The 105032-nt window shown below is 41.6% G+C and carries 100 protein-coding genes and 4 tRNA genes (1 of these 104 only partly in view); 47 read left to right on the plus strand and 57 right to left on the minus strand.

Annotation, left to right across the window (positions count from 1 at the left end):
- Positions 1–697: the beginning of a membrane-bound lytic murein transglycosylase MltF gene (gene mltF, locus KO511_RS17095; protein ID WP_215988709.1), read on the minus strand. It extends 809 nt beyond the left edge of the window; only the first 697 of its 1506 coding nucleotides appear in the window; it begins with the start codon at positions 695–697; its stop codon lies beyond the left edge, outside the window.
- 276 nt (positions 698–973) lie between these two features.
- Between mltF and purL the strand changes: the two genes are divergently transcribed.
- The 6 genes from purL (at position 974) to wecB (ending at position 8305) form a co-directional block, all read left to right on the plus strand.
- On the plus strand, positions 974–4897 hold the full coding sequence (gene purL, locus KO511_RS17100) for a phosphoribosylformylglycinamidine synthase (RefSeq protein ID WP_215988617.1): 3924 nt from the start codon (positions 974–976) through the stop codon (positions 4895–4897).
- 127 nt (positions 4898–5024) lie between these two features.
- A complete protein-coding gene (locus KO511_RS17105; protein WP_215988618.1) occupies positions 5025–5213 on the plus strand; it encodes a DUF4250 domain-containing protein in 189 nt (62 codons plus the stop codon).
- A gap of 786 nt (positions 5214–5999) precedes the next feature.
- Positions 6000–6227: a hypothetical protein gene (locus KO511_RS17110; RefSeq protein ID WP_215988619.1), complete on the plus strand. Its 228-nt coding sequence runs from the start codon at positions 6000–6002 to the stop codon at positions 6225–6227.
- 37 nt (positions 6228–6264) lie between these two features.
- A complete protein-coding gene (locus tag KO511_RS17115; RefSeq protein ID WP_215988620.1) occupies positions 6265–6618 on the plus strand; it encodes a hypothetical protein in 354 nt (117 codons plus the stop codon).
- Positions 6619–6698: 80 nt separating this feature from the next.
- Positions 6699–7031 carry a hypothetical protein gene (locus KO511_RS17120; protein WP_215988621.1) on the plus strand — a complete coding sequence of 111 codons (333 nt, stop codon included), beginning with the start codon at positions 6699–6701 and terminating at the stop codon, positions 7029–7031.
- Between the two features lie 149 nt (positions 7032–7180).
- Positions 7181–8305, plus strand: a complete 1125-nt coding sequence (gene wecB / locus KO511_RS17125; RefSeq protein WP_215988622.1) for a non-hydrolyzing UDP-N-acetylglucosamine 2-epimerase — start codon at positions 7181–7183, stop codon at positions 8303–8305.
- 67 nt (positions 8306–8372) lie between these two features.
- Here wecB and KO511_RS17130 read toward each other — a convergent pair whose 3' ends face one another.
- Both KO511_RS17130 and KO511_RS17135 read right to left on the minus strand, forming a co-directional pair.
- On the minus strand, positions 8373–8921 hold the full coding sequence (locus tag KO511_RS17130; protein WP_252724425.1) for a thiamine phosphate synthase: 549 nt from the start codon (positions 8919–8921) through the stop codon (positions 8373–8375).
- Between the two features lie 69 nt (positions 8922–8990).
- Positions 8991–9200: a YaeP family protein gene (locus KO511_RS17135; RefSeq protein ID WP_215988623.1), complete on the minus strand. Its 210-nt coding sequence runs from the start codon at positions 9198–9200 to the stop codon at positions 8991–8993.
- 221 nt (positions 9201–9421) lie between these two features.
- On the opposite strand from KO511_RS17135, the gene KO511_RS17140 reads away from it, so the two are divergent.
- Complete coding sequence (locus KO511_RS17140) at positions 9422–9559, plus strand: hypothetical protein (protein WP_215988624.1); 138 nt, start codon at positions 9422–9424, stop codon at positions 9557–9559.
- Between the two features lie 84 nt (positions 9560–9643).
- Here KO511_RS17140 and KO511_RS17145 read toward each other — a convergent pair whose 3' ends face one another.
- From KO511_RS17145 to purM, 3 genes are all read right to left on the minus strand, one after another.
- A complete protein-coding gene (locus KO511_RS17145; protein WP_215988625.1) occupies positions 9644–10294 on the minus strand; it encodes a tellurite resistance TerB family protein in 651 nt (216 codons plus the stop codon).
- A gap of 129 nt (positions 10295–10423) precedes the next feature.
- Complete coding sequence (gene purN, locus KO511_RS17150; protein WP_215988626.1) at positions 10424–11065, minus strand: phosphoribosylglycinamide formyltransferase; 642 nt, start codon at positions 11063–11065, stop codon at positions 10424–10426.
- Between the two features lie 3 nt (positions 11066–11068).
- On the minus strand, positions 11069–12109 hold the full coding sequence (gene purM / locus KO511_RS17155) for a phosphoribosylformylglycinamidine cyclo-ligase (RefSeq protein WP_215988627.1): 1041 nt from the start codon (positions 12107–12109) through the stop codon (positions 11069–11071).
- Between the two features lie 177 nt (positions 12110–12286).
- Between purM and upp the strand changes: the two genes are divergently transcribed.
- A complete protein-coding gene (gene upp / locus KO511_RS17160; protein ID WP_215988628.1) occupies positions 12287–12913 on the plus strand; it encodes a uracil phosphoribosyltransferase in 627 nt (208 codons plus the stop codon).
- Positions 12914–13029: 116 nt separating this feature from the next.
- On the opposite strand, the gene KO511_RS17165 is transcribed toward upp, so the two are convergent.
- Genes KO511_RS17165 through metN form a run of 3 tightly spaced genes read right to left on the minus strand, consistent with a single transcriptional unit; the run spans position 13030 to position 15572 of the window.
- Positions 13030–13839 carry a MetQ/NlpA family lipoprotein gene (locus KO511_RS17165; RefSeq protein WP_215988629.1) on the minus strand — a complete coding sequence of 270 codons (810 nt, stop codon included), beginning with the start codon at positions 13837–13839 and terminating at the stop codon, positions 13030–13032.
- Positions 13840–13870: 31 nt separating this feature from the next.
- Entirely contained in the window at positions 13871–14548 is a 678-nt protein-coding gene (locus KO511_RS17170) for a methionine ABC transporter permease (RefSeq protein WP_215988630.1), read from the minus strand.
- Positions 14538–15572, minus strand: coding sequence for a methionine ABC transporter ATP-binding protein MetN (gene metN, locus KO511_RS17175; RefSeq protein WP_215988711.1), 1035 nt, complete (start codon positions 15570–15572; stop codon positions 14538–14540). Before metN ends, KO511_RS17170 begins: the two co-directional genes overlap by 11 nt.
- A gap of 315 nt (positions 15573–15887) precedes the next feature.
- Between metN and gmhB the strand changes: the two genes are divergently transcribed.
- From gmhB to treC, 5 genes are all read left to right on the plus strand, one after another.
- Entirely contained in the window at positions 15888–16439 is a 552-nt protein-coding gene (gene gmhB, locus KO511_RS17180) for a D-glycero-beta-D-manno-heptose 1,7-bisphosphate 7-phosphatase (RefSeq protein ID WP_215988712.1), read from the plus strand.
- 49 nt (positions 16440–16488) lie between these two features.
- Entirely contained in the window at positions 16489–16800 is a 312-nt protein-coding gene (locus tag KO511_RS17185) for an MliC family protein (RefSeq protein ID WP_252724426.1), read from the plus strand.
- A 33-nt stretch (positions 16801–16833) separates the two neighbouring features.
- Positions 16834–17781 carry a trehalose operon repressor TreR gene (gene treR, locus KO511_RS17190; protein WP_215988631.1) on the plus strand — a complete coding sequence of 316 codons (948 nt, stop codon included), beginning with the start codon at positions 16834–16836 and terminating at the stop codon, positions 17779–17781.
- A gap of 192 nt (positions 17782–17973) precedes the next feature.
- Positions 17974–19398, plus strand: coding sequence for a PTS trehalose transporter subunit IIBC (treB, locus tag KO511_RS17195; protein WP_215988632.1), 1425 nt, complete (start codon positions 17974–17976; stop codon positions 19396–19398).
- A 97-nt stretch (positions 19399–19495) separates the two neighbouring features.
- On the plus strand, positions 19496–21178 hold the full coding sequence (gene treC / locus KO511_RS17200; RefSeq protein WP_215988633.1) for an alpha,alpha-phosphotrehalase: 1683 nt from the start codon (positions 19496–19498) through the stop codon (positions 21176–21178).
- 117 nt (positions 21179–21295) lie between these two features.
- Here the strand turns inward: treC and KO511_RS17205 are convergent.
- The 3 genes from KO511_RS17205 to KO511_RS17215 all read right to left on the minus strand — a co-directional run bounded on the left by KO511_RS17205 (position 21296) and on the right by KO511_RS17215 (position 21662).
- A tRNA-Tyr gene (locus tag KO511_RS17205) sits at positions 21296–21380 on the minus strand.
- Positions 21381–21436: 56 nt separating this feature from the next.
- Positions 21437–21521 (minus strand) — tRNA-Tyr (locus KO511_RS17210).
- A gap of 56 nt (positions 21522–21577) precedes the next feature.
- Positions 21578–21662: transfer RNA gene (locus KO511_RS17215), tRNA-Tyr, on the minus strand.
- Positions 21663–22127: 465 nt separating this feature from the next.
- Here KO511_RS17215 and KO511_RS17220 point away from each other — a divergent pair.
- Together KO511_RS17220 and vexH are read left to right on the plus strand one after the other, a co-directional pair.
- Positions 22128–23192, plus strand: coding sequence for an efflux RND transporter periplasmic adaptor subunit (locus KO511_RS17220; RefSeq protein ID WP_215988634.1), 1065 nt, complete (start codon positions 22128–22130; stop codon positions 23190–23192).
- Positions 23192–26302, plus strand: coding sequence for a vibriobactin export RND transporter permease subunit VexH (vexH, locus tag KO511_RS17225; protein ID WP_215988635.1), 3111 nt, complete (start codon positions 23192–23194; stop codon positions 26300–26302). The genes KO511_RS17220 and vexH overlap by 1 nt, the downstream gene beginning before the upstream one ends.
- Positions 26303–26346: 44 nt before the next feature.
- Here the strand turns inward: vexH and KO511_RS17230 are convergent, their stop codons facing one another.
- Entirely contained in the window at positions 26347–26946 is a 600-nt protein-coding gene (locus tag KO511_RS17230; protein WP_215988636.1) for a YitT family protein, read from the minus strand.
- 363 nt (positions 26947–27309) lie between these two features.
- Between KO511_RS17230 and glyA the strand changes: the two genes are divergently transcribed.
- Positions 27310–28560 carry a serine hydroxymethyltransferase gene (gene glyA, locus KO511_RS17235; protein WP_215988637.1) on the plus strand — a complete coding sequence of 417 codons (1251 nt, stop codon included), beginning with the start codon at positions 27310–27312 and terminating at the stop codon, positions 28558–28560.
- A 62-nt stretch (positions 28561–28622) separates the two neighbouring features.
- Here the strand turns inward: glyA and KO511_RS17240 are convergent, their stop codons facing one another.
- From KO511_RS17240 to leuS, 13 genes are all read right to left on the minus strand, one after another.
- Complete coding sequence (locus KO511_RS17240; protein WP_215988638.1) at positions 28623–28949, minus strand: hypothetical protein; 327 nt, start codon at positions 28947–28949, stop codon at positions 28623–28625.
- Between the two features lie 191 nt (positions 28950–29140).
- Entirely contained in the window at positions 29141–30106 is a 966-nt protein-coding gene (gene lipA, locus KO511_RS17245) for a lipoyl synthase (protein WP_215988639.1), read from the minus strand.
- A 22-nt stretch (positions 30107–30128) separates the two neighbouring features.
- The gene (gene lipB / locus KO511_RS17250) at positions 30129–30782 is read right to left on the minus strand and encodes a lipoyl(octanoyl) transferase LipB (RefSeq protein ID WP_215988640.1); all 654 of its coding nucleotides are present in this window, start codon (positions 30780–30782) and stop codon (positions 30129–30131) included.
- 181 nt (positions 30783–30963) lie between these two features.
- Entirely contained in the window at positions 30964–31242 is a 279-nt protein-coding gene (gene ybeD, locus KO511_RS17255; protein ID WP_215988641.1) for a DUF493 family protein YbeD, read from the minus strand.
- A 128-nt stretch (positions 31243–31370) separates the two neighbouring features.
- The gene (locus tag KO511_RS17260; RefSeq protein WP_215988642.1) at positions 31371–32549 is read right to left on the minus strand and encodes a serine hydrolase; all 1179 of its coding nucleotides are present in this window, start codon (positions 32547–32549) and stop codon (positions 31371–31373) included.
- 88 nt (positions 32550–32637) lie between these two features.
- Positions 32638–33420: a septal ring lytic transglycosylase RlpA family protein gene (locus tag KO511_RS17265; protein WP_215988643.1), complete on the minus strand. Its 783-nt coding sequence runs from the start codon at positions 33418–33420 to the stop codon at positions 32638–32640.
- A complete protein-coding gene (gene rodA / locus KO511_RS17270) occupies positions 33421–34542 on the minus strand; it encodes a rod shape-determining protein RodA (protein WP_215988644.1) in 1122 nt (373 codons plus the stop codon). It lies immediately after the preceding gene.
- Between the two features lie 2 nt (positions 34543–34544).
- Positions 34545–36425, minus strand: a complete 1881-nt coding sequence (gene mrdA, locus KO511_RS17275; protein WP_215988645.1) for a penicillin-binding protein 2 — start codon at positions 36423–36425, stop codon at positions 34545–34547.
- An 8-nt stretch (positions 36426–36433) separates the two neighbouring features.
- Complete coding sequence (gene rlmH, locus KO511_RS17280; RefSeq protein ID WP_215988646.1) at positions 36434–36904, minus strand: 23S rRNA (pseudouridine(1915)-N(3))-methyltransferase RlmH; 471 nt, start codon at positions 36902–36904, stop codon at positions 36434–36436.
- A 3-nt stretch (positions 36905–36907) separates the two neighbouring features.
- Positions 36908–37225, minus strand: coding sequence for a ribosome silencing factor (gene rsfS / locus KO511_RS17285; protein WP_215988647.1), 318 nt, complete (start codon positions 37223–37225; stop codon positions 36908–36910).
- Positions 37226–37278: 53 nt separating this feature from the next.
- Complete coding sequence (gene holA, locus KO511_RS17290; RefSeq protein ID WP_215988648.1) at positions 37279–38292, minus strand: DNA polymerase III subunit delta; 1014 nt, start codon at positions 38290–38292, stop codon at positions 37279–37281.
- A gap of 7 nt (positions 38293–38299) precedes the next feature.
- Entirely contained in the window at positions 38300–38893 is a 594-nt protein-coding gene (gene lptE / locus KO511_RS17295; protein WP_215988649.1) for an LPS assembly lipoprotein LptE, read from the minus strand.
- 109 nt (positions 38894–39002) lie between these two features.
- On the minus strand, positions 39003–41573 hold the full coding sequence (gene leuS, locus KO511_RS17300; RefSeq protein WP_215988650.1) for a leucine--tRNA ligase: 2571 nt from the start codon (positions 41571–41573) through the stop codon (positions 39003–39005).
- A gap of 129 nt (positions 41574–41702) precedes the next feature.
- On the opposite strand from leuS, the gene KO511_RS17305 reads away from it, so the two are divergent.
- Positions 41703–42173, plus strand: a complete 471-nt coding sequence (locus tag KO511_RS17305) for a zinc ribbon-containing protein (protein WP_215988651.1) — start codon at positions 41703–41705, stop codon at positions 42171–42173.
- Positions 42174–42232: 59 nt separating this feature from the next.
- Here the strand turns inward: KO511_RS17305 and lnt are convergent, their stop codons facing one another.
- The 5 genes from lnt to miaB form a co-directional block, all read right to left on the minus strand.
- Positions 42233–43741, minus strand: coding sequence for an apolipoprotein N-acyltransferase (lnt, locus tag KO511_RS17310; RefSeq protein ID WP_215988652.1), 1509 nt, complete (start codon positions 43739–43741; stop codon positions 42233–42235).
- Positions 43742–43767: 26 nt separating this feature from the next.
- On the minus strand, positions 43768–44667 hold the full coding sequence (corC, locus tag KO511_RS17315) for a CNNM family magnesium/cobalt transport protein CorC (protein ID WP_215988653.1): 900 nt from the start codon (positions 44665–44667) through the stop codon (positions 43768–43770).
- A gap of 109 nt (positions 44668–44776) precedes the next feature.
- Positions 44777–45241, minus strand: coding sequence for an rRNA maturation RNase YbeY (gene ybeY, locus KO511_RS17320; protein WP_215988654.1), 465 nt, complete (start codon positions 45239–45241; stop codon positions 44777–44779).
- Complete coding sequence (locus KO511_RS17325) at positions 45238–46335, minus strand: PhoH family protein (protein ID WP_215988655.1); 1098 nt, start codon at positions 46333–46335, stop codon at positions 45238–45240. Before KO511_RS17325 ends, ybeY begins: the two co-directional genes overlap by 4 nt.
- Positions 46336–46440: 105 nt before the next feature.
- On the minus strand, positions 46441–47865 hold the full coding sequence (miaB, locus tag KO511_RS17330; protein WP_215988656.1) for a tRNA (N6-isopentenyl adenosine(37)-C2)-methylthiotransferase MiaB: 1425 nt from the start codon (positions 47863–47865) through the stop codon (positions 46441–46443).
- Positions 47866–48138: 273 nt separating this feature from the next.
- Between miaB and KO511_RS17335 the strand changes: the two genes are divergently transcribed.
- On the plus strand, positions 48139–49293 hold the full coding sequence (locus tag KO511_RS17335; RefSeq protein ID WP_215988657.1) for a 2-octaprenyl-3-methyl-6-methoxy-1,4-benzoquinol hydroxylase: 1155 nt from the start codon (positions 48139–48141) through the stop codon (positions 49291–49293).
- A gap of 62 nt (positions 49294–49355) precedes the next feature.
- Here the strand turns inward: KO511_RS17335 and crr are convergent, their stop codons facing one another.
- From crr to cysZ, 5 genes are all read right to left on the minus strand, one after another.
- Positions 49356–49865: a PTS glucose transporter subunit IIA gene (gene crr / locus KO511_RS17340; RefSeq protein WP_215988658.1), complete on the minus strand. Its 510-nt coding sequence runs from the start codon at positions 49863–49865 to the stop codon at positions 49356–49358.
- Between the two features lie 106 nt (positions 49866–49971).
- A complete protein-coding gene (gene ptsI, locus KO511_RS17345; protein ID WP_215988659.1) occupies positions 49972–51696 on the minus strand; it encodes a phosphoenolpyruvate-protein phosphotransferase PtsI in 1725 nt (574 codons plus the stop codon).
- Positions 51697–51833: 137 nt separating this feature from the next.
- The gene (locus KO511_RS17350; RefSeq protein WP_114786565.1) at positions 51834–52091 is read right to left on the minus strand and encodes an HPr family phosphocarrier protein; all 258 of its coding nucleotides are present in this window, start codon (positions 52089–52091) and stop codon (positions 51834–51836) included.
- Positions 52092–52391: 300 nt separating this feature from the next.
- Positions 52392–53360, minus strand: coding sequence for a cysteine synthase A (cysK, locus tag KO511_RS17355; protein ID WP_171361797.1), 969 nt, complete (start codon positions 53358–53360; stop codon positions 52392–52394).
- Between the two features lie 331 nt (positions 53361–53691).
- Entirely contained in the window at positions 53692–54429 is a 738-nt protein-coding gene (cysZ, locus tag KO511_RS17360; RefSeq protein ID WP_125320441.1) for a sulfate transporter CysZ, read from the minus strand.
- 227 nt (positions 54430–54656) lie between these two features.
- Here cysZ and zipA point away from each other — a divergent pair, with 227 nt between their 5' ends.
- The 3 genes from zipA to KO511_RS17375 all read left to right on the plus strand — a co-directional run bounded on the left by zipA (position 54657) and on the right by KO511_RS17375 (position 59615).
- Positions 54657–55532, plus strand: coding sequence for a cell division protein ZipA (gene zipA, locus KO511_RS17365; protein WP_215988660.1), 876 nt, complete (start codon positions 54657–54659; stop codon positions 55530–55532).
- A gap of 183 nt (positions 55533–55715) precedes the next feature.
- Positions 55716–57725 (plus strand): NAD-dependent DNA ligase LigA, encoded by a 2010-nt coding sequence (gene ligA, locus KO511_RS17370; protein WP_215988661.1) that lies wholly within the window; start codon positions 55716–55718, stop codon positions 57723–57725.
- Positions 57726–58214: 489 nt separating this feature from the next.
- Complete coding sequence (locus KO511_RS17375; protein ID WP_215988662.1) at positions 58215–59615, plus strand: OprD family porin; 1401 nt, start codon at positions 58215–58217, stop codon at positions 59613–59615.
- A 38-nt stretch (positions 59616–59653) separates the two neighbouring features.
- Here the strand turns inward: KO511_RS17375 and KO511_RS17380 are convergent, their stop codons facing one another.
- From KO511_RS17380 to KO511_RS17405, 6 genes are all read right to left on the minus strand, one after another.
- Positions 59654–59839 (minus strand): hypothetical protein, encoded by a 186-nt coding sequence (locus KO511_RS17380; RefSeq protein WP_215988663.1) that lies wholly within the window; start codon positions 59837–59839, stop codon positions 59654–59656.
- 276 nt (positions 59840–60115) lie between these two features.
- A complete protein-coding gene (locus tag KO511_RS17385) occupies positions 60116–60574 on the minus strand; it encodes an NfeD family protein (RefSeq protein ID WP_215988664.1) in 459 nt (152 codons plus the stop codon).
- An 8-nt stretch (positions 60575–60582) separates the two neighbouring features.
- A complete protein-coding gene (locus KO511_RS17390) occupies positions 60583–61503 on the minus strand; it encodes an SPFH domain-containing protein (protein WP_215988665.1) in 921 nt (306 codons plus the stop codon).
- Positions 61504–61870: 367 nt separating this feature from the next.
- Complete coding sequence (locus tag KO511_RS17395) at positions 61871–62725, minus strand: co-chaperone YbbN (RefSeq protein ID WP_215988666.1); 855 nt, start codon at positions 62723–62725, stop codon at positions 61871–61873.
- Positions 62726–63032: 307 nt separating this feature from the next.
- Positions 63033–63860 carry an SDR family oxidoreductase gene (locus tag KO511_RS17400; protein WP_215988714.1) on the minus strand — a complete coding sequence of 276 codons (828 nt, stop codon included), beginning with the start codon at positions 63858–63860 and terminating at the stop codon, positions 63033–63035.
- A 43-nt stretch (positions 63861–63903) separates the two neighbouring features.
- A complete protein-coding gene (locus tag KO511_RS17405; protein ID WP_215988667.1) occupies positions 63904–64818 on the minus strand; it encodes a TIGR01777 family oxidoreductase in 915 nt (304 codons plus the stop codon).
- Between the two features lie 228 nt (positions 64819–65046).
- Here KO511_RS17405 and KO511_RS17410 point away from each other — a divergent pair, with 228 nt between their 5' ends.
- Genes KO511_RS17410 through KO511_RS17425 form a run of 4 tightly spaced genes read left to right on the plus strand, consistent with a single transcriptional unit; the run spans position 65047 to position 67313 of the window.
- Entirely contained in the window at positions 65047–65781 is a 735-nt protein-coding gene (locus KO511_RS17410; RefSeq protein WP_215988668.1) for a DUF1538 domain-containing protein, read from the plus strand.
- The gene (locus KO511_RS17415; protein ID WP_215988669.1) at positions 65778–66572 is read left to right on the plus strand and encodes a DUF1538 domain-containing protein; all 795 of its coding nucleotides are present in this window, start codon (positions 65778–65780) and stop codon (positions 66570–66572) included. Before KO511_RS17410 ends, KO511_RS17415 begins: the two co-directional genes overlap by 4 nt.
- Positions 66562–66912: a P-II family nitrogen regulator gene (locus tag KO511_RS17420; RefSeq protein ID WP_125321905.1), complete on the plus strand. Its 351-nt coding sequence runs from the start codon at positions 66562–66564 to the stop codon at positions 66910–66912. Before KO511_RS17415 ends, KO511_RS17420 begins: the two co-directional genes overlap by 11 nt.
- A complete protein-coding gene (locus tag KO511_RS17425) occupies positions 66909–67313 on the plus strand; it encodes a CBS domain-containing protein (protein ID WP_215988670.1) in 405 nt (134 codons plus the stop codon). Before KO511_RS17420 ends, KO511_RS17425 begins: the two co-directional genes overlap by 4 nt.
- Positions 67314–67355: 42 nt before the next feature.
- On the opposite strand, the gene KO511_RS17430 is transcribed toward KO511_RS17425, so the two are convergent.
- Positions 67356–67871 carry a regulatory protein ToxS gene (locus tag KO511_RS17430; RefSeq protein ID WP_215988671.1) on the minus strand — a complete coding sequence of 172 codons (516 nt, stop codon included), beginning with the start codon at positions 67869–67871 and terminating at the stop codon, positions 67356–67358.
- 10 nt (positions 67872–67881) lie between these two features.
- Positions 67882–68739, minus strand: coding sequence for a winged helix-turn-helix domain-containing protein (locus tag KO511_RS17435; protein ID WP_215988672.1), 858 nt, complete (start codon positions 68737–68739; stop codon positions 67882–67884).
- Positions 68740–68989: 250 nt separating this feature from the next.
- Here KO511_RS17435 and htpG point away from each other — a divergent pair, with 250 nt between their 5' ends.
- The 3 genes from htpG (at position 68990) to hemH (ending at position 72928) form a co-directional block, all read left to right on the plus strand.
- The gene (gene htpG / locus KO511_RS17440) at positions 68990–70894 is read left to right on the plus strand and encodes a molecular chaperone HtpG (protein ID WP_215988673.1); all 1905 of its coding nucleotides are present in this window, start codon (positions 68990–68992) and stop codon (positions 70892–70894) included.
- Between the two features lie 304 nt (positions 70895–71198).
- Positions 71199–71843 carry an adenylate kinase gene (gene adk, locus KO511_RS17445; protein WP_215988674.1) on the plus strand — a complete coding sequence of 215 codons (645 nt, stop codon included), beginning with the start codon at positions 71199–71201 and terminating at the stop codon, positions 71841–71843.
- A 131-nt stretch (positions 71844–71974) separates the two neighbouring features.
- Complete coding sequence (gene hemH, locus KO511_RS17450; protein WP_215988675.1) at positions 71975–72928, plus strand: ferrochelatase; 954 nt, start codon at positions 71975–71977, stop codon at positions 72926–72928.
- A 58-nt stretch (positions 72929–72986) separates the two neighbouring features.
- Here hemH and KO511_RS17455 read toward each other — a convergent pair whose 3' ends face one another.
- From KO511_RS17455 to KO511_RS17475, 5 genes are all read right to left on the minus strand, one after another.
- Complete coding sequence (locus KO511_RS17455) at positions 72987–74480, minus strand: winged helix-turn-helix domain-containing protein (protein WP_215988676.1); 1494 nt, start codon at positions 74478–74480, stop codon at positions 72987–72989.
- Between the two features lie 176 nt (positions 74481–74656).
- Positions 74657–75235: an outer membrane beta-barrel protein gene (locus tag KO511_RS17460; protein WP_215988677.1), complete on the minus strand. Its 579-nt coding sequence runs from the start codon at positions 75233–75235 to the stop codon at positions 74657–74659.
- Between the two features lie 290 nt (positions 75236–75525).
- On the minus strand, positions 75526–76095 hold the full coding sequence (locus KO511_RS17465; RefSeq protein WP_215988678.1) for an outer membrane beta-barrel protein: 570 nt from the start codon (positions 76093–76095) through the stop codon (positions 75526–75528).
- A 306-nt stretch (positions 76096–76401) separates the two neighbouring features.
- On the minus strand, positions 76402–76587 hold the full coding sequence (locus KO511_RS17470; protein ID WP_215988679.1) for a hypothetical protein: 186 nt from the start codon (positions 76585–76587) through the stop codon (positions 76402–76404).
- Between the two features lie 149 nt (positions 76588–76736).
- Positions 76737–79448 (minus strand): heavy metal translocating P-type ATPase, encoded by a 2712-nt coding sequence (locus KO511_RS17475; protein ID WP_215988680.1) that lies wholly within the window; start codon positions 79446–79448, stop codon positions 76737–76739.
- 224 nt (positions 79449–79672) lie between these two features.
- Between KO511_RS17475 and gltX the strand changes: the two genes are divergently transcribed.
- A complete protein-coding gene (gene gltX, locus KO511_RS17480) occupies positions 79673–81100 on the plus strand; it encodes a glutamate--tRNA ligase (protein WP_215988681.1) in 1428 nt (475 codons plus the stop codon).
- Between the two features lie 121 nt (positions 81101–81221).
- On the opposite strand, the gene KO511_RS17485 is transcribed toward gltX, so the two are convergent.
- Positions 81222–81728 carry a Fe3+-citrate ABC transporter substrate-binding protein gene (locus KO511_RS17485; RefSeq protein WP_215988682.1) on the minus strand — a complete coding sequence of 169 codons (507 nt, stop codon included), beginning with the start codon at positions 81726–81728 and terminating at the stop codon, positions 81222–81224.
- A 315-nt stretch (positions 81729–82043) separates the two neighbouring features.
- Here KO511_RS17485 and KO511_RS17490 point away from each other — a divergent pair, with 315 nt between their 5' ends.
- Positions 82044–82826, plus strand: a complete 783-nt coding sequence (locus tag KO511_RS17490; RefSeq protein WP_215988683.1) for a class I SAM-dependent methyltransferase — start codon at positions 82044–82046, stop codon at positions 82824–82826.
- A gap of 52 nt (positions 82827–82878) precedes the next feature.
- On the opposite strand, the gene KO511_RS17495 is transcribed toward KO511_RS17490, so the two are convergent.
- The 4 genes from KO511_RS17495 to KO511_RS17510 all read right to left on the minus strand — a co-directional run bounded on the left by KO511_RS17495 (position 82879) and on the right by KO511_RS17510 (position 85938).
- Complete coding sequence (locus KO511_RS17495) at positions 82879–83700, minus strand: VUT family protein (RefSeq protein WP_215988684.1); 822 nt, start codon at positions 83698–83700, stop codon at positions 82879–82881.
- Positions 83669–84220, minus strand: coding sequence for a helix-turn-helix domain-containing protein (locus tag KO511_RS17500; protein ID WP_215988685.1), 552 nt, complete (start codon positions 84218–84220; stop codon positions 83669–83671). The genes KO511_RS17495 and KO511_RS17500 overlap by 32 nt, the downstream gene beginning before the upstream one ends.
- Before the next feature lie 455 nt (positions 84221–84675).
- Positions 84676–84752: transfer RNA gene (locus KO511_RS17505), tRNA-Arg, on the minus strand.
- Between the two features lie 52 nt (positions 84753–84804).
- Entirely contained in the window at positions 84805–85938 is a 1134-nt protein-coding gene (locus tag KO511_RS17510; protein WP_215988686.1) for a flagellar assembly protein FlgT, read from the minus strand.
- A 164-nt stretch (positions 85939–86102) separates the two neighbouring features.
- On the opposite strand from KO511_RS17510, the gene KO511_RS17515 reads away from it, so the two are divergent.
- Positions 86103–86738: a FlgO family outer membrane protein gene (locus tag KO511_RS17515; RefSeq protein WP_215988687.1), complete on the plus strand. Its 636-nt coding sequence runs from the start codon at positions 86103–86105 to the stop codon at positions 86736–86738.
- A 9-nt stretch (positions 86739–86747) separates the two neighbouring features.
- A complete protein-coding gene (gene flgP, locus KO511_RS17520) occupies positions 86748–87179 on the plus strand; it encodes a flagellar assembly lipoprotein FlgP (protein ID WP_215988688.1) in 432 nt (143 codons plus the stop codon).
- A gap of 56 nt (positions 87180–87235) precedes the next feature.
- Here the strand turns inward: flgP and KO511_RS17525 are convergent, their stop codons facing one another.
- The 3 genes from KO511_RS17525 to flgA all read right to left on the minus strand — a co-directional run bounded on the left by KO511_RS17525 (position 87236) and on the right by flgA (position 88819).
- Positions 87236–87661: a flagella synthesis protein FlgN gene (locus tag KO511_RS17525; RefSeq protein ID WP_215988689.1), complete on the minus strand. Its 426-nt coding sequence runs from the start codon at positions 87659–87661 to the stop codon at positions 87236–87238.
- Positions 87662–87673: 12 nt separating this feature from the next.
- The gene (gene flgM, locus KO511_RS17530; RefSeq protein ID WP_215988690.1) at positions 87674–87991 is read right to left on the minus strand and encodes a flagellar biosynthesis anti-sigma factor FlgM; all 318 of its coding nucleotides are present in this window, start codon (positions 87989–87991) and stop codon (positions 87674–87676) included.
- Between the two features lie 81 nt (positions 87992–88072).
- Positions 88073–88819 (minus strand): flagellar basal body P-ring formation chaperone FlgA, encoded by a 747-nt coding sequence (gene flgA, locus KO511_RS17535; RefSeq protein ID WP_215988691.1) that lies wholly within the window; start codon positions 88817–88819, stop codon positions 88073–88075.
- Positions 88820–88896: 77 nt separating this feature from the next.
- Between flgA and KO511_RS17540 the strand changes: the two genes are divergently transcribed.
- From KO511_RS17540 to KO511_RS17610, 15 genes are all read left to right on the plus strand, one after another.
- A complete protein-coding gene (locus KO511_RS17540; RefSeq protein WP_215988692.1) occupies positions 88897–89823 on the plus strand; it encodes a chemotaxis protein CheV in 927 nt (308 codons plus the stop codon).
- 10 nt (positions 89824–89833) lie between these two features.
- Positions 89834–90661 carry a CheR family methyltransferase gene (locus KO511_RS17545; RefSeq protein ID WP_215988693.1) on the plus strand — a complete coding sequence of 276 codons (828 nt, stop codon included), beginning with the start codon at positions 89834–89836 and terminating at the stop codon, positions 90659–90661.
- 219 nt (positions 90662–90880) lie between these two features.
- The gene (gene flgB / locus KO511_RS17550; protein WP_215988694.1) at positions 90881–91276 is read left to right on the plus strand and encodes a flagellar basal body rod protein FlgB; all 396 of its coding nucleotides are present in this window, start codon (positions 90881–90883) and stop codon (positions 91274–91276) included.
- A 4-nt stretch (positions 91277–91280) separates the two neighbouring features.
- Positions 91281–91697, plus strand: a complete 417-nt coding sequence (flgC, locus tag KO511_RS17555; protein ID WP_215988695.1) for a flagellar basal body rod protein FlgC — start codon at positions 91281–91283, stop codon at positions 91695–91697.
- A gap of 16 nt (positions 91698–91713) precedes the next feature.
- Positions 91714–92427 carry a flagellar hook assembly protein FlgD gene (locus KO511_RS17560; RefSeq protein ID WP_215988696.1) on the plus strand — a complete coding sequence of 238 codons (714 nt, stop codon included), beginning with the start codon at positions 91714–91716 and terminating at the stop codon, positions 92425–92427.
- A gap of 30 nt (positions 92428–92457) precedes the next feature.
- Positions 92458–93762: a flagellar hook protein FlgE gene (gene flgE, locus KO511_RS17565; protein WP_215988697.1), complete on the plus strand. Its 1305-nt coding sequence runs from the start codon at positions 92458–92460 to the stop codon at positions 93760–93762.
- 212 nt (positions 93763–93974) lie between these two features.
- Positions 93975–94724, plus strand: coding sequence for a flagellar basal body rod protein FlgF (locus KO511_RS17570; protein ID WP_215988698.1), 750 nt, complete (start codon positions 93975–93977; stop codon positions 94722–94724).
- Positions 94725–94745: 21 nt separating this feature from the next.
- Complete coding sequence (flgG, locus tag KO511_RS17575; RefSeq protein WP_125319382.1) at positions 94746–95534, plus strand: flagellar basal-body rod protein FlgG; 789 nt, start codon at positions 94746–94748, stop codon at positions 95532–95534.
- A gap of 24 nt (positions 95535–95558) precedes the next feature.
- The gene (gene flgH / locus KO511_RS17580) at positions 95559–96338 is read left to right on the plus strand and encodes a flagellar basal body L-ring protein FlgH (protein WP_215988699.1); all 780 of its coding nucleotides are present in this window, start codon (positions 95559–95561) and stop codon (positions 96336–96338) included.
- 52 nt (positions 96339–96390) lie between these two features.
- Positions 96391–97482, plus strand: coding sequence for a flagellar basal body P-ring protein FlgI (locus KO511_RS17585; RefSeq protein ID WP_215988700.1), 1092 nt, complete (start codon positions 96391–96393; stop codon positions 97480–97482).
- Between the two features lie 8 nt (positions 97483–97490).
- Positions 97491–98405 (plus strand): flagellar assembly peptidoglycan hydrolase FlgJ, encoded by a 915-nt coding sequence (gene flgJ, locus KO511_RS17590; RefSeq protein ID WP_215988701.1) that lies wholly within the window; start codon positions 97491–97493, stop codon positions 98403–98405.
- 185 nt (positions 98406–98590) lie between these two features.
- A complete protein-coding gene (flgK, locus tag KO511_RS17595; protein ID WP_215988702.1) occupies positions 98591–100465 on the plus strand; it encodes a flagellar hook-associated protein FlgK in 1875 nt (624 codons plus the stop codon).
- 11 nt (positions 100466–100476) lie between these two features.
- Positions 100477–101670, plus strand: a complete 1194-nt coding sequence (gene flgL / locus KO511_RS17600) for a flagellar hook-associated protein FlgL (RefSeq protein WP_215988703.1) — start codon at positions 100477–100479, stop codon at positions 101668–101670.
- 371 nt (positions 101671–102041) lie between these two features.
- Complete coding sequence (locus tag KO511_RS17605) at positions 102042–103187, plus strand: flagellin (protein WP_215988704.1); 1146 nt, start codon at positions 102042–102044, stop codon at positions 103185–103187.
- Positions 103188–103680: 493 nt separating this feature from the next.
- On the plus strand, positions 103681–104814 hold the full coding sequence (locus KO511_RS17610) for a flagellin (RefSeq protein WP_215988705.1): 1134 nt from the start codon (positions 103681–103683) through the stop codon (positions 104812–104814).
- The last annotated feature ends 218 nt before the right edge of the window (positions 104815–105032 follow it).

Raw genomic sequence — 105032 nt, forward strand, 5'->3', positions numbered from 1 at the left:
CGGTAAGCTCAAAAGCGACCGCGACTTCTGGATAAACCCTTTGTGAAAGAGATAATTCAACTGAATCAGCGACAGTAAACATCAGCTCACCTTGGGCAACTTGTTTTAGCAAATCACTGACTTCGGCTTCCGGGTCGACTTCAAACACAAAATCTGGATGTTTTTTTTCCCTGATAGTATTGAGCGTTTTTTTTACATGGGAATCACTAACGATTTTGAGCATGGCAGCTGGGTCATCATTGTCGTCATGTCTGTTGACTAGCTGCTCTAGATTCCGTGGTCGCCAGTTGCCTTTTTTGTAGACGACTTGCTGGCTGACATAGTAATACGCTGGGCCGGGGCGAAAACGTTCCATCCGTTCAGGCGATAGAATAAGGCCTGCTGCAATGACATCAATCTCACCTTTTTCAAGCGCAGGGTAGAGTGACGATATTCGATAGGCGGGCTTCATTTCAAGTTGAACCCCGAGCTCATTGGCAAATTCACGTGCCAATTCATAATCCAAACCAGCAGGGCCATCAGGGCCAATATAATAGGAAAGCTGGTTGTTTAACGTACCAACGCGTAGTACGCCGCGCTCACGAATTTGGTCTAAGTCACTTTTAGGCTCAGATTCGATTTGGCAGCCGGACAAGATTAAGGCAGAAACCAACAAGGTGCTGATGGATGTCCAACGTTTTAAGTAATGCTTCTTCATTGACCACATTCTCATACTTCCATTATGAGCATTTATATCAGAGTGTCGTGACAAGGCAAGTCAATCAGGGCTAAGATTTAAAATTGCGATTACGGCGGTAATTCAAATTTGCAGAAAAAAATGACGCAAACGGTTGCCTTTGGTGTTACATCACAAAAATAAATCCTTTATAATACGGCTCGACATCGCGAGGTAGCATCGGCATAAGTTCGAGGTATTTTCATATAACCTTCTGAGTTTATTCCCATATTACCTTAATACAAGAGACCTAAGCACATGAGAATTTTGCGTGGCTCCCCAGCTCTTTCTGAGTTTCGTGTTAACAAACTACTCGAACTTTGCCGTGAACAAGACTTGCCTGTTATAGGAGTTTACGCTGAGTTTATGCATTTTGCTGATCTAACTGAAGACCTAAACCCGTCTGAGCTTGAGAAAGTTGAAAAACTTTTGACTTATGGGCCGACGATAGAAGAGCATGCGCCGCAAGGTCTGTTACTCTTGGTGACGCCGCGTCCGGGGACCATCTCACCTTGGTCTTCAAAATCAACCGATATCGCCAACAATTGTGGTTTGGATAAAATCAAGCGCCTTGAACGTGGTACGGCGTATTATCTAGATACCTCTTCTTCGCTGTCAGAGGATCAAGTTCAGCAAGTTAAAGCCATTATCCATGATCGCATGATGGAAGTGGTGTTTACTGAACTTGAATCTGCGTCGGCTTTATTTACGGTTGCAGAGCCGGCACCGGTTGCTGATGTGGATATTCTCAATGGTGGACGTGCGGCATTGGAGAAGGCGAATCTGACGCTGGGTCTCGCTTTAGCAGAAGATGAAATTGATTACTTGGTTGAGAGCTTTACGACACTTGGCCGTAATCCAAATGATATTGAACTTATGATGTTTGCTCAGGCTAATTCAGAGCATTGCCGTCATAAAATTTTTAATGCCGATTGGACAATCGATGGTGTTGAGCAGCCTAAGTCTCTATTTAAAATGATTAAAAATACCTATGAGACAACACCTGAGCACGTATTGTCAGCGTATAAAGATAATGCTGCGGTAATGACAGGTTCGAAAGTAGGTCGTTTCTTCCCAGATCCTACGACTCGTCAGTATGGCTATCATCATGAAGATACCCATATTTTGATGAAAGTAGAAACGCATAACCACCCGACAGCCATCTCCCCTTGGCCGGGCGCATCAACAGGATCCGGTGGTGAGATTCGTGATGAAGGCGCAACCGGAATTGGAGGTAAGCCCAAAGCGGGTTTGGTTGGTTTTACCACGTCTAACCTGCGTATTCCTGGTTTTGAGCAGCCTTGGGAAACCAATTTTGGCAAACCAGATCGCATTGTTAATGCGCTGGATATTATGCTTGAAGGCCCACTTGGTGGCGCTGCATTTAATAATGAATTTGGCCGCCCGAATCTGCTAGGCTATTTCCGTACCTACGAAGAAAAAGTCACTTCACATGCTGGTGAAGAAATACGTGGTTACCATAAGCCCATCATGATCGCGGGAGGTATGGGTAACATCCGCGATGATCACGTACAAAAGAAAGACATTCCAGTCGGGGCGAGCCTAATAGTATTAGGTGGCCCAGCGATGAACATCGGTCTTGGCGGTGGCGCCGCTTCGTCAATGGCTTCGGGTCAATCAGCAGAAGATTTAGATTTTGCTTCAGTGCAGCGTGAAAACCCTGAAATGGAACGTCGCTGTCAGGAAGTCATCGATCGTTGCTGGCAGTTGGGTGATGATAACCCAATCGCCTTTATTCACGATGTGGGTGCTGGTGGTATTTCTAATGCGCTTCCAGAACTGGTTGATGACGGCGAACGCGGTGGTAAATTCCAGCTGCGTGATGTACCTAATGATGAGCCGGGAATGAGCCCACTTGAAATCTGGTGTAACGAGTCTCAAGAGCGTTATGTGTTGGCGGTTGCTAAACAAGATATGCCGGTATTTGAAGCTATTTGTCAGCGTGAACGCGCGCCTTATGCTGTTGTTGGCGAGGCAACTAAAGAGCGCCACCTGACTTTAGAAGACTCACATTTCGACAATACGCCCATTGATATGCCGATGGATATTCTGCTTGGTAAGGCGCCGAAGATGCATCGCGATGCAACCACGCTAAAGGTGGATAGCCCTGCAATTAACCGTGATGGTATTGAAATCAATCAAGCGGTTGATCGCGTGTTGCGCCTTCCTGCGGTTGCAGAGAAAACCTTCCTTATTACCATTGGTGACCGCACGGTGACTGGCCTTGTCGCCCGTGACCAAATGGTGGGGCCTTGGCAAGTACCGGTAGCTAACTGCGCAGTGACTGCGGCAAGTTATGATACTTACCACGGCGAAGCCATGTCAATGGGTGAGCGCACCCCCGTCGCCCTACTAGACTTTGCAGCCTCTGCACGTTTGGCGGTTGGAGAAGCGTTAACTAATATTGCTGCCACCGATATTGGTGATATCAAGCACATTAAATTGTCAGCTAACTGGATGTCGCCAGCCGGTCACCCAGGTGAAGATGCAGGTTTATACCAAGCAGTAAAAGCCGTTGGTGAAGAGTTGTGTCCTGCGCTTGGCTTGACCATTCCTGTTGGTAAAGACTCTATGTCGATGAAAACAAAGTGGCAAGATAACGGCGAAGACAAGAAAGTGACTTCACCACTGTCACTGGTTATTACCGCCTTTGGCCGAGTTGAAGATGTGCGCAAAACCATCACGCCACAGCTTTTAACACCAGCGACGTCACAAGGCTTAGGTGAGACTTCGCTGGTGCTGATTGATTTAGCTAACGGTAAGAATCGCCTTGGCGCGACGGCGCTTGCGCAAGTATATAAGCAATTAGGTGATAAACCTGCCGATGTCGATAACGCAGAGCAGCTGAAAGGCTTCTTTGATGCGATGCAAACTCTGGTGCGCAAAGACAAACTGCTTGCCTACCATGATAAAGGCGATGGCGGCCTTGTTGTGACTCTGGCTGAAATGGCATTTGCGGGTCACTGCGGCGTGCAGGTCGATATTGCTCAAATTGCAAGCGCTGCGCAAGAGCAAGACGTATTAGCCGCTCTGTTTAACGAAGAACTTGGCGCAGTAGTGCAAGTGAGCAGCGACGAGCTAGACTCGGTTCTCTCTACTTTATCCGCTTATGGCCTTGAAAGCTGCACTCATGTCATTGGCAGCGTAGAAGCGTCAGATAAGTTCGTCATCACATCTGGTGATGAGGTACTTCTTGATCGCTCACGTACTGATCTTCGCACTATTTGGGCAGAAACCACGCATAAAATGCAAGCGCTGCGTGATAACCCAGCGTGCGCCGATCAAGAATTTTCAGCTAAGCAAAACGATGCTGATCCAGGCTTGAATGTGTCTTTAAGCTTTGATGTTAACCAAGATATTGCAGCGCCTTATATTGCCACTGGCGCGAAGCCGAAAATGGCGATTTTACGTGAGCAAGGTGTTAACTCTCACGTTGAAATGGCCGCAGCGTTTGATAGAGCTGGTTTTGAATCAACCGATATCCACATGAGTGACATTCTAACTGGTCAAGCAGCACTGGATGAGTACCACGGCCTTGTCGCTTGTGGCGGCTTCTCTTATGGTGATGTACTGGGCGCGGGTGAAGGTTGGGCAAAATCTATCTTGTTTAATAATGCGGCTCGTGAGCAATTTGAAGCTTTCTTTAATCGTGACAATACTTTCTCATTGGGTGTGTGTAACGGCTGTCAGATGCTTTCCAATCTCAAGGGGTTGATTCCGGGGGCTGATCTTTGGCCACGGTTTGTGCGCAATCAATCTGAGCGTTTTGAAGCCCGCTTTAGTTTGGTTGAAGTGCAAAAATCCGATTCAGTTTTCTTTGATGGAATGGCTGGCTCTCGGATGCCAATTGCGGTTTCCCACGGTGAAGGCCAAGTAGAAGTTGAAGGTGGCGATCACCTTGCCGCGATAGAGCAATCTGGCACAGTAGCTGTACGTTATGTCGATAACTTTGGCAAACCGACTCAGCAGTACCCGAATAATCCAAATGGTTCGCCAAATGCAATCACAGGTTTAACCACTCAAGATGGCCGTGTAACCATTATGATGCCGCACCCAGAGCGTGTGTTCCGCACTGTGGCAAATTCATGGGCACCGCAAGATTGGGGTGAAAATGGCGCTTGGATGCGTATGTTCCAAAACGCGCGTAAGAACCTAGGCTAAGTCGGTATTTCATTTCTAAATACAAAGATAAAAAGCGCAGGTCATTGGCTTGCGCTTTGTTTTTCATGACTAGAAAAATAGGGCGCTTTTGTTATAGTAAGCTTATTTTGTACGCTAAGGAAAACCAATGAGCCTAGAACATTTTGAGACCATGGATACCTTTATCCTACTTAGCATGGTGAATATGAAAATTCGCGATGAATTTGGCGATTTGGACAGCCTAGTCCGATTTTATGATATTGATAAAACCAAGCTGGTAGAAAAACTCGCTGAAGCTGGCTTTGAATATTTAGCCGAAGCTAAGCAGTTTCGCTAAGCCTTTGGCCGTCCCTTAGTGGCGACTGCCCAAATCTTCATCATGCGCTTGCCCTGGTATCATTCGAGTTAGCTCCTGACAGCGAACAATTTTGCCCTCATCGGTTTTCTTCTTATCGGTTTTCTTTATCGGTATTGATGAGATAAAGATTACCCCAATAAAATCTGGCTGACTTTCGATAAAAAGACTACCAATTTACTTATATGGCCAATTTGGGCTTTCTACTAGATCGTGATACTCAGCAACAATACTTGGTGCTTTTTAGTCGTAAATTCTCTTATTTAAGATTTATCTAATTTAAGTGCCTGAAATGATAAATTAAAATAATAAATTTATTGTGAGTAATGTCAGATCATGCAATTTATTTATTTAATGTATATAAATGTAAATTACAATCCCAGCTTGGAAATTATTGTGTCAATTTATGTGTTTGCTATACGCAGACACATGAGCCGTATCGGCTAGCTTTAATGGAGCAGAACATTTTCTGGTGCGTTATATCATGTGACATCCCGTGGTAATGCACGGCAACCTATTTATCTAGACGAGCAAGATTTCACTTTATTTATAGAGGTTTTGGTCAAAAACCAACCCGATAGATTTGCTATCTATACGGTAGCTGCAAAATAAAACCATGCCTCTTGATATTAAGGGGGCTTTTAAACGTCAATCTTAAAACCAAAATAGGTTAATGATGAAAAAATAGCTTTAATCTTTACGCTTTTATTTAGCGCTTATTCTTTTGCTGATGTAAATACCCAGCCGCGTATCGTGGATAGAATCAGTATGGATAATAGTGGTATATATTACTTTAAATCGGATCAAGGTTGGGGAGCGCCAGGTTGCAAAGATGCCCAACATCTCTTTATTGTAAAGCATGAGACTCCGACTTCAGAAGCCATGTTAAGTCTTGTACTTTCTTCGCAAGCACAAAACAGAACTATATACGCTAGAGGAAATTGTAAAGATGCTGCGCATTTTAAGGTAACTCAGCTTTACCAAGGAGCAAAATAAAACAACCAATATTTAATAGAAAATAAAAGAGAAAAAAATGAAAAAAATAATCGTATTAGGGTTACTATTCGCCAGTTCATCGGTATCGGCAGGCTATGGATGCTCAGGTACAGTCAAAAATGTTTTGGTCTATGGTAATGGAAAGGTAAATGTCAGAACCAGTTACAGAGGTGACTATACCGTTATGTGTAGCCTCAAAAATGATTGGAAAGGTTTGAGTCCAGAGGCTTGTAAAGGTATGCTAAGCACTTTATTAACCGCTCAGTCGACAGGAAAAAAATTGCGACTTATTACACATCGTATACATGTGAAACTTTACCTCACTATGGCTCAGCTCCTGGCCCAGTTTATGTGGGCATTGTTAACGATTAAAAGTAAGCGTTTAAATTAGGAGGCAAGACTTGCCTCCTTTTAAAAGAAAACTAATAAAAAATTATTTTTCTAACTATTATATAAATATAGGATTTTACAATGAAAATTAAACTCTTCCCACTGATATTAACTCTTATTTCAACATTTTCATTTGCTGATGGATGTGAAAACTGGGGGTGTGAATCAACAATAGAAATGCTTTATACAAAAGTTAATGGCGATATATATATAGGCACACCGCTTGATGAGAGGAAAGCAAATTGTAGTCCAATATCCAATGTGTATTTTACACTAAACCCTCAATCGAATAATGCATCACAAGTATATTCCAGCCTTTTATCTGCATATATGTCCGACAAAAAAATCGTATTAAGGATCAAAGAAGGTCACCCTAAATGTGAACTAGAGTACGTGCAGCTTAAATCAAACTAACCTAGTAAAAACAGTAAGTTTTAGTCAGTTAAAACGTCCAAGCTGCGCCTAGTGCACCTGTTATAGCCTAAGTGATCAATTTTCTTCTTAAAACTTACAGGTTTTGAGGAGAAAACTCAGTATTATTTTAGAGTTATGGTGAATAGGTGATGGCGAAGAAAAAAATACTTAGCGTCTTTGGTACTCGGCCAGAGGCGATTAAAATGGCACCTTTAGTTGATGCGCTAGCTAAAGATGCGCGTTTTGAAGCAAAATGCTGCGTGACCGCGCAGCACAGAGAAATGCTCGATCAGGTGCTTGAGGTGTTCTCAATTACCCCAGATTACGATTTAAATGTGATGCAGCAAGGTCAAACGCTCAATGAAGTCACTGCGCGTATTGTGCTTGAACTTAAGCCAATATTAACAGCGTTTAAGCCAGATATAGTGTTAGTGCATGGTGATACGGCCACCACTTTTGCTGCGAGTTTAGCGGCCTATTATGAGCAAATTGCCATTGGCCACGTTGAAGCAGGGCTTAGAACGGGCGATCTCTATTCGCCGTGGCCAGAAGAAGCCAACAGGCGACTCACTGGGGTATTTGCGCATTATCACTTTGCGCCAACCGAGACCTCAAAAGCCAACTTAGTGGCAGAAAATGTTCCACACAAGCGAATTTGCGTCACGGGTAATACGGTTATTGATGCTCTGCATCTGATTAAAGAAAAATTGGGCTCAGACTTGGAACTTAAAGCCGCGCTTAAACGCCAGTTCCACTTCTTAAAGCCAGATAAAAAGCTCATTTTAGTGACAGGCCATAGACGAGAAAGCTTTGGCACAGGGTTTGAAAATATTTGCCAAGCATTAGTCACGGTGGCACAAAATCACCCAGAAGTTGATATTGTTTACCCCGTGCACCTTAATCCTAATGTGCAAGAGCCAGTTAACCGCTTGCTTGGCGGCATCGACAATATTTCACTGATTGAGCCTTTGCAGTATTTACCTTTTGTCTACTTAATGGATAAAGCCGATATTATTTTAACCGACTCGGGTGGTATTCAAGAAGAAGCGCCAGCCTTGGGTAAGCCAGTACTGGTCACAAGAGAAACGACAGAGCGCCCAGAAGCGGTAAAAGCAGGTACCGTAAAACTGGTTGGCACAGAAGTGCACACTATTACGGCTCATCTTGAAACCTTGCTTTGCTCTCAAAAAGCCTATCAGGCCATGAGCTTTGCTCATAACCCTTATGGCGATGGCAAAGCGTGCGCAAGAATATTGGCACAATTAGCCAAGTAGAGATTTTAAAGTAAGTACTTGCTTACTTTAAACCATTAAGATTATAAGACATAGATTAATGATGCTATCACCAAAAGTGACTAATGCCAGATACGCCGTAAGCGCCATATTTTTGCGCCGTGGCTAGGTCATTGACGCTCACTCCGCCTAGAGCAAAGGCTGGCATTTTTGCAATACTGGCAAGCTGTGAAAAGCGTTGCCACCCAATCGGTGTGGCTTGTGGGTGGCAGCTGGCAATATGAACGGGAGAAATCGTCACAAAGTCACATTTTACGCTGTTGGCAATCTCTAGTTCAGCTTCATTGTGACATGAGGCGGCGATATAGCGCGCCCCCGCTTTTTTGATATCTTTGATAAGCGCTGTATCTTGGGCATCTTTTGAGGTTAAATGGACGCCTTGGAAAGGGCCAAGCTGGCTGCCATCATATGAGGCTGAGTTTAGCAAGACTATACCCGTTAGTTTCGAGCCCATTACCTCTTTGAGTGTGGTGAGAGTATGATTTTTGGCTCGGATTTGACTCATGCCAGCCCTACATTTTTTCTCTAGCATCTGGGTAATAACGTCTAAGTTTTCTTCATTACCTGTAATGGCGTATTTCCTTGGTAATTGGCTCAAGCTCAGTTCCTTATCAATATACCGCTCAATCTAGTAGGAAAATACCACTAGCCTGCGTTTTTATAAAGGTTATGCAGTGTCTTCAAAATCTGAAATCAGCAGGTTGGCTGCCGCAAAAGCGGCTTTTTCTCGTATTTCTTTAGGCAGGTCGTTTTGCGCGGCAATATCATTGAGCGCGCGTAAGGTGCAGTTAATGGCTTTCGGCACATAGGCTTGATCGCCGCTGCCGATTTGGGCGTAAAGTTCTCGAATTAACTCACAACAGTCATACACTTTCATTTTTAATTTATTCCTTTTTCATTTATTTAAGGTGCTATTGAATATACCCATAGTAACGACTGAACCCTAAAATATGGTTTGATCGCGCGCAAAGGATGGGTTGATATGGCCAAGTTATCCCCTTTGGGCTGATTGTCTCAAAATCAGGCTTTATATAGGTAAAAAAATAGATTTTACAAATTAATAACATATAGTGCCGAGTTCATAACAAGGAAAATAAAATGAAAAAAATACTATTAGTTTTAATGGTTTGTATGTCGGCAATGGCTAGTGCATCTGAGGAAGAGTACCCATGCCCAGAAGGTAAAGTGTTACGTTGCGGTGCTACAACGGGCTGCTTTTGTATGCCTGAGAACTAAGCCTCGCTAAATAACATTCGGTTAAAGTAAAAATGGGACCAAACTGGTCCCATTTTTGGATGTGAGTACCCACCCAAGTCATGACTAACTTTGCAGCTGCAATTCAAGTTGAGCAGTCAAATCTGGTGCTAGTTGCAGCTGTTTTGCGAGCTCTTGCAGGTAAGCCTTCTCCATAAAATTTTGCTCGTCAATAACAATCAATGAAGCAAGATAGATTTCACTGGCTTGCTGTGGCGATTGTGCAAGCTTGGCAATTTCACTTGGATCTAGAGGCTTATTCAGTTCATTGCGCAGCATAGTTTGCAGCTGAGTATCTGCTCCCGCTTCTTGAAGCGTCGACTCAATACGTTGCATCTCATCATTATCTACATGACCATCGGCTTTTGCTGCGGCAATCATAGCTTTTAAAATTAGTTGTTGGTGTATGTCGTCATCGCTATTGAAGTTCTCACTATTTTCGGTGGCTGACTGCTTACTTTGCCAATTATTGTATGCAGAGTATGCGAGAGCTCCAAGTGCCGCCGCGCCGCCAATCTTTAGTGCATTTTTACCGACTTTTTTGCCGAGCTTTTTACTCTTTTTAGAGCCCATTAATAGGCCGACGAGTCCACCGCCTAGAGCGCCTGCACCGAGTGTTTTAAGCGAACCAGAGCTTGAGGCCTGCTGAACTTTCTGTTGGCCTTGGCGAGCGAGCTCAGAGTTTAATGCCTGATTGAGTAAACTTTTTAAATCCATTCATGCCTCCTTGGTTTTAGCCAGTCTAGCTTAACGTAAATGAATACAAGATTAATACAGGCATTGATAAAAAGGATGTGAGTGAGAAATAAAAAAAACGGGCCAGCCCGTTTTTTTATTTATAAACAATTAATCTTGCGCATAGCCATGAATGCCAAGGCGCTGACCATCTAGATAGGCTTCTTTGCCATTTTTCATCGTTAGACGTTCTTCAACCAGCCATTGCACAACCAAAGGGTAGATATTGTGCTCTTGAACTTGGACACGCTTGGTGAGTGTATCCACAGTGTCATCTTCAAAGATTGGTATTTTGGCTTGGAGGATAACAGGCCCTCCATCGAGTTGTTCAGTCACAAAATGCACACTGGTGCCATGCTCTTCATCACCGGCGTGAATAGCCCGTTGATAGGTGTTAAGACCAGGGTATTTAGGCAGTAGTGATGGGTGAATATTGATCATGCGCCCCATGTAGTGACGAACAAACTCGCCACTAAGAATACGCATATAACCGGCCAGTACAATCACGTCCGGTTTATACTCATCTATTTGCTTCATTAACTCTCGATCAAATGCATCGCGGTTGTCGAACGTATTAGGATCTAAAGAATGTGCGGCAGCGCCCGATTTTTTTGTACGTTCTAAGCCATAAGCTGTTGCTTTGTTTGAAAAAACAGCACTTACTCGGCCCGTTGTGATCTTATCTTCACAAGCGTCAATAATCGCCTGTAAGTTTGAACCATTTCCTGAAACTAAAACAACAATACTTTTCATCGCTTATTTGATCTCAACTTGTTCTTCACCTGCATCAGCATCGGCAATATCACCAATGATCCATGCTTTCTCGCCTTCAGCTTCAAGGAGTTCAACCGCTGCTTGAGCTTGGCTTTTAGGTAGAGCTACGATTAAACCAACACCACAGTTGAAGGTGCGATACATTTCATGAGTGGTCACATTGCCTTTTTCTTGTAACCAGCCGAAGATACTTGGCCATTGCCAGCTGTTGCCATCGATAACTGCTTTGGTGCCATTTGGCAAAACGCGAGGAATATTTTCCCAGAAGCCGCCACCCGTAATATGAGAAATCGCGTGGATATCATGCTTTTCGATCATTTTAAGTGCAGATTTGATGTAGATCTTCGTCGGTTCTAGTAAATGTTCACCTATGGTTCGACCTTCAAGCTCTTGGTGAGTATCGGCACCAGACACTTCAATGATTTTACGTATCAGAGAGTAGCCGTTTGAATGCGGACCACTTGAACCAACGGCTATAAGCGCATCACCAGCAGCGACTTTAGTGCCGTCAATTATGTCGGCTTTTTCAACCACACCAACGCAAAACCCTGCCACATCGTAGTCTTCACCTTCGTACATACCGGGCATTTCAGCGGTTTCACCACCGATCAAAGCACATCCAGATTGGACACAGCCTTCTGCGATACCAGAAACCACATCCGCAGCGGTATCAATATCAAGCTTGCCTGTTGCATAGTAATCGAGGAAAAATAAAGGCTCCGCACCTTGAACTATCAGATCATTGACGCACATAGCGACAAGATCGATGCCGATGGTGTCATGTTTGTTCATATCCAGTGCAAGACGCAGTTTTGTCCCAACCCCGTCGGTGCCTGAAACAAGTACTGGTTGCTTGTATTTGGTGGGTAACTCACACAGAGCACCAAACCCCCCAATGCCCCCCATGACTTCAGGGCGGCGAGTTCGTTTAACGGCCCCTTTGATACGGTCAACTAGAGCGTTACCAGCATCGATGTCTACGCCAGCGTCTTTATAGCTAAGAGAAGTGTTATCAGCACTCACAAGCAAGTCCTCAGTTTAAATATTGGATATGAAATCGGCACTATTCTAACAGTGGACAACACTATATGGCAAACGTTTGCGTGGGTTTTTCTTTTGTTCTAACTCAAGAATTACATTACGAAATCATTTATAATCAGCAGGTTTGTTTAAATTTTACCTAAATACTCGGAGATGGAAATGAAAGTTGTTGAAGTAAAACACCCTCTGGTTAAGCATAAAATTGGTTTGATGAGAGAAGGTGATATCAGTACAAAACGTTTTCGTGAGTTAGCAACGGAAGTGGGCAGTCTGCTGACATATGAAGCGACTTCTGATTTTGCAATGGAAAAAGTCACCATTGAAGGTTGGAATGGTCTTGTTGAAGTAGAGCAGATCAAAGGTAAGAAAGTTACTGTAGTACCTATTTTGCGTGCTGGGTTAGGCATGATGGATGGCGTACTTGAGCACGTGCCAAGTGCTCGTATCAGTGTTGTAGGCATTTATCGTGATGAAGAAACGCTTGAACCTGTGCCTTACTTTAACAAACTCGCTTCACACATTGACGAGAGAATTGCTTTGGTCGTTGATCCTATGTTGGCAACAGGTGGGTCAATGATCGCAACCATCGACTTGCTCAAAGAAAAAGGTTGCAGCCAAATTAAAGTATTAGTGTTAGTCGCAGCTCCGGAGGGAATTGAAGCTCTTCAAAAGGTGCATCCAGATATTGAACTTTACACTGCGGCCATCGATGAAAAGCTTAATGATAAAGGCTATATCATACCTGGCTTGGGCGATGCTGGTGACAAGATATTTGGTACTAAATAAGCGCGTAAGATTGAACGAAAGAAGGGAACTTATGATCCCTTCTTTCGTGTGTTAATTTATGCGGTTAGTTATCTATATTATTATCAAGAAACTATGATGATTAAAAACTATGTTTATTACCAACCTTTTACTATCCCACCTTGGAAAATCTTATAAGCGGCGCTATAGACTTCTTCAGTTTGGTAAGATTTGATGAAGTTTTGTACTTTTTCGGCATTAACATTATCTTCGCGTGCCACGATGATGTTTACGTATGGTGACTCTTTATCTTCAACAAATATCCCGTCTTTTTCTGGAGTAAGGTTGATAGAGCTGGCATAAGTTGTGTTGATTACAGAGAGTGCAACATCATCTAAAGAACGTGGAAGCTGAGCGGCATCTAGTTCAACTATTGAGACATTTTTTGGATTTTCGCTAATATCACGGACTGTAGCCAGTAGACCTACATCTTCACGTAGTTTTATGATCCCTTGTTGTTCTAGCAATATGAGTGAACGGCCAAGGTTGGTAGGATCGTTTGGTACAGCAATACGATCGCCTTTAATGATTTCATCGACAGATTTTATTTTCTTTGAGTAGCCTGCAATTGGGTAGACAAAGGTATTGCCAGCAATAGCGAGCTTGTATTCACGATCTTTGATCTGTTGATCTAGGTAAGGTTTGTGCTGAAATGCATTGATATCAATTGAACCGTCATCTAATGCTGCATTTGGCGTGACGTAATCGGTAAAGGTGACAAGTTCAACATCAAGGCCGTATTTCTCTTTTGCTACTTTAGCAGCCACTTCAGCGACTTGTGCTTCAGCGCCAGCCATCACACCCACTTTAACTTTGTTTGTATCGGTTTGTTTGTCACCACACCCTGCTAACACTAGAGCAGAAGTGGCTAGGGCTGTAGCGAGCAGGCCTTTAAATCCAAATTTCATGACTTTCTCCTTAACTTCAATTCAAATATTGTTATCTATGATCGACTCGGCGCACAAGGGCATCGCCGATCGATTGAATAATTTGTACTAAAACAATTAACATCACGACTGTTACCGCCATGATCACCACATCATAGCGGTGAAAACCATAGCGAATGGCTACATCACCCAGTCCACCGCCACCAACGGTGCCTGCCATTGCTGAGTAACTAACCAAAGTGACAAGCGTAATAGTAACTGAGTTAACTATAGTGGGTAGCGCTTCAGGCAATAAAACTTTAGTGATGATTTGTAGAGGTGTTGCGCCCATAGATTGTGCGGCTTCTACTAAACCCGTTGGAACTTCGAGTAAAGCACTTTCAATCAGGCGAGCAACAAACGGAATGGCTCCAATGGTGAGCGGGACAATGGCGGCAGTTGTGCCAATAAAAGTACCCACTAGAATTTTAGTGACTGGAATGATGGCGACCATTAACACGAGAAAGGGAACCGAGCGGCCAACATTAACGATTGCACCCAATAAACGGTTCAGCTTGGTGTTTTCCAGCAAGCCATCTTTTTTAGTGGTATGTAGAATAACCCCTAAAGGGATGCCGACAGCGAAGCCCACTATACCTGCAACTGCCACCATATATAGAGTTTCCCAAGTTGCGGTGATTAAAAGTTGGCTATTGATATGTAACCACTGTGAAAGAACGTCAAAGGACATAACCGAGTACCTCTACTTTTACATTATGTTCACGCAAAAATTCAATCGCACCGTTGTCATCATTTTCATTCCCAAAGAGCTCTGCGACCATCATGCCGAATTTAACGCCGCCAGCGTAATCGAGATCAGAACTAAGAATACTGACGTCAATATTAAACTTGCGTGCAATTTGACTCATCACTGGTGCGTCAACCGTTGCTCCAGTAAATTCAAGGCGTACTAACGGATAACTGCCCTCTACTCGTGTTGGTTGAAGGCGTGCCTGATAATCATCAGGGATAGATAAATCGAGCGTTGAGCGAATAAATTCATGGGCGAGATCAGTTTTAGGGTGAGCAAAGATGTCACCTACTGAGCCACTTTCAACTAGCTCCCCACCACCTATAATCGCAACATCATGGCAGATACTTTTTACTACATCCATTTCATGTGTGATAAGAAGAATTGTGATGTTGAGCTTACGGTTGATTTCTTTTAGCAATTCAAGAATTGATTGCGTGGTAGCAGGATCAAGAGCGCTGGTGGCTTCATCACACAATAAGACTTTTGGATCGCATGCTAACGCCCTTGCAATAGCAACACGTTGCTTTTGTCCACCGCTTAAATTCGATGGGTAGCTCTCGTGTTTATCAGCCAGACCGACAAGGTTAAGTAGTTCCGTCACCTTGTGTTGGGCATGTGTTTTTTCTTTTCCAGCAAGTTCGAGAGGCAAGGCCACATTATCAAAAACAGTACGAGATGACAGCAGGTTAAAATGCTGGAAAATCATGCCTATATTACGACGGGTTTCACTAAGTTGTGATTTAGATAACCTTGTTAGATCTATACCATCGACAATAATGGAACCACTCGTTGGTGCTTCCAACATATTGACGCAACGAATCAGCGTACTTTTCCCTGCTCCTGATGAACCAATCACACCAAATATGGTTCCCTGAGGTATATCAAGGTTAATATCCTTGAGAGCATGTATCTCTTTGCTTCCTTGCAGAAATACTTTGTTTACTTGATTTATTTCAATCATCGAGAAATCCGAGAACAGGTTAGGGCCAGCTAACGCTTTGAACATCAATGATGCTTGAAAGCTAGCAACTCCCAGTGAATAGTAGAGTGTTTGACACTATGCCGTATAGATAACAGATGCTATGGCTTCATACGAAACCTGTCAATAGATATTTTTACGTCTAGACGTCTAAATGCCTTTTTTCATCTAACCGAAGAGGAATTAGATAGTGCTGAATGAAATAAAGCGTGTAATAATTTAAGCATGTGTAGGCCTTTCTAGCAAAACGCAATCCTGAAAGGCGAGTAATAAATAGTAAATATAGAGAAATACATGTTGCCAAAACCAGCTGTTTTTTTGGATCGTGATGGCGTCATTAACGTCGATCACGGTTATGTACACGACGAGCATGACTTCGAATTTATTGAAGGGGTGTTTGAAGCAACAAAAAAACTCAAAGATATGGGCTATATGCTGGTGTTGGTTACTAACCAATCTGGTATCGCTCGTGGGAAGTTTAGTGAGGAACGTTTTTTATCGCTTACCCAGTGGATGGATTGGAATTTTGTTGATAATGGGGTCGAATTTGACGGCTTTTATTACTGTCCTCACCACTTAGAGCATGGGCAAGGAAAATATCAACAAGATTGTGATTGCAGAAAGCCCAAACCAGGTATGTTTATTTCCGCGCGTGACTTTCTCAATATCGATATGGCTAACTCTGTGATGGTGGGTGACAAAGCTGAGGATATGATGGCCGCTCAGGCTGGTGAAGTTGCTACGCGTATATTGGTTCGAACGGGTAAGCCGGTAACGGAGCAGGGACAAGCTTTAGCATCTGTTGTGCTTGATAGCATCAAAGATGTTCCTGAGTATTTATCACAATAAAGGAACGGCGTAGCAGCGATTTAATAAGGTCTCTTTTACTAGGTAAAGAATGATGAATTTGAAAGTACTGAACATCGCTTTGTTCGCTATCATATTGCAGAGTTGTAGCTCCCAGTATGTGACTTATTACTGCCCATCAGATAAACACTTTGATGTGGTATTTTCAGAAGATCATGAAAATGCAGTACTTAGGCTGGCTAATGAAGAATATTCGTTAATGCATGTTCCTGCTGGCTCTGGGGTGAAATACATTCTCAAAAGTGATACAAAATCGACCACCCATCCTCTGATTTTACATACAAAGGGCGATTATGCGCGTCTAGAAGTTGGATCTGAAGTTTATAAGGGTTGTAAAATATAGCTGTTTTAACTGATTAATTTTCCAAAAGGAATTATGAGTAAAAAACTGACCATTGTTGATATCGCAGCACTTTCAGGTGTTGGGAAATCTACCGTATCTCGTGTTTTGACTAATGATCCTAAAGTCAAACCTGCAACTAGGGCAAAAGTCGAGCGTGTTATAGAAGAATCTGGTTATGTTCCTTCTAAATCAGCGCAGGCCATGCGTGGTGGCAGTCAGAAAGTCGTTGGGGTGATTATTTCCCGTTTAGATTCGCCATCAGAAAACAGAGCGGTCGGTAGCATGTTGCAGGTGTTATATCGTAATGGGTATGACGCTGTCATTATGGAAAGTCAATTGAATCGTCGCTTAGCCAATGAACATCTTGAGGTACTTGGCAAACGTAATGTAGATGGCGTAATCGTTTTTGGTTTTAGCCACTTTGATGTTGAACGGTTAGCAAGTTGGCAGGGAAGATCTGTGGTTATTGCTATGGATACCAATGCGACGTCATCGATTAATTATGACAATGATGGTGTGATTCGCTTAGCGCTAGAGCATCTAGATCGCCATGGCGTTCAAGAGATTGCTTTCATAGGTGTTGATCCTTTAGATCAAACAACGGGTCATTTACGTTTACAAGCCTATCTTGATTGGTGCGATGAAAATGGGCGTCAAGTCAATTACCAAACAGGTCAGCTTGACCTCGAAAGCGCTTATAAGTTGGTTGATCAAGTTTTAACAAAGGGCACTCAGGCGATTAGCTGTGCAAGTGATACTTTGGCACTAGGGGTTATCAAACGACTCCAGGAGCTTGGTAGAGAAGATGTGATGGTTACAGGTGTGGGAGGTAGTGAGTTATTATCGTTTCTTTTCCCCAGCGTCTTTAGTATTGATCCTGGTTACGCCAAAGCTGGAGAGAAGGCCGCTAACCTTCTGATTTCTTGCATTAATGACATCGTTGAGCCTGTCCATCTTACTCAAGGTCCAATTCCAAATTAACTTCCTTATTTTATGTGGTTTAAAATTATACTGTGATCTTATTCAATAATTGGGATCGTTCCCATTTATATCTTTCGATAGATTTGACAGTATTGAACTCAGCTTGGGAATGTTCCCATTTTTATTATAATTCTTTGCTCGGCATGAAGTGAGCTGAGTAAAATGAGAGTCCAATTCAGGGTGGATATGATTATGAGCAAGATTTCGAGGCAAGAGGTCGAGCACCTAATAGAGAATGTCGGTGGACGCGATAATATTGCTAGTGTGAGTCATTGTTTGACTCGGCTTCGCTTTGTATTAAACGATACTGGCAAGGCTGATACAAAAGCCTTGGAAGCTCTGCCTTTAGTGAAAGGTTGTTTTACTAATGCTGGCCAGTTTCAAGTTGTTATTGGCACTAATGTTGATGAAGTATATAAGATTCTGACGGAACTTTCTGGTCAATCTAGTGCATCAAAAGATGAAGCTAAGCTGGCTGCTCGCCAAAACATGAACGTTTTAGAGCGTGGTATATCGCATCTTGCAGAAATTTTTGTTCCGCTATTACCAGCAATTATTACAGGTGGTTTGATTCTAGGCTTTCGTAATGTGATTGGTGACATCAAAATGTTCGATGGCCACTCCTTGACCCAAATTAGTCAGTTTTGGGCTACTGTCCATAGCTTTTTATGGCTAATAGGTGAAGCTATCTTCTTTTTCCTCCCTGTCGGTGTGTGCTGGTCAACCGTTAAGAAACTCGGAGGTACGCCAATTTTGGGGATTACTCTTGGAGTGACCTTGGTATCACCTCAGTTAATGAATGCGTATTTGATCGGTCAGCAAATACCGGATGTATGGGATTTTGGTTGGTTTACGATTGAAAAAGTGGGTTATCAGGCACAAGTGATACCCGCAATGTTAGCTGGAGTAGCGTTAGCTTTTATTGAAACCAATCTTAAGCGCATTGTACCTTCTTATCTCTATCTAGTCGTCGTGCCTTTTGTTTCGATCATTGTCTCTGTGGTATTAGCACATTCTTTAATTGGTCCATTTGGACGCATACTGGGTGATGGTGTGGCATTTGCTGCTAAAGCAGCAATGACAGGAGACTTTGCCATCATTGGTTCGAGTATATTTGGCTTTTTGTATGCACCATTAGTTATCACTGGTATTCACCACACCACTAACGCTGTCGATCTGCAATTAATGCAAGATTTAGGTGGCACGCCAATATGGCCACTGATTGCTCTGTCTAATATTGCTCAAGCCTCGGCTGTTGTTGGCATTATTATTATTAGTAAAAAACATGGTGAACGTGATATTTCCGTTCCTGCTGCGATATCTGCGTATTTAGGGGTAACAGAGCCTGCAATGTACGGAATTAACCTGAAATACAAGTTCCCTATGCTCAGTGCAATGATTGGTAGTGCTATTGCGGCTGCTATTTGCGGCAGTGCAGGGGTGATGGCAAATGGTATTGGTGTTGGTGGCTTGCCCGGTATTCTTTCAATTCAGCCACAATTTTGGGGGATTTACTCTGTCGCCATCTTAGTGGCAATAATGGTGCCTACTGCTTTGACTTTATTTTTCTACAAGCGTGCTCAAATAAAAGGTGAGTTAGAACCTGTAAACGCTTAGCAACGATTCTGGTCGAGGCATTAATTATAGGCTCAACAGATCTTGATGATGATTCAACTATTTTATAATTTTTATTTTTTGGTAAGTGAACGAGACAATGACATTAAGCACACCTGATCAGCATTGGTGGAAAAAGGCCTCTATATATCAGATTTATCCTAAAAGCTTTTGTGACAGTGGTGATAAAGGGACTGGCGACCTTCAAGGAATAATTTCCAAGCTGGATTACCTGAAGTTACTTGGCGTCGACGCGATTTGGCTCACTCCGGTATATCAGTCTCCGATGATTGATAACGGCTATGATATTTCAGATTATTACGCTATCAATCCTGACTTTGGTACTATGCAAGACTTCGAGCAACTGGTGACAGAAGCTCGCCTGAGAGGCATTCGTATTGTCATGGATATTGTTGTTAATCATACATCTACTGAGCATGTTTGGTTTCAATCAGCTTTGGGAGACCAAAACAGTCCTTTCCGTGATTACTATATCTGGAAAGATCCTGTTGACGATGAGAAGCCCAACAATTGGCAATCTAAGTTTGGAGGTAGTGCTTGGGAGTTAGATAGTAAAACTGGTCAGTACTACTTGCACCTCTTTGCGAAAGAGCAAGCGGATCTTAACTGGGAGAATCCGGATGTGCGTCAAGCCGTCAAAGAAGTGATTAGCTTTTGGGCACAGAAAGGCGTTGATGGATTTCGTCTTGATGTCATTAATCTGATTTCTAAGCAGCAGGATTTTCCAAATGATGAAGTGGGGGATGGACGTCGTTTTTATACTGACGGCCCACGTGTGCATGAATATTTGCAGGAGATAAGTGAAGATGTGTTTCGAAAATATGGCAGTGTTACAGTAGGAGAGATGTCCTCAACTTCTCTTGAGCATTGTCAGCGATATTCTTCACTTGATAACAAAGAGCTTTCAATGGTGTTTAATTTTCATCACCTTAAAGTAGATTATCCTAATGGTGAAAAATGGACGAAGGCACAGTTTGATTTTATTCAGCTCAAAGAGATTTTTAACCACTGGCAAACCGGGCTAAATGGTCAAGGGTGGGGGGCATTGTTTTGGTGTAATCACGACCAGCCTCGAGTTGTTAGTCGTTTTGGGGATAATGAGCAGTATCGAATTGAGTCAGCAAAGATGCTCGGAGCTTCTATCCATATGATGCAGGGAACACCCTATATATACCAAGGTGAAGAGATAGGCATGACTAATCCTGGCTATACCTCTATTGCTCAGTATCGCGATGTCGAAAGTACCAACATATATGACATCATGGTCAATCAAAATGGTGTTAGTTCTGATGAGATGATGGCTATTTTAGCGCAGAAATCACGTGATAACTCACGTACACCCATGCAGTGGAATTCAGAGCGACACGCGGGGTTTTCTGCTTCTCAACCTTGGCTTGATATTGCCGATAACTATTGTGATGTTAATGCTGCTCAAGCGGTTGATGACAATAACTCGGTATTTTATTTCTACCAAAATTTGATTGCTTTGCGTAAGAATGTTGACGTGATTACGTCTGGCAATTATCAAGATCTTTACCCACAACACAAACAGATTTTTGGTTACCAGCGTCAGAATGAAACTCAAACCCTGATCTGTTTAAATAATTTTTACGCTGTTGAAGCACAATGCTTTCTTCCTGAAGAATGTGACATCAGTAAAGCTAAATACCTGTTGGGCAACTATGTAGATTTGACAGAGAAGGTGCCTTTACTTCAGGTTCTGCGCCCGTATGAAACGCGAATTATCTTATTTGAAAAGTAAACACACCCTCTTTAGTGTTGTCTTTTAGCCCTGCTTAGCAGGGTTTTTTGTTTTTTGGGGAGAGGGAGAATTAAAGATATAAAAAAACCAGCTCAAGAGAGCTGGTTATATTGAATATGGTGGAGGGGGACGGATTCGAACCATCGAAGGCAGTGCCAGCAGATTTACAGTCTGATCCCTTTGGCCACTCGGGAACCCCTCCAGGGTGTTTTTATCCTTAATTGATGTTTTCCCAACACAGCAATCAAGCCTTATATATGGTGGAGGGGGACGGATTCGAACCATCGAAGGCAGTGCCAGCAGATTTACAGTCTGATCCCTTTGGCCACTCGGGAACCCCTCCAGGGTGTTTTTATCCTTAATCGATGTTTTCCCAACACAGCAATCAAGCGTTAAATATGGTGGAGGGAGACGGATTCGAACCATCGAAGGCAGTGCCAGCAGATTTACAGTCTGATCCCTTTGGCCACTCGGGAACCCCTCCAGGGTATTTTTATCCTTAATCGATGTCTTCCCAACACATCAATCAAGCGAGGACCGAATGATAGCAAACTCGTTAAAGCTGTAAAGCCTTTTCTTGTAATTTTGAATTGAATGCTGACTTTTTGGGCAAAGAGGGAAGGAATGAGTATTAATTTAGTAAAGATAAGTTTATTTTCTCTTAAATTTCATTGATTTAGTTTTTTTTGGAGTAGAGTGTAGGCGCTTTAGTCATATCTAGCACTAAGGCTTCTCATCCTAATTGAGTATATTTTGATGATGTTGAGGGTTGTAAATCACTCCAAACAGCATAAAGAGTGGAGTTATTGATTGTGGATAGGGCGGATAATATGACCGAATGAACCAAAGTCTGAACTTACAGTTTATTTCTTTCTCTTTACATTGCTTGACGTTTTTAATGTTGTTAACCAAGTAAACTATATGTAGCTTTTTGATACAGAACCTAATCATGAAAAAAACAATTATTCTAAGTATCGTTTCGTTTTCATTGGCGGTAATAACGTCAGTGGCCAGTGCTCGAAATGGTCAGATGCAAGCCGTCACTGTAGTAACAGAACAAGTCCAAAGTCATCAAATTTCTCAATCATTAACTTTAGTGGGTAAAATTGAAGCCAAACAATCCGTGGTTATAGCCTCTGAAGTGACTGGTCGAGTGAATAGGATTGCTGTAAAAGCGAATCAGCAAGTTAACACCGATCAGATGCTTATTCAGTTAGATGATGATAAAGCTAAGGCCAGTATTGCTGAAGCAAATGCTTATCTTACTGATGAACTACGTAAACTTAAAGAATTTGAACGGTTGGCGAAAAGCAATGCGATTACTCAAACCGAGATTGATGCTCAGAAAGCGAGTGTCGACATCGCTGGGGCACGCTTGGATGCAGCCAAGGCTGACCTTAGTGACTTGCATATCAAAGCGCCTTTTTCAGGAACCGTCGGTTTTATTGATTTTAGTCTTGGTAAGTTAGTCACCGCAGGGGATGAGTTAGTTACATTGGATGATCTATCGGTGATGCAGCTTGATCTGCAAGTGCCGGAACGTTACCTATCACAAATTTCTAAAGGAATGGAAGTCATAGCGACAACGGCTGCTTGGAATGGCCAAGAATTCAGGGGACAGGTTGTAGGTGTGGATTCGAGAATCAATCAGGAGACCTTGAACTTACGAGTACGGATTCACTTTCTAAATCCAATCAGTAAGCTTAAACCTGGTATGTTAGTGACGGCAACCATGGCTTTCACTGCTTTAGAGGCTCCTATTATCGCAGTACAGTCTCTTGAATATTCAGGCACTAAACGCTACGTGTACCTTGTTGATGCGAACAATAAGGTTAAGCGAACTCAAGTCTTTTTGGGTGCTCGTATTGGTAATCAGGTTGTCATAGAGCGAGGGGTATCAATTGGCGATAAAATTGTTGTTCAAGGTATAGTTAATATGCGTGACGGGATTTCTGTAACTGAGCTTAATCAGAGTAGTCAGTCAGATGAGGCTCTACTGGAAGGAGCTGGCTAATGTGGTTATCTGATGTTGCAGTAAAACGGCCTGTTGCTGCGGTCGTACTTAGTTTGCTCCTATGTGTATTCGGTATTGTTTCATTTAATAAGCTCGCTGTGCGTGAAATGCCTGATATTGAAAGCCCAGTGGTTTCTATCAGTACTCGATATGAAGGCTCCTCTGCAACCATAATTGAAAGTCAGATTACGTCAATACTGGAGGATCAATTATCCGGTATAAGTGGTATTGATCAAATTGAGTCAACCACACGAAATAGTATGTCGCAAATCATGATTACCTTTGAGCTTGGTTATGATCTTAATACTGGCGTGAGTGATGTTAGAGATGCGGTATCTAGAGCGCAGAGGTCTTTACCTGATGAAGCTGATGATCCGATTGTCTATAAGAACAATGGCTCTGGTGAAGCCTCCTTATATATTAATTTGAGTTCTTCTCAAATGGATCGGACACAGTTAACTGATTACGTTGATCGAGTACTTCTAGATAGGTTCAGTCTCATTTCGGGTGTGAGTTCTGTGGATATATCAGGCGGTCTTTATAAAGTAATGTACGTCAGGCTAAAGCCAGCCGAAATGGCAGGACGTGGAGTAACAACAGCCGATATCACCACTGCACTTAATAATGAAAATATTGAGAGCCCTGGCGGGGAAGTACGTAATGACCAAATCGTCATGTCTGTACGCACCGCGCGAAGCTACAACAAAGCTGAAGACTTTGAATATTTGGTGGTAAAGCGAGCCAGCGATAATGCTCCAATATATCTCAAAGATGTGGCTGATGTGTTTATTGGTGCTGAAAATGAGAGCTCTACTTTTAAAAGTGATGGCATTGTTAATGTCAGCATGGGGATAGTGCCGCAGTCTGACGCTAACCCGCTTGATGTGGCAGATCGAGTTCATGAGGAAGTGGAAAAAATCCAGAAGTTTTTACCAGAGGGGACTCGGCTTGCCATTGATTATGACTCGACAGTATTTATAGAACGCTCTATCACAGAAGTCTATAACACTTTATTTATCACAGGGGGTTTAGTTGTTCTCGTTCTTTATATTTTTATTGGCCAAGTTAGGGCGACCCTTATTCCTGCTGTTACCGTTCCGGTTGCTTTAACCTCTTCTTTTATCGCCGCTTACTACTTTGGTTTTTCAGTAAACCTTATTACTTTAATGGCACTTATTTTATCCATTGGTTTAGTTGTTGATGATGCGATTGTGGTGGTAGAGAACATATTTCATCATATTGAAAGAGGTGAAAAGCCGCTCCTAGCCGCTTATAAAGGAACGCGAGAAGTTGGATTTGCTGTTGTGGCAACCACATTGGTTTTGGTGATGGTTTTTCTGCCTATCTCTTTTATGGACGGTATGGTTGGATTACTGTTTACTGAGTTCTCTGTTTTGCTCGCGATGGCTGTTATTTTTTCGTCTCTCATTGCATTGACTTTGACTCCTGTGCTGAGTAGCCACTTATTAAAAGCGAATGTGAAGCCAAATCGATTTAATCAACGTGTTGATCGTCTTTTCTCCTGTCTTGAAACGGGTTATCGGAAGCTACTCTCAATGACCTTAAAGTGGACGTGGTCTGCTCCTATTATTATTTTGGCTTGTGTGGCAGGAAGTTGGGGGTTAATGCAACAGATACCTTCTCAATTAGCTCCATCAGAAGACCGTGGTGTTGTGTTTGCTTTTGTTAGGGGGGCTGATGCAACCAGTTACAACCGAATGGCGGCAAATATGGAAAGCGTTGAGCAACGTTTACTGCCAATGTTGGGAGGAGGATTTCTCAAATCATTTAGTATTCAGTCGCCTGCTTTTGGTGGTAATGCTGGTGACCAGACTGGATTTGTTATCATGATACTTGATGATTGGAATGATCGTGATGTAACAGCCACACAAGCTTTAGCTAAAGTAAAACAAGCGCTAAGTGGTATTCCTGATGTGCGTATATTCCCGTTTATGCCAGGCTTTCGAGGTGGCTCTAGTGAACCAGTCCAGTTTGTTTTGGGTGGCGCTGATTACTCTGAACTAAAAGCCTGGGCAGAGAAAATAGAGCAGCTTGCCGAAGTTTCTCCCATGATGGAAGGTGCTGATATTGATTACTCAGAGCGCACACCAGAGTTAGTGGTGAATGTAGATAAACAGCGAGCCGCTGAGCTAGGTATTAGTATCTCAGATATTTCTGATACGCTTGAAATTATGCTGGGAGGGAAAAGTGAAACGACCTTTATTGAGCGTGGTGAAGAATACGATGTGTATTTACGTGGTGATGAAAACCGTTTTAATAATGCAACGGATCTTAGTCAAATCTACTTAAGGACTAGCTCTGGCGAGTTAGTCACTTTAGATGCGGTAACTAAGATAGAAGAAGTCGCTTCATCTATTCGCTTGTCTCACTTCAATAAACAAAAATCAATCACAGTAACGGCTAACTTATCAGAAGGTTATACCTTAGGAGAGGCGTTAGACTATTTAGACCAACAAGCTATTGAGATACTGCCTGGTGATGTTTCGGTCAGTTATGCCGGGGAATCAAAAGATTATAAGGAGAATCAATCGAGTATTTTGCTTGTATTTGGTTTAGCTTTGCTTGTTGCTTACCTAGTATTAGCGGCGCAGTTTGAGAGCTTTATCAACCCCTTAGTTGTTATGTTCACAGTACCCATGGGAATATTTGGTGGCTTTATAGGACTACTAGTTATGGGGCAAGGACTCAATATATACAGCCAAATAGGCATGATAATGTTGATTGGTATGGTAACCAAGAATGGTATTTTAATTGTCGAGTTTGCTAACCAGCTACGTGATAGAGGTTTTGCATTTGAAAAAGCGATTATTGATGCGTCAGCTCGACGTTTACGACCTATTATGATGACGGCCTTCACTACCTTGGCTGGGGCGATACCACTGATCTTTTCTTCTGGCGCTGGATATGAGAGTCGAGTGGCTGTCGGGAGCGTTATTTTCTTTGGAATGGGCTTTGCGACGTTAGTTACTTTGTTTGTTATTCCTGCAATGTATCGACTTATTTCAATATCAACTCGATCGCCTGGGCATGTCGAAGCTGAATTAAACAAGGAACTTAGCCATGATGTGAAAGCGCGCAGTTCACACTAAGTCTCACCCAGCTCTTTAGTAATAAGGAGCTGGGTGAATGAATGCTATCCGTAGTGGACAGAGTAGCGGGTAGGTTTGTGATTCATTGCCAGGACTATATTGAGTAAAATGGCACCTAGAATAGATAAAGATATGCTGGTGAGTGAAACAAAAAAGCATGAAGTGGCGAGAATACAGCAGTCAATGGCTAGCTGACATTTACCAGCAGAAATGCCATATTTATCTTGTATGAATAAGCAAAGTACGTTGAATCCGCCAAGGCTCGAGCAATGGCGAAATAAAATCAGCATACCTAACCCCATCAACAGTCCTCCAGCTACAGCGCAGTACACGCTGTTAATTGTTTCTAGGCTGATAACAAGGTAAAGGTGATCAGACAGTACAGATACCAGAGCACCTGAAATCATACTACTTGTTGCAAATCGAGGACCAAATCGACGCCATGCAAGAACATAAAAAGGGCAGTTGGTTAGAAAATAAACTACGCCAAAAGAAAGCGGTACGAACTGACTAAACAAAAGAGCTAAGCCTGTTGTCCCGCCGGTTAACAATTTGGCAGATTGAAGAAAGAAAATGCCTTGTGCGACAAGAAATGAGCCAGTTAAAATCGCCATCCAGTCTTCTTTGGGTGAATGTTTGTCCATTGAATAAAAATAAAATAGTAAATAATGGCAGGCATGGTAGTGAAAAAAAATCGATTTCGGTAGCTTGGTAGATACATTTCAGGTAAACCTATGTACTTATCGTTTTACGATCCGTAAAGAGAAAAATTGACACTTTTGTTATCCATATACTTTTTTGGCAACAATAGGTGACACCTTCTGCGTCACTCCGTGAAAAGCCCTTATAAGAAAAAGTATAATTTTCTCTTTATGGCTATCATCAAATTATGTAGAATGCGCGCTATTAACGCAATGCAAACGTTTGCGTGGGTTTATTTATGTAGGTTAATAGGCTATTCGTAGATTTTTATCAATTTCAGTTTAACTCTGAGTTAGGAGATATAGATGCTAAAGCGTGATATGAACATTGCAGATTATGATGCGGAATTGTTCACTGCGATCCAAGAAGAAACTCGTCGCCAAGAAGAGCATATAGAACTTATTGCGTCAGAGAATTATACCAGTCCAAGAGTCATGGAAGCACAGGGCTCTCAACTTACTAACAAGTATGCTGAAGGCTATCCTGGAAAGCGCTACTACGGTGGCTGTGAGTATGTTGATAAAGCTGAAGCCTTAGCGATTGATCGTGCATGTCAACTTTTTGGTTGTGCGTATGCTAATGTTCAACCTCATTCTGGTTCACAAGCAAATAGTGCCGTTTATATGGCATTGCTTAATCCTGGTGATACTGTATTGGGAATGAGTTTAGCACATGGTGGTCATTTGACTCATGGCTCACCGGTTAACTTCTCAGGCAAGCATTACAACATCATTCCTTACGGTATTGATGAAGCAGGCCAGATTAACTACGATGAAATGGAATCACTGGCATTAGAGCATAAGCCTAAGATGATCATTGGTGGTTTTTCAGCTTACTCTCAAATTGTTGACTGGGCACGTATGCGTGACATTGCCGACAAGGTTAATGCCTACTTATTTGTTGATATGGCCCATGTTGCCGGTCTTATTGCTGCTGGTGTATACCCTACACCAGTCCCCCATGCCCATGTCGTGTCGACAACTACCCATAAAACACTTGCAGGCCCTCGTGGCGGATTGATCCTTTCCAATGCTGGTGAGGAAATGTATAAGAAGCTCAATTCTGCGGTATTCCCAGGTGGCCAAGGTGGCCCACTTATGCACGTTATCGCGGGTAAAGCCGTTGCTTTCAAGGAAGCACTTGAGCCTGAGTTTACTGCTTACCAAGAACGTGTGGTTAAGAATGCCAAAGCTATGGTTGCTCAGTTCCAAGAACGTGGCTTTAAAATTGTCTCGAATGGTACTGAAAACCATCTATTTTTAGTTGATTTGATTGACAAGGATATTACAGGTAAAGATGCTGATGCAGCGTTAGGATCTGCCAATATCACAGTTAACAAGAATTCGGTACCTAATGACCCACGCAGCCCGTTTGTAACATCTGGTATTCGTATTGGATCGCCAGCTATTACTCGTCGTGGCTTTACTGAAGCTGATGCTAAAGAGCTTGCTAACTGGATGTGTGATGTACTAGATAACCTTGGTAATGAAGATGTAATAGCCTCAACGAAGGCTAAGGTTTTAGATATCTGTAAGCGTTTACCTGTTTACGCTTAAGTTTTATAATGCAGAAAAAGGCGGTTGATGTCATCTATCAGCCGCCTTTTTATTTCAGTTAATTATTTAGAAATGCTGAGTAGTGTGCCTGACTTACATTTGAATGAATAGTACTTGCGACTTTCACTGAATTTCCCCAGCCCTTCTCCGTGACAGTAGTCAATATTAATGTCACGCATAGTTTGAAGAGTTTCTTCACTGGCTAGAGCAAATTTTGAACCATCTGCGCAGACGATGCGAACTCGGCCGTCATCGCTAACAGAATAGAGTTCAACCTCTGTATTACACAGTTCAAAAGATGCTTCACGGAAGTTATCTTGTTGAGTGTTTGATGCGCAACCCGCAGTCAATGCAGCGATTGCTACAGCAATAAAACCTAGTCTTTTCATTATAATCCCTTGGAAAAATATCGTTTTTGGAGTTATTAGAGCTAGCCTATAGAATAGTGCGATCTCATTCAAGAAGTGAACAATAAAAGGGTTGACTGATTCAAGAAGTGAGCAATAAAAAAGGCTAACCTAGTCAGTTAACCTTTTTTAATGGTATTGCTGCCGAAAAATTAACGCTGAAGTTTACAATATTAGCCTACTTCGATGCCTTGAGCTTGTAGATCTGCATGATAGGAAGAGCGGACAAACGGTCCACAAGCTGCATGCGTAAAACCAAGTTCAAGTGCTATTTCTTTCAGTTCATCAAATTCAGATGGTGGAACATAACGTTCTACTGGAAGGTGATGGCGGCTGGGCGCAAGATATTGACCAAGGGTTAGCATAGTCACGCCGTGAGTACGTAGATCCTTTAGAACGTCAATGATTTCTTCTTTCGTTTCACCAAGGCCCATCATAATTCCTGACTTGGTTGGAACAGCAGGGTGTTGCTCTTTAAACTTTTGCAGAAGCTGTAATGACCATTTGTAATTAGCTCCTGGACGCGCCTTACGATATAAACGTGGAGCGGTCTCAAGGTTATGGTTAAAAACATCAGGTGGGTTGTCTTTTAACAGCTCAAGTGCCACGTCCATACGGCCTCTAAAGTCAGGGACTAAAGTTTCGATACGGATGTTGGGATTTTTTGCACGAATCTCGCGGTTGCAATCAGCAAAATGTTTTGCACCACCATCGCGCAGATCATCGCGGTCTACTGATGTAATAACTACATATTTCAGCTTCATATCTGAAATAGTTTGGGCAAGCTTTTGTGGTTCATTTTCTTCAGGTGCAACAGGTCTTCCGTGAGCAACGTCACAGAAAGGACAGCGGCGAGTACAGATGGCACCAAGGATCATGAAAGTTGCTGTTCCATGGTTAAAGCACTCCGCTAAGTTAGGGCAGGATGCCTCTTCACAAACGGAATGAAGATTGTTTTTACGCATTGCAGATTTAATTTCTTGGATGCGCTGGCTGTCAACAGGCAGTTTAATCTTCATCCAGTCCGGTTTGCGTAGAATTTCTTTTTTCTCAGTTGGCATATTCTTGACTGGAATTAGTGCCATCTTATCAGCGTCACGGTATTTAACGCCTTTTTCCATTTGGATTGGTTTACTCATGCTTTTTACTTCTCTTTGCTTCTCATCGCGTAGGAGAGGCTTCTGTGCTAAATTCTATTTGCTCGTAACCCAGCAAAGCGACAAGCTCTTCGACTAATGTCTTTTCAACTTGGGCAAGGTCTTTTGGTCCACCAAGTTGGCTCATTTGGACCATTTCCATCCCCGCATAGCCACATGGATTGATACGTAAAAAAGGTGATAAATCCATATTCACGTTAAGTGCTAATCCATGAAATGAACAGCCTTTGCGGATCCTAAGGCCCAAAGAGCAGATCTTTTTATCATTAACATAGACGCCTGGTGCATCTGGTCGTGCTGTTGACTCTATATTGTAATGCTTTAATGTTTTGATAACGAGAGTCTCAATTGAAGTAACGAGCTCTCTTACACCCAGCTTTTTGCGCCGAAGGTTAATTAGGAAATAAGCAACTAATTGACCAGGGCCATGGTATGTTACTTGTCCACCTCTATCGCTTTGAACGACGGGGATGTCACCAGTGTTGATTAAATGTTCTGCTTTGCCCGCTTGCCCTTGAGTGAAAACAGGGTTGTGTTCAACAAGCCAAACTTGATCACAAGTATTCTCAGTTCGAGTATCTGTGAAGTCATGCATCGCTCGCCAAATGGGCTCGTAGTCTTGCCGCCCCAAGTGCATTACAACAAGCTGGTTTTGCATTCCCGATCCTATCGTCAGTTAATCAAGTTTACAGATTATAAACTGGTTCGGTTTATGGAACTATATATTAGAGAGATATTTTTAACCATTTTTAGAGAGGTGGTATTTATATCTATCTGATATATATAAATAAAATGGCATGGAATCTGATTCTAAATTTATTGGGATTAGCCAAATGAATTTACAGAACCATGCGGACTATATCAATCTCACCAAGCTCTTTATATAGAACTTCTACTTGTTCAATCGATGTTGCTGTAATCGTTATAGAAACGGAGTTGTAATTCCCTTTAGCGCTTGGTTTTACCGTGGGGCTATAGCTACCTGGAGCATGTCTTTGTATGACTTCAAGTACTTTTTCCGGCAATTCCGGTTTAGCGTAGCCCATCACCTTATAGGTAAAGGAGCAAGGGAACTCAAGCAGATCTTTCAGTTTTGCATCTGAGTTGATGGTCAACATTTTGAAACTCCAAATTGGATGTCATTTAGCCAGCGCGAAATAGTACTGCTATTCAAGTAAAATCTCAACAGGTCCCAAGAACAAAGAAAGCCGCTAAACGCGGCTTTCAAGTCTGGAAGCTGGGATGATTAAAACATGCTTTTAAACAACATGATTATATAGTCCCAAAGACGACTGAATAAACTTCCTTGTTCTACATCTTCCAGAGCAAGAAGTGGGTATTCAGCGACATCTTCGCCTTCTAGCTGATAGTATAGCTTACCGACAACATCGCCTTTCTTAATTGGCGCTTCTAGTTCTTTCTCTAGAACAAAACTGGCTTGAAGATTTTTTGCTTGGCCACGAGGAAGCGTGACATAGGTGTCTTGATCAAGGCCAAGAGCAACTGTGTCTTTATCACCCATCCAGATTTTTTCTTCGACAAAGGTTTCGCCCGCTTTATGGGGGGCAACAGTTTCAAAGAAGCGAAAGCCGTAGCTTAGTAGTTTTTTACTTTCAGATTTACGCGCGTTAGCGCTTTTGGTGCCCATGACAACAGCAACTAAGCGCATTTGCCCTTCGGTTGCTGAGCTAACTAGGCTGTAACCTGCATTACTGGTGTGGCCGGTCTTTATGCCATCTACATTCATGCTTTTATCCCACAGTAAGCCATTACGGTTATACTGAGTGATGCCGTTATAAGTATATTTTTTTTCGGAGTAAATACGATATTCATCCGGAACATCGCGGATCAGAGCTTGGCCTAATAGTGCCATGTCATAAGGCGTAGAGTATAAATTAGGGTTGTCTAAGCCATGTACGTTAGCAAAATGCGTATCTTTCATACCTAGGCTATCTGCCCAAGCGTTCATTAAATCAACAAATGCATCTTCTGAACCAGCTATGTGTTCAGCCATTGCCACACAAGCATCATTACCAGACTGAATAATAATACCACGGTTTAGGTCGTTTACTTTGACTGTCGTACCCACTTCAATGAACATTTTTGAAGAGTCAGGGAAATTTTTAGCCCAAGCATTTTTACTAATGGTGACTTCATCATCAGGAGATATGTTTCCTTGTTCCAACTCTTGACCAATGACATAGCTCGTCATCATTTTAGTCAGACTTGCTGGGGATAATTTTGTATTCATTTCTTGTTCTGCCAGTACTTTGCCCGAATGATAATCCATCAGAACATAGCCTTTGGCAGAAATTTGCGGTGCATCAGGCACGACGATCGGTGAGGCGAACGAGGAAGATGCGAATGTTGCGGAAAGCGCAATAGAAGAAGCAAAAACGGATTTAATTAGCGTTGTTTTTTTCATATTGACTACAGATTTTAATAAACTGTCCATATCTTAACAGAAACAATCGCTCAAGCCAGTGTACTACATGCATCAACTGGTTTGAGGACTACAGGGATTTTATAAAAGCGCTCGAGTAACCCAATATCTTAACTTGTTCTAATGTCTTTTGCGTCAGCATATAGTCATCAAATGGGCCCAAAAAGACACGATGCATGCTTTTATCTGAGTTTATGTAGGTCTTAACAGAAAGTTTTTGACTCAAATCTTTCGCTAAAGTTCGAATTCTATCTTCATGTTGTGATGAGGCTACTTGAACGACAAATTTAGGCAGTGCCTTTTGTTTGTGTTTTGCGCTAGGTTTTTCTACAGAAATGACTTCTAGTTTAATATTGGCAGTGCCGGTTCGTATTACATCGAGTTTAGCTGCCGCCGCGTAACTTAGGTCGATAACACGGCCGTGGTGAAAAGGTCCTCTATCATTTATTCTAACAACAGTGGTTCTACCGTTGTCTTTGTTGGTGACTTTTACATAGCTTGGAATAGGTAATGTTTTATGGGCGGCGGACATTGAGTACATGTCATAGACCTCACCATTTGATGTCAAGTGACCATGAAACTTCTTACCGTACCATGAAGCTATCCCTTCTTGTTTAAAGCCTTGAGGCTCCTTGATAATCGAATAATTCTGCCCTCTTAGGGTATAGTCACGATTTCCACCTACGCTATAAGGCTCATACTGAGGATGCGCATCTTCAATATGATCGACAGAGATCGGTGAGTTTGGTGCAAGGTCATCGTCGATAGAATAACGTTTTGATGGTGCAGAAGAGCAGCCAGATAAAACGATCGCGGCACAAAGCATACCGAGTAGAGGATTACGAAAAATCATTTATGTTGCCTTTGAGAATGCTTTTCTATGAGTGTGTATAGACATCAATATGCCAAAGCCTGCCATTAGAGTTACCATCGATGTTCCTCCATAACTAATCAGAGGTAATGGAACCCCGACCACAGGTAGAATACCACTAACCATACCAATATTAACAAAAACATAAACAAAGAAGCTCAATACTATACTTCCTGCCATCATTCGGCCAAAAGCAGTTTGTGCCTTGCTGGCTAAAATAAGGCCTCGGCCAATCACAAATAAATACAAGCTAAGTAAGATTAAGATGCCAATTAACCCCCATTCTTCTGCAATAACAGCGAAGATAAAATCTGTATGGCGTTCAGGAAGGAACTCAAGTTGAGATTGGGTTCCTTGTAACCAGCCTTTACCTGATATTCCCCCTGAGCCAATGGCGATTTTGCTCTGAATAATGTGATACCCAGCACCTAGAGGATCGGATTCTGGGTTAAAAAGGGTTCTTACTCTGACTTTTTGATATTCCCTCATCATAAAAAACCATAAGATAGGTAAGAAAGCACCAAGGCTGCATACTGCAGCAAAAATGATTTTCCAACTAATTCCAGCAAGAAAGATCACGAAAATACCTGAAGCAGCAATCAATATTGAGGTACCAAGATCTGGTTGCTTGGCAATAAGAATCGTGGGTACACATACCATCACTAGTGATATAACTAGCGTTTGAAAACTAGGTGGTAGTGAGCGTTTGCCAATAAAACGCGCCACCATTAAAGGTACTGCGAGTTTCAAGAGCTCAGAGGGTTGAAAGCGAACGAAGCCTAGGTTTAGCCAGCGCTGAGCTCCTTTTGAGGACTCCCCAAAAAATAGTACCCCAAGTAGCAAGAGTACGCCGACTGTGAACATGAGTGGGGCGAGTGTTTCGTATGTCCGAGGCGGTATTTGTGCAAGTAAGACCATGATACCTAGAGATAAGGCCATTCGCATTGCTTGTCGATCCATCATTCCAAGGTTCTGCCCGCTGGCGCTATACATAACGACGAGACCAAAGGCCATTAATACCAAAATTCCAAGTAACATAGGAAGGTCGATATGGAAACGTTCAAATAGAGCTCGGTTTTGGCCTGTGGCTGGGTCAAAATCCATGATTATTGTGCCTCTTTATCTTCTACTAACGCATGGTCAAAAATTTTTCGTACTAAAGGCCCGCCTTGTGATGAGCCCCCTCCAGCATTTTCCAACACGACTGATACAATCAGTTCTGGTGCATCGAGGGGAGCAAAACCGGTAAATAAAGCATGATCGCGCAAATGTTCGGCAATTTCTTCGGCATTGTATTCTTCATCTTCACCTAAACCAAATACTTGCGCGGTACCTGACTTCCCACCGCTGGTATATGGCGTTTTGTAGAATGAGCGACGGGCTGTGCCTTTAGCTCCGTGATTTACTAGGCGCATACCTTCTATGGCCATATCCCAGAAGCGGCTTTTTACACCTTCAATTGGAGGGTAGGTTTCACTATTAGTCAGCACTTGGTCTTCAAATGGTTGTCCATTATCTATAGTGCCTCTTAAAAGGTGGGGAGCCATTACTTTACCTCGGTTGATCAAGACAGAGGTTGCTTTCGCAATTTGCATCGGAGTAGCAGTCCAATAGCCTTGTCCAATGCCTACAGGGATGGTGTCCCCTTGGTACCAAGGAACGCGGTGGCGGGACATTTTCCATTCCTTAGTCGGCATGTTGGCCTTACTTTCTTCATAGATATCGATACCTGTTTTTTCGCCAAAACCAAACAACATCATCCAGTTTGATATACGGTCAATTCCCATGTCGTAAGCAATTTGGTAAAAAAAAGTATCTACTGATTCTTCTATTGATTTTACAATATTGACCTTGCCATGCCCCCAGCGTAACCAATCTCTGAATGGTTTGGTCTTAGAGTTGGGGATTTTCCAATAGCCAGGGTCGTTGCGTGTGGTATACGGAGTGACGACGCCTTCTTGAAGCGCAGCAACTGCCATAAAAGGTTTGATGGTAGAAGCGGGCGGGTAGATACCTAGGGTAGCTCGGTTGACTAAGGGGCGATTTATATCATTTAGTAAGGCGTTATAGGCTTTACTAGATATGCCATGTACAAAAGAATTTGGGTCATAACTTGGACTGGAAATCATAGCTAAAACACCATTATTATTGGGATCTAGCACAACGACACTACCACGACGTTTGGCAAGTAATTGATGAATATACAGCTGCAGGTCAATATTTAAGTTGAGGACAATATCTTTACCTGGAGATGGAGGTATATATTTGAGCGTGCGAATAATACGACCACGGCTGTTTACTTCGACTTCTTGATAGCCTGCTGTCCCATGCAATAAGTCCTCATAATAGCGCTCTATACCGAGCTTACCAATGTCTCGTGTCGCCTGATAATTACCATCTTTGCCCTCACGGCTAAGCTTTTTCATGTCTTTATCATTAATTCTTGATACATAACCAATGACATGGGTGAGGACTTCTCCATATGGATAGTGTCTTTTGAGGTTTGCATTGACAGTTACACCGGGGAATTTATGCTGATTGACGGAAAATTTGGCGACTTGCTCCTGAGTTAATTGTGTCAAAATAGGCACGGATTTAAAACGACGTGAGTGGCGTCGCTCACGTTCAAAACTCTCAACTTGTTCGGGGGTGATTTCTAGATATTTTCGCAGTTGTTCTATAGTCCCCAGCATGTCTTTGATTTTCTCTGGGGTAATTTCTAAGCTAAATACTGGGCGGTTTTCTGCAAGTAATTTACCATTACGGTCGTAAATAAGGCCGCGGTTTGGAGCGATAGGAACAATTTTTATACGGTTATCGTTGGAACGCGTTTTGTAATCCTGATACTGATTGATTTGAATATTGTATAGATTGGCAACGAGTAAACCTACAATAGTGATGATTCCAATGAAAGCGGTGATAGCACGGCTCTTAAATAGCTTTGCTTCTTCTTGATAGTCCCTAAACCGGGTGTGCTTCCTTATCATTGGGTACTTTATTCTCGGTGGTATGGGTGGTTTGTAGTAATACTCCAAGCGCGATAAAGGCTTTCTGCCATGACAATCCTCACTAATGGATGTGGCAGTGTTAGAGCTGACAGTGACCAGCTTTGTTCGGCAGCCGCTTTGCAGGCTGGAGCAAGGCCCTCTGGCCCACCAATTAGAATAGATACGTCGCGACCATCTAGTTTCCAACTATTGAGCTGTTGTGCCAATTGCGGTGTATCCCACTTTTTACCAGGGATATCTAGGGTGACGATTCTACTTCCTTTTGGTACCGAAGCTAACATAGCTTCGCCTTCCTTTTGTAAAATTCTTGCTATATCAGCATTTTTACCGCGTTTCCCAGCGGCTATTTCAACCAGTTCTAAGGGCATATCATGAGGAAAACGGCGTTTATATTCTTGAAAGCCGTCTTCGACCCATCTGGGCATTTTGTTGCCAACTGCAATCAACTGTAACTTCACAAATTAGCCCCAGAGCTTTTCTAATTGATAAAGCTCACGTTGTTCTTCCTGCATGACATGGACGATGGCATTACCCATATCAAGTACTACCCATTCTCCTTCGGAATCACCATTAATACCAAGTGGTTCAAGGCCTGCATTTTTCGATTCTTTGGCAACATGCTCGGCTATCGAATTAACATGGCGCTTTGACGTTCCAGTACAAATAATCATGTAGTCGGTAATACTTGATTTACCTTTAACGTTTAAGGTTTTGATATGTTGTGCTTTCATATCATCTGCTTTTTCGACTAAAAAATTATTCAGTTGCTCAAGTTGCAAGGTGTTGTCCTCATTGTATAGGTAAATCAAAGCACAGTATTATATCATGCTTTTTACAGCTCAATTTGTGGTAAGCACATCTCAATACTTAACTGCTGTAATAATGGCCAACAGGAAGTCTCATATTGAGTTTTGGAAAGAATTTCTGCTTTGGCAATTAACTGTATTAATTGTGTTAGCTTATTTTTTGATAGTCTGCTTGATGCACTAGAGTATAAGGCTCGCTTTGATTGCCAGATTTTATGGGATTCGAAGATTTGCCCTATAGGCTGAAATTGTATTTTCTGCTGTATTGTGAGTAGTAGTATGAGTTCTTTTTGTATTGTCCTAAGAAGAATTGTAGGCTCAATTCCCTCCGCTTGTAACTGGCGTAAGATACGCTGACCACGCTTGGCTTTACCGATAAGTAAAGCATCAGACCAATGAAATACGCTAAAGTGGTTACTGCGGCTGAGTGAATCTTGAAGTCTGATTAAGTTTAATTGTCCATCAGGATAGAGCAGAGCGAGTTTTTCTAAGCTTTGTGTTAGAGCAAATAAATTGCCTTCATGCCATTGTGCTAGTAATTGAACAGCCTCAGCGTCAGGGTGGAGTTTCATTTTTCTACAACGAGCCTGCACGAATTGAGGTAATTTGCTGAGGTCTGGAGTGAGGCAGCTTACCCAACACCCTCTTGAAAAGAGGGCGTTAAACCATTTAGCTTTTTCTTGTGCCTTAGTCAGTTTTTTACCTATGATGACCAAAATAATGTCATCATGTAGCCTATCCGCTAGGTTTAATAAGGCATTAGCAATGCTGGCGTTTACACCAGCGTCAGGCAGTTCTAGTTCAATTAATTGACGAGATGAGAATAAACTCATGCTTTGGCAGCAATGGTAGATTACATTCCAATCGAAGCTAGCATCAATAGCAAAGTTGTGTCGCTCCTCAAAGCCCTGAGCAAAAGCGACCTCTCGAATTGATTGACGTGATTCTTGCAGTAGCAGAGGCTCATTGCCAAACAGTAAATAAGTTGAGTGAAGCTGTTTGCCCAGTTGTTCAGGAAGCCTTTCAGCAAAAAGTCGCATTACATTGCTACTCTACACTGTCAATATCTGATGACTTTTCAAAGTCTTGTTCATCAAAAGATTCAAGCTCTTCTTTTGTTAATATATGTCCAGCTTTGATATCTGAGCGCAAACGAGCCATCTGACGGATAATTTGCCCTGCAGCAAACTGACGCATTTCATCTTCTATCATGTCCCTCTCAACAGATTTTGCTAATGCAGTTAACGGGTTTTCTAAATAACTGCGACTGACGCTTGTAGAAAAGGTTTTATCGCCTAAGTCGGGAATAGTGACACGGTATGTTGCTGTAAAAGTGAGTTCTTTTTCAGCGGCGGTCGTATTTTGATAAAGCGATAAGTTTCGTTCACCTACTCCTTCGTCTATGATGTGCAGGTTGGGTATATTTTCTGATGGTGGGACAAGGTTGACTTCATTGATACGTAACTGAGATTTCATCATTCTTGTAAATGATCCATATTGATCATAGCTGGTGAGTGAAAGAGTGCCAAGTTCTTCAGGGATTGAGTAATCACCCCGGAGATGAAACCCACATGCTGATAATAGGCTTGCGGCAAGAATGACGCTGACTAATTTTGTAAAAGATATTGAAATTATGCGCATTAGTGAAACTTTCTCAGTTATAGGAATACTTATCTTAATCTACTCAATGAATACACTGAGATAAGTAAAGCAGGGTGAAACTACACCCTGCTTTAAATTGGCTTGCGAGTTAGTTTGCTACTATGTTCAAGAGTTTACCCGGTACGTAGATTACTTTACGAATGGTATTGTCTTGTGTGAATTTAGTAACATTCTCATCATTTAGAGCGAGCTTCTCGACTTCCTCTTTTGTGATGTCTGCGGGTACAGTTAATTTACCGCGCAGTTTACCATTGACCTGAACAATAATTAATTTTTCATCTTCAACTAATGCACTTTCATCGTGAATTGGCCATGTTGCACCATCGATATCAGATCCACCAAGAGCCGCCCATAGTTCGAATGAAATATGTGGAGTAATTGGGTAAAGCATTGTGACAACTGCTTTTAGTGCCTCAGCAAGAATCGCACGATCTTGAGTCGATTCTTGAGGTGCTTTTGCTAGCTTGTTCATTAGTTCCATGATAGCGGCAATTGCTGTGTTGAATGTTTGGCGGCGAGCAATATCGTCAGTGACTTTGGCAATAGTCTTGTGAACATCGCGCCGCAATGCTTTCTGGTCGCCAGATAAAGTGGCAGTATCAACAGCAGCAGCAGAACCTTTTGCTGAATGCTCATTAACCAGCTTCCATACACGCTTTAGGAAGCGATTAGCACCTTCCACTCCAGATTCTTGCCACTCAAGGGTCATATCTGCTGGTGAAGCGAACATCATGAATAGGCGTACAGTATCAGCACCGTACTTATCTACCATCTCTTGTGGATCAATACCGTTGTTCTTTGACTTTGACATTTTGATCATGCCTGAGTGAGCAACATCACGACCTTGATTATCTTTTGCTGAAGTAATGCGCCCTTTTCCATCACGATCTACTGTTACATCTGCTGGGGTTACCCACTCTTTGCCGCCTTTGTCATTTTCAAAGTAGAAGGCATCTGCCAGAACCATACCTTGGCAGAGTAGTTTCTTGAATGGTTCGTCAGATGTCACGTAACCTGCATCACGCAATAGCTTGTGGAAAAAGCGAGAGTAAAGCAGGTGCATACAAGCGTGTTCGATACCACCTACGTACTGATCTACTGGTAACCAATAGTTGGCTTTTTCAGGGTCTAGAATATCATCTGCTTGAGGTGAACAGTAACGAGCATAATACCAAGATGATTCCATGAAGGTATCGAAGGTATCCGTTTCACGTAGAGCAGGTTCACCGTTATATGTTGTCTTGGCCCATTCTTTATCAGCTTTAATAGGACTGGTTACACCATCCATGACTACATCTTCTGGCAGAATCACCGGTAGTTGATCAGCTGGTACTGGGTGAACTTCACCATCTTCAGTGGTCACCATCGGAATTGGAGCACCCCAATAACGTTGACGAGATACACCCCAGTCACGAAGGCGGAAGTTAACGGTTTTATGACCTTTACCTTCTGCTTCGAGTTTTTCTGCGATGGCATTGAAGGCAGCTTGGAATTCAAGGCCATCGAATTCACCTGAATCAAACAAAATACCCTTTTCAGTGTATGCTTCTTCAGAGATATCTAGTTCGCCAGCAACGGGCTTGATTACTGGCACTATGTCTAGACCGTATTTAGTCGCGAACTCATAGTCACGTTGATCGTGAGCAGGAACTGCCATTACAGCGCCTGTACCATAGTCCATTAAAACAAAGTTAGCGACGTAAATTGGGACTTCTCGACCATTTAATGGATGAATAGCAGTCAGGCCTGTCGCCATTCCTTTTTTCTCCATTGTGGCAAGTTCAGCTTCTGCAACCTTATTATTTTTACACTCATCAATAAATGCAGACAGCGCTGGATTATTTTTCGCAGCAGTCGTGGCAAGAGGATGACCAGCGGCAATACCGACATACGTAACCCCCATCAGTGTATCAGGGCGAGTGGTATAGACTTCTAATTCTTGCAGACCTTTTACTTCAAACTTTAGTTCAACCCCTTCAGAGCGACCGATCCAATTACGTTGCATGGTTTTGACCATTTCAGGCCAGCCATCTAGGTTATCTAGTTCGTCTAAAAGTTCTTGTGCGTATTCAGTGATTTTAATAAACCACTGGGGAATTTCTTTTTGTTCTACTGGAGTATCACAGCGCCAGCAGCAACCATCCTCCACTTGTTCGTTGGCGAGAACGGTTTGATCGTTAGGACACCAGTTGACAGAAGAAGTTTTCTTATAAACTAAGCCTTTACTATATAGCTTTGTAAAAAATTCTTGTTCCCAGCGATAATACTCAGGTGTGCATGTTGCAAACTCACGGTTCCAGTCATAACCAAAACCAAGTAACTTCAGCTGGTTCTTCATGTACTCAATATTTTCATAAGTCCAAGGTGCAGGCGCAGTATTATTCTTTACTGCTGCATTTTCTGCTGGAAGACCGAATGCATCCCAACCTATGGGTTGCATGACATTTTTGCCCTGCAAGCGTTGAAAGCGAGAGACAACATCACCGATAGTGTAGTTCCGTACGTGACCCATGTGCAGTCGACCACTTGGGTAGGGGAACATAGAGAGACAGTAGAATTTTTCTTTGTTTGGGTTTTCACTTACAACAAAGGTTTTGTTGTCATCCCAGTGTTTTTGAACTTTTTGTTCAATATCTTGTGGGTTGTATTGCTCTTGCATCGATGATATCCGGTTATCTTGGAAATTGTGAGTTCAGTTAGAACAGACATAAATAGATCGTCATAGAATACCTAAAGGAGAGGAGTACAACAATAGCTTACTCAGTTCAATTGTTCGAAGGAGGCGACTATGTCTAAAAGCAAATTGGGTTATGAGGAAATGTTTGAGGATGTGGTTGAAGTACTTAAGCACAGCCCAGATGAAATTAATCGCGTTCTGGTAACCTCAGAAAAATTAGTTGAAGCGGCAAATGATTTGACTAAAGATGAACTCGCTTTGGTCTCTGCATATGTAAAATCAGATTTAAAGGAGTTTTCTGAAAGTTTTGAAGAGTCAAAAGGGGGGCCATTTTACTTAATGGTTGAAGATTCAATATGGCAGGGTTTACTAGAGATTACTGATCGAACAAAAGTGGAATGGGTCGAGTTGTTTGATGATCTTGAACATCAAGGCTTATATCAGGTTGGAGAGGTGATTGGTTTAGGTATTTTAGTTTGTGATGAGTGTGGGCATAAGATTCAATATAATCATCCTACAGTTGTTATCCCATGTATTAAATGTGGTTGCAAGGGCTTTAGCCGTAAAGCGCTGAGGCCATAATTTGTTCATATACTTCAATTGGTGAAGGGCTATGTAGCTTCCTAGCCCTTTTATTCCATTTAGTCTTTCAGTCGCCAACCTATAACTAAGCTAAATAATACCCAGATATAAAGTGGCCATGTGCCAAACTTATGAAAGGGAGTTTGGCCACTTGTAGATGTGACTTGAGTGCGAAGGACGCCAGTTTCAAATTGAGGAAGCTGAGCAATGATTTTTCCACGATAATCGGTAACAGCAGTAACTCCGTTATTTGTTGAGCGGATGACTGGTTTACCCAGCTCCATGGCGCGCATACGGGCAATCTCCATATGCTGGAGTGGGCCAATGGATTTACCAAACCATGCGTCATTTGACAGTGTGAGGATAAAATCAGTATCTGGTGTTACATTTCGGCGAACTTGCTCGTTAAATATAATTTCATAGCAGAGTGCAGATGCTATATGCCTTCCATTTGCTATTATGTTAGTTTGAATAAAGTCCCCACGGGTAAAGGATGACATGGGGAGATTAAAAAGAGGGGCTAAGGGCCTTAAAATATCTTCAAACGGCACGAACTCACCAAACGGTAGTAGATGATGTTTGTGGTATCGCATACTCATATCTAGGCGATAATCGCCATAAGTGGTTTTACCTAACGTAAGAATGCTATTAAAGAACTTGTCATTTTTATCTTGATTGAGCACACCTGTAACAATTGCACTATCGTTCATTTTCCCTGCAGAATCGAGATTACTTAAATAGGAAGGGATTTCAAATTCAAATGCTGGGATGGCTGCTTCGGGCCAGATGATGATATCAGCATCCCAATTTTCACGAGTAAGATCGGTATACTTCATAATGGTTGGCCAGCGCTGCTTAGGTAACCATTTTTTGGCTTGATCCACGTTTCCTTGAATTAGCGCAAGCTTTGTCGTGCTTTCTGGGTTTAGCGTAACCCAGTGAGTGGATTGTAAGCCGAAGCCAGTACATAATACGGTTAATGGAATAAGCAAGTGCATCCATTGTTTTTTCATTATGGCATAGGCGATTGATCCTGCTGAAAGGATCAAAAGCAGAGTAATGAGTTCGACTCCGCCTATTGGTGCAAAGTTAACTAATGGCCCCTCAATTTGGCTATAACCAAGCCATAACCAGGGGAATCCAGTCATAACCCAACCTCTTAGCCAATCACAGCATAGCCAGATGGCTGGGGCCGCCATAAGAAAGCGTATGCGATTATTTTGCCTAAAGTAACGGTTTAGAACCCAAGCGAAAAGTCCAGAATAAATAGCCAGATACCCTATCAATAAAGACATAAGGAAAAGACTGGCAATTTTGGGCATGCCACCGAATTTATCAATACTAATATGTACCCAGCTTATCCCTGTGGCAAATTGACCGATTCCCCAAGCATAACCAATCCAAAGAGCAGATCTACTTGATTGATTGTGAATCAATATCATTAGCAGGGCAGGACTAAGAATCGCAATTGGCCAAATCTGGTAGGGAGCAAAAGCAAGTGTGGTGAGAGCGCCAATAAAAACGGCCGCTAGCGGCCGTTTTAGGCGATGAAAAAGTTTTTTTATCATCGTAGTACTATCTAATAGAGTTCGCGTTACTCTTCAGCTGTTTCTGGAAGAGGCTCTTCGTCGGGAATCGTTACTTGTAATTGCAAGACCCGACGGTTATCGGCAGAGGTAACTTTGAAGTTATACTTTTCAATTTCAACCACTTCTCCACGGGATGGTAAATGACCGAAAGCTGTCATCACTAAACCTCCCACGGTATCAACTTCTTCGTCACTAAATGAAGTATTGAAGGTTTCATTAAACTCTTCGATGGTTGTAAGCGCTTTGACGGCGTAGGTATGCTTACTCAACTTGCGAATATCAAGCTCTTCTTCATCGTCAAATTCGTCTTCGATATCGCCGACGATCTCTTCAAGAATATCCTCGATTGTAATAAGGCCAGAAACACCACCGAATTCATCTACGACAATCGACATATGGTATCGTTCTTCTCGGAATTCTTTCAGTAAGCGGTCTACGCGCTTGCTTTCTGGGACCACTACGGCCGGGCGGATGACTTGTTCAATATCAAAAGGAGCACAGCCAGAGCCTAAGTATTTCAGTAAGTCCTTCGCCAATAGTATGCCTTCAACATGATCTTTGTCTTCACTGATGACGGGGTAGCGGGAATGTTGTGCATCGGTAATTAAGTGAACCAAAGCATCAAGATCATCACTACGATCAACAGTAACCATTTGGGAGCGTGGGATCATAATTTCACGCACCCGCATCTCGGCAATCTCCATAACGCCTTCGAGCATATCTCTGGTGTCATGGTCTATTAAGTCATTTTCTTCAGAGTCTCGAAATACTTCTACAAGCTCTTGGCGGTCTTTAGGATCGCCTTGAAATAGTTGACCTATACGTTCGAAGAAGGACTTTCTACTCGGACCTTCAGATTTTTCTTTCTTACCTTCTGGGGAAGAAGGCGAATTGTCTTCGTTCATTATTTTTCATTTAGGTAACGCTATCAGATGTGTGATAGCACACATTAGTAGAACCAAATCTTAAAAGGTATTAAATTCAATATCTTATCTCACTACCTTTATTTGGATACTACTCTTTTTCTGCAATATACGGGTCATCAAACCCCATAGATTGCATTATTTCAGTCTCGAGAGATTCCATTTCTTCAGCATCTTTATCCTCGATATGATCATAACCTAGCAGATGCAGGCTGCCATGTACAACCATATGGGCCCAGTGTGCCATCAAGGGTTTGGATTGTTCCTCTGCTTCTTGCTCGACAACTTGTTTGCAAATAATGAGATCGCCAAGAAGATCCATTTCTATTTCTATTGGGACTTCAAAGGGAAAAGACAACACATTTGTAGGCTTGTCTTTGCCACGATATTCATGGTTCAGTTGATGACTCTCGTATTCATCAACAATCCTCACTGTTACTTCAGCCTGTGGTTGAAACTTTTCTACCGCTGATGTTAACCAAAGATGGATATCTTCAAAGCTGGGTAAACCTGTTTCTTCTTTGACTGCTAACTGAAGATCAAGTTCGATACTCATGATGGTTTTATCTCTGAAGTTGGCGTTGGTTGAGATGATATGGTGTTCTGAGCCCTAGTATCATGTTCTTCACGGCGACGTTTTTCGTATTCTTTACGTTCTTTTTGATCTTGTGTTTCCCATTTTTCATAAGCGTTAACAATACGAGCAACAACTGGGTGACGAACTACATCGTCCGACTGAAAAAAATTAAAGCTGATTTCGTCGACTTCATTGAGTACTTCAATAGCATGGCGTAGCCCAGATTTAGCACCACGTGGCAGGTCGATTTGTGTTACATCGCCCGTAATAACGGCTCTAGAGTTAAAACCGATACGAGTAAGGAACATTTTCATTTGTTCGACAGTGGTATTTTGACTTTCATCTAAAATAATAAAAGCATCGTTAAGTGTCCGACCCCGCATGTAAGCCAGAGGGGCGACTTCAATGACATTACGTTCAATCAGCTTTTCGACTTTTTCAAAGCCAAGCATTTCAAATAAGGCATCATACAGAGGACGTAGGTACGGGTCGACTTTCTGGCTCAAATCTCCCGGCAGGAAGCCAAGCTTTTCACCGGCCTCAACGGCAGGACGCGTTAGCAAAATACGGCGAATTTCCTGACGTTCTAATGCATCGACTGCGGCAGCTACAGCTAGATAAGTTTTACCTGTGCCAGCAGGGCCGATTCCAAAAGAAATATCATGGGTCACCATATTAACCAAGTACTGAGCTTGATTTGGAGTACGAGGCTTAATGACCCCTTTTTTGGTTTTGATAATGACTTCTTTTCCATACTCATTATTGGGTTGAGCATCTTGTTCAAGAACTCCAGATTCTTTGATAGCAAGGTGAATCTGATCTGGCTCTATATCCGGGAAATTACCATGCACAGGACTTGTGTCGACGTAAAGTGTTTTGATGATTTCTAAAGCAGCAGCAGAAGTATGGGGTTTACCGACGATAGTGAAAAAATTACCACGGTAGCTAATCTCGACACCTAAACGGCGTTCTAAGTGTTTGATATTGTCATCGAAAGGGCCGCAAAGGTTTGCAAGGCGGCGGTTATCTGAAGGTTCTAGATTGATTTCTAGAGTTACAATTTTATTGCTCAAAGTTGCCTCACATTATTGGCCATACTGAGAGCCCGATTTCGACCGGGCCCTAATGGCTTTGTATACCTCTATCTAAGATGGTCACTTAAACGAGTATTTTCAAGCTTAAGGAGTAAAGGTTATTACTCCGAGTTCATCTTCGCGTTTTGTTTTCGCCATCATTTGAGTTGGAGAAATGACGGTCCTAAGATCCATGTCTTTCTCAGTGCGAATAATGTCGCCGCGTAATGAATTAGCGAAGACATCAGTAATCTTTACATCAACAAATTGACCGATTAGATCAGCATTCCCTTCAAAATTGACAACACGGTTATTTTCTGTTCGTGCACGAAGCTCCATTAAATTCTTTTTTGAAGGCCCTTCAACAAGTACTCGTTGTTCTGTATCAAGCATCAGCCGAGAATAACGCATTGCTTGTGCGTTGATGGTTTGTTGCAATTCGTACAGGCGATCTTTCTTTTCCTGATCCGATAAGTCACATGGGTAATCGGCCGCAGGTGTTCCAGGGCGAGGAGAAAAAATGAAACTAAAGCTCATATCAAAATCGACATCTTTAATCAGCTTCATTGTGGCTTGGTGGTCCATACTGGATTCACCAGGGAAGCCGACAATAAAATCCGAACTGATCTGAATATCTGGGCGAGCTTTACGTAGCTTACGAATAATCGATTTATATTCGATACCTGTATGTGGACGTTTCATCATCGTTAAAATACGATCACTACCACTTTGGACTGGAAGGTGCAAGAAGCTAACAAGCTCAGGTGTATCCTCGTATACAGCGATGATATCATCCGTAAATTCAAGCGGGTGGCTTGTGGTAAAGCGTATTCTATCAATACCGTCAATGGAGGCAACAAGGCGAAGCAGTTCGGCGAAACTACAGATATCCCCTTCGTGAGTTGAACCGCGATAGGCATTAACGTTTTGGCCGAGTAGGTTAACTTCTCTTACGCCTTGGTCTGCTAATTGTGCAATTTCAAACAGTACATCATCGAGTGGGCGACTAACTTCCTCACCTCGAGTATAAGGGACGACACAATAAGTACAGTATTTGGAGCATCCTTCCATAATAGAGACGAATGCGGTTGCCCCTTCAGCCTTAGGCTCTGGTAAACGATCAAACTTTTCAATTTCAGGAAATGAGATATCCATAACTGGTGCATCGTCATTTTGCGACTGTTTGATCATTTCTGGCAAACGATGCAAGGTTTGAGGGCCAAAGATAACGTCAACAAATGGAGCACGTTCACGAATATGATCACCTTCTTGAGTGGCGACGCATCCACCGACACCAATGACGACCCCTTGCTTTTTATCTTTTAGGTTTTTCCAACGACCGAGTTGATGGAATACCTTCTCTTGGGCTTTTTCGCGGATGGAGCAGGTATTGAGGAGTAATACATCTGCTTCTTCTGGTTCTTCTGTTAGCTCGTAGCCATTTGTTGCATTCAGTAGATCGGCCATTTTGGATGAATCATATTCGTTCATCTGGCAGCCCCAGGTTTTAATTAGCAGTTTTTTACTCATGTTGTTCGCTCGATCGTTAGTTTAAATTAAGGGAGCAAATCGCCCAGTGTGAAACAGTGTCGCCATTTTAATTGATTGGCTATATTTTAGCCTGTTTGTTGGCGTTAAGCGGCGTATTGTACTGCTTTCAGTACCTACTGACTAGGGGCTTAAATAAAATCATTTTCTGACCATATCTAGTAGAAAGTAGACCATATAGTGGATGAGGTTTTTAGTTACATTTTTGGCAGTGAAAAAGTACAATAAAGTATCCTACTAATTAAAGTGCGAAAAATGACCAAGTTTGATGTTGCCGTTATTGGCGGAGGAATGGTTGGTGCCGCCGTGGCTGTCGGGTTTGCAAAGCAAGGCAGAAGTGTTGTTGTTGTTGAAGGTAGTGCGCCTGAGCCTTTTATGTCTGATCAGCCGATGGATATTAGAGTTTCAGCTATTTCACATCATTCGGTGTCCATTCTCGATAAGCTAGGCGCATGGCAAAGTATTTCAGAGACGCGAGTATGTCCTTATCGTCGTTTGGAAACTTGGGAGAATCCACATTGTCGCACCCGATTCCATTCTGATTCATTGGGAATCGACCAACTCGGCTACATTGTTGAAAATCGTCTAATACAACTTGCCTTGTGGGAGCAATTTGAATATTACTCCAATATTTCACTCCACTGCCCAGATAAATTAGCAGAGCTTGATTTTGGTCAACCTAGCGTCATTACCTTGTCGTCTGGACAAAAGCTGAATGCTGAATTAGTGGTTGGCGCAGATGGAGCCAACTCACGTGTTCGTTCATTAGCTGGTATTGGTGTTACGGCGTGGGATTATCGCCAACATTGCATGCTGATCAATGTTGAAACAAAGTTAGCTCAACAAGATATCACATGGCAGCAATTTACCCCATCTGGGCCTCGTTCATTTTTACCTTTATGTGGTCATCAAGGTTCATTAGTATGGTATGACTCACCTAGGCGTATTAAACAGTTGTGCTCTATGACGAATGAGCAATTACGGCAAGAGATCTTAACTCATTTTCCGGAAGAATTAGGGGATATTCAAGTATTGCAGTTTGGTTCATTTCCATTAACTAGGCGGCATGCTCAAACCTATTCTGGTGAAGCTTGTGTGTTAGTTGGAGATTCTGCTCATACGATCAACCCTCTCGCAGGCCAGGGCGTAAATATTGGGTTTAAAGATGTAGAGGCTTTACTTGAAGTGACTTCAGGGCAAGACTTGTTTTCGCAGCAAGTGTTGAAATCATACGAGCGTAAGCGTCGTCCGGATAATCTAGCGATGCAATCAGGCATGGATATTTTCTACAAAACCTTTAGCAATAATTTAGCACCTTTGAAGTTTGCTCGTAATGCGATTATGAAAATAGCGGATAACTCAGGCCCACTAAAAAAACAGGTTTTGAAGTATGCGTTGGGATTGAAGTAATTTACTTTGTTAATAAAAACGCAGCGAAGAGCTGCGTTTTAGGCGATATTGTTGATTTTTGGTTATTTGGTTACGCGTAAAACAGGCGTTTCACCAACTGAAACGGTACCAGACAGTTTGTTTAGTTCTTTGATTTCATCCATGTTTGAAATGACAACAGGAGTTAATGTTGACTTAGCTTGCTCTTCAAGAAGTGCAAGATCAAACTCAATGATTGTGTCGCCAGCTTTTACTGTTTGACCTTCTTCAGCGATGCGATTAAAACCTTGACCTTTAAGTTCAACGGTATCGATACCAAAGTGAACGAACAGCTCTACGCCTTCATCTGATTCTATTGAGAAAGCGTGATTGGTTTCAAAAATTTTGCCAATAGTACCGTTAACAGGAGCTACCATCTTGGTGCCAGAAGGTTTGATAGCAATACCGTCTCCGACGATTTTTTCAGCGAAAACAACATCTGGCACATCTTCAATATTTACGATTTCACCAGATAGAGGCGCAATGATTTCAATTGCATCTGCGTCAGCGCTGTCGTCAGATACTAGCTTCTTAAGTTTGTCAAACAGACCCATTGTGTCATGCTCCTAACGTTTTTGTTCAATTCTGTCGAATTATAGTATACCAATCTCAGAAGATAGACGACTATTTTTAGCCGACTATCTTATTAGTATCAGTTAATTATTGAGATTTTTCTGCAATAAATTTTTCTACAGTAGCTTCAATTTCCGCAGAGGTTGGTAAAGCAAGCGCTTGTTGAGCCATAGCTTTTACTTCACTGAAGTTTGAATTACGAATGACTTTCTTCACTTTAGGGATAGAAATACCACTCATTGAGAACTCATCTAACCCCATTCCGAGAAGTAGCAGCGTCGCTCTTTCATCACCAGCCAGCTCGCCGCACATACCTGTCCATTTCCCTTCTGCATGTGAAGCATCAATCACTTGCTTAATTACATTTAATACCGCAGGGGATAATGGGTTATATAAGTGAGAAATCATCTCGTTGCCACGATCCACGGCAAGAGTGTATTGGGTTAGGTCATTGGTGCCGATTGAGAAGAAAGTTACTTCTTTAGCTAAGTGATGAGCAATAACAGCAGCGGCTGGCGTTTCAACCATAACACCGATTTCGATGTTTTCATCGAATGCATGCCCTTCGTTACGTAGCTCTACTTTATATTCTTCAATGGCTTTTTTAAGTTCACGTATTTCTTCAACCGCGATGATCATTGGGAACATGATACGCAGTTTCCCATGCGCTGAAGCACGCAGTATACCACGTAACTGATCACGCAGGATATCACGGCGATCTAAGCTGATACGTATCGCTCGCCAACCTAAGAAAGGGTTCATTTCCTGTGGCAAATCCATGTATGGCAGATCTTTATCGCCACCAATATCCATAGTACGAATGATGACAGCTTCACCATTCATCGCTTCTGCAACTTCTTTGTAGGCTTGGTATTGCTCTTCTTCAGTGGGGAGAGCATCACGGTCCATAAATAAGAACTCGGTACGATACAGCCCCACACCTTCGCCGCCATTTCGTAAAATGCCGTCACAATCTTTAACTGTACCAATGTTACCGCATACTTCGACACGGTGACCATCTAGTGTTTCAGCGTGAAGGTCTTTTAGCTTAGCAAGTTCTTCTTTTTCAGCGATGAAGGCAGCTTTGACTGCTTTTGCTTCTTCAAGCTCTTTCTCTGATGGATTAATAACAACTTTGTTATTCATTGCGTCGAGAATCAGAATATCACCGTTTTTGACTTGCTTAGTGATGTTGTTTGTACCTACGATAGCCGGAAGTTCAAGGGAGCGAGCCATGATAGAAGTGTGTGACGTGCGCCCACCAATATCACAGGCAAATCCTAGCACGTAGTCTAGATTAATTTGTGCAGTCTCAGATGGAGTAAGATCGTAAGCAACAAGAATGACCTCTTGATTAATATCACTTAAAGACACGATATTAATGCCGAGTGCATTTTTCACAAAGCGAGAGCCAATATCACGGATATCTGTTGCACGTTCTTTCAAATATTCGTCATCGAGTGATTCGAGAGCCACTGCTTGTTCTTCGATAACAGTGTGGATAGCATTATCAGCATGCATCTTGTCATTTTTAATCAGAGCAAGGATTTCTTCTTCTAGCTCTTCATCTTCAAGAAGCATAATGTGACCTTCAAAGATCGCTTCTTTTTCTTCACCAAATGTTTCCAGCGCTTTTTGCTTAATAATCTCAAGCTGAGCCGTTGATTTATCGCGTGCTTCAAAGAAACATGCAACTTCAGTTTCGACTTGCGCATCAGTTATAGAGTTGGTGTTTAGGACAATTTCATCTTCTTGAAGGAGTAGTGCTTTACCAATAGCAATACCTGGAGATGCTAGGATGCCTGAAATCATAGCCTTACCTTAAAGTGGTCAACTTAAAAACGGGAGAAAAATGGGTGCGCTAACGATAATCTTTAGCTTATGTTCGGGTTTATTTCCAACAAAGCCATTTCATTTTTACAAAATGGCTTTAGAAATGCGAGATCGGATTAGTGTAGTTGGTCCATTAGAGCAACAAGGTGATCTACAGCTTCCTGAGCTTGAGGGCCTTCTGCTGAGATGGTTACTTGAGTTCCTTTAACTAGACCCAATGTTTGTAGCTTAAATAAGCTCTTTGCACTAGCACTCTTACCATTAGAAGTCACAGTAATATCCGCATCAAAGCCTTTCGCCTCTTTTACGAATTGTGCAGCTGGACGAGTGTGAAGGCCATTTTCTGCAGTGATTTCTACTTGCTTCTCGTACATGTATTATACCCCAAATTGATTTATATTTTGATAGATTCTTAATCAGACTCAGCTTAACCTTTAAATGAATGTCGTGACAAATGCACGATGCTCAATTAGTGTCATAAGTTATCTTGATTGCAAATTTTTCAGATATGATTTCGATCTGTGCCGGATTTCATAACCGATGCTAATTCTGGCTTCTCTTTTATTTTGAAGCTAAAAATAAAACTGACCCGATATTACCAAAGGTGAGTCAGGGATCAACAAAAAAGCCCCATTTAGGGGCTTTTTTCGATGAAAAATTGATTTCGTCACGTATTACTGATGATTCTCTTTTTCTGTGAAGATACCAGCAAATAGAGCTGAGCTCAAATAACGTTCACCTGAGCTTGGTAGAACAGTGACTATGGTTTTCCCTTTAAATTCAGGTAGCTCTGATATTCTGTTTGCGGCTACGACAGCAGCCCCCGAAGAAATACCAGCTAAAATCCCTTCTTCTTCCATTAGGCGTCTTGTCATAGTGATGGCTTCTTCTGAAGTTACCTGTTCAACGCGGTCAATTAGCTCTAAATCAAGGTTACCAGGGATAAATCCAGCTCCGATACCTTGAATCTTGTGCGGTGCGGGTTGAATTTCTTCACCTGCTAGAGCTTGAGTAATTACCGGAGACTCGGCTGGTTCAACAGCGACAGAAACAATGTTTTTCCCTTTCTCAGTTTTGATATAGCGGCTTGTTCCGGTAATTGTTCCTCCGGTACCAACTCCAGCGATAAATACATCGATTTGTCCATCTGTGGCATCCCAAATTTCAGGCCCAGTGGTTTTTTCATGAATTTCAGGGTTTGCAGGGTTGTTGAATTGTTGGAGTAACAGATATTTTTCAGGTGCAGCTGCGACAATTTCTTCGGCTTTAGCAATTGCGCCTTTCATTCCTTTTGCCGCCTCAGTTAGCTCGAGATTTGCCCCTAAAGCTTTTAGTAGCTTGCGGCGTTCAAGACTCATCGACTCTGGCATTGTCAGTGTCAGTTTATAGCCACGAGCTGCCGCTACGAAGGCTAATGCAATACCAGTATTACCGCTGGTTGGCTCGACAAGTTCTATGCCTGGGTTAAGCTTGCCTGCTTTTTCTGCTTCCCAGATCATGTTGGCACCGATGCGGCATTTAACACTAAAGCTTGGATTTCGAGCCTCTATTTTTGCCAAAACCTTACCTTTACTCACTTTATTGAGACGGACCAGAGGCGTGTTTCCTATGGTAAGAGAGTTATCTTCGTAGATTTTGCTCATGTTGTGATCCTTCGTTTGTTGAGTGCTTATTGGGCTGTGAAAATTATCGTGGTAATAAGCGATATAGCTGGTTCGTTAAAAACTGTATGGATAGAAGAGTAGGCTAGCAACAAAACCTAGAGAAGGATTAAAAAGTTATAACTTATTAGAATGAGATGAAGTGCATGTTATTTAACACACGAGTGCTGTCTTTCGAACTAAAATTAATAGCAAAGGTCAACATGTTTAAAGCCCCCGATGTGCATTTTAAACATGTTGACCTTTGAATCGATGTTAATTGAGCGAATTGTTCGGTTCTATAGAGCGATGGAACATATTCATAATCAATAGTCTATCGTTTAAACTCTGTTACCCAAATCGCTGTTGCACCGCATACAGCAACAGGCATAACAATGAGATTTAATACAGGTATGGTGGTAAAAATAGCCACTAACCCGCCAAAGCTGTATGCTTTAGTTTGCTTTTGCTTCAAATTGCTACGCATTTCGTTAAAAGAGACTTTGTGGTTATCGAACGGATAATCACAATATTGAATAGCCAGCATCCAAGAAGCAAAAGCAAACCAAAGAATAGGTCCTAGTGTTTGGCCTAATCCGGGAATCAATAGCAAAAGAAATAGGCCAAGAGCTTTTGGCAAAACATAAACCAGTTTTCGCCATTCTCTGGCAAGAATTCTCGGTGTGTCTTTGACAACAGCCAGTATACTATCATCATTGACTTTTTGACCGGTGAGATATTCTTCTACTTTCTCTGCCAGTAGGCCATTGAAGGGGGCAGCGACAAAATTTGCCAATGTACTAAAAAAATAAGAAAAAGTTGCGAGTATGGTCACTACTAATATTGGCCATAGTATATAACTTAACCAAGAGAGGAAATTTGGTAATTGCCCCATTAGCTGCTCAATCCAAGTATCTAAATGAGTAAACAGGTAGAGTAAGGCTCCGCCAATGAGCAGAATATTAGCAATTAGGGGAAGGATTACGAACTGACGTATCCCAGGTGTTACAGCGAGCTCTAAGCCGTAAAAGAAGTAACCGAAGCCGGAGCGATGTTGTGTTTTTGAATTCATAAGTTTTGTCTAAGTAATTAAGTTTTGTCTGAGTAATGATGTAAAAATGAACGCTTTCTATCATAACAAGAAAAAAGCGTGTTCAAAATCACAACATTGTATGAACTTCTCACATTAAGCTGTTCTAAAACAGGTGTGAGTTTTGATAGAGTTGGTTAGAGAAGGTTTAATAAGGCTCGATAAGTTCGTTCACGAACTAAATGTATCGATTAATTTGAGAGTGAAACATGCAGGAATTGCGATTTGTACTCATAATCGTCGGAGCGATAGCGATTGCAGCGTTATTGTTTCACGGCTTATGGACAAGCAAAAAAGAAGTTAAAGCTAAGTTTGGCAGTAGGCCACTTCGTAAGTTAGATGTGAACAAAAGCAAAGGCATTGAGCCCGAGCACGAAGTTGCGCCGGAAGACGATTTTGAAATTATTCGTAAGGAGCGTAAAGAGCCAGACTTTATGCAAGACAATATCGTCGCTGATCCTCTGATTGACGGCTATCCTGAACCAGAAGCAGATCAGCCTTTTGTCTCAAATTCTGAGATGAAAGTGGCAGATGTGGGTATGGATGACCTTTTAGTCTCCACGGCGTCGGTTGATGAGATTGATCCTTTTGTTAGTCAAACTCAGCACTCAGTTGCCAATGAACCTGAAGATGAGCCTGAAAAGCTTGCTTCACCACAACAGAATATGCAGGTTATTGTACTTAATGTTCATTGTGCAGGTGCAGAACCTCTAGTTGGAACTAAGTTGTTTGACAGTATGCAGCAAAATGGTTTGTTATACGGTGAAATGGATATCTTCCATCGTCATTCTGACTTGTCTGGAACGGGTAATGTACTGTTTAGTGTCGCAAATATGATGCAACCTGGTACACTTGCCCATACCGATCCTGCTGAGTTTAACACTAAAGGTATTTCATTTTTTATGACCTTACCTTGCTATGGCGATCCTGAACAAAATTTTAAATTGATGCTCAAAACTGCTCAGCAAATTGCGGATGATCTCGGTGCCAATGTACTTGATGATGGACGTAACTTGATGACGCCTAATCGTTTAGATGCGTATCGATCCCAGATTAAGGAATTCAAGACTTTACAAAGTGCCTGAATAAGAGAATATTCCCTCCAAGGCTCCGAATGTCGGAGCCTTTCTTTTTCGAGTTGCGGTTAAATATCTGAATTTAGAATTACAGTAACTTGAGTGATGTGCCAATCTCATTTAACCTGCTGCGAATGAATTGCTGATTTTCAGCATTATAGAAGTTACTAACTGTTTAAAATAGAGTGAGTTATGCCTCAAGATATTCAAGAAACGCTTAATCAATTGCGTGAGATGCTGCATTACCATGGTGTGAAATATTACGTTGAAGATCATCCAGAGATCCCGGATGCGGAATATGATCGCCTGATGCGTGAATTGTTAGAGCTTGAGGCCAAACACCCTCAATTAATGAGCTTAGATTCACCTAGCCAGCGAGTGGGAGGACAACCACTTGATGGCTTTCAATCTGTTAAGCATGAGATAGCAATGCTATCTCTTGATAATGCTTTTGATGATAGTGAATTGGATGCTTTCTATAAGCGCATATTAGATCGCCTCTCTTTCTCAGATTTATCTCATTTCTGTTGTGAACCCAAGCTAGATGGATTAGCCGTTAGTCTATTGTATGAAGACGGTATATTGGTCCAAGCGGCTACTCGCGGTGATGGCTCCACAGGCGAAAATATTACAGAGAATGTCCGTACCATTAAATCAATACCATTGAAGTTAAGTGGCCGAGATTGGCCTCAACGTATAGAAGTCAGAGGTGAAGTATTTATGCCTAAACTCGGCTTTGAAAAATTGAATCAGCATGCACTTAAGAAGGGAGAAAAAGTCTTTGTTAACCCTCGTAATGCAGCCGCTGGTAGCTTGCGCCAACTCGATTCACGCATCACTGCAACACGGCCTCTGAGCTTTTACGCATACAGTGTTGGTGTTATTGAGGGGGGGATATTGTCGCAAAGCCATTATCAACGTTTTCTTCAATTGAAAGAGTGGGGATTACCTATGTGTCCTGAGACTCGTCATGTTTTAACCCTTTCAGAAGTTAAAGCCTACTATCAAGATATTTTGGTTCGTAGAGATGAATTAGCCTTTGAAATCGATGGTGTAGTCATCAAAGTTGATGATATCGCTTTGCAAGAGCAATTAGGCTTTGTTGCTCGTGCCCCTCGTTGGGCTATTGCTTATAAGTTCCCCGCTCAGGAAGAGGTCACTTTACTTAATGATGTCGAGTTTCAGGTTGGCCGGACGGGGGCAATTACCCCTGTAGCCAAGCTTGAACCAGTATTTGTCGGTGGTGTTACTGTCAGCAATGCGACCTTGCATAATGCCGATGAAATTGCACGCCTTAAAGTCAAAATTGGCGATAGCGTTATTGTTCGCCGTGCTGGAGATGTGATCCCGCAAATAGTGTCCTTTATTGAAGAACGCCGCCCTGATGATGCACGAGAAATTGTTTTTCCACTACATTGCCCAGTTTGCCATTCTCAAATTGAACGAGTCGCAGGAGAAGCAGTGGCAAGATGTTCGGGAGGTTTATTCTGTCAAGCACAAAGGAAAGAGGCATTGAAGCATTTTGTATCGCGTAAGGCTTTGGATGTTGATGGATTAGGCGAGAAAGTAATTGAGCAGCTTGTAGACCGTGAGATGGTTACGACGCCCGCTGACTTATTTAAGTTATCAGCTGGAGTGATCACTGTACTTGATCGAATGGGGCCCAAATCGGCACAAAATGTAGTTGATGCACTGAATAAGGCGAAATCGACGACTTTAGCTCGTTTCCTATACTCGCTTGGTATTCGTGAAGTAGGTGAAGCGACAGCAGCCAATCTTGCCCAACACTTTAAAACTCTTGCCAAGATCAAAGTAGCATCACATGAGCAACTTATCGAGGTATCAGATATCGGCAGTATCGTTGCTAGCCATATCATTGCTTTCTTTGCTCAGGAGAAAAATCAGCAAGTGATTGAAGATCTGATTGCTCAAGGGATTACTTGGCCTGATATTGACGATCAAAAGCAGGATGTTCCCCAGCCTCTTATGGGTAAGGTTGTGGTATTAACGGGCTCTTTATCCCAGCTATCTCGTGATAACGCCAAAGCCGCTTTACAAAGTCTTGGAGCAAAGGTAACTGGGAGCGTTAGTAAGAAAACGGATATTTTATTTGCTGGCGAAAATGCGGGTTCCAAATTGGCTAAAGCGCAGGAGTTGGGCGTTGAAATTAAAACTGAGCAAGACCTTATTGATTTAATATAAGCTCCACTATTAGCTCGAAACCACCTCAATCAGGTGGTTTTTTTTTGTCGAAAAATATTGATGAATTTATTTGTTGCTAAAACAAGAAATAATGCAGTGATCTAAATCTAATTACTATAAAAGTGATCGTTATTATGGATCTTATGCGATCAAAATCTCAATTAAGCCATTGGGATTCTATTTTAAGTCTATGTTTTTAAAGTGTTAAAAGTTTTAATTGATGTTTTTATATTAAATATTTGAATAAAGTCACGATGTTGATAAAAGTTTGTATCAGGTCATAGTTCTTCATTTAAAGGCGAATTTCTAATTGATATTTTTCGTTGCAAAGTTAGTCTTGATCGTGGATACATTGGGTTAAAAACCTAGTGACAAAGTAAAAAGTTATTCTCTCTTTCTCGCTTTTTACACAAGGAAAAAGTTCTCCCTTCGGCGGCCAACTTATGGTGAGAATATAAAAACAGCTATATCCACTTTTAGGAGTTTTCCATGGACAAATTTTTAAAATTGTCATCAATAACATTATCCATCTTGGTTATAGCTAGCCCAGCTTTAGCCTCTTCAGAAAGTGCTGCTGGTGACCAGTATGTTGAAGCCGTTGACGAGTTTATGCAAGACTCGACACTCAATGCATTATTTGTTGTTGATACTCGTTCTAGAACACGTACAACGGGCAAACCCGGCGGAGAAAATGGTGATCGTTGGAGCCGTTTAAACTACTCTGCCTATAACGCGATATTGGACTTTTCTTCTGGCTATCATGAAGGATGGCTTGGCGCTGATATTGCTGCTTATTACTCTGGTGATCTCTACAATGAAAGCTTGAAAGGGGATGATGGTTATTTATGTAATGAGATTTCGACCTGCTCGAATTTAGATTGGGGAGCAGGGGAAGGCGAGCAACTTAAAATATATAAAGCGGCGCTAAAATTTAAATCTGATGAGGACTTTAACGCTCGTTTCGGTATGCTGCAATCTGGTGGCAATGGGACTGTTGGTAACGTATGGAGTTTTGTACCGGGAACTTATCGTGGTTTTGAGCTTAACGGAAAAATTGGTGAGTATAACCTGAGTTACTTTGGTGCTGACCAATTTACTGCTCCTTGGTTATTGCATGAGGATGATTATGCGCCTGCACTATGGTCTGATACGTCTTGGAGCTATCTTCATTCGCTTGGACTTAATGGCCAGTTAACAAAAAGTTTGTTTTTCCAGCTAGGTATTGGTCAGGCAACGGGTGTGAAGTATGCTGATAATGTTGATTGGAGTGCCAATCAAGTGACAAGTTATACGGACAAAAATGATAATTCTTCTTATAAGGCTTACCTAAAGTATCAACACAGTGAGAATACAGTACTGGCTGCTGATTTTTATGGTGTTAATGATGATGTTAAATATGATGGTTTAGGCTATCACGCAGGGCTTTCCTTACAACAATCTTTAGGGCAATTTTCTTGGATGTCTGAATTGCGTTATACGGATACAGATAATCGAGCTGACTTTGTACCACGAACTATCCACACCTATGGCATGACGAATGGAACTTGGTCGCAATATTGGGACTCATTATCTGATTGGAATAAAGCTGGTGAGATCGCATGGTATAACCGCCTCTCATACGATCAGGGCAATGGCTGGAATTATTATCTAGGATTGGGCTATGGTACTGGGGCGGATTCTGTCGCCAGCGGGGCATCGGGTGATTGGGATTATGAAAGTGAATATGCCGTTAACGCGACAGTGTCATACTCACTTCAAAGTGGTTCATTGAAGGGTACGACAATTCGCTTGCATGGTACAATGCTTGAGCGCGATGAATATTCTGGTGCCAATGATGCTGATGAAACCGATATTCGCTTCCAAGTTTTGATTCCATATGGTTTTATTTAATGATGTAGCCTTAAAAGAGGAACAATTCAGCTCCTCTTTTAAGTGGCCTTTGGTTTCCCATTAAACATTTTACAGTACAAAGGAGGAAGTAACTGGACTTGACCTGTCTTTAGTTCACACTTTATTTCTGTGCTTAATGCCCTTCCGCCTTGAGCTCCGCTGGCCTGTAAGTTAAATGAGATGATGGTTAAAACAGGCAGTAGTAGTGTCAGTTTCGCTTTCATTCTATCCTCGCTCCATAGCCGAGTTCTAGGGAAATAAAGGTGTGATTTAATGGTTTAAATAACTATGCAATACAAGCATTGCCGATGAGATTTACATTCGTCATTTAGTGATAAGTATGTAAGCGAAATGATTAATATCAAGCTAAATAGAATTTTTAGATAATTGGTTACGATAGGTGATGGGGAGAATCTAGAGGAAGGCGCTGGTATACCTCCCCTAAATTATTCATTGACCCCACACATGAAATTATTGTGACAATCAATTTTATGTTTGAGTTACGTGAGGCTTTTCTCTTTTATAGTCAGAATTATGCCATTTACTTTGGTGACTTCTACTAATGTTCCTGCTGCTATTGGATGGTCAGTTTGTGCAGACCATGTGCTGTCACCGACTTTTATTCGATGCCGACCTGGTGCTATATCTTCTTCAATAATAACGGTCTGCCCAATCATTTGTTTTTGTTTTTGATTTAAATCTCTGTGTTCATCATCGCAAACGTCTTGGTTAAATTGCTTTCGCCACCAGAGCCAAGATGTTACTAGTGAAAATACTGCAAAAGCTATCCATTGAAATTGCCAGCTAATTGGTAATAAAGATAAAATCAGGCCGATGAGTAAAGCAGATATGCCTAGCCATAGAAAGTATCCAGCTGTACCAAATAATTCCATTGCTAGTAGGGCAAGCCCAAACGCTAGCCAGTGCCAATGGTTAATAGAATCAAGTAATTCTAGCAAGTGAACCTCTATTTATTTTGTTCAGGTTGTTTGAACATCTCGGCAATACCTGCAACCGAACCCATTAGACCAGATGCTTCGAGTGGCAGCATAATGATTTTACCGTTTTCTGCCTGACCGATACTTCGTAATGCATCAGTATAGCCTTGCGCAATGAAGTAATTTATTGCCTGCATGTCACCTTTGGCGATGGCTTCTGATACCATAGTGGTAGCGCGAGCTTCTGCTTCCGCTGCGCGTTCTCTCGCTTCTGCCTGCAATATGGCTGCCTGTTTATCACCTTCCGCTTTGAGTATTTCAGACTGCTTGTGACCTTCTGCTCTAAGAATTTCTGCTTGGCGGATCCCCTCTGCTTCTAGGACCTCTGCGCGTTTATTTCGTTCAGCTTTCATTTGCGCATTCATCGCTGCTGTAAGGTCGGCTGGAGGCTGTACATCCTTGATTTCAATTCGTGTGACTTTAACACCCCAAGGGTTGGTCGCTTCATCAACAATGGAAAGCAATTTACTATTAATCATGTCACGTTGGCTGAGCATTTCATCTAGTTCCATTGAGCCTAATACTGTTCTGATGTTGGTAAGCGTCAAATTGCGAATCGCATGTTGTAGATCATTGACTTCATAGGCAGCTTGAGGAGCATTAACAACTTGTACGAAACAAACAGCATCAATTGTTACATTGGCGTTGTCCTTTGAAATAACTTCTTGAGCCGGGATATCAAGGACACGCTCCATCATATTGACTTTTTGGCCGATTTTATCGATGAACGGTATAATGAGGTTTAGTCCTGGTTTGAGTGTGTGGGTATAGCGACCGAACCGTTCGACAGTCCAATGATTACCCTGAGGAACGGTTTTTACCCCTGCGATAATAAATGCAATGACGACAATTAATAGCACCCCAATAGTAATAATAGAGTCAATAGTCATGAGTGTTCCTTGTTTAATTTGTTATGCTGATTGTTGCTTAGATTGACGTTGAATACAATGATATAAATGCAAGATAATTACATATTTCATGCTTTATCAGCAGGAAAGGAAAAATGTCAAAGCTGAACGCAGTGTTTATGTGTCTATATAGTAGAGGGTTAAGGTAAGTATTTGATAAAAAAGCAGTAGTGGAAATTAAGAAATCAAGATAGGGGAAATAAGAATAAGTTATCAGTATATCTCAAAAACGATCGCTATTTGGAATCCTAATGAATAAAGATAACTTTTACACCTTAATGAGTGAAAAAATTTGACTATTTTTACAAAGAAAAAGCTGATATTTGGTCAGCTTTCTCTTATTTAATCGTTAATAAAGTCGCGAATAAAGCTTGCGTCTATATTGAGATGCAATGGGATTGGTTTGTCCGAGAGCGGCAAGGATGTCCATGAAGTGCTTCTTTATATCCCCATCAAGAGCATTTAAGTCAGTACTTAAGAATTGCCAAAGAGTATCCAGAGCTTCTTGGTCTCTATTGACTTGATGGTAACTTAAGGCCAATTCTGCTGCGAGCTTTGCATTCGTTGAATCTGCTTCAAATTGCTGCTCAAGTGACTGAATTTCCGGGCTGTTTGCAGATTGTTCATGTAGTTCAAGTTTGGCTACTAACCCTTTATAATAGTTGTCTTGATATTCCAACGGAATATGATCTAATAAGATCTTCGCCTGTTCAAAATTCTGTATTTCTAGTAGGCATTCCGCCATAGCCAGCTTTACATCTCCTTTGTGCTTGAAATCGTCTGGTAGTGCTTGAAGTAAGGTCAGTGCTTGGCTGTACTCAGCTTGTTGAATGAATTCCATTGCTTGTTTGATATCAAGCTCATCTTGACTGGGTAAATGATTTGCCAACATGGCTTGGATTGCGTGGAGTTCTTGTGGCCCCCCAAGGCCGTCGGCAGGTTGGCCATTAACAAATAATGCGATGGTAGGTAATGTCTGAACCCCAAATTGACTGGCGATCATTTGTTCTTGCTCGCAATTTAAAAGTGCTAGGGTAAAAGCTCCGTTATACTGCTGCGCTAATTCTTGTAATTGTGGAATGATCTGGGTACTTTCCTGGCTCATTGGTGCCCAGAAATGAATAAGTACCGGTGTTTGCATTGATCCTTCAAGTACTTGACGAAAATTTTGTTCGTTCAGTTCGACGATAAAGGGAGAGTGCATTGGCGGGTTCCTTGCAAAGTTTATATATCACAGACATATGGGCGGCTCAGGGAAATATCAAGTCAGTGATTCGTGCATCTTGCTCCAATGTAAAAGCGCCGCTGTAACAGCGGTACTTTTGTTGCCAAATGCAATCGGGTTTGATTATAAGATTATAAACAAGGTTAACGTAACACCCACACTTAGCCAGTTTAATTGGTTTAATGTCATGTATTGTACCGAATGTAACGCTCTTAAAAGTAGTGAAGTTTGTTGCTTTATCTACCACAATATCGTCTCATTATTACGGTATGATGACATCCTGTTTTTAAGATGCGCGCCTCAACACCCAATCTAACGTGCGACTTGATAGTAAGCGCTTTAATATTGCAAATATCTTAGTTGGTGTCGTAATACGATAGCGAATTTTGGGTTTTTTGGCCTCTAATGCATGAAGCAGCGGCGCAACGCAGGATTCTGGTGGCAGTACAAATGCATTCGTTGATGTCTGGTTACCCAATGCATTCAAGCGTTTTTTGTATTCTTTATGATGAACACTTTGGTCAAAATCGATCCATTTCATCAAGGCTTTATGGGCATTTTTTCTAAACTGGGTTTCAATGGGGCCAGGTTCTATCAAACTGATTTTAATGTTGGTATTCGCGAGCTCTAGGCGCAGCGTATCTGTCCAGCCTTCTATGGCAAATTTAGATGCATTGTAAGCCCCACGATAGGACATAGCTGCAAAGCCAAGTACCGAACTGTTTTGAACTATGCGACCATAGCCCTGCATGCGCATAATTGGCAGTACTTGTTTAACTAGATGATGCCAGCCGAAGAAGTTGGTTTCAAACTGCTCTCTTAGAGCTTGTGTGGGAAGGTCTTCCAAGGCACCTGCTTGCCCGTAGGCTCCGTTATTAAACAGAGCATCAAGTGTTCCCCCAGTTATTTCCAACGTTTTTTTCACAGCACTTTCAATGCTGTCGCTGCTATTTAAATCTAACTGAATGCACGTGAGCCCCTCACTTTGTAGATGTTTAACGTCATCGGGATTTCGGCATGATGCGATGACTTGGTAACCCGCATTTTGTAGCGCATGAGCGCAGGTATGTCCTATGCCAGAAGAGCAGCCTGTAATAAGAATCGATTTCATTATAAGAACTTGTATTATATAAACTTTAGATGGTTAGCATACAAGATTAATCTTGGTGCTGTAATATGTTTTTCATAGCAGGTTCTATGCGGGAATAGCTGAAGCGAAAACCAAGTTCAGTGAGCTTTTTGGGTTTGGCTCTTAGGCTGTCAAATAGTAACACAGCGCTTTCCCCCATCGCTAAGCGCAGTGCCCACTTGGGAGTAAATAACATATGTGGTCTTTTAAGTGATTTGGCTAATGTTTGGCTAAACTGTTTATTGCTAACAGGGTGGGGAGCGCACAAGTTAAATTGTCCTTGTGCATGCTCTGTTTCGAGTAAGTAAACAATAGCTCGAACCATATCGAGCAGATGTATCCATGGTATGTATTGATGCCCACTTCCAATAGGACCACCTAAGCCTAGCTTATATGGTAATAACATTTTTTTTAATGCTCCACCATCAGCGCCTAGAACAACCCCAGTTCGCAAAATACAGACACGGGTTGATTCGGTACGAGCACGGTTGGCTATTTCTTCCCATTTAGAGCAAACGTGGTGAGGGAAACCTTGGTGGTGAACGTGTAAGCCTTCATCGAAAGGGTGCTCTTGTTGATCACCATAATATCCTACTGCAGAGCCGCTAATAAAAACACTTGGTGGGGAAGTACTGGCATGAATAAGGTCGACAATTTTTTCTGTGATCTGCCAACGACTATTGCATATTGTCTCTTTTTGCTTTTTATTCCAACGTTTGTCTGCTATTGGCTCACCAGCGAGGTTGATTACAGCATCGAATTCATTGAGGTCATGTAAACTGTCTAATTCTGATATGTAGGTAATGTTGCCAATATCAGCATGGCTGATCGTATTTCTCGCTTTGTGTGGAGAGCGTGTAAGAAGAACAATGTCATAGGTGGTGAAATGTTTTAATAATTCCCTACCAATAAAACCTGTGCCACCTGTTAGTAGTACTTTCATTCAGATCTCCTTTATCCTCCTAAAATGCGATTTTAATTCATATATTAAAATGGCAATTCTAGTAATTATAGCGAGTTAGCTGCGTTTAGGATCACTGAATGTTTAAAACTAACGATTATCACAAATTTAATATTTTGTTGCTTTTGTTGCCTACTGCGCTATTTGAGTCACACCTATAGCATTATCCCTTTGCCATTATAATTAGCAGATAACAAATATGAGGTTTTTATGCAGGCATTGGCCGCACTTTTAAAGGCTTTTTTCGGTAGTTTAAGAGATTTGCTGCCAATAGTGGCTGTTATCGTTTTTTTTCAACTTGTGGTATTGCAAGAACCTTTACCCAATATGCCCTCGATATTATTTGGACTAGTACTTGTTGTTATGGGGCTGAGTTTTTTTATTTTTGGGTTAGAGATGGGGCTATTTCCTATTGGCGAATCAATGGCACAAGCATTTGCGCGAAAGGGCAGTATTGCATGGCTTATGCTATTTGCGTTTTGCTTGGGCTTTGGTACCACGATTGCGGAACCAGCTCTAACCGCTGTAGCCGCAGAAGCTGCGCAAGTTGCTGCAGAGGGTGGAATGATCGCTTTAGATGATGTTGCTATGGATCAATACGCAAAAGGTTTGCGTTATACCGTAGCCCTTTCTGTGGGAATTGCCATTATGTTGGGAGTACTGCGTATTCTTAGGGGATGGTCTATCCAGTACATGATAATTGGAGGGTACGTTGGTGTTGTTGTGCTAACTTTATTTGCTCCAGAAAGTATTATTGGTGTGGCTTATGATTCTGGAGGGGTAACGACATCGACAATCACAGTGCCTTTAGTAACAGCCCTTGGTGTTGGTTTAGCCTCGGCAATTAAGGGGCGTAACCCAATGCTTGATGGCTTTGGATTAATTGCTTTTGCTTCATTGCTGCCAGTTATGTTTGTCATGATATACGGAATGGTGGTTACGTGATTGGTTGGCCAGAGTTTATTGGTACATTTAAAAGTACCATCAGCGATGTATTGCCAATTGCATCGATTATTTTTGGATTTCAGTTTGCAGTTTTACGCCGTCCTATAACAAACTGGCCGAAAGTTGTGGCTGGTTTTGGGTATGTGATTATTGGGCTTTCGTTGTTTCTTTTAGGCCTTGAACTGGCCTTATTTCCCCTTGGTGAAACAATGGCAATACAACTCACTAAACCCTCATTTTTAATTGAATTTGGCACAGCAGACGCGGGAAGTATTGGTTGGCAGGATTATTATTGGGTGTATTTGTTTGCTTTTTGTATTGGTTTTAGCACCACAATTGCTGAGCCGTCTCTTATAGCGGTTGCTATAAAAGCTAATCAAGTGTCCGGTGGTTCAATTCGTGTTAATGGGCTACGTATCGCAGTTGCATTTGGCGTAGCGTTTGGAATTTCGTTAGGGAGTTACAGAATAGTGGTTGGTGACCCAATCCATTATTACATCATTGCGGGTTATATTATTGTCGTTATTCAGACTTTTTATGCCCCGAAATTGATCGTTCCTCTAGCATACGATTCTGGGGGAGTGACGACTTCAACAGTAACAGTGCCTTTGGTTGCAGCTTTAGGTTTGGGCCTAGCCTCAACCGTACCGGGCAGAAACCCTATGATTGATGGCTTTGGTCTGATTGCGTTTGCCAGTTTGTTTCCGATAATTTCTGTTATGGGGTATGCCCAGATCACTCGATGGTTGAACAGGAGTTCATCACAGGAGGATAATGAAAATGCGCTTTAAATTGATACTCGCTTTTGTTGAAGACAGCAGAACAGAAACAGTGCTTGATGCTGCTAGAGAGGCAGGTGCGACAGGGGCAACGGTTATTAACCATGCCAGAGGAGAAGGGCTGAACAAAAAGCGAACCTTTTTTGGCTTGACTCTAGAAGTACAAAAAGATGTTCTTCTTTTTGTAGTAGAAGAACACCTTTCACGTCATATTCTCGAAACAATCAATGAAACAGGAGAGTTTGATCAAGAGTCTGGGCAAGGAATTGCTGTTCAAATTGATGTAGAAGATGCTGTTGGTGTTGCCCACCAAGTAGAGAAATTAACTGAGGTTGTAGGGAATGAGTTATGAGCGGTGATCAGAAAGTAAGAGTACGTGATGTGATGGTCGGTAATTACGTTGTGATTGATGGCCTAACGACGGTAAGGGAGGGGATCCAGCTTGCGAGAAAACATCAAGCTAAAGCCTTAGTTGTCAATAAACGCAATGATGATGATGAATATGGACTTGTTTTGATGAATGATATTGCCAAAAAAGTTCTAGCAATGAATCGTTCTCCAGATAGAGTCAATATATATGAAATTATGACTAAACCAGCATTGGCTGTAGAACCTGAAATGCATGTAAAGTACTGCGCTAGACTATTCGAACGTTTTGGTATAAGTCGGGCACCTGTTATTGAAAGTGGGCAGATTATAGGTATGGTCAGCTACAATAATATCGTTATTAATGGTATGGCGAGGGATGAATAATTCTCCCTCGTTTGAGTTAACTTTTACAGTGGCAAATATCACCTAATTAGAAAACAATACTGAAGAGCCATGATTTAAGCTTGTCAGTAATAATGTGTTTTCATTAACGATGTCAATCCGACGGCTTTGCTGGGCGTCCATTTTAAAAATCTGAGTAATGAGCTTTAGTTGTTCCTCATTAAAATCTTTACTTTGTGCGGAGGAGACATCTTTAAACTTTATTGGTGACACCAAAAGGTAGTTATCGCTGACATCCCATTCACCTTCCTCGGAAATATTAATGATATTTTCACTTTTAGTACCTTCTGCATAGAGTCGTACGGTAGCAAAGCGATTATATTGACCATTGGGTAAGTATTTTACATTAGAATCGACAGTTACACGGCGAAGAGAGCCAACAGACTCTTCTCTTAAGCCGTCAGTAATAAGAGTAACCATCCTTGACTGCCATTCTTTTGATGTAAGTACTTGTTCCACTTTGAGATCACTGCCCCAGTAAAGCCAACTACTGAACAAGGCTGACAAAACAAGTAATCCGGCTGCAATTTTATGGTTCATTTTATTCTTCCTATTGGCAAACTTTATTCAGATCTTGTTGGTTAGCAAATATACGGACGGTAATATTTTCACCTGAGCTAGTAACGGAATGGATGTAGTTAAGAACTAACTGGTTATTTTGACCACCAGTAGCAATGACTTCCACCGGAGACATCGATTCATGAACGGAATTATATCGTTTCACACATTGTTCAATTGATGCATACCAAGGTGTTAAGTCTGGGTGATTCATCGGAGTTTTTACTGGTGTATTGTCATAAACAGCGATCTGGCGAAATGTCGATTCAGCTGGGTTGGTAAACAAAATGACACTTAAAGGTAATAGCAGTGCCAGTAACAACATTACCCGCATTCCCCACTTTGGTTTATTTGGTTCAGTTGCTATTGATAACGGTTGAGGAATAGTTGTCTCATTGGTTGAACTGGGAGCTTCTTGGGGAGAAATGTCAGACGTACTATCTCCAGAAAAGTTATCAATTTCTTCTGATTCATCTTCCTGGCATTGTGCGCCGCTCAACAAGGGAGTTGTGCGTTCAACATCGCAGATTAATTGGTAGCCACGTTTTGGAACCGTTTTGATAAATTGTGGTGATTTAGTTGAGTCTTGCAGTTGTTTTCTTAAGGTTGAAATAGCTTGAGTTAAACTTGAATCATCAACCTCAAACCCTTGCTCTCTCCAAACGAAATCATGTAATTGATTACGAGATACTATTTCATTGGGCTTTTCTGCCAACAAAAGCAAAATTCTGCTTTCATTGCTTCCCAAACGAATAACTTCATTATCGCCTGAGTTGTCCACCAGAGAGTTGGTATTGGGATCAAAAGTAAATCTACTTGAAAGATTGAACTTAGTGCCTATGTTACTCATTCGGTATAACCATCATTGTTAGTTAGGTTTCATCAGATGTGCGCCAAAAAACGTGTTCGAGAGAGTCTAAATATTGTTTTTGATTTTTTGAGGTGCAAGGATAGACAAAATAAAATCAAAAAAACAATGTTTTTATGAATTTTGACCTTGAATTTACATTTGGCACCCTCATGTTAGTTTGCAGATTGTGTCAATATCGACCTAATTAATAAAAATTATGTTTGATAATTATAGATGTTATGGAGCGAACATGAGCGATACCGCAACACAAAACAAAGAAACTCGTGGCTTTCAGTCTGAAGTAAAACAATTACTTCACTTAATGATTCATTCTCTTTACTCAAATAAAGAGATCTTCCTGCGTGAACTCATCTCGAATTCTTCGGATGCTTCGGACAAATTGCGTTTTCAAGCGTTATCTAGTCCTGATTTGTATCAAGGTGACGCCGATTTAGGTGTTAAACTTGCTTTTGATGAAAGCTCCAATACCCTTACTATTTCTGATAATGGTATCGGAATGAGTCGTGATGACGTCATTGAGCACCTTGGAACCATTGCAAAATCGGGTACTGCCGAGTTTTTCTCTAAGTTGTCTGAGGACCAATCTAAAGATTCGCAACTGATTGGTCAGTTTGGTGTTGGCTTCTATTCAGCATTTATCGTTGCTGATGCCGTGACAGTGCGTACTCGCGCAGCAGGGCTCTCTGTCGATGAGGCTGTTCAATGGCACTCTGCTGGAGAAGGTGATTACACAATAGAAACCATTTCGAAGGAATCTCGCGGGACTGATATTGTGCTTCACATGCGCGATGAAGGTAAAGAATTCTTAAATGAGTGGCGTTTACGTGAAGTGATCAGCAAATACTCAGACCATATTGGTATTCCGGTTTCAATTCAGACTGCTGAGCGTGATGAGGAAGGAAACGAGACTGGTGAGAAGAAGTGGGAGCAGATAAATAAGGCTAAGGCGCTTTGGACTCGTAATAAGTCTGATATTTCTGAAGAAGAATATCAAGAATTCTACAAACATGTTTCGCACGACTTCGCTGATCCTTTGCTATGGAGTCACAACCGTGTTGAAGGTAAGAACGATTATACCAGCTTGCTATACATCCCAGCGAAAGCACCTTTTGACATGATGAATCGTGACCATAAATCTGGTCTTAAGCTGTATGTTCAACGTGTATTTATTATGGATGATGCAGAGCAGTTTATGCCGTCTTACCTACGCTTTGTGCGTGGTTTGATAGATTCTAATGATTTGCCTCTCAATGTGTCGCGTGAAATTCTCCAGGACAATAAGGTTACTCAATCATTACGTAATGCTTGTACCAAACGTGTTTTGACAATGCTTGAGCGTATGGCAAAAAATGATGAAGAGAAATACCAATCATTTTGGAAAGAGTTTGGTCTGGTTCTGAAGGAAGGTCCTGCAGAAGACATGGCTAACAAAGAGAAAGTAGCAGGCTTACTGCGCTTTGCTTCAACAGAAAAGGATTCGTCTGAACAAACTGTTGGCTTAGCATCCTATGTTGAGCGTATGAAAGAAGGTCAGGATAAGGTTTACTACCTTACAGCTGATAGCTACGCCGCTGCGAAAAATAGCCCTCACTTAGAACAGTTCAAGGCGAAAGGGATCGAAGTAATTCTGATGTTTGATCGCATTGATGAGTGGTTAATGAATTATCTGACAGAGTTTGATGGTAAGCAGTTCCAGTCGATTACTAAAGCGGGCTTTGATCTCAGCCAATTTGAAGATGAAGCAGAAAAAGAAAAGCAGAAAGAAGCAGAAGAAGAGTTCAAGTCTGTTGTTGATCGCACCAAAGAGTATTTAGGTGACCGTGTTAAGGAAGTTCGCGCTACCTTCAAATTAGCGACGACTCCTGCTGTAGTTGTGACTGATGATTTTGAAATGGGGACTCAAATGGCGAAGCTGCTTGCAGCAGCAGGTCAAGCGGCTCCTGAAGTGAAATACATTTTTGAGATTAATCCAGAACATGAACTGGTTAAGCGTATGGCCGATGAAGCCGATGAAGAAGCATTTGGCCGTTGGGTTGAAGTATTGCTTGGTCAGGCAATGTTAGCAGAACGCGGCTCAATGGAAGATCCATCGCAATTTGTTGGTGCAATTAACTCGCTACTGGTTACACATTAATTAGCACTAAAAAGCTCGCTTCGTGCGAGCTTTTTGTTAACTGAAACCGCTAGTCATTAAACAAGAACTTGTTCTGGTTAATGTGAGTAAACAGGCAATCTACACTTATGAGCTAAACGGTAGTACAAGATTGTATGATAGAATACAATCTTGCACCAAAGTAAACGGGCGTGTAATGTGCATGCCTGTTTTATTATCAACGAAAAACACTTATACCGAAACTTACCATGGCGTAATATCAAAGTGATAGTTCATCTGCATTGTGAGCTTCGGTATAAATTAATTTATCTTAAGAGGGTTCAACATGCGCATCATTCTTCTAGGTGCTCCAGGTGCAGGAAAAGGTACACAGGCTCAATTTATCATGGAGAAATATGGTATCCCACAAATCTCTACAGGTGATATGCTACGTGCTGCAATTAAAGCGGGCACTGAGCTTGGTAAGCAAGCCAAAGCTGTTATCGATGCTGGTCAGCTAGTTTCTGATGACATTATCCTTGGTCTGGTTAAAGAACGTATTGCTCAAGATGACTGTGAGAAAGGTTTCTTGCTCGACGGTTTTCCTCGCACCACTCCTCAAGCTGATGGCTTAAAAGAAACGGGTGTTGTCGTTGATTACGTTATTGAGTTTGATGTTGCTGATCGTGTGATCGTCGAGCGTATGGCTGGTCGTCGTGCTCACCTTGCGTCTGGACGTACATATCACGTTACTTACAACCCGCCTCAAGTTGAAGGTAAAGATGACGTGACTGGTGAAGATCTTGTCGTGCGTGATGACGACAAAGAAGAAACGGTTCGCGCACGCCTTGGTGTCTACCATGAGCAAACCGCGCCTCTAATTCAGTACTATGGCCAAGAGGCACTCGCTGGTAACACTAAGTACCTAAAATTCGATGGCACGAAACGAGTTGAAGAAGTGAGTGCAGATATAGAGAAAGCATTAGCTTAATCTACTACCATCGTAAACTGAATGTTTGATATAGTGAAAGCGGCCAATTAGGTCGCTTTTTTGATCTTGACCTTTTGATAGCTAAAGAGGTTTAAATCGTAAACTCTGTTTTATTGTATCAATGAGGTGTTATGAGAAATTCGAAAAAAAAAGGGGTGTTACTGGTTAACTTAGGAACGCCCGACGCACCGACAGCTCCGGCCATTAAACGTTTCCTCAGTCAGTTTTTGCATGACCCGCGAGTAGTCGACATGACACGCTGGCTTTGGTGCCCACTTTTGCATGGTGTTATTCTTCCTATACGCTCCCCCAAAGTTGCCAAATTATACCAAACCGTATGGATGGAAGAGGGTTCCCCTTTGCTCGTTTACGCTAAAAAACAGGCTGAAAAACTTAAGCAACAGATCGATATTCCCGTAGAGCTAGGTATGACTTATGGCAATCCAAGCCTTCAGGTAGGGCTTGAAAACCTAATGTTATCTGGTGTTGAAGAAGTTATCGTCTTACCTCTTTACCCTCAGTATTCAGGGACAACAACCGCTGCGGTTTCTGATGGGTTAACCAAAGCGTTTAAAGGGTTACCCGTGATGCCAGCTTATCGGTTGATTCGTGATTATCATGACCATCCCATTTATATAAAAGCTTTAGCGGAAAGTGTTAAGCGTTCATGGCAAGAAAACGGTCAAGGTGATTATTTGCTTTGTTCCTACCATGGAATACCACAGCGCTATGCCGATAATGGCGATATATATCCATTGCATTGCCAGAAAACGACTGAGCTGTTGAGGCTAGAGTTAGGCTTAACAAAAGAGCAGATCGGAATGACTTACCAATCTCGCTTTGGTCGCGAAGCATGGTTACAGCCATATACAGACAAAACGCTAGAGAAATTACCAAACCAAGGTATCAAAAAGCTTGATATTATCGCGCCTGCCTTTTCTTCAGATTGTTTGGAAACTTTGGAAGAAATTTCAGAGCAATGCTGCGACATTTTCAACGAACATGGAGGTGAAGTGTTTAATTATATTCCATGTTTAAACGATGATGATCGCCATGTTCAAATGATGGTGGAGCTGATTAGCTAAACCACTTATTTCTCACAATAGTAATATCAAGCCACCTAAATAGGTGGCTTTTCCATATCTAGGGGTAAGGGCGACAAAATGTTTCGACCCCTTGCCATAAAACCGATTTAGGTTTTTGGATCGATTTGATATCACTTAGGGCTTCTTGCCATAAATCAAGACAAGCTTTTTTTCTATCAGAGCCTGAATAGAGATCAAAAATGCGCTCTGCGGGTATTGTTGTGGTTAATGCTGAATTGGCTTTCAAGTAATAGGCAAGAAACATTTGTTTATTGCCTTTTTCTCGATTGATATTGGCCTGAAGAAGAAAAATTAGCGCATTATCTGGAATTTCAGCTGCATATTCTCTTTCTAGCATTCTAAGGCTTCTTTCAACATCACCTGAGCGATAAGTCACCAATGCCAATAGCATATGCAGATCTGGTGGAGTAGTGGATTCTCGTTCTTTTACTTTAGCAATCCACTTTTTAAAGTCGGTTTCTGTCTGGTTAGAAAAAAGGAGCTCTCGGGTATAAAACAGCACTTCCACATCCGTCAGAGGGCGGGCTAATAAGTCGCTTAGGGTTGTATTCGCTACTGGAATGATTAAGCCGGATACGTGGTTAGAAAATGTTTTAATAGCTTGGGGCAGTTTAAAGTAGTCACTTAAATCGGCATTTAATTGATTAACGGCCTCGGTTAACTGGTGAGATTTAAAGCGGTATATTTTTCGCCACGCTACTCGGCCTGAGGCTGAAAGATGAAGAAGGCTTTCTAGATTGAGATTGCCATGTTCATCTTTCCATAAATTAAAACGTAGTCTGTAGTCAGAATCGAACTCAGCATCTGAGCCAGGGAAGTGACAGTGCTCACTTAAACTGTGCAGATAGAAGCTAGGAGAACTCATATTCGACAGATGGATGAAAGGTGAGGAACTGTGGGCATAGAGTGTCAATGCTTTTAGTTTTAATGCAGTAGCACTAAGAGCCTCATCCTCGCAGACGATATTATCAAGCAGCAGCCGTACTTGGGGTACATGAAGAGCGTTGTTTTTCGCTTGTTGGCTAAAATGGGACCAAGTATGGACTGCGAGAAGTAGCGTCAGTGAGGCGAATAAGACACTCAAGCTCCAACCTAGGTAGCGCAGTTTTTTGCTTTTAAGTATTGTTGCTGGTGGTGTTTCTGATGCTTGATTGGGAGATATCGTTTGATCTTTGGCAATAAGCTGAATAAAACTTTGTGGAATATAGTAGCCACGTTTCGGGTAGGTGACGATAATTTTAGTTGAATCGGCTTGTTGAGTATGCTGTCGGAACAGATTACGCAATAGGCTGATTCGATTAGTCACTACATTTTTTGAGATATACTGACTTTCCCATACGGCATCGATAAACTCTTCAATGGACGTCGGGTTGTCGACATTTGATAGCAAGACTTCCAGTAGGGCGATATTTCTGGGCTCGAGAGGGATCTCACCCTGCAATGAGTACAGCGATTTTTCATGCGGATTGTAGATAATATCGGCAATGGCGATGTTGCAATGTTCGGCTTTAGCTTGTTCGAGTAAGTTCATTCATCTCTATTGAGGAATTACATTATATAATCAGTGTACCCTACTTTTGAGATCGAATATAAGTGTTTGAAATGTTGTATTTGTCCCATAAGTGAGATTTTTACTGGGGGGCAGTAAGAATTGTGTATAGAAAATAAGACATAATGCCACCACTATTAGCGGCATTAACTTGATGGTTAGAATCTGAATTTTGCATTAAGATAGGCGTTATAACTTGAGTCAACATCTACGTCTACACCTAAGTTTGAATTCTTAATATTGTTGCTAAAAAAGTAGCTATAGCGGTAACCTGCTTCTAAAGCAAAGTTCTCGGTAAAGCTATATCCTAAGCCTAGATTGATACCCGAAGAAAGTCCGGTGCTGTCTTCTTTAAAACTTGATGAAGTGTCTTCATCTTCTAAGACTGTTTTTTGGTAGCCAAGGTTACCGCCAGCAAGTAAATAAAATTGACTAGTGACATAATGCAAGTAGTCGGCTCCCGCCCCAGCTTCACGAGTAGTCACATCAGTATTTAGGTATGAGTCACTTACTGAGAGCCGAATGTAGCCATATGCCCTCAGACTTTCGTTAAGATAGTTGCCTATTTTTAGCCCGAATGAGCCCATATCATTTATTTGCTTATACGCTGGTAACTCAGAGCTAGGACCAGAATAGTCATACTCTCCAGCGCCAATCCCAAGTGCAAAATAAGTGTCAGCATACGAAGGCACAGAAACCATCGCAGTGACCGCTGCTATAACCAATGTTTTTCTCATCTTATTCCCTTTTTATCTTTAGATATTCGTAAAATATATAAATTAGATTTTATGTATATGCCATTGAATGCATAAAGATTGGCGCAAATTTGAGAGTTTGTGCTGAATAGAGAGCTTAATTAAATAATTGATAGATAATATAAATAATGAGTGTGGATGCGAAAGACAGATGAGGCTAGCAATGGTTTGATTAGCCAAATTTTAGCGAGGTAGTTTCGGGTAGCCAGATTTGGTGGAGTAGAAACAAATAATGCCGCTAGATAAGCGGCATTATGTTATTTAAAATTTTCTTAGAACGCGAAGTTAGCGTTTAGGTAGACAACATCAGTAGCATCAACTTTAAGCTCTACCTCTTTGATCTCATTGCTGAAGTAGTGGCTATGACGGTATCCTAGTTCCATGCCAAAATTATCGGTAAACTTATAGCCTAAACCTAAGTTAGCACCAGCAACAACGCCTGTGTTGTCGAATTTATAAGAGTCTATAGCGCTATCATCTTCCACTACTGTTTTTTGGTATCCTAGGTTACCACCAGCAAGTAGGTAAAACTTATCATTTACAAAGTGTAGGTAGTCGGCACCGGCACCCATCTCGCGAGTAGTAACATCTATATGGTTATACTCGTCACTTGCAGAGAGTTGAAGGTAGCCATAAGCACGTACATTTTGGTTTAAATAGTGGCCTACTTTTAATGCCAATACGCCCATATCATTTATTTCTTTGGCTTCTTTAGTGTCAGAACTTTTACCAGAATAATCATATTGACCAGCGCCTAGTTCAAGTGCGAAATAGGTATCGTTAGCAAGCGAAGGCATAGAAGCGGTAGCAGCAATCGCTGCAATAAGTAATGCTTTTTTCATTTGTTATACACTCAAGTTATTTGTCTTTAAGAAAAAGGAAGTTAAGTTGAGCGTTCTAAGTGATTGCTCAAATACTGAACCCCTTTAAAAAGGAGCCGCATCTTGGTACGGCTTTCGAGAGGAAGGAATTTAATACAAGGTGTACTGATGAAGCGAGAAACAAAATTACAATCAGTTAAATAAAGTTGAATTTTATGTATAAGATTTTGTTTTTATTAATTTTTATTGTGATTAATGAAACGGAATTTACAGATTTACATCTGATTTTTTAAGGTATTTAAAGTGCAAAAGTATCAACAGTAAAGGTTATTTGTTATCTTTAGGGTGGATTCTATATTCAATGGCCTGCCTATCTTGATTAAGCGCGTAAACTGAATAGGTGCCTTTTGGGCTGCCATTTTCCATCCCTGAATAGCCTAATGGTATATCAAGCACCGTTAATCCTTTCGCATCGTTGGGCGTAATCTCTAGTTTTTTTGTGATACTGTTCATATTATCATACGGTTTTTTTTGACTGTAAACCCTTCCTGTTGCATGTATTTGATAGATATGATATAGCCACAACAGGTTGGATTGTGATGTATAACATTGGCAGCCAAAACTTGGCCAAAGAAAATCACAGTGGGGTAAGTGCGGCAACATTAATCTTCATATGGATCTCTAAGATGATGTGAAGGCTTAAAGAGACGTAGCCTGTTAGCATTGCTAACAACAGTAATAGAAGACAGCGCCATGGCAGCACCTGCAATAACAGGACTGAGTAAAAAATCAAACGCTGGATAGAGTGCACCCGCTGCGATAGGGATCCCCAAGCTGTTATAAATAAAGGCGCCAAATAAATTTTGTTTCATATTTTTCATGGTAGCCTTGGAAAGTTCAATTGCTTTGACTACCCCAAGAGGGGATGAATGAAGCAGAGTCATTTGGGCGCTTTCAATCGCTACATCACTGCCGCTGCCCATCGCAATACTGATATCTGCTGTTGCGAGAGCAGGCGCATCGTTCACTCCGTCACCTATCATGGCTACATGTTGGCCTTGTGCTTGAAATTGGCTAATATGCTGCGCTTTTTGATCCGGCAGCACTTGGGCGATAACTGTTTTTATGCCTATTTGGGAAGCAATCGAATTTGCCACATCTTGATTGTCCCCAGTTAACATCACAGTATTGATACGCATTGAATTTAAGGCGTTAATTGCTTGTATAGCATCTGGCTTAATTGGGTCACTAATAGCAATGATTCCTACCACAGTATTTTTTTGAACGACAATAACTGGCGTCCATGCATAAGCGGCACATTGCTCTATTTCTGATTTGAAAGCGTCAGTGTTTATCCCTTGCTGCTTAGCATAGTTGAGGGATACAACTGAGGTCTGTTCATCATGAACTAGACCTGTTACCCCCATACCGCGCAGATTGGTAAACTGACTCGCCTCTTCAAGGTGAAGTTGTTTTTGCTCGGCAAGGTCCACAATGGCTTTACCAAGAGGATGCTCGGAATGTTGTTCTAAACTTGCTGCTAGGGTGAGTAAGTGGTTTTGGTTACCATTTTTTACAAACAGAGATTCAACCTGAGGTTTACCTTGCGTCAATGTGCCAGTTTTATCAAACACAACCGTATCAATCTTACTAGCAGATTGAAGCACATCAGCATCTTTAATTAATATCCCCATTTCAGCCGCTTTTCCGATTCCAACAGTGACCGAGAGTGGGGTGGCTAGTCCAAGCGCGCATGGGCAAGCAATAATTAAAACTGTGGTGGTGACAATTAGCATATAGCTGGCTTTAGGTTCAGGACCATATAGAAACCATATTAGAGCCGACACCAAAGCAATAGTGACAACAACCGGAACAAATACAGATGATATTTGGTCAGCCAATTTGGCTATTGCAGGTTTGCTACTTTGCGCCGTACGAACCATATTAATTATCCTTGCCAGCATAGTACCACTGCCTACGCTGGTCGCTTCTAATTCTAGACTACCGTCCTGATTTACTGTTCCAGCTGAGATTTGAGAGCCTTGCTCTTTATACACAGGGACAGGTTCGCCAGTTAACATAGATTCATCGAGGTAAGATTGACCGGATAAGACCACACCATCAACGGGCACTTTTTCGCCGGGTTTGATTCTCAGCTTCATCCCTTGAGTTATTTGTTTAATTGCCATCATTTGTTCGCCAGAATCGGTGATCACGGTAGCATTACTAGGCTGAAGGTTTATCAATGCTTGTAGAGAAAGGGTGGTTCTTGCTTTTGCTTTCGCTTCTATATAATGCCCCAGAGAAATTAAGCCAATAATCATGGCACTAGCTTCAAAATATACGTGACGTGATGCTTCTGGGAACCATTGAGGTAAACTGACGACCAGCATTGAAAATAGCCATGCTGCGCCTGTACCAAGTGCGACTAATGTATCCATTGTCGCGCGTTTGTTACGCAGCGCTTGCCACGCGTTTGCAAAGAAAGAGCGTCCAGCGGTGGATAGTAGCCACAGACAAATTAATCCTATGCCACCCCAAATAAGTTGATCTTGGGGGGTACGTATCATCATGTTACCACCCAGTATTCCCCAAAGCATTAATGGAGTGCCGATTGCAATACCTGCCCAAGCACTATTTTTGTGTTGTGCCTGTTTGGTTTGTTGCTTGGCCAAGTGCTCTTGTTGTTGGGTCTCCGGGTCAACAATATAATCTGCCTTATAGCCCGATTTTTGTACCGAGTCTAAGATTGACGTTATGACAGAGTCGCTTTTGGAAGCACTTATAACGAGTGCACTTTGCTCTGCTAGATTGACTTGCGCCTTTTGAATATCTTCAACTCGTTCTATTGCTCGCTCAACAGACGCAACGCAGCTGGCACACGTCATTCCGGAGATGAAAAAATTTAAGTTATAGATCTTTTCTTCTGCAAGTGGATGAAAAATTTCTATTGCAGGAGCGGTAATAGGGTTAGTGTTGTGTTGCTGCTCATCCTTTCTATATGCCTCGTAATCCAATGATGCGACAATATCTTGTATTTGCTGGGCGCTAAGCAATGTCGATAGTGATAAATCAGTTTTTGATGCTTGGAACTGACCAACGAGAGGGTGCTTTTCTAAGGCAAGGCTGAGTTTAGTGACACATTTACTGCAATTTAAACCACTTAGGTTGAATTGATAGTGATTGCCGGCATTATATCCTAGGGAGTGAATAGACGATTCTAATTGTTTAAAATTACTACTGCTATCAAGATTGATATGCTCTGTGGTTAACTCATGGATAAAGACAGAGTGCTCAGAGAGTAGGCGTTTCTCAATTTTTCGCGCGCATCCCATACAGTTTAAACCACAAAGTGGAATATCGAATCTATTCATTACATGATCCTTAGCAATAATATATTACTGAGAATAAACCTTACCCTATGGGTAAGGTCAAGCAGTGTGATATAAGCGTTCAAAAAACATTAAATGGTCAAAAATGCTCTTGTTGAGGGAATTCTACATCTGGTGGATTGTAGATTTGGATATCAGTGATAAAATACGCGCAACTTTTAGTGCCTCTTCAAGGTGCGGTCATTCTGTTAATCAAGGTATTTTAAATGACGGTTAAAACTCGTTTTGCTCCTAGCCCTACAGGCTATCTTCACGTTGGTGGTGCTCGCACAGCACTGTATTCATGGCTTGTGGCAAAAAACCAAGGTGGTGAGTTCGTATTACGTATTGAGGATACTGACTTAGAACGTAATTCTCAGCAAGCGGTAGATGCCATTCTTGAGGGGATGCAATGGATGGGGCTGGAGTGGGATGAAGGGCCTTATTTTCAATCTAAACGCTTTGATCGTTATAACGAAATGGTTGATAAATTGCTTGCAGAAGATAAAGCTTATCAATGCTACGCATCAAAAGAGCTTCTTGATGAAATTCGAGCTGAGCAAGAAGAAAATAAAGATATGCCTCGCTATGATGCTAATCACCCTAAGATTGTTGCTGCGAACGAAGTAGCAAAAGAGGGAGACCCTTGTGTGGTGCGTTTTCGCAACCCTACTCAAGGTAGCGTAATTTTTGAGGACCAGATCCGAGGCCGCATTGAAATTGGTAATGATCAACTCGATGATCTTATTATCCGCCGCACTGATGGTGCTCCTACATACAACTTTGTGGTTGTTGTTGATGACTGGGATATGGGAATTACTCACGTTGTACGTGGTGAAGATCATATTAATAACACTCCACGCCAAATCAACATTTATCAAGCTTTGGGAGCACCAGTCCCTATATTTGCCCATTGTGCGATGATACTGGGTGATGATGGTGCCAAATTGTCTAAGCGACATGGGGCCGTCTCTGTGATGCAATATCGTGATGAGGGCTACTTGCCAAATGCACTAAATAATTACTTGGTTCGTTTAGGGTGGTCTCATGGCGATCAAGAAATATTCTCTCGGCAAGAGATGGTAGAGTTATTTTCACTCAACGCTATCTCTAAATCAGCGTCTGCGTTTAACACTGAAAAGCTGCTTTGGTTAAACAATCACTATATTAAGACATCAGAGCCTGAATACGTAGCCGAGCACCTACAATGGCATATAGACAATCAAAAGCTCAATATTGACAATGGCCCAGCTTTGACCCGAGTGATTCAGGTCGTGGGTGAACGCTGTAACACACTCGTTGAGCTTACCGAGCAAATTCGTTATTTCTATGAAGACTTTTCTGAGTTTGAAGCCGGAGCGGCGAAAAAACATTTACGTGGAGTTGCCAAAGGCCCATTAGAGCTTGCACTAGCTAAAGTTGAATCTCTTGAAAGCTGGGGAGCAGAAAGTATTAAAGATAATGTGATTACTGCTGTATGTGAAGAGCTTGAGATTGGCATGGGCAAAATTGGTATGCCTTTGCGTGTGGCGGTAACAGGTGGTGGGCAATCACCGTCAGTGGATGCTGTCATGGATCTAGTGGGCAAAGAGCGAGTTATTGCTCGGATTAAAATGGCGTTGGACTTTATTTCAGAGCGAGAAGCTAACTCATAATGCTTTGAAGACAATTGATTAAATGCCTAAAACCGCAGCTTGTGTTGCGGTTTTTTAGCATCAAAGGGAGCGTAGTCTAAGGGCTAACATCAATAGATGACTAGAAAACTGTGAAAGGTATTTACTTAAGATCAATACTTGTTAAACGCCCCATAAACTCCAGTATTTCCAAGTTATCTTTGTTAGCTTCTAGCAAGGCTTTTTTAGTTTTTGTGTAAGCAGCGAGACGTCCATGTTTTTTGATTGAACATACAATACTTTTATAAATCAGCTTTCCATTTTTGTCATAATTGCGCCATGCAGCGATATAACATTCGTCTTTTGCACTAGGGTTGGCTTTTGTTGGTCTAGGTTTAAAGATGATTTTAGGCTCAATAGAATGGGGTAACCTAGTCATTAAATAAGGGTCTTTGAGTAATTTGCGCCAGAATTTACCCCACATAGCACTACCCAGCTCATTCCTGAGTTTGATCGCTTTTTTGAGCCCTTTTTCTTCTCCAATTTTTACATAACCCACAGAGCGATGTAACACCGTGTCATCAGGTGTGTGAATGTGAATTTTAAACGCAGTTTTGGCTTTGGAAATAAAACGGTGACCAGTGTTTGTAGCCAGATTACTCTTCTTCATTAAATATCTATAGATAATTTTATTAATAACTATTTTAGTTGAATGTGCTTGATTGGTGAAGCTCTGATTCGTCTTTCCTTACTTTGTTAAACAGAAATACACAGTTCTTTTTTGGTAAGCCTGAATAAGGCATTGAAATGATGATTATCTTTCCTGTTATGCATTAATATTTGTTATCAAAATTTATGCAAAGGCGTAAGACAGTCATTTGAATAGACTTAAGCCTATGAATTTTTTAATAATTGAGTCAGTGACAAAGTTTCAAGTTGTTGATATTTTTAGCTTTGATGCTTTGTGATTAATGTAGAGTGATGTATGAATTATGATCGAGAATATTATTCCAATGGAATAGTTCAGTTTGATGCAGCTAAGGAGTTATTGCAGTTACTGCCAAAGCGGGTTGATTCGTTGCTTGATGTTGGCTGTGGATCAGGGAAAGTATCACACCTCATTTATGAGCACTTGTCACCAAAATTTATGCTAGCTATCGACAACTCTTTAGAGATGATTAATCAAGCGACTCTTAGGTATCCGGATAGTAAGTTGCAGTTTTTACATGCGGATATTAATCAATTTGGATTAGAAAATCGTTTTGAGGTTGTGACAGCTAATTCATCTTTCCAGTGGTTTCGGGATTATGATGCTTCTCTGCTTGCGATTAAAAATGCGCTGAAACCTAGTGGTATATTTGTGATGCAAACGCCTTACAAGCAAGACTGGTGTCCTCAGGTTTCAGCGTTGATGGATAAATTCTTCACTGACTATTACCCTGAACATGGACATTGCTTTACACTGCCTTGCATGCACTTAGACTCTCCGGAAGAGTACATTAGGTTATTTGAGTCAAAAGGTTTCTCAACTGTTTCAATAAAGACCCACCATTTTGAATATCAGTTTTCTGGAAATGAGTTCAAAAAATTTTTTATGTCTGGAGCGTATAAAGTTTACACTCAAGTCAATAGCTATTCACTTGCTATCCCTAATCAATTAAAGGGGGATCTGGAAAGCTTTATTTGTGAGTATACGCTACTTAATAAAACCTTTGAGGTAAGCATGACAAGGGTAATAGCGAGTTTTAAACCTGCCTTCTATGTGTAGTTTAGAGGACCAAAGCTCAGCTCAATAAGCTTTGGCCTTTTTGAGGTAGTTACTAGATAAGATTAGTATTTTTATTTATTACAGATGAGTCATCATTTTTTCGAGATTTTAATAGCTTGTAGGAAATAACCAACCCGTATAATACAGGTAGTAAAGCAAATGCATAACCTACCTTGAATAAGTAATTGTCGGCAATTTTTTGTAATAAATCCATAGATGTTGATGAATTAAAAAACAAACCTATCCAAATGATTGTATAAATAGCTTGACCTATTGTGCTTGATATAATAGACCTAACCCATAGAGGAGATTTATATAATATCATGCTCAATTTTCTAAACGTAAAATTATTTGCTTGATCAGCTGATAATATACAAATGCTATTGATAAGGAATAGATATATAAGCGGCTCGAATACCTCTTTGTATGGAGATTTAATATCAAAGACTAAGAATGTGAGGGCAATTAAACCTGACGCCAAAGCGCACATACTGGCGCCAAAATAAGTAGTTGATTTAGCATACTCATACCTGAGTGTTGCATTGATGGTATCGAGAACAAGAAAGGTTAGAGGAAATATCAAAATACCAGCAGGTTGCCAAGTATCAAAAATTTGAACGCTATGCGGAGACATTGGTATCGCGACCAATAAGAATGCAAGATACAAGGCTGTAAGGAAGCCATACCATTTGATATCAAACTTTGTTATTGGATCTAAAGCATGGATAAGATCACGATCTTTTTTTGTAAAAAATACCACAAGTCCTTTATTTATCAGTGCTCTAGAAGAAGAGCTTAAAACATAATCTTTGTCTTCATTAGTATAATAAATTAAATTGTTCTCAACCTTTAACAAGTTTAAGCTTCTTGTCATTGATATGTTCCTTGTGTATTTTGGTTATAACTTTACCGATAGGAATGTAATTTTTGTTAGGAGCATGTGGATACCATGTTAAATCTATAAAGTTATCGACTCTATACAGTTCGAAAATATCATCACCAGCATGAAACAGATAATTACCAGTTCCAAGTTTTTTAGTACTAACTATATTTATTGATTCATCATGATAAACGAGTTTATCTGACTTGGCTATTGGCATATTTGTATCGAAAAAGCCAACGTTTATCAATTTGTCCCCTACAATGCCTTCAACATTGTAATCTCGTTCATGGACTCCAGTTCGTTCTACACCTGTCATTAACCATTCGTATGATATATCTAGCGCATCTGCTATTTGAAGCATGTTTTTGTGAGGGGTTTTAATTTTATTATTGAGTAATTTACTCATGTAGCCTCTCTCTACGCATACTCTACGAGAGAGTTCAGCGGCCGATACGCCTTTGACAAATAGAATTTCTTTTAATCTACCACCAATGGTAGTGACATCTTTCAATACTTTTCTCCTCAATATTTCTGATGCATAAGATTATACCGAACAGAGCTAATTTTGTTGAATTTAAGTTTCACATTTGACAACAAAGTGATGACTATATTAAACTCGGTTTTATCAAGAAGCTCAAGAGTTAGTGAGTAAATCTTGTAGAACAATAGTTGGGTTAGTGCTTGCTGTCACTCAGTGCAGCTGTTCATGTTCCTGAGTAACGGTTCGAATTTGCTACATTCTATACAGGAGCATTGGTTGATCCTTTCAACTTGTTTTCTTGGTATAGATCTAAAGTTAATTATCCTTATTGCAACATTTAGTTTGTTGAGGCCTCTTTCCAAACTGGAAGGAGGCTTTTTATTTTTATGGGGTATTAACTTAGCGTCATAGCTAGGGGGATAGAGAATAGAGCTTGCTATCTTGATAGTAGTAAGGCCTATATTCGGCCTAACATTGGTGTAATATGGCGCTCCCGACAGGATTCGAACCTGTGACCTATCCCTTAGGAGGGGATCGCGCTATCCAGCTGTGCCACGGGAGCATGGGAGCATCATACTATATTTTACTGGAATATTAAGCGCTAATTTGATGATTTAAAGCTGCTTGTGCATAACATCACCTATTTGGATGCTACCGGCAAGCTCTGGTTGATCTACAGTCAGTTCCGCTTCATTCTCGTATACGCGTGATACTGTGAGAGTGATATTGGATTCAGTGACTTTATTACGTGGTAGTCCGCGTTGATCAATAAATGAACTTGTATGCCAAAGCTTAAGTTTATCTCCTTGGTTGACGCCATGTATACGTCCAAGGTCCATAGTTAATACATTATCCCACCTAGAGATAATTTCGGGTAAAGTGATTTTGCAGGATACTTCTGATTCTAGGTCTAGCATAATATTTCGGCTAACTCTTAGCATCATATCGCCGTAGGTGGATGCCCAGAAACGGGCACTTCTGGTATCGACTTGGCTGGTTTTTGGAAAAGGCCATCGAGCGACTTCACGGTAGTTGTTTTTGTAGACTTTATTGCCAGTTTTGCCGTCAAAGACTGTCATTTCAAGCGCAAATTGACGATTGATAATGTCCTCTTTCAGTAATTTTTGTTCTATTGTTGCAGTTAAGTCAGTAATAACACCACCAAGAATATATTGAGCGCCTGTGTCTTGTGCAATCATCTTCAGTCTTTCGGGATAATGTTTATTAATTTCATAGTCTGTAGTTCCAACGGAGACGAAGTTGCTTGACTCTTCATCCAACTGGCGATTAATTACATTGGCAAAGTCATCTCCAACACTATAGATTTGTCCCATAACTGCTTGCTTAGGTGAAGCAATATCGATATTGCCGACTAAGAACGTTTTTTTATACTGGGCAAGATGGCAAGCTGTTGCCGATGGGTAGATATCTATACGTGCTTTAACGAACATGACACCTTTACGAACTCTTTGCTCGTCAACCAATATATAGCGTATTTCAGTGTTGCTAAGTTGGTATTCTTTGCGTTCACTTTCTAGTATTGGTCTTATATTTGAAATACTACCGATATCTGCACCTGAGAAGCTAACGGCTTTATATATCGCGTTTTCTAAAGCGTGAACGCGGGCGACTTCTTCAGAAGAAACTACGGTGGCTGTACCGGTTACTTCATACCATCCGCTCCATACTAACGCTGGATAGAGCGTTAGACAAAGAGTTGAAACTATTAAAAAAAACGACTTTTTCATCTTTAAATTCCAAACTGGTTCACTTTTTGCATTCATTTTGTTAGCTGATTTAGGTATTGCCGTTCTATATAGTGACATATATAGCAAAGCAAAGAATGTTCCACTTTGGTATCTGAGATATAAAGTGGCGCAGATAGGGCCTAAAATATATCGGAGATTATAATATGAAAAATTGGCTAACGCTTGTGCCTGTGGTACTTCTCACTGCTTGTGCCTATGCGCCTGTTTATAACGGTAAAGAACCTTACCCTGGCTCACAATTTATGCTAATGGAGAGCCCGCGTCATACACTTGACTTTTTTGTTGAGAGCATGACGGAAGATTTGATAATTTCAAATACTAGTGTATCAGCCCGGACACCCATTGCCGTAACTTCATTTGTTGATCTACAAAATATGGATGCAACCAATTGGTTGGGTAATTCAGTTTCGGAAGGTTTTATCCATCAGTTTCAGCGACGAGGCTTTAAAGTCGTTGATTATAAAACAACGGGATCTATTCAGGTTACTAGTCTGGGGGACTTCGCCTTTAGCCGTGACTGGAAAGACTTGGCTCAAGAGCAGGACATCCAGTATATATTAACGGGTACTATGCTTCGACAAGAAGGGGGTGTTTTGGTTAACGCCCGTGTTGTGGGTATGCAATCTCGAGTTGTTGTTGCAACTGCTCAAGGTTTTCTGCCTGCAGATCGAATTGGCCGAGATCTAGACACGCTTAACAGTATCCGAGATGAAGATGGTGTTTTAATTCGCTCTGACCCTACAATAAGGCAGCCATATACTGTTATTCTTCGTCCATAGGGAGTTGAGATGAATAAGATATTTTTTCTGGCCATACTGCTGATGATGGTTGGTTGCCAGCCTCTGCAAAATATGCGTGCGGATGATATGCTTACTGCCGTTGGATATGCCAATATTAGTGAGCAGAAGGGGCGCACTGATGAGGAACGGCAAGTGAGAGCCATGCGCGCTTCAAAAATAGATGCCTATCGTGAGTTAGCAGAGCAAGTTTATGGCATGCGTGTGAGTGGTCGAGCCGATCTAAAAGATCAACGCCTTGGAACTGAGCTCACCTCAGGTGCTGTCGATGGTGTTATTCGTGGAGCAGAGGTGGTACGAAGTTATAAAGTGGGTGATAGTTATGTGACAGAGTTACGCCTTGATATTAAAAAGATGAACAAGCTTCGTGACTATGGTGAAGTACAAGTGGTACCAGAAAAACGCCAACAAACATTATTCTAATTTGATTGCCGCCCTTGTTATTCAATTTTCATCTGCGGCAATTTTTGCCGCTTTTATTATGCTTTGATATTAGTACCTAATGTTGTGACATTTTTAGTTTGGCCATCAGCGCTGTATGTCATTCCAAGCTTTCCTTGGCTTTGCTGCATCAGGTTATTAAGTTTATTAAAACTCATTTGAGCTCGTTGCAAAGCCTCTCCATTTATTATGTTTGCTTGCTGGCAGTCACTGATGATAGCTCGAATTTTATCAACCAGAGGGCTCAACTCTGGGTCTGTTGTCAAACTATCTACATCGGGATGTTGTCCAATACGTTGATCGGTATGTTGAAGTTTATTGATTAGAGACAGCTTATCATTAGCAAGTTGTTCAATATCTTTAGCGACTCGGGTGGTTATAGCTAACTTCTCTTTTTCGAGAATATCAGAAAGATCTTGAGCGCTTTGTAACTGAAAGTCTATTAAACTGCTTAGGGTCGCCATAATAGAGATTCTCTACTCCAAACCACCAAGTTCTTGTTCGAACTTGATCATATTATCTGCCAGTTTTTGAGGGTCAACACTATATGAACCATTGGCAATCGCTTCTTTTATAGCAGCGACTTTTGCCTTATCAAAACTCGGTTGACTTGCTAGCTGAGAATGCATTTCACCAACAGCCTTCCCCTGTTGACTGAGGGAAACCGAATCTTGTGCAACGTCTGACTTTGTCGTGGAGCCAGAGCTAGCAGAGGTGCTATTCTCATTGCGTGCAGTACTCTTAGTAGACGTTGTGACCGTCTGCCCAGAGCGTATGTTATCAATGCCTGCCATATGTTTGAGCCTTTCGTATTTGAAATCTTGTACTGTCGATATCGGCCAAAGTTATTAAAGCTTTAGTAACTTTTCGTTTGTTTAAAAAATAACGGTAACTTCGGCAATCCCAGTCACTCTACCCTCAATTATACGGTTGGATTTGTTATTTTTCACTCTAATCTGCTCACCATGTGAACCATCTGTGAGTGCTGTGCCTTTAGTTGTGATGGTCATACCAGACTTTTGAGCTTTAATAGTGACGGTTTCATTGCGACATACAACGCAAATATCATTGCTTTCCACTACTTCTCCAGCCCTGAGGTTTTTTTTAGTTTTTGCACCGATTACCTCAGCAATATCTGAATAGCCTTGCCGTCTGACACGTTGCAAGTCTACCATATTAATAGTGACGTCTCGACTAGATAGAGTCTGCCCTCTGCTGATGGCACCAGTTGCTGTCACTTGCGGTCCAGTCCTGGTAAGCCTGACTGGGACATATAATTTCCAATTATCTTCACTACACTCAACTAGCACAGTGATATTACTTGCACTAGGGTTTGTAGAAGAAGAAGAAGTTGTCAGAGAGGTAGGGCAGTCAGTGACAAAGATACGGTTGTCAATGTTGGCTGCTTTCGCTAGCAAAGAGCCACCAGCTGGCCACTCGATGGTGGTGAGAATATAATCTTCAGCGGCTTTTTGGACGCGAGTAATCTGTTCTGATGTGGCTGAACTTAATGAAAAACTAAAGAAAAAGCATAAAAAGGCGATAGTCTTATAAAACTTTTTATAGAAAGCTCTACAATTAGTAATGGAAAAAGAGCATAAACGTAATTTATGGTATGTCATTCTGCTTCTCTGGTTTTCTTTACCTTTTAGTAGACTATCATTTTATACCATGAAAGTTTGAGATGGAGATGGGGCTTATGTCGGGTATTCTTGATTCGGTGAATCAGCGCACGCAACTCGTCGGTCAAAACCGATTGGAACTTTTAACATTTCGCTTGATGGGGCGGCAGCGATACGGTATTAACGTATTCAAGGTTAAAGAAGTACTCCAGTGCCCTATATTGACAATGATGCCTAATTTACACCCTCTGGTTAAAGGTGTTGCTCATATACGTGGTCAAACGGTTTCTGTGATTGATATGAGTTTAGCTATAGGAGGAAGACCAACTGAAAATGTGGATAAAGCGTTTGTTGTAATCGCTGAATTTAACCGAACCATTCAGGCGTTTTTGGTGTCTTCGGTTGAACGTATTATTAATATGCATTGGGAGGCAATTTTGCCTCCACCAGATGGTTCTGGCAAAGGCAATTACCTTACTGCAGTAACCAATATTGATAATGAACTTGTTGAAATACTCGATGTTGAAAAGATTCTAATGGAGATTTCGCCCATTGATGAAACAATGGATTCCTCTATCGGGGACGAAATTGCTCAAGTTCAGTCGGAAAAAGAAGTGGTTCGTCGTATACTCATAGCTGACGACTCTACGGTTGCTCGTAAGCAAGTCGAACGTGCGATACTATCAATTGGCTTTGAGGTCGTTTCCGCGAAAGATGGTAAAGATGCATATGACAAGTTGGTTGAAATGGCTGCTGAAGGCAGCATATATGAACAAATTTCATTAGTCATTTCAGATATTGAGATGCCGGAGATGGACGGCTACACATTGACGGCCGAAGTCCGACGCAATCCAGATCTGAAGGATTTATATGTTATTCTTCACTCATCACTCAGTGGTGTTTTTAACCAAGCTATGGTTGAACGTGTTGGGGCGAATGCCTTCATTCCTAAATTCAACCCTGATGAGCTTGGTAATGCAGTGAAAACTGCGCTTACTGATTAAAGAGAAATAAATGACAGCGATAACTATAAGCGATCAAGAATATCGCGACTTCAGCCGCTTCTTAGAATCTCAATGTGGTATTGTCTTAGGTGACAGCAAGCAATATTTGGTGAGGAGTCGCTTAAGCCCTTTAGTAACAAAGTTTAAGCTGAATTCTTTATCGGATTTGCTTAAAGATGTTGTCACTGGACGCAACAGAGATCTGCGTGTAGCGGCTGTAGACGCTATGACAACTAATGAGACCTTGTGGTTTCGTGATACATACCCATTTGAGGTACTTGCTAATAAGCTTTTACCTGAAGCGGCTGAAACAAAAAGGCCGATTAAAATTTGGTCAGCGGCAAGTTCATCTGGTCAAGAGCCCTATTCTATGGCAATGACCATTCTAGAAACGCAACAGCGTAAACCTGGCTTGGTACCCAATGTGGCGGTTACTGCGACGGATATTTCTGCTAGCATGCTCGATATGTGCCGAGAGGGTATATATGATAACTTAGCCTTGGGGCGTGGTTTGTCGCCTGAGCGCAGAAAAAATTTCTTTGAAGATGCTGGTGATGGGCGGATGAAAGTTAAGGATAATGTTAAACGTCTAGTTAATTTTCGTCCTCAAAATTTAATGGAGAGTTATGCGCTCTTAGGAAAGTTTGACATCATATTTTGCCGCAATGTTCTTATCTACTTCTCACCAGATATGAAATCTCAAGTGTTAAATCAAATGGCCAGCAGTTTAAACCCTGGTGGTCATCTACTGTTAGGAGCTTCAGAGTCTTTGACAGGGTTAACTGACTGTTTTGAAATGGTTCGTTGTAATCCCGGGATTATTTATAAGCTCAAATAGCATTATTTCCAACCGACTTAGCCCAGCTTTATGCTGGGCTAAGTCGGTTTAGAAGTCTCTCTATGAGGGTTTATGTTCTAGAGTTTATTCTATTTGGACTATTTGGCGCATAAGTTGCTATTAAAAATACCAACAAGTGAGTTGAGTTAGTTTGAAAGTTGGTACACTAATTGCTTTTATATCTAGTAATATCGGTCATTTCTTTTTGCAGAGGTTAACATGGCTATATCTTTCGACAACGCATTAGGTATCCACCAACATACGGTGGGAGTGCGCTCGCGCAATGCTGAGGTTATATCCACGAACATTGCTCAAGCCAATACACCAGGGTTTAAATCGAAAGGTATGGACTTTCAAAGGGCATTGCAGGCGGCAACATCAGAGGCAAGTATAGGTCTTAGTCGTACTGATGGTCGGCATATTCCTGCCTCTGCTCAAGTGACAGGAGAAATGCTATATCGACTTCCAACACAACCGGACACGGGTGATGGAAATACAGTAGATGTTGATTTTGAACGTAACTTATTTATGCAAAATCAAATCAGGCACCAAGCGTCGTTGGATTTCCTGGGCAGTAAATTCAGGAACTTAACCAAGGCAATTAAAGGGGATTAATTAGATGAGCCTATTTAATGTATTCAATGTAACCGGTTCTGCGATGAGTGCTGAATCAGTGCGTTTAAATACCACCTCGAGCAACTTGGCTAACGCGGACAGTGTGTCTAGTGCTGCTAAAGATACGTACAAAGCACGTCATGCTGTGTTTGGTGCCGAACTAAGTAAAGCTAAATATGGTCGCGAACACACGGTGCCTGTACAAGTTTTAGGTATTGTTGAAAGTAACAAGCCACTTGATGCTGAGTACAACCCCGAACACCCACTCGCTAACGCTGACGGCTATATTTATAAGCCGAATGTGAATGTGATGGAAGAAATGGCGAACATGATATCTGCTTCTCGTTCATATCAAACGAATGTACAAGTTGCAGATGCTAGTAAACAAATGCTGCTGCGTACGCTGCAGATGGGTCAATAAGGATAGGAGGTAACTTATGGCTGGGGACATTAATAATAATGTTGGTCAAAGCGGCTTGTCCTATGTTGACCAGCTTAAACGGCTTCAAGACAATAGTAAGCCAGATGAGATAACAGGTAAGCAAGATCTTAAACAGGAAGATTTCTTATCTTTGCTTACTAAGCAGCTTTCTCAACAAGATCCGTTTAAGCCGGTTAGCAATGACCAAATGATTGCCCAAATGGCGTCGTTTGCGACGGTAGATGGCATCGGTAAAATGAATAATCAGTTTGAAACATTGAATTCATCGATGACATCGAGTCAAGCACTTCAGGCATCATCACTGGTTGGTCGGGATGTTCTTATTCCAGGCTCTTCCGGTGTGAAGACTAGTGAAGGTCCCATGTCTGCTATGGTAAAACTCCCTCAAGCTGTCGATAATTTGATGGTTCGAGTTGAGAATCAGATGGGACAACTGCTCCGTACCTTTGACGTAGGCTCTAAACCAGGTGGTGACAGTCGCGTCGTTTGGGATGGCAAAGATCAAAACGGTAATCCATTGCCGGCTGGCAAATACAATGTGAAAGCGTCGGGTTTGTTGGACGGGCAGTCGAAAGAATTTGAAGTTTCGACTTACGCAAATGTAAATAGCGTTTTACTTGGAAAAGGCAATGGTAACGTACTACTCAATCTAGCTGGTTTTGAATCGCCAGTTCGACTTGCTGAAGTACTAGAAGTTGGAAAGGCGTAATTATTACGCTAGCTAGATAGGAGATTTGGAATGTCTTATGTTGCATTAAGCGGTTTATCCGCTGCTCAGTTAGATCTGAATACAACCAGTAATAATATTGCTAACGCCGCCACTTATGGTTTTAAAGAATCTCGGGCGGAGTTTGGAGATGTTTATTCTAACTCATTGTTCACTCATGCGAAAACGACACCGGGTCAAGGTGTGCAGGCAGCAAAAGTTGCTCAACAGTTTCATGAGGGATCCAGTATTTATACCAACAACCCAATGGACCTTAGAATTTCTGGGACAGGCTTTTTCTCTGTCGCAAAAGATCGCTTGCAGCCAGCCACAAATGAGCTGACACGAAATGGTTCATTTCACTTGAACAAAAACAACTACATGGTTACAGCGAATGATGAGTTTTTGTTGGGGTATCAAGTAAATAAGGATACGGGTGATGTTTTGTCCTATGAGGCTTCACCTATCAATATTCCTAAAGAGTTTGGTAAGCCAAAACAGACAGCGAATATTGAAGTCGGTTTTAATCTACCAGCAGGCGCTCCTTTAAAAGATCCAGCTTTGTTTGATATTACAGATCCTGAAACTTATAACCGTTCTACTTCTTCGTCTATCTACGATTCGATGGGGCAATCTTACAAACTGACGTCCTACTACCTTAAAGACGCGACTCAACCTAATACATGGTTAACCTATTATACTGTCACGGATTCTGATGGCGAGAAACCCATCAATATTGTTGGTGGGGATGCAACGTCACCAACAGGGCAAGTTGGACACACAATGAGGTTCAATAATGATGGTACTTTAGCTAGCATTAATAATAACCAAGATATAGTCACTGAGGCTTTGGGTACAGGAGCTAATCCAGTTAACTTAAATGGTGCAGATGAAACTCAAATCTTGGCATTTGGACTAAAAGACGCGACACAATTTGCCGCTCCATTTGAGTTAACCAAATTTGATGAAGATGGCGCCACAACAGGTTTCTTAACCAAAGTTGATTTTGATGAAAATGGCAGTGTTTTAGGGACTTATTCAAATGGTGAGAATATTACCCTAGGAAGAGTAGCTTTAGTGCGCGTGGCTAATGAACAAGGTCTTGATAAAAAAGGCAGTACCCAGTGGGATTCGACGCAGTTTTCAGGGTCTAAAATTTGGGGTGAATCTAATAAAGGATCGTTTGGTAGTGTTTCGAGTGGTACCTTGGAGCAATCTAATATTGATATGACCCAAGAATTGGTTGATTTGATTACAGCCCAACGGAACTTCCAGGCTAACTCACGTTCTTTGGAAGTTCATAATCAAACTCAACAGAATATTTTGCAGATTCGTTAAGACAACTTGTAAAACGTTAAGACATCCCGCATATCAAGCATGAATAAGCTGGTGGCAACAGCCAGCTTATTATCTTGCCACCTCCGGCAACTCTCTTCATATTTGGTCTCACTTTTCAATTATTCTACCTTTAAACTTCTGATTTATTGATGTTTTATGATGTGGCGTGATATTTGCTTTGTCTAGGTTAAGTGAGATTTTTGGAGCAAATTATGGATCGTGCATTGTTTCTTGCTATGAGTGGCGCTAAGCAAAATATGCAGGCTATGCAGCTTAGAGCTAACAACTTGGCAAATGTTGGTACAACCGGTTTTCGCGCTGATCTAGCGCAGGCCCGTTCTATGCAAGCATATGGCGAAGGTATGCCTAGTCGAGTATTTAGTATGACTGAGCGTCCCGGACACAATTTTCAACAAGGTAGTGTCATCACTACTGGTCGAAGTTTAGATGTCACTATTCAAGATCAAGGCTGGATCGCGGTTCTTGACAATATGGGTAAAGAGGGATTAACCCGAAACGGTAATATGAATATTGATGTTAATGGCTTACTTACGACTGGTGGAGGAAATCTAGTTCTAGGTGAGACAGGGGCACCAATCACTGTGCCAATCCCCGTGAGTAAAATTGAAGTGGGTAGTGATGGAACTATTTCAGTTGTGCCTCAAGGTGCTCCAGCTGATGCTATTGAAATTGTTGATCGCATTAAGCTAACGAGTACCAATAACCGCTCACTTTATAAAGATGTGAATGGAGTATTTCGTTCCAAGGATCCAAATGCGGCATATGAAATGGATGCCAATGTTAAGTTGCTAACGGGTGCTCTAGAAGGCAGTAACGTTAATGCTATCGGTGAAATGACCAATCTAATTGACCTTCAACGTCAGTTTGAAATGCAGGTCAAAATGATGAGCACAGCTGAAGATATGGACAAAGCGTCAGACTCTTTGCTTCGTATGAGCTAACCAAAGGATTAGGAGAAAGGTATGCATCCGGCATTATGGGTAAGTAAAACGGGCTTAGACGCCCAGCAAACTAATATACAAACAATTTCAAACAACCTTGCGAACGCTTCGACTGTTGGTTATAAGAAGAGTCGCGCTGTGTTTGAAGATTTATTTTACCAAAATATCAATCAGCCAGGTGGGCAGTCTTCACAAAATACTGAATTACCGAGTGGTTTGATGTTAGGAGCCGGCTCTAAGGTAGTTGCTACTCAAAAGGTGCATACACAGGGCAACACACAAACGACGAATAATAGCCTCGACATGATGGTTGAAGGTGATGGCTTTTTCCAAATTTTGATGCCAGATGGTAACATTGGCTATAGCCGAAATGGTCAGTTCACTGTGAATGATGAAGGGATTATTGTCACTTCTGGTGCAGGTTATTCACTTGAACCAGAAATCGCAATTCCCGAAGACGCCATAAGTATCACAGTTGGGACAGATGGTGAAGTTTCGGTTCGAATACGAGGCCAACAAGAAAACCAAGTACTGGGGCAGATAACGACTGTTGATTTTATTAACCCTGGTGGTCTTGAACCCATTGGACAGAACTTGTATCTACCTACTGGGGCAAGTGGTGATCCTCAGGAGGGGGTTCCAGGTTTTGATGGTTTTGGTGATATTCGTCAGTCTATGTTGGAAACATCGAATGTCAATGTAACAGAAGAGCTGGTCAATATGATTGAAGCCCAACGTGTCTATGAAATGAACTCTAAAGTTATTTCAGCAGTTGATAAAATGATGAGCTTTGTAAATCAGCAATTATAAACCTGAGGTAATGAGGAGATTGTTATGAATCGTTTACTGACCATTATTACACTGGTTTTACTCTCAGGTTGCTCTATGCTGGAAGCTCCGATTGAAACCTCTGATATTGTTCAAGGTACCACGACGGTGGATGCTGTTGAAGGCGATAAATCAGACGACGAGAGCTCAGGTATTATTGATACATTACGTGGAAGAACTGATCCACTTGCAGGAGATCCTGCATGGGCACCTATTCACCCGAAACATAAACCGGAACATTATGTAGCAGAAACAGGATCGTTATTTAACATTTCTAATGCAACCAGCTTGTATGATGATTCTAAGCCTCGTGATATTGGTGATATTATTACTGTGACTTTAGATGAAAACACCAAGGCTGCAAAAAGTGCTGATGCGGATCTTTCGAAAAATAATGATGCATCAATGGATCCACTCGAAGTCGGTGGCCAGCAACTCAATATTGGGGATTATAATTTCTCCTACAATCTGACTAATGACAACTCGTTTAGTGGTAGTGCTGCGGCTAATCAAAGCAACAGTATTTCTGGTTCGATTACCGTTGAAGTCATTGAAGTTTTAGCAAATGGGAACCTTGTTATTCGAGGTGAAAAATGGCTGTCTCTCAATACTGGGGATGAGTATATTAGATTGAGTGGTACCATACGATCAGATGATATTTCTCACGAAAATACAATAGCGTCAAATCGTATTTCGAACGCGAGAATTCAATATTCAGGTACAGGTACTCAACAAGATATGCAAGAACCTGGATTTTTGGCACGATTCTTTAATGTTGCTCTTTAAAACTTACTAAAGTCGAAGTTTTGGCGCTATGGTATCGAATGAAGGTAACCTAATGAAAATATTATTTCTACTACTGGCTTGCATTACAATGGTTTCAACACAAGCCAATGGCGCGCGGATTAAAGATATCTCGCAAGTGGCTGGTGTACGAGCAAACCAGCTAGTTGGGTATGGGTTAGTCACTGGATTACCTGGGACTGGCGAGTCTACCCCTTTTACTGACCAAAGTTTTAATGCCATGCTAGAGAATTTTGGGATTCAGCTTCCGGCGGGTACTAAACCAAAATCAAAAAATGTAGCCGCCGTTATTATCACTGCAGAACTCGCTGCATTTGCTAAGCAAGGACAAACGATTGATGTGACCGTTACTTCTATTGGCGCTGCAAAGAGTCTTCGTGGTGGAACATTGATGCAGACCATGCTTAAAGGGGTTGATGGGCAAATTTATGCCGTTGCACAAGGTAATTTAGTTGTCAGTGGCTTTAGTGCTACAGGTGCAGATGGCTCAAAGATCGTTGGTAATAACCCTACAGCAGGCATGATTTCTAATGGCGCGATAGTCGAACGAGAGATACCTTCACCATTTGGCCGTAGTGACTATATTACGTTTAATTTGCTTGAATCAGATTTCACAACGGCTCAGCGTATGGCTGACGCAGTCAATAATTTTCTAGGACCTCAAATGGCGCAACCAATTGATGCGACGTCGGTCAGAGTTCGTGCTCCTCGTGATGTCTCTCAGCGAGTCTCTTTCCTTTCAGCGATTGAGAACCTAGAATTTGAACCCGCTGAAGGCTCTGCCAAAATTATCGTCAATTCTCGTACTGGCACTATTGTGGTTGGTAAGCATGTACGTTTGAAGCCAGCTGCAGTGACTCATGGTGGCATGACAGTCGCCATTAAAGAAAACCTTAATGTTAGTCAACCCAATGCATTTGGTGGTGGTGAGACAGTTGTGACCCCGGATACTGATATTGAAGTGACAGAAAAACAAGGGAAAATGTTCAAATTTGAACCTGGATTGACACTTGATGATCTCGTACGTGCGGTCAACGAAGTTGGAGCAGCACCATCCGATTTAATGGCTATTTTACAAGCACTAAAGCAGGCTGGGGCTATCGAAGGCCAGTTGATTGTAATCTAGGAGGCAGCATGATTAATAATGGCAAAGATGTTGGATTTATCCATGATATCGCAAATCTCGATAAACTCCGCCAGAAGGCAGTTGATGGTGATAAAAGCAGCGAAAAAGAAGCTTTGAGTGCTGCAGCAAAACAATTTGAGTCCATTTTTACTTCTATGCTGTTTAAGTCAATGAGAGATGCCAATTCAACGTTCGAATCTGGATTGATGGATAGTCAAAATCAGCAGTTTTATCGCCAGATGATGGATGAGCAGATGGCAAGTGAACTGAGTGCTTCGGGGTCCCTAGGTTTAGCCGATATGATAGTTGCTCAGTTATCTTCAGGTTCAGTCGAGAATTCTAATGCTGCTGCTCGAGAAGTAAATTTTGAATCTATGATGAATAAAATTGATGGTATTCGTCAATCTGGAAATGTATCAAGCGTACCTCCGAAAAATCAGGTTCAAAGCATAGAAACAGACGTTTTTGAATCTCCACAATCATTTGTCACCACAATGAAACCTTATGCGGAAAAAGCAGCGCGTGCGCTTGGTGTAGATTCCTCATTGCTATTAGCTCAAGCAGCCCTTGAAACAGGTTGGGGACAAAAAGTTATTGGTAATAGCCGTGGAAGCAGCCATAACTTGTTCAATATCAAAGCTGACAAAAGATGGGCTGGAGACAAAGTTGCAAGCCAAACGTTAGAATATCATCAAGGTATTCCAGTCAAAGAAAATGCTGCGTTTAGATCATACTCAAATTTTGAGGATAGCTTTAGCGACTACGTCCGCTTTTTAAATGAAAATCCACGGTATAATACGGCTCTTAGTCACCAAGGAAATGATGAGCAGTTTATTAAGGGTATTCATCAAGCGGGTTATGCGACAGATCCTGAATACGTTGATAAAATCTTAAAAGTCAAAGCTCAAATCGAACAGATGTAAATTGATGCATTTTTGATGACAAAACAATCAAAACAGTAGCATTATGTTCTTTGACCTTGACACAGGATCCCCAGTGTCATTATTAATATCCCGCACCCGCACCCGAAACTTGGTATATATCTTGCTTGATAAGTAATTAAGGATATGTAGTTGTACTGCTTTTATTAGGCTTTCCTGGGGGCGATATGGCATCTGATCTACTGGGCCTTGGTGCACAAAGTGTACTCACTGCTCAGAGACAACTTAACACCACCGGACATAACATCTCTAATGTGAATACAGAGGGTTATAACCGTCAGTCGGTGATACAAGGTACCAACATGCCACACCAATACGGTGGGGAAACCTATGGTATGGGTGTACATGTGGACAATGTTCGCCGCTCTTGGGATCAGTTTGCCGTTAATGAGCTCAACCTTTCTACTACAAATCATGCCAATAAAGTCGACGATGAAGAAAACTTAGAAATGCTGTCTAGTATGCTTGACTCCGTCGCTTCGAAAAAAATACCAGAGAATCTTAATGAGTGGTTTGATGCTGTTAAGTCGCTCGCTGACAGCCCAAATGATGTCGGGGCTAGAAAAGTGGTATTGGAGAAAGCAGATCTTATTACTCAAAACCTTAACGATTTCCATGAGACTGTCCGTTTGCAATCTGATGTGGTCAATAAAAAACTCGATCTCGCTATCGAAAGAGTGAACCAATTAGCACTTGAAATAAGAGATATGCATCGGCTGATGATGCGCACACCTGGGCCGCATAATGATTTGATGGACACTCATGAAAAGCTTATCGCTGAACTTTCCGAGTATACAAAAGTTACTGTGACACCTAGAAAAAATGCCGAAGGCTTTAACGTTCATATTGGCAATGGCCACACTCTAGTCTCTGGTACAGAAGCAAGCCAACTTAAGATGATGGATGGGTATCCTGACGTTCATCAGCGCCGATTAGCAATGATCGAAGGTAAAGGGATGAAAGCCATTACCACGCGAGATATAGATGGGAAAATTGGTGCGATGCTATCGATGAGAGATGAGAAGATCCCTTATATTATGGATGAGTTGGGAAAAATGACGACTGCATTTTCCCACGATATCAACCAGCTTCAGACCCAGGGTTTAGATTTAAGGGGGAATGTCGGTGGCTTGATATTTACTGATGTAAACTCACAAGTTGTTGCCAAATCTCGCGCTGTTGCATCATCGGATTCATTAGCAGATATTGAAGTTTATATCGAGGATCTTAGTCGTTTAATTGCGGGAGAATATTCACTTCAATATACCGATGGTGATTATTATATAAAACGTCCTAGTGGAGAGCAGTTCATTGTTCCTGTGGTCGGTAATTCAATTTCCCTTGATGGTATCCGCATAGAGATTAAAAATGATCTTAAAACGGGTGAAAGGGTATTGATAAGACCGACTAGAAATGCAGCGGCTCAAATTCAGATGGAGACGAATGACCCTTCAGAAATTGCTGCGCAAAGTTATGAAGCCTCGACAACGTTTGCCCAAGGTAGCGCTGAATTTTTCATTGTTAATGCTGGAGAATTACGTGAATTTGAGGTGATTATTTCACCAAATGGCCAGCAGTTTGCCGTAACGGATACCGATGGAAATATTCTTTTATCACCTCAGGCTTATCCTCCGTCTGGGCCTGTAACAGTCTTAGGAACCTCGTTTGCAATAACTCCAGGTGCATTACCTAATGACAAGTTTACGGCAAATCTTGTCCCTTCAGAAGGTGGCAATGGAAACCTTCTGAATATGCAAGATATCCAGACTAAAAAGCATTTAAATGATGGAGAGTCTACCGTTTTAGACCTTTATCATAATCTCAATACTGATGTTGGGCTGCAAATGTCGACTGCTTCACGTCTTACAGACGTCTCTCGTTTGGAGAAAGAGTCGGCACAGGAACGTATTGCGACTATTTCCGGTGTTAACTTGGATGAAGAAGCAGCCAATATGATGAAGTTCCAGCAAATATATATGGCATCGTCACGTATCATGCAGGCTTCAAATGATACTTTTAACACTATATTGGCGTTAAGGTAGGAGGCAGATAAATGATGACTAGAATTTCAAGCTTCCATAATTATGAAGCTGTACAGAATGATATCCGTCGTCAGGAATCTAAAATACATCATAACCAGGCTCAACTCGCTTCGGGTAAGAAACTGTTGACGGCAAGTGATGATCCCTTGGCAACTCATTATATCCAAAATATAGGTCAACAAAATGAGCAGCTACGTCAGTTTACTGATGCCATTGTATTAAGCCGAAATCGTCTAGAACACCATGAAGTTATTATTGCGAATGCTGAACAATATGCTGATGAAGCTAAGCGTACAGTAATGGAAATGATTAATGGTTCGCTATCGCCTGAAGACCGAATTGCAAAACGTCGTGAGTTGCAAGAAATCGCTAACAATTTTTTGAACTTGTCTAACGTGCAAGATGAAATTGGTAACTACATATTTGCGGGAACAAAACCGAAGAATCAACCTTTCTTTCGTGACAAAAATGGGGACATTTCCTACGCCGGTGATGATTATCAACGCAAGATGAAAGTATCGAATAGTTTAGAAATCCCAATAAATGATCCCGGTAGCAAGCTATTCATGGAGATTGATAATCCATTTGGTGATTTTGAGCCAGAGTATGAGTTAAATGATGCTTCTGATTTGCTACTTGAGCGCGCCATAAATCTCAATCAAGATGACCAGTCAGTCTATAAAGTTACGTTTGTTGAAATGCCGGATGGCAATTTTGGTTACCAACTTGAGCGTGATGGCGCTGTGGTAAGTGCGGATACGTTTAACCCGTCTACTGGAGTTAAGTTTGAAGATATCACCATACAAATAAAGGGACAGATCACCAAAGGTGATGCAATTTCATTAGTTCCAAAAAAATCATACAGTCTTTTCGATACGTTCAAGCAGGCGATGTTGCTTTCTGAAGGCTCTGTCTCAGATACATCTAATACTGCCGAGTTGCATCAGGTTACGGAAGAATTTCACGCTGGATTTATTCACCTCAATAAATCGAGAACAGATGTAGGTGCTCGTTTGAATACCTTAGATATTCAAGAAGAGCAACATGAGGATTTTAAACTGACCTTGGCTAAATCGAAGAGCACCTTTGAAGATCTAGATTATGCCGATGCAGTTATCGAATTTAATGAAAACTCACGCGCACTACAAGCATCTCACAAAGCTTTTGGTAAAACAAAAGAGTTAACACTATTTAATTATATCTAGCTTCAGTGCCATATGTGCTCTGCCGTATGTGCGAAGTGAGATAGAGTCACCTGGTTAGAAAATTGTTGTTAAGCAGTGGCAACCAAGTGGCAAATAAGCGGCAACAAGATTGCCGCTGCGGGATACCGGCAAACTTAGTTAGGATATGACCTAGGTTAAAAGTCGGTAATATACTGAAAATAAAAGTAAAATTTAATTTTCTATTGGTTTTTAAAAGTTGGCATACTACTTGTATTTATGTAAGCAAGAGTTTAACTAGCAGGTTTTAAGTAGGTATATCCTACTTAGCAAGTCATCTACGGTCAGTGCTTCCAACTGAGATTAAGCTGGCCGCTTCGCAAGCACTTGCGAACTCAATAGGAGAGCAGACTATGACCATTAATGTAAATACTAACGTGTCGGCCATGACAGCCCAGCGTTACTTGACCAAATCGACGAATGACTTAAACACCTCGATGGAGAGACTTTCATCTGGGCATAGAATCAACAGTGCGAAAGACGATGCGGCCGGTCTACAAATATCTAACCGTTTGACAGCACAAAGTCGCGGCCTAGATGTGGCAATGCGTAACGCCAATGATGGTATTTCGATTGCTCAGACAGCAGAAGGTGCCATGAACGAATCAACCATTGTTCTGCAGCGAATTCGTGATTTGTCACTACAATCGGCAAATGGTACTAACTCTCTCTCAGAACGAGTGGCTCTAAATGAAGAAGTAGTGGCACTGCAAGATGAATTGAACCGTATCGCCGAAACCACATCTTTCGGTGGACGTAAGCTTCTGAATGGATCATTTGGAGAATCAGCTTTCCAAATAGGTGCCAGTTCTGGTGAAGCCATTATTATGGGTTTAACCAGTATACGTGCTGATGAACCTAGAATGGGAGGCCAGTCATTCATTGCTGACCCCGAGAAAGGTAAAAACAAAGACTGGGGCGTACCAGCCACGGCAAGAGATATTAAGTTTGAGTTTACCACCAAAGATGGTGAGGCAATTACCTTAGATGTTCTTGCTAAAGAAGGCGATGATATTGAAGAACTAGCCACTTATATTAATGGTCAAACAGACAAAATAAGTGCTTCGGTTGACCAAGATGGACGGCTGCAGGTTTTTGTCGCTGAGCCCCACATAGAAGGCAACTTAAATATTTCTGGTGGTCTTGCAACCGAGGTTGGTTTAAATGGTGGCCCAGGCGAGTTGACCACAGTTAGAAATATTGATGTAACAACGGCTGGTGGCGCGCAAAATGCGGTAGGCATTGTGGATTCAGCTCTGAGGTATATTGACTCACAGAGGGCAGATCTTGGGGCGAAGCAAAACCGTTTAAGTCATAGCATCAATAACTTGGCAAATATTCAAGAAAATGTAGCAGCATCAAATAGCCGAATCAAAGATACTGATTTTGCTAAAGAAACAACAGCATTAACCAAAGCACAAATATTGCAACAGGCGGGTACATCAATACTTGCTCAAGCAAAACAGTTGCCAAACTCTGCAATTTCATTATTGCAGTAGTAGTGAATACTTTCACTAGCAGTACCCAGACGTGGGTTAGTGAAAGCATTCCGGCAAGCATAGACTTCTTAGTTATATAGAGCTCTCTCACAGTCGCTCTCATACTTTAAAGTCTATGTATACGGAAGCCAGGCAGTGATCATTTCTCTCGATCTCCACAATGGCAACCACAATAGCCCCGGTTCTCTCAAAGGAAAAGGGGCTTTTCTTTTTTTATCAATAACTTAATTTATTTCTTGTTAGTCTTTTTTCCTATATTTTTCTTTGTACCCACCGGCCAATACTCCAAAATCTTTAGCTTACGATTGAATATCTGCAGACCAGATCAATCTATTTATGTTTTCCATCAGTTTGGGTGGGAATTTTATAGTTTGTTCTAAAGTAAATTATTTCTGCGTCGCTAATAAGGGTACTTTGAGAGAACTTGGTTTACCGAGACGTCGGAAACCTTTCGAAACTTCCGATCTACGGAAAATCAATAGGAGTAACCACTATGGCGGTTAATGTAAACACTAACGTTGCAGCAATGACAGCACAACGCTATTTAAATAGCGCGACAGCTGCCCAAGAGACCTCGATGGAGCGCTTATCTTCAGGGTTTAAAATTAACAGTGCTAAGGATGATGCAGCTGGTATGCAGATCTCGAATCGCTTATCCTCACAAAGTCGAGGGTTAGATGTAGCGGTACGAAATGCAAATGACGGCATATCCATTACGCAAACAGCTGAAGGTGCAATGAATGAAACGACTAACATTCTGCAGCGGATGCGAGACCTTTCCTTACAATCTGCAAATGGCTCAAACTCTAAGTCTGAACGTATTGCACTGCAAGAAGAAGTCACAGCACTAAACGATGAGTTGAACCGTATTGCGGAAACAACATCTTTTGGTGGTAATAAACTACTTAATGGTACATATGCAACTAGGTCTTTTCAGATTGGTGCAGATAATGGTGAAGCCGTTATGCTGACCTTGGAAAACTTACGTAGTGATAATGCCATGATGGGTGGCAGTATCTATGTGGCGGCTGAAGCGAAAGATAAAGATTGGGGAGTAGATGCTGCTGCTAATGAGCTAACCATCGGTTTTAATGATGTTTTTGGTGATGCACAAACTATTACTATCAATGCCAAAGAAGGGGATGATATTGAAGAGTTGGCCACCTATATCAACGGTCAGAACGATATGGTCAAAGCTTCTGTTGGTGATGATGGTAATATACAGATATTCGCTGGTAACAATAAAGTTGATGGCGCTCTGACTTTTGGAGGCTCATTATCTGGTGAACTCAACTTTGGTGCTGCTGAAGATGTAACGGTAGATACTGTTAATATTACTTCAGTTGCAGGTGCTCAAGAAGCGGTCGCTATTGTTGATACAGCGTTGCAATTTGTTGATAGCCATCGTGCAGAGTTAGGTGCATTCCAAAACCGCTTTAGTCACGCAATTAGTAACTTAGAGAACATTAACGAAAACGTGAATGCATCTAAGAGTAGAATTAAAGATACTGATTTTGCTAAAGAAACAACAGCACTAACGAAAGCTCAGATCCTAACTCAGGCATCGAGTTCTGTTCTTGCTCAGGCAAAGCAAGCGCCCAACTCAGCGTTGGGGCTTCTAGGCTAAGAAAGTAATATATTAGCTAAATAGAAAGTCATGACTATAAGTAAAAATCCAGCATTAGCTGGATTTTTTATTTTTAATCTATGCCAATGAATTATATTTTTAATCGGGGAAATATTGAAGTAATAGAATAAGATGGGTTTTGAAATAGAGAATTAATACAATGAAATATGTGTTCTAACTAGCAGGTATTTGTAGTCATTAAATAATGGTGCGGAAGG

This window comes from Vibrio hepatarius, from assembly GCF_018860525.1.
Classification (GTDB): Bacteria; Pseudomonadota; Gammaproteobacteria; order Enterobacterales; family Vibrionaceae; genus Vibrio; species Vibrio hepatarius_B.

Bases quoted from the DNA above. Each gene is read 5' to 3' on its own strand.
- KO511_RS17115 (WP_215988620.1), top strand. From the start codon at position 6,265: ATGAAAAAAATAATCGTATTAGGGTTACTATTCGCCAGTTCATCGGTA.
- KO511_RS17230 (WP_215988636.1), bottom strand. From the start codon at position 26,946: ATGGACAAACATTCACCCAAAGAAGACTGGATGGCGATTTTAACTGGC.
- htpG (WP_215988673.1), top strand. From the start codon at position 68,990: ATGAGCGATACCGCAACACAAAACAAAGAAACTCGTGGCTTTCAGTCT.
- ligA (WP_215988661.1), top strand. From the start codon at position 55,716: ATGCCTCAAGATATTCAAGAAACGCTTAATCAATTGCGTGAGATGCTG.
- metN (WP_215988711.1), bottom strand. From the start codon at position 15,572: ATGATTGAAATAAATCAAGTAAACAAAGTATTTCTGCAAGGAAGCAAA.
- upp (WP_215988628.1), top strand. From the start codon at position 12,287: ATGAAAGTTGTTGAAGTAAAACACCCTCTGGTTAAGCATAAAATTGGT.
- glyA (WP_215988637.1), top strand. From the start codon at position 27,310: ATGCTAAAGCGTGATATGAACATTGCAGATTATGATGCGGAATTGTTC.
- KO511_RS17335 (WP_215988657.1), top strand. From the start codon at position 48,139: ATGACCAAGTTTGATGTTGCCGTTATTGGCGGAGGAATGGTTGGTGCC.
- vexH (WP_215988635.1), top strand. From the start codon at position 23,192: ATGTGGTTATCTGATGTTGCAGTAAAACGGCCTGTTGCTGCGGTCGTA.
- KO511_RS17515 (WP_215988687.1), top strand. From the start codon at position 86,103: ATGAAAAATTGGCTAACGCTTGTGCCTGTGGTACTTCTCACTGCTTGT.
- holA (WP_215988648.1), bottom strand. From the start codon at position 38,292: ATGCGACTTTTTGCTGAAAGGCTTCCTGAACAACTGGGCAAACAGCTT.
- flgA (WP_215988691.1), bottom strand. From the start codon at position 88,819: ATGACATACCATAAATTACGTTTATGCTCTTTTTCCATTACTAATTGT.
- KO511_RS17540 (WP_215988692.1), top strand. From the start codon at position 88,897: ATGTCGGGTATTCTTGATTCGGTGAATCAGCGCACGCAACTCGTCGGT.
- wecB (WP_215988622.1), top strand. From the start codon at position 7,181: ATGGCGAAGAAAAAAATACTTAGCGTCTTTGGTACTCGGCCAGAGGCG.
- purN (WP_215988626.1), bottom strand. From the start codon at position 11,065: ATGAAAAGTATTGTTGTTTTAGTTTCAGGAAATGGTTCAAACTTACAG.
- KO511_RS17260 (WP_215988642.1), bottom strand. From the start codon at position 32,549: ATGAAAAAAACAACGCTAATTAAATCCGTTTTTGCTTCTTCTATTGCG.
- KO511_RS17525 (WP_215988689.1), bottom strand. From the start codon at position 87,661: ATGGCGACCCTAAGCAGTTTAATAGACTTTCAGTTACAAAGCGCTCAA.
- ptsI (WP_215988659.1), bottom strand. From the start codon at position 51,696: ATGATTTCAGGCATCCTAGCATCTCCAGGTATTGCTATTGGTAAAGCA.
- flgC (WP_215988695.1), top strand. From the start codon at position 91,281: ATGAGCCTATTTAATGTATTCAATGTAACCGGTTCTGCGATGAGTGCT.
- KO511_RS17585 (WP_215988700.1), top strand. From the start codon at position 96,391: ATGAAAATATTATTTCTACTACTGGCTTGCATTACAATGGTTTCAACA.
- KO511_RS17375 (WP_215988662.1), top strand. From the start codon at position 58,215: ATGGACAAATTTTTAAAATTGTCATCAATAACATTATCCATCTTGGTT.
- leuS (WP_215988650.1), bottom strand. From the start codon at position 41,573: ATGCAAGAGCAATACAACCCACAAGATATTGAACAAAAAGTTCAAAAA.
- KO511_RS17145 (WP_215988625.1), bottom strand. From the start codon at position 10,294: ATGGATTTAAAAAGTTTACTCAATCAGGCATTAAACTCTGAGCTCGCT.
- flgK (WP_215988702.1), top strand. From the start codon at position 98,591: ATGGCATCTGATCTACTGGGCCTTGGTGCACAAAGTGTACTCACTGCT.
- KO511_RS17105 (WP_215988618.1), top strand. From the start codon at position 5,025: ATGAGCCTAGAACATTTTGAGACCATGGATACCTTTATCCTACTTAGC.
- KO511_RS17305 (WP_215988651.1), top strand. From the start codon at position 41,703: ATGTCTAAAAGCAAATTGGGTTATGAGGAAATGTTTGAGGATGTGGTT.
- rodA (WP_215988644.1), bottom strand. From the start codon at position 34,542: ATGGATTTTGACCCAGCCACAGGCCAAAACCGAGCTCTATTTGAACGT.
- KO511_RS17185 (WP_252724426.1), top strand. From the start codon at position 16,489: ATGATGAATTTGAAAGTACTGAACATCGCTTTGTTCGCTATCATATTG.
- KO511_RS17560 (WP_215988696.1), top strand. From the start codon at position 91,714: ATGGCTGGGGACATTAATAATAATGTTGGTCAAAGCGGCTTGTCCTAT.
- KO511_RS17120 (WP_215988621.1), top strand. From the start codon at position 6,699: ATGAAAATTAAACTCTTCCCACTGATATTAACTCTTATTTCAACATTT.
- adk (WP_215988674.1), top strand. From the start codon at position 71,199: ATGCGCATCATTCTTCTAGGTGCTCCAGGTGCAGGAAAAGGTACACAG.
- KO511_RS17545 (WP_215988693.1), top strand. From the start codon at position 89,834: ATGACAGCGATAACTATAAGCGATCAAGAATATCGCGACTTCAGCCGC.
- KO511_RS17220 (WP_215988634.1), top strand. From the start codon at position 22,128: ATGAAAAAAACAATTATTCTAAGTATCGTTTCGTTTTCATTGGCGGTA.
- KO511_RS17165 (WP_215988629.1), bottom strand. From the start codon at position 13,839: ATGAAATTTGGATTTAAAGGCCTGCTCGCTACAGCCCTAGCCACTTCT.
- cysZ (WP_125320441.1), bottom strand. From the start codon at position 54,429: ATGAATTCAAAAACACAACATCGCTCCGGCTTCGGTTACTTCTTTTAC.
- purL (WP_215988617.1), top strand. From the start codon at position 974: ATGAGAATTTTGCGTGGCTCCCCAGCTCTTTCTGAGTTTCGTGTTAAC.
- miaB (WP_215988656.1), bottom strand. From the start codon at position 47,865: ATGAGTAAAAAACTGCTAATTAAAACCTGGGGCTGCCAGATGAACGAA.
- gltX (WP_215988681.1), top strand. From the start codon at position 79,673: ATGACGGTTAAAACTCGTTTTGCTCCTAGCCCTACAGGCTATCTTCAC.
- KO511_RS17350 (WP_114786565.1), bottom strand. From the start codon at position 52,091: ATGTACGAGAAGCAAGTAGAAATCACTGCAGAAAATGGCCTTCACACT.
- KO511_RS17390 (WP_215988665.1), bottom strand. From the start codon at position 61,503: ATGACTATTGACTCTATTATTACTATTGGGGTGCTATTAATTGTCGTC.
- lipA (WP_215988639.1), bottom strand. From the start codon at position 30,106: ATGAGTAAACCAATCCAAATGGAAAAAGGCGTTAAATACCGTGACGCT.
- KO511_RS17485 (WP_215988682.1), bottom strand. From the start codon at position 81,728: ATGAAGAAGAGTAATCTGGCTACAAACACTGGTCACCGTTTTATTTCC.
- KO511_RS17475 (WP_215988680.1), bottom strand. From the start codon at position 79,448: ATGAATAGATTCGATATTCCACTTTGTGGTTTAAACTGTATGGGATGC.
- KO511_RS17240 (WP_215988638.1), bottom strand. From the start codon at position 28,949: ATGAAAAGACTAGGTTTTATTGCTGTAGCAATCGCTGCATTGACTGCG.
- KO511_RS17465 (WP_215988678.1), bottom strand. From the start codon at position 76,095: ATGAAAAAAGCATTACTTATTGCAGCGATTGCTGCTACCGCTTCTATG.
- KO511_RS17265 (WP_215988643.1), bottom strand. From the start codon at position 33,420: ATGATTTTTCGTAATCCTCTACTCGGTATGCTTTGTGCCGCGATCGTT.
- zipA (WP_215988660.1), top strand. From the start codon at position 54,657: ATGCAGGAATTGCGATTTGTACTCATAATCGTCGGAGCGATAGCGATT.
- flgM (WP_215988690.1), bottom strand. From the start codon at position 87,991: ATGGCAGGCATTGATAACATACGCTCTGGGCAGACGGTCACAACGTCT.
- KO511_RS17425 (WP_215988670.1), top strand. From the start codon at position 66,909: ATGAGCGGTGATCAGAAAGTAAGAGTACGTGATGTGATGGTCGGTAAT.
- flgH (WP_215988699.1), top strand. From the start codon at position 95,559: ATGAATCGTTTACTGACCATTATTACACTGGTTTTACTCTCAGGTTGC.
- KO511_RS17140 (WP_215988624.1), top strand. From the start codon at position 9,422: ATGAAAAAAATACTATTAGTTTTAATGGTTTGTATGTCGGCAATGGCT.
- ybeY (WP_215988654.1), bottom strand. From the start codon at position 45,241: ATGAGTATCGAACTTGATCTTCAGTTAGCAGTCAAAGAAGAAACAGGT.
- corC (WP_215988653.1), bottom strand. From the start codon at position 44,667: ATGAACGAAGACAATTCGCCTTCTTCCCCAGAAGGTAAGAAAGAAAAA.
- lnt (WP_215988652.1), bottom strand. From the start codon at position 43,741: ATGATAAAAAAACTTTTTCATCGCCTAAAACGGCCGCTAGCGGCCGTT.
- treR (WP_215988631.1), top strand. From the start codon at position 16,834: ATGAGTAAAAAACTGACCATTGTTGATATCGCAGCACTTTCAGGTGTT.
- KO511_RS17435 (WP_215988672.1), bottom strand. From the start codon at position 68,739: ATGAGTAACATAGGCACTAAGTTCAATCTTTCAAGTAGATTTACTTTT.
- KO511_RS17405 (WP_215988667.1), bottom strand. From the start codon at position 64,818: ATGAAAGTACTACTAACAGGTGGCACAGGTTTTATTGGTAGGGAATTA.
- flgE (WP_215988697.1), top strand. From the start codon at position 92,458: ATGTCTTATGTTGCATTAAGCGGTTTATCCGCTGCTCAGTTAGATCTG.
- cysK (WP_171361797.1), bottom strand. From the start codon at position 53,360: ATGAGCAAAATCTACGAAGATAACTCTCTTACCATAGGAAACACGCCT.
- flgB (WP_215988694.1), top strand. From the start codon at position 90,881: ATGGCTATATCTTTCGACAACGCATTAGGTATCCACCAACATACGGTG.
- KO511_RS17170 (WP_215988630.1), bottom strand. From the start codon at position 14,548: ATGTCCTTTGACGTTCTTTCACAGTGGTTACATATCAATAGCCAACTT.
- KO511_RS17605 (WP_215988704.1), top strand. From the start codon at position 102,042: ATGACCATTAATGTAAATACTAACGTGTCGGCCATGACAGCCCAGCGT.
- flgG (WP_125319382.1), top strand. From the start codon at position 94,746: ATGCATCCGGCATTATGGGTAAGTAAAACGGGCTTAGACGCCCAGCAA.
- KO511_RS17510 (WP_215988686.1), bottom strand. From the start codon at position 85,938: ATGAAAAAGTCGTTTTTTTTAATAGTTTCAACTCTTTGTCTAACGCTC.
- KO511_RS17455 (WP_215988676.1), bottom strand. From the start codon at position 74,480: ATGAACTTACTCGAACAAGCTAAAGCCGAACATTGCAACATCGCCATT.
- KO511_RS17410 (WP_215988668.1), top strand. From the start codon at position 65,047: ATGCAGGCATTGGCCGCACTTTTAAAGGCTTTTTTCGGTAGTTTAAGA.
- KO511_RS17135 (WP_215988623.1), bottom strand. From the start codon at position 9,200: ATGAAAGTGTATGACTGTTGTGAGTTAATTCGAGAACTTTACGCCCAA.
- KO511_RS17610 (WP_215988705.1), top strand. From the start codon at position 103,681: ATGGCGGTTAATGTAAACACTAACGTTGCAGCAATGACAGCACAACGC.
- KO511_RS17495 (WP_215988684.1), bottom strand. From the start codon at position 83,700: ATGACAAGAAGCTTAAACTTGTTAAAGGTTGAGAACAATTTAATTTAT.
- lipB (WP_215988640.1), bottom strand. From the start codon at position 30,782: ATGCAAAACCAGCTTGTTGTAATGCACTTGGGGCGGCAAGACTACGAG.
- flgJ (WP_215988701.1), top strand. From the start codon at position 97,491: ATGATTAATAATGGCAAAGATGTTGGATTTATCCATGATATCGCAAAT.
- KO511_RS17420 (WP_125321905.1), top strand. From the start codon at position 66,562: ATGCGCTTTAAATTGATACTCGCTTTTGTTGAAGACAGCAGAACAGAA.
- KO511_RS17570 (WP_215988698.1), top strand. From the start codon at position 93,975: ATGGATCGTGCATTGTTTCTTGCTATGAGTGGCGCTAAGCAAAATATG.
- mrdA (WP_215988645.1), bottom strand. From the start codon at position 36,425: ATGATAAGGAAGCACACCCGGTTTAGGGACTATCAAGAAGAAGCAAAG.
- flgL (WP_215988703.1), top strand. From the start codon at position 100,477: ATGATGACTAGAATTTCAAGCTTCCATAATTATGAAGCTGTACAGAAT.
- hemH (WP_215988675.1), top strand. From the start codon at position 71,975: ATGAGAAATTCGAAAAAAAAAGGGGTGTTACTGGTTAACTTAGGAACG.
- ybeD (WP_215988641.1), bottom strand. From the start codon at position 31,242: ATGTTGACCATCAACTCAGATGCAAAACTGAAAGATCTGCTTGAGTTC.
- crr (WP_215988658.1), bottom strand. From the start codon at position 49,865: ATGGGTCTGTTTGACAAACTTAAGAAGCTAGTATCTGACGACAGCGCT.
- KO511_RS17110 (WP_215988619.1), top strand. From the start codon at position 6,000: ATGGATAATAGTGGTATATATTACTTTAAATCGGATCAAGGTTGGGGA.
- flgP (WP_215988688.1), top strand. From the start codon at position 86,748: ATGAATAAGATATTTTTTCTGGCCATACTGCTGATGATGGTTGGTTGC.
- treB (WP_215988632.1), top strand. From the start codon at position 17,974: ATGAGCAAGATTTCGAGGCAAGAGGTCGAGCACCTAATAGAGAATGTC.
- KO511_RS17470 (WP_215988679.1), bottom strand. From the start codon at position 76,587: ATGAACAGTATCACAAAAAAACTAGAGATTACGCCCAACGATGCGAAA.
- lptE (WP_215988649.1), bottom strand. From the start codon at position 38,893: ATGCGCATAATTTCAATATCTTTTACAAAATTAGTCAGCGTCATTCTT.
- KO511_RS17380 (WP_215988663.1), bottom strand. From the start codon at position 59,839: ATGAAAGCGAAACTGACACTACTACTGCCTGTTTTAACCATCATCTCA.
- KO511_RS17490 (WP_215988683.1), top strand. From the start codon at position 82,044: ATGAATTATGATCGAGAATATTATTCCAATGGAATAGTTCAGTTTGAT.
- KO511_RS17460 (WP_215988677.1), bottom strand. From the start codon at position 75,235: ATGAGAAAAACATTGGTTATAGCAGCGGTCACTGCGATGGTTTCTGTG.
- treC (WP_215988633.1), top strand. From the start codon at position 19,496: ATGACATTAAGCACACCTGATCAGCATTGGTGGAAAAAGGCCTCTATA.
- KO511_RS17395 (WP_215988666.1), bottom strand. From the start codon at position 62,725: ATGCACTCTCCCTTTATCGTCGAACTGAACGAACAAAATTTTCGTCAA.
- KO511_RS17430 (WP_215988671.1), bottom strand. From the start codon at position 67,871: ATGAACCATAAAATTGCAGCCGGATTACTTGTTTTGTCAGCCTTGTTC.